Origin of the sequence: Halobacillus sp. KGW1, assembly GCF_001592845.1 — a bacterium.
Classification (GTDB): domain Bacteria; phylum Bacillota; class Bacilli; order Bacillales; family Halobacillaceae; genus Halobacillus.
In genome coordinates, this window is sequence record NZ_LSOC01000002.1 from 282,558 (window position 1) to 392,944 (window position 110,387).

The 110,387-nt window shown below is 48.7% G+C and carries 129 protein-coding genes and 1 riboswitch (2 of these 130 cut by a window edge); of the genes, 94 read left to right on the forward strand and 35 right to left on the reverse strand.

The features are described from left to right. From putP to AXG56_RS02060, 3 genes are all read left to right on the forward strand, one after another. Positions 1–293, forward strand: the 3' end of a protein-coding gene (gene putP, locus AXG56_RS02050) for a sodium/proline symporter PutP (RefSeq protein WP_062512997.1). 1,180 nt of this gene lie to the left of the window's left edge; only the last 293 of its 1,473 coding nucleotides appear in the window; its start codon lies beyond the left edge, outside the window; its stop codon occupies positions 291–293. Positions 294–749: 456 nt separating this feature from the next. Continuing rightward, positions 750–1,361 carry a DedA family protein gene (locus AXG56_RS02055; protein WP_008637986.1) on the forward strand — a complete coding sequence of 204 codons (612 nt, stop codon included), beginning with the start codon at positions 750–752 and terminating at the stop codon, positions 1,359–1,361. A 13-nt stretch (positions 1,362–1,374) separates the two neighbouring features. Beyond that, a complete protein-coding gene (locus AXG56_RS02060; RefSeq protein ID WP_062512999.1) occupies positions 1,375–2,199 on the forward strand; it encodes an undecaprenyl-diphosphate phosphatase in 825 nt (274 codons plus the stop codon). A 154-nt stretch (positions 2,200–2,353) separates the two neighbouring features. Here the strand turns inward: AXG56_RS02060 and AXG56_RS02065 are convergent, their stop codons facing one another. Beyond that, on the reverse strand, positions 2,354–2,548 hold the full coding sequence (locus AXG56_RS02065) for a DUF4177 domain-containing protein (RefSeq protein WP_008637989.1): 195 nt from the start codon (positions 2,546–2,548) through the stop codon (positions 2,354–2,356). 92 nt (positions 2,549–2,640) lie between these two features. On the opposite strand from AXG56_RS02065, the gene AXG56_RS19360 reads away from it, so the two are divergent. From AXG56_RS19360 to AXG56_RS02075, 3 genes are read left to right on the forward strand one after another with little or no spacing between them, the layout of a single operon-like run. Beyond that, positions 2,641–2,796, forward strand: a complete 156-nt coding sequence (locus AXG56_RS19360; protein WP_161484892.1) for a hypothetical protein — start codon at positions 2,641–2,643, stop codon at positions 2,794–2,796. 25 nt (positions 2,797–2,821) lie between these two features. Continuing rightward, positions 2,822–3,037: a hypothetical protein gene (locus AXG56_RS02070; RefSeq protein ID WP_062513000.1), complete on the forward strand. Its 216-nt coding sequence runs from the start codon at positions 2,822–2,824 to the stop codon at positions 3,035–3,037. A gap of 21 nt (positions 3,038–3,058) precedes the next feature. After that, the gene (locus tag AXG56_RS02075) at positions 3,059–3,658 is read left to right on the forward strand and encodes a hypothetical protein (RefSeq protein WP_062513001.1); all 600 of its coding nucleotides are present in this window, start codon (positions 3,059–3,061) and stop codon (positions 3,656–3,658) included. 36 nt (positions 3,659–3,694) lie between these two features. Here AXG56_RS02075 and AXG56_RS02080 read toward each other — a convergent pair whose 3' ends face one another. The 4 genes from AXG56_RS02080 to AXG56_RS02095 are packed head-to-tail and all read right to left on the reverse strand — an operon-like array spanning position 3,695 to position 8,241. Beyond that, positions 3,695–5,164, reverse strand: coding sequence for a sodium:solute symporter (locus tag AXG56_RS02080; RefSeq protein WP_062513002.1), 1,470 nt, complete (start codon positions 5,162–5,164; stop codon positions 3,695–3,697). 1 nt (position 5,165) lies between these two features. Beyond that, positions 5,166–5,387: a DUF3311 domain-containing protein gene (locus AXG56_RS02085; protein WP_008637993.1), complete on the reverse strand. Its 222-nt coding sequence runs from the start codon at positions 5,385–5,387 to the stop codon at positions 5,166–5,168. Then, a complete protein-coding gene (locus tag AXG56_RS02090; RefSeq protein ID WP_062513003.1) occupies positions 5,384–6,991 on the reverse strand; it encodes an amidohydrolase in 1,608 nt (535 codons plus the stop codon). The genes AXG56_RS02085 and AXG56_RS02090 overlap by 4 nt, the downstream gene beginning before the upstream one ends. Positions 6,992–7,002: 11 nt before the next feature. Continuing rightward, positions 7,003–8,241 (reverse strand): M20 family metallo-hydrolase, encoded by a 1,239-nt coding sequence (locus tag AXG56_RS02095; RefSeq protein WP_062513004.1) that lies wholly within the window; start codon positions 8,239–8,241, stop codon positions 7,003–7,005. Between the two features lie 326 nt (positions 8,242–8,567). Here AXG56_RS02095 and AXG56_RS02100 point away from each other — a divergent pair, with 326 nt between their 5' ends. From AXG56_RS02100 to AXG56_RS02110, 3 genes are read left to right on the forward strand one after another with little or no spacing between them, the layout of a single operon-like run. Further along, positions 8,568–9,368, forward strand: a complete 801-nt coding sequence (locus tag AXG56_RS02100) for a trans-aconitate 2-methyltransferase (protein WP_062513005.1) — start codon at positions 8,568–8,570, stop codon at positions 9,366–9,368. Then, positions 9,365–10,021, forward strand: coding sequence for a class I SAM-dependent methyltransferase (locus tag AXG56_RS02105; protein WP_062513007.1), 657 nt, complete (start codon positions 9,365–9,367; stop codon positions 10,019–10,021). Before AXG56_RS02100 ends, AXG56_RS02105 begins: the two co-directional genes overlap by 4 nt. Beyond that, the gene (locus AXG56_RS02110; protein ID WP_008638003.1) at positions 10,021–10,518 is read left to right on the forward strand and encodes a GNAT family N-acetyltransferase; all 498 of its coding nucleotides are present in this window, start codon (positions 10,021–10,023) and stop codon (positions 10,516–10,518) included. The genes AXG56_RS02105 and AXG56_RS02110 overlap by 1 nt, the downstream gene beginning before the upstream one ends. Positions 10,519–10,533: 15 nt before the next feature. On the opposite strand, the gene AXG56_RS02115 is transcribed toward AXG56_RS02110, so the two are convergent. From AXG56_RS02115 to AXG56_RS02125, 3 genes are all read right to left on the reverse strand, one after another. After that, on the reverse strand, positions 10,534–10,995 hold the full coding sequence (locus AXG56_RS02115; RefSeq protein ID WP_008638005.1) for a DMT family transporter: 462 nt from the start codon (positions 10,993–10,995) through the stop codon (positions 10,534–10,536). Between the two features lie 12 nt (positions 10,996–11,007). Further along, positions 11,008–11,436 (reverse strand): DMT family transporter, encoded by a 429-nt coding sequence (locus AXG56_RS02120; protein ID WP_008638006.1) that lies wholly within the window; start codon positions 11,434–11,436, stop codon positions 11,008–11,010. A gap of 64 nt (positions 11,437–11,500) precedes the next feature. Further along, positions 11,501–11,818: a helix-turn-helix transcriptional regulator gene (locus tag AXG56_RS02125; protein ID WP_008638008.1), complete on the reverse strand. Its 318-nt coding sequence runs from the start codon at positions 11,816–11,818 to the stop codon at positions 11,501–11,503. A gap of 137 nt (positions 11,819–11,955) precedes the next feature. On the opposite strand from AXG56_RS02125, the gene AXG56_RS02130 reads away from it, so the two are divergent. Then, positions 11,956–12,294, forward strand: coding sequence for a hypothetical protein (locus AXG56_RS02130; protein WP_008638010.1), 339 nt, complete (start codon positions 11,956–11,958; stop codon positions 12,292–12,294). A 75-nt stretch (positions 12,295–12,369) separates the two neighbouring features. Then, positions 12,370–12,591, forward strand: coding sequence for a hypothetical protein (locus AXG56_RS02135; RefSeq protein WP_062513009.1), 222 nt, complete (start codon positions 12,370–12,372; stop codon positions 12,589–12,591). A gap of 60 nt (positions 12,592–12,651) precedes the next feature. Here AXG56_RS02135 and AXG56_RS02140 read toward each other — a convergent pair whose 3' ends face one another. Further along, complete coding sequence (locus AXG56_RS02140; RefSeq protein WP_008638014.1) at positions 12,652–12,834, reverse strand: YjzC family protein; 183 nt, start codon at positions 12,832–12,834, stop codon at positions 12,652–12,654. Positions 12,835–13,001: 167 nt separating this feature from the next. Then, on the reverse strand, positions 13,002–13,748 hold the full coding sequence (locus tag AXG56_RS02145; protein ID WP_008638016.1) for an IucA/IucC family C-terminal-domain containing protein: 747 nt from the start codon (positions 13,746–13,748) through the stop codon (positions 13,002–13,004). 206 nt (positions 13,749–13,954) lie between these two features. Between AXG56_RS02145 and AXG56_RS02150 the strand changes: the two genes are divergently transcribed. From AXG56_RS02150 to AXG56_RS02160, 3 genes are read left to right on the forward strand one after another with little or no spacing between them, the layout of a single operon-like run. Continuing rightward, complete coding sequence (locus AXG56_RS02150; protein ID WP_062513011.1) at positions 13,955–15,724, forward strand: IucA/IucC family siderophore biosynthesis protein; 1,770 nt, start codon at positions 13,955–13,957, stop codon at positions 15,722–15,724. After that, positions 15,721–17,625 carry an IucA/IucC family siderophore biosynthesis protein gene (locus tag AXG56_RS02155; protein ID WP_062513013.1) on the forward strand — a complete coding sequence of 635 codons (1,905 nt, stop codon included), beginning with the start codon at positions 15,721–15,723 and terminating at the stop codon, positions 17,623–17,625. Before AXG56_RS02150 ends, AXG56_RS02155 begins: the two co-directional genes overlap by 4 nt. 7 nt (positions 17,626–17,632) lie before the next feature. Further along, entirely contained in the window at positions 17,633–18,850 is a 1,218-nt protein-coding gene (locus AXG56_RS02160; RefSeq protein ID WP_062513015.1) for a type III PLP-dependent enzyme, read from the forward strand. On the opposite strand, the gene AXG56_RS02165 is transcribed toward AXG56_RS02160, so the two are convergent. Then, a complete protein-coding gene (locus AXG56_RS02165; protein ID WP_062513017.1) occupies positions 18,762–19,541 on the reverse strand; it encodes a MerR family transcriptional regulator in 780 nt (259 codons plus the stop codon). The two genes, AXG56_RS02160 and AXG56_RS02165, sit on opposite strands and share 89 nt — an antisense overlap. A 93-nt stretch (positions 19,542–19,634) precedes the next feature. Here AXG56_RS02165 and AXG56_RS02170 point away from each other — a divergent pair, with 93 nt between their 5' ends. From AXG56_RS02170 to AXG56_RS02195, 6 genes are all read left to right on the forward strand, one after another. After that, positions 19,635–20,165 carry a hypothetical protein gene (locus AXG56_RS02170; RefSeq protein ID WP_062513019.1) on the forward strand — a complete coding sequence of 177 codons (531 nt, stop codon included), beginning with the start codon at positions 19,635–19,637 and terminating at the stop codon, positions 20,163–20,165. A 144-nt stretch (positions 20,166–20,309) separates the two neighbouring features. Further along, the gene (locus AXG56_RS19365; protein ID WP_161484893.1) at positions 20,310–20,447 is read left to right on the forward strand and encodes a hypothetical protein; all 138 of its coding nucleotides are present in this window, start codon (positions 20,310–20,312) and stop codon (positions 20,445–20,447) included. Positions 20,448–20,497: 50 nt separating this feature from the next. Further along, on the forward strand, positions 20,498–20,947 hold the full coding sequence (locus AXG56_RS02175; RefSeq protein WP_026578436.1) for a GNAT family N-acetyltransferase: 450 nt from the start codon (positions 20,498–20,500) through the stop codon (positions 20,945–20,947). Between the two features lie 98 nt (positions 20,948–21,045). Beyond that, positions 21,046–21,819: a class I SAM-dependent methyltransferase gene (locus tag AXG56_RS02180; RefSeq protein WP_062513021.1), complete on the forward strand. Its 774-nt coding sequence runs from the start codon at positions 21,046–21,048 to the stop codon at positions 21,817–21,819. Positions 21,820–22,255: 436 nt separating this feature from the next. Continuing rightward, the gene (locus AXG56_RS02190; protein WP_062513024.1) at positions 22,256–22,522 is read left to right on the forward strand and encodes a hypothetical protein; all 267 of its coding nucleotides are present in this window, start codon (positions 22,256–22,258) and stop codon (positions 22,520–22,522) included. A gap of 40 nt (positions 22,523–22,562) precedes the next feature. After that, positions 22,563–23,072: a GNAT family N-acetyltransferase gene (locus AXG56_RS02195; RefSeq protein WP_062513027.1), complete on the forward strand. Its 510-nt coding sequence runs from the start codon at positions 22,563–22,565 to the stop codon at positions 23,070–23,072. 38 nt (positions 23,073–23,110) lie between these two features. Here AXG56_RS02195 and AXG56_RS02200 read toward each other — a convergent pair whose 3' ends face one another. The 5 genes from AXG56_RS02200 to AXG56_RS02220 all read right to left on the reverse strand — a co-directional run bounded on the left by AXG56_RS02200 (position 23,111) and on the right by AXG56_RS02220 (position 25,586). Next, positions 23,111–23,641: a DUF2812 domain-containing protein gene (locus tag AXG56_RS02200; RefSeq protein WP_062513029.1), complete on the reverse strand. Its 531-nt coding sequence runs from the start codon at positions 23,639–23,641 to the stop codon at positions 23,111–23,113. Further along, positions 23,634–24,194 carry a DUF2812 domain-containing protein gene (locus tag AXG56_RS02205; protein ID WP_008638042.1) on the reverse strand — a complete coding sequence of 187 codons (561 nt, stop codon included), beginning with the start codon at positions 24,192–24,194 and terminating at the stop codon, positions 23,634–23,636. Before AXG56_RS02205 ends, AXG56_RS02200 begins: the two co-directional genes overlap by 8 nt. Beyond that, the gene (locus AXG56_RS02210; protein ID WP_008638044.1) at positions 24,184–24,528 is read right to left on the reverse strand and encodes a PadR family transcriptional regulator; all 345 of its coding nucleotides are present in this window, start codon (positions 24,526–24,528) and stop codon (positions 24,184–24,186) included. The genes AXG56_RS02205 and AXG56_RS02210 overlap by 11 nt, the downstream gene beginning before the upstream one ends. A 189-nt stretch (positions 24,529–24,717) precedes the next feature. After that, the gene (locus AXG56_RS02215) at positions 24,718–25,131 is read right to left on the reverse strand and encodes a DUF3021 domain-containing protein (RefSeq protein WP_026578441.1); all 414 of its coding nucleotides are present in this window, start codon (positions 25,129–25,131) and stop codon (positions 24,718–24,720) included. After that, the gene (locus AXG56_RS02220) at positions 25,128–25,586 is read right to left on the reverse strand and encodes a LytTR family DNA-binding domain-containing protein (protein WP_008638047.1); all 459 of its coding nucleotides are present in this window, start codon (positions 25,584–25,586) and stop codon (positions 25,128–25,130) included. Before AXG56_RS02220 ends, AXG56_RS02215 begins: the two co-directional genes overlap by 4 nt. 189 nt (positions 25,587–25,775) lie before the next feature. On the opposite strand from AXG56_RS02220, the gene AXG56_RS02225 reads away from it, so the two are divergent. Then, positions 25,776–26,003: a hypothetical protein gene (locus AXG56_RS02225; protein ID WP_008638048.1), complete on the forward strand. Its 228-nt coding sequence runs from the start codon at positions 25,776–25,778 to the stop codon at positions 26,001–26,003. A 77-nt stretch (positions 26,004–26,080) separates the two neighbouring features. Further along, positions 26,081–27,337 (forward strand): hypothetical protein, encoded by a 1,257-nt coding sequence (locus tag AXG56_RS02230; protein WP_062513030.1) that lies wholly within the window; start codon positions 26,081–26,083, stop codon positions 27,335–27,337. Between the two features lie 63 nt (positions 27,338–27,400). On the opposite strand, the gene AXG56_RS02235 is transcribed toward AXG56_RS02230, so the two are convergent. Genes AXG56_RS02235 through AXG56_RS02245 form a run of 3 tightly spaced genes read right to left on the reverse strand, consistent with a single transcriptional unit; the run spans position 27,401 to position 30,176 of the window. After that, positions 27,401–28,579, reverse strand: a complete 1,179-nt coding sequence (locus AXG56_RS02235; protein ID WP_062513032.1) for a transglutaminase family protein — start codon at positions 28,577–28,579, stop codon at positions 27,401–27,403. After that, positions 28,576–29,511 (reverse strand): hypothetical protein, encoded by a 936-nt coding sequence (locus AXG56_RS02240; protein WP_062513034.1) that lies wholly within the window; start codon positions 29,509–29,511, stop codon positions 28,576–28,578. The genes AXG56_RS02235 and AXG56_RS02240 overlap by 4 nt, the downstream gene beginning before the upstream one ends. A gap of 14 nt (positions 29,512–29,525) precedes the next feature. Beyond that, complete coding sequence (locus tag AXG56_RS02245) at positions 29,526–30,176, reverse strand: DUF5819 family protein (protein ID WP_152522233.1); 651 nt, start codon at positions 30,174–30,176, stop codon at positions 29,526–29,528. 50 nt (positions 30,177–30,226) lie between these two features. Between AXG56_RS02245 and AXG56_RS02250 the strand changes: the two genes are divergently transcribed. Next, positions 30,227–30,580, forward strand: coding sequence for a hypothetical protein (locus AXG56_RS02250; protein ID WP_153017400.1), 354 nt, complete (start codon positions 30,227–30,229; stop codon positions 30,578–30,580). Between the two features lie 128 nt (positions 30,581–30,708). Beyond that, a complete protein-coding gene (locus tag AXG56_RS02255) occupies positions 30,709–31,029 on the forward strand; it encodes a hypothetical protein (protein WP_008638064.1) in 321 nt (106 codons plus the stop codon). 110 nt (positions 31,030–31,139) lie between these two features. Here AXG56_RS02255 and AXG56_RS02260 read toward each other — a convergent pair whose 3' ends face one another. Beyond that, a complete protein-coding gene (locus tag AXG56_RS02260; protein WP_026578449.1) occupies positions 31,140–31,322 on the reverse strand; it encodes a hypothetical protein in 183 nt (60 codons plus the stop codon). Positions 31,323–31,535: 213 nt separating this feature from the next. Here AXG56_RS02260 and AXG56_RS02265 point away from each other — a divergent pair, with 213 nt between their 5' ends. The 6 genes from AXG56_RS02265 (at position 31,536) to AXG56_RS02285 (ending at position 36,189) form a co-directional block, all read left to right on the forward strand. Continuing rightward, entirely contained in the window at positions 31,536–33,467 is a 1,932-nt protein-coding gene (locus tag AXG56_RS02265) for a fructose-bisphosphatase class III (RefSeq protein WP_062513038.1), read from the forward strand. Between the two features lie 154 nt (positions 33,468–33,621). Next, positions 33,622–34,407 (forward strand): ion transporter, encoded by a 786-nt coding sequence (locus tag AXG56_RS02270; RefSeq protein WP_062513040.1) that lies wholly within the window; start codon positions 33,622–33,624, stop codon positions 34,405–34,407. Positions 34,408–34,575: 168 nt separating this feature from the next. Further along, complete coding sequence (locus AXG56_RS02275) at positions 34,576–34,758, forward strand: hypothetical protein (RefSeq protein WP_026578452.1); 183 nt, start codon at positions 34,576–34,578, stop codon at positions 34,756–34,758. Positions 34,759–34,771: 13 nt separating this feature from the next. Beyond that, a complete protein-coding gene (locus AXG56_RS02280; RefSeq protein WP_062513042.1) occupies positions 34,772–35,236 on the forward strand; it encodes a GNAT family N-acetyltransferase in 465 nt (154 codons plus the stop codon). A 60-nt stretch (positions 35,237–35,296) separates the two neighbouring features. After that, positions 35,297–35,518, forward strand: coding sequence for a hypothetical protein (locus tag AXG56_RS19265; protein ID WP_153017401.1), 222 nt, complete (start codon positions 35,297–35,299; stop codon positions 35,516–35,518). A 20-nt stretch (positions 35,519–35,538) separates the two neighbouring features. After that, positions 35,539–36,189, forward strand: a complete 651-nt coding sequence (locus AXG56_RS02285) for an MOSC domain-containing protein (RefSeq protein ID WP_062513045.1) — start codon at positions 35,539–35,541, stop codon at positions 36,187–36,189. Positions 36,190–36,378: 189 nt separating this feature from the next. On the opposite strand, the gene AXG56_RS02290 is transcribed toward AXG56_RS02285, so the two are convergent. Further along, positions 36,379–36,945, reverse strand: coding sequence for a glycerol-3-phosphate responsive antiterminator (locus AXG56_RS02290; RefSeq protein ID WP_008638075.1), 567 nt, complete (start codon positions 36,943–36,945; stop codon positions 36,379–36,381). A gap of 237 nt (positions 36,946–37,182) precedes the next feature. Between AXG56_RS02290 and AXG56_RS02295 the strand changes: the two genes are divergently transcribed. The 4 genes from AXG56_RS02295 (at position 37,183) to AXG56_RS02310 (ending at position 42,609) form a co-directional block, all read left to right on the forward strand. Further along, the gene (locus AXG56_RS02295) at positions 37,183–37,959 is read left to right on the forward strand and encodes an SDR family oxidoreductase (RefSeq protein WP_008638076.1); all 777 of its coding nucleotides are present in this window, start codon (positions 37,183–37,185) and stop codon (positions 37,957–37,959) included. A 26-nt stretch (positions 37,960–37,985) separates the two neighbouring features. Then, positions 37,986–39,428 carry an FGGY-family carbohydrate kinase gene (locus AXG56_RS02300; RefSeq protein WP_062513047.1) on the forward strand — a complete coding sequence of 481 codons (1,443 nt, stop codon included), beginning with the start codon at positions 37,986–37,988 and terminating at the stop codon, positions 39,426–39,428. A 51-nt stretch (positions 39,429–39,479) separates the two neighbouring features. Then, complete coding sequence (locus tag AXG56_RS02305; RefSeq protein WP_062513049.1) at positions 39,480–40,925, forward strand: FAD-binding oxidoreductase; 1,446 nt, start codon at positions 39,480–39,482, stop codon at positions 40,923–40,925. A gap of 139 nt (positions 40,926–41,064) precedes the next feature. After that, a complete protein-coding gene (locus AXG56_RS02310; protein WP_008638082.1) occupies positions 41,065–42,609 on the forward strand; it encodes a BCCT family transporter in 1,545 nt (514 codons plus the stop codon). 496 nt (positions 42,610–43,105) lie between these two features. Here the strand turns inward: AXG56_RS02310 and AXG56_RS02315 are convergent, their stop codons facing one another. Continuing rightward, on the reverse strand, positions 43,106–43,603 hold the full coding sequence (locus AXG56_RS02315; RefSeq protein ID WP_008638084.1) for a hypothetical protein: 498 nt from the start codon (positions 43,601–43,603) through the stop codon (positions 43,106–43,108). A 110-nt stretch (positions 43,604–43,713) separates the two neighbouring features. After that, positions 43,714–44,373 (reverse strand): hypothetical protein, encoded by a 660-nt coding sequence (locus AXG56_RS02320; protein WP_062513050.1) that lies wholly within the window; start codon positions 44,371–44,373, stop codon positions 43,714–43,716. 806 nt (positions 44,374–45,179) lie between these two features. On the opposite strand from AXG56_RS02320, the gene AXG56_RS02325 reads away from it, so the two are divergent. From AXG56_RS02325 to AXG56_RS02385, 14 genes are all read left to right on the forward strand, one after another. Further along, positions 45,180–45,503, forward strand: coding sequence for a hypothetical protein (locus tag AXG56_RS02325; RefSeq protein ID WP_235601456.1), 324 nt, complete (start codon positions 45,180–45,182; stop codon positions 45,501–45,503). After that, the gene (locus tag AXG56_RS02330) at positions 45,500–46,285 is read left to right on the forward strand and encodes a DUF4037 domain-containing protein (RefSeq protein ID WP_062513052.1); all 786 of its coding nucleotides are present in this window, start codon (positions 45,500–45,502) and stop codon (positions 46,283–46,285) included. The genes AXG56_RS02325 and AXG56_RS02330 overlap by 4 nt, the downstream gene beginning before the upstream one ends. A gap of 203 nt (positions 46,286–46,488) precedes the next feature. Beyond that, positions 46,489–48,831, forward strand: coding sequence for an RNA polymerase recycling motor HelD (gene helD, locus AXG56_RS02335; RefSeq protein ID WP_153017402.1), 2,343 nt, complete (start codon positions 46,489–46,491; stop codon positions 48,829–48,831). Between the two features lie 160 nt (positions 48,832–48,991). Continuing rightward, positions 48,992–49,570: a type 1 glutamine amidotransferase family protein gene (locus tag AXG56_RS02340; protein WP_008637310.1), complete on the forward strand. Its 579-nt coding sequence runs from the start codon at positions 48,992–48,994 to the stop codon at positions 49,568–49,570. Between the two features lie 12 nt (positions 49,571–49,582). Beyond that, positions 49,583–49,750 carry a hypothetical protein gene (locus tag AXG56_RS19370; RefSeq protein ID WP_161484894.1) on the forward strand — a complete coding sequence of 56 codons (168 nt, stop codon included), beginning with the start codon at positions 49,583–49,585 and terminating at the stop codon, positions 49,748–49,750. Between the two features lie 13 nt (positions 49,751–49,763). Continuing rightward, positions 49,764–50,051, forward strand: a complete 288-nt coding sequence (locus tag AXG56_RS02345) for a hypothetical protein (RefSeq protein WP_008637314.1) — start codon at positions 49,764–49,766, stop codon at positions 50,049–50,051. 19 nt (positions 50,052–50,070) lie between these two features. Further along, positions 50,071–50,487, forward strand: a complete 417-nt coding sequence (locus tag AXG56_RS02350) for a GNAT family N-acetyltransferase (protein ID WP_062513054.1) — start codon at positions 50,071–50,073, stop codon at positions 50,485–50,487. A 27-nt stretch (positions 50,488–50,514) separates the two neighbouring features. Continuing rightward, positions 50,515–50,892 carry a DUF4440 domain-containing protein gene (locus tag AXG56_RS02355; RefSeq protein ID WP_062513056.1) on the forward strand — a complete coding sequence of 126 codons (378 nt, stop codon included), beginning with the start codon at positions 50,515–50,517 and terminating at the stop codon, positions 50,890–50,892. A gap of 74 nt (positions 50,893–50,966) precedes the next feature. Continuing rightward, positions 50,967–51,605, forward strand: a complete 639-nt coding sequence (locus tag AXG56_RS02360) for an alpha/beta hydrolase (protein ID WP_062513058.1) — start codon at positions 50,967–50,969, stop codon at positions 51,603–51,605. A gap of 68 nt (positions 51,606–51,673) precedes the next feature. Then, the gene (locus AXG56_RS02365) at positions 51,674–52,072 is read left to right on the forward strand and encodes a DUF1259 domain-containing protein (protein WP_062513060.1); all 399 of its coding nucleotides are present in this window, start codon (positions 51,674–51,676) and stop codon (positions 52,070–52,072) included. Between the two features lie 33 nt (positions 52,073–52,105). Beyond that, complete coding sequence (locus AXG56_RS02370) at positions 52,106–52,828, forward strand: AAA family ATPase (RefSeq protein WP_062513062.1); 723 nt, start codon at positions 52,106–52,108, stop codon at positions 52,826–52,828. A gap of 2 nt (positions 52,829–52,830) precedes the next feature. After that, positions 52,831–53,184 (forward strand): DUF4181 domain-containing protein, encoded by a 354-nt coding sequence (locus AXG56_RS02375; protein ID WP_008637325.1) that lies wholly within the window; start codon positions 52,831–52,833, stop codon positions 53,182–53,184. A 54-nt stretch (positions 53,185–53,238) separates the two neighbouring features. Then, entirely contained in the window at positions 53,239–53,730 is a 492-nt protein-coding gene (locus AXG56_RS02380; RefSeq protein WP_062513064.1) for a GNAT family N-acetyltransferase, read from the forward strand. A gap of 462 nt (positions 53,731–54,192) precedes the next feature. Further along, positions 54,193–54,948 carry a bifunctional 2-polyprenyl-6-hydroxyphenol methylase/3-demethylubiquinol 3-O-methyltransferase UbiG gene (locus tag AXG56_RS02385; protein WP_062513066.1) on the forward strand — a complete coding sequence of 252 codons (756 nt, stop codon included), beginning with the start codon at positions 54,193–54,195 and terminating at the stop codon, positions 54,946–54,948. 41 nt (positions 54,949–54,989) lie between these two features. On the opposite strand, the gene AXG56_RS02390 is transcribed toward AXG56_RS02385, so the two are convergent. Beyond that, positions 54,990–55,658 carry a DsbA family protein gene (locus AXG56_RS02390; RefSeq protein WP_008637333.1) on the reverse strand — a complete coding sequence of 223 codons (669 nt, stop codon included), beginning with the start codon at positions 55,656–55,658 and terminating at the stop codon, positions 54,990–54,992. Between the two features lie 225 nt (positions 55,659–55,883). On the opposite strand from AXG56_RS02390, the gene AXG56_RS02395 reads away from it, so the two are divergent. From AXG56_RS02395 to AXG56_RS02415, 5 genes are all read left to right on the forward strand, one after another. After that, positions 55,884–56,297 carry a BlaI/MecI/CopY family transcriptional regulator gene (locus AXG56_RS02395; protein WP_062513067.1) on the forward strand — a complete coding sequence of 138 codons (414 nt, stop codon included), beginning with the start codon at positions 55,884–55,886 and terminating at the stop codon, positions 56,295–56,297. Position 56,298: 1 nt separating this feature from the next. Further along, positions 56,299–57,147, forward strand: a complete 849-nt coding sequence (locus tag AXG56_RS02400) for a M56 family metallopeptidase (protein WP_062513069.1) — start codon at positions 56,299–56,301, stop codon at positions 57,145–57,147. A gap of 53 nt (positions 57,148–57,200) precedes the next feature. Continuing rightward, positions 57,201–57,599, forward strand: coding sequence for a DoxX family protein (locus AXG56_RS02405; RefSeq protein ID WP_062513071.1), 399 nt, complete (start codon positions 57,201–57,203; stop codon positions 57,597–57,599). 114 nt (positions 57,600–57,713) lie between these two features. After that, positions 57,714–58,862, forward strand: a complete 1,149-nt coding sequence (locus tag AXG56_RS02410; protein WP_082794434.1) for an alpha/beta hydrolase — start codon at positions 57,714–57,716, stop codon at positions 58,860–58,862. Between the two features lie 274 nt (positions 58,863–59,136). Then, complete coding sequence (locus AXG56_RS02415) at positions 59,137–59,571, forward strand: hypothetical protein (RefSeq protein ID WP_062513073.1); 435 nt, start codon at positions 59,137–59,139, stop codon at positions 59,569–59,571. A 170-nt stretch (positions 59,572–59,741) separates the two neighbouring features. On the opposite strand, the gene AXG56_RS02420 is transcribed toward AXG56_RS02415, so the two are convergent. Then, on the reverse strand, positions 59,742–60,329 hold the full coding sequence (locus tag AXG56_RS02420) for a hypothetical protein (RefSeq protein WP_062513075.1): 588 nt from the start codon (positions 60,327–60,329) through the stop codon (positions 59,742–59,744). Positions 60,330–60,895: 566 nt separating this feature from the next. On the opposite strand from AXG56_RS02420, the gene AXG56_RS02425 reads away from it, so the two are divergent. Beyond that, on the forward strand, positions 60,896–61,339 hold the full coding sequence (locus AXG56_RS02425) for a putative immunity protein (RefSeq protein ID WP_236096543.1): 444 nt from the start codon (positions 60,896–60,898) through the stop codon (positions 61,337–61,339). 126 nt (positions 61,340–61,465) lie between these two features. Continuing rightward, positions 61,466–61,774 carry a DUF5316 family protein gene (locus tag AXG56_RS02430; RefSeq protein ID WP_062513080.1) on the forward strand — a complete coding sequence of 103 codons (309 nt, stop codon included), beginning with the start codon at positions 61,466–61,468 and terminating at the stop codon, positions 61,772–61,774. Between the two features lie 56 nt (positions 61,775–61,830). Here AXG56_RS02430 and AXG56_RS02435 read toward each other — a convergent pair whose 3' ends face one another. Next, the gene (locus AXG56_RS02435) at positions 61,831–62,589 is read right to left on the reverse strand and encodes a sporulation protein (protein ID WP_008637352.1); all 759 of its coding nucleotides are present in this window, start codon (positions 62,587–62,589) and stop codon (positions 61,831–61,833) included. 193 nt (positions 62,590–62,782) lie between these two features. Here AXG56_RS02435 and AXG56_RS02440 point away from each other — a divergent pair, with 193 nt between their 5' ends. The 4 genes from AXG56_RS02440 (at position 62,783) to AXG56_RS02455 (ending at position 67,379) form a co-directional block, all read left to right on the forward strand. Further along, positions 62,783–63,502, forward strand: coding sequence for an ABC transporter ATP-binding protein (locus AXG56_RS02440; RefSeq protein ID WP_062513082.1), 720 nt, complete (start codon positions 62,783–62,785; stop codon positions 63,500–63,502). Further along, entirely contained in the window at positions 63,471–65,930 is a 2,460-nt protein-coding gene (locus tag AXG56_RS02445; RefSeq protein WP_062513083.1) for an FtsX-like permease family protein, read from the forward strand. The genes AXG56_RS02440 and AXG56_RS02445 overlap by 32 nt, the downstream gene beginning before the upstream one ends. A 4-nt stretch (positions 65,931–65,934) precedes the next feature. Beyond that, positions 65,935–66,438 (forward strand): PadR family transcriptional regulator, encoded by a 504-nt coding sequence (locus AXG56_RS02450; protein ID WP_026578478.1) that lies wholly within the window; start codon positions 65,935–65,937, stop codon positions 66,436–66,438. Between the two features lie 125 nt (positions 66,439–66,563). Then, positions 66,564–67,379, forward strand: coding sequence for a hypothetical protein (locus AXG56_RS02455; RefSeq protein WP_062513085.1), 816 nt, complete (start codon positions 66,564–66,566; stop codon positions 67,377–67,379). A 4-nt stretch (positions 67,380–67,383) separates the two neighbouring features. On the opposite strand, the gene AXG56_RS02460 is transcribed toward AXG56_RS02455, so the two are convergent. After that, positions 67,384–67,677, reverse strand: coding sequence for a hypothetical protein (locus AXG56_RS02460; RefSeq protein ID WP_062513087.1), 294 nt, complete (start codon positions 67,675–67,677; stop codon positions 67,384–67,386). Between the two features lie 55 nt (positions 67,678–67,732). On the opposite strand from AXG56_RS02460, the gene AXG56_RS02465 reads away from it, so the two are divergent. The 11 genes from AXG56_RS02465 to AXG56_RS19860 all read left to right on the forward strand — a co-directional run bounded on the left by AXG56_RS02465 (position 67,733) and on the right by AXG56_RS19860 (position 76,650). Further along, on the forward strand, positions 67,733–68,272 hold the full coding sequence (locus AXG56_RS02465; RefSeq protein WP_062513089.1) for a hypothetical protein: 540 nt from the start codon (positions 67,733–67,735) through the stop codon (positions 68,270–68,272). Next, positions 68,269–68,793: a GNAT family N-acetyltransferase gene (locus AXG56_RS02470; RefSeq protein WP_062513091.1), complete on the forward strand. Its 525-nt coding sequence runs from the start codon at positions 68,269–68,271 to the stop codon at positions 68,791–68,793. Before AXG56_RS02465 ends, AXG56_RS02470 begins: the two co-directional genes overlap by 4 nt. 36 nt (positions 68,794–68,829) lie before the next feature. Next, complete coding sequence (locus AXG56_RS02475) at positions 68,830–69,645, forward strand: lipid II flippase Amj family protein (RefSeq protein WP_062513094.1); 816 nt, start codon at positions 68,830–68,832, stop codon at positions 69,643–69,645. Positions 69,646–69,663: 18 nt separating this feature from the next. Next, positions 69,664–70,329 (forward strand): HAD family hydrolase, encoded by a 666-nt coding sequence (locus tag AXG56_RS02480; protein WP_062513096.1) that lies wholly within the window; start codon positions 69,664–69,666, stop codon positions 70,327–70,329. A gap of 11 nt (positions 70,330–70,340) precedes the next feature. Continuing rightward, positions 70,341–70,841 carry a GNAT family N-acetyltransferase gene (locus AXG56_RS02485; protein ID WP_062513099.1) on the forward strand — a complete coding sequence of 167 codons (501 nt, stop codon included), beginning with the start codon at positions 70,341–70,343 and terminating at the stop codon, positions 70,839–70,841. Between the two features lie 152 nt (positions 70,842–70,993). Then, positions 70,994–71,818: a helix-turn-helix domain-containing protein gene (locus tag AXG56_RS02490; RefSeq protein ID WP_062513101.1), complete on the forward strand. Its 825-nt coding sequence runs from the start codon at positions 70,994–70,996 to the stop codon at positions 71,816–71,818. Positions 71,819–71,910: 92 nt separating this feature from the next. Beyond that, positions 71,911–72,903: an ABC transporter substrate-binding protein gene (locus AXG56_RS02495; protein ID WP_039871412.1), complete on the forward strand. Its 993-nt coding sequence runs from the start codon at positions 71,911–71,913 to the stop codon at positions 72,901–72,903. 18 nt (positions 72,904–72,921) lie between these two features. Further along, positions 72,922–74,949 carry an iron ABC transporter permease gene (locus AXG56_RS02500; RefSeq protein ID WP_008637379.1) on the forward strand — a complete coding sequence of 676 codons (2,028 nt, stop codon included), beginning with the start codon at positions 72,922–72,924 and terminating at the stop codon, positions 74,947–74,949. Positions 74,950–74,994: 45 nt separating this feature from the next. Further along, positions 74,995–75,963 (forward strand): diaminopimelate epimerase, encoded by a 969-nt coding sequence (dapF, locus tag AXG56_RS02505; RefSeq protein WP_026578487.1) that lies wholly within the window; start codon positions 74,995–74,997, stop codon positions 75,961–75,963. Positions 75,964–75,968: 5 nt separating this feature from the next. Beyond that, entirely contained in the window at positions 75,969–76,364 is a 396-nt protein-coding gene (locus AXG56_RS02510; protein ID WP_008637381.1) for a secondary thiamine-phosphate synthase enzyme YjbQ, read from the forward strand. 214 nt (positions 76,365–76,578) lie between these two features. After that, a complete protein-coding gene (locus tag AXG56_RS19860) occupies positions 76,579–76,650 on the forward strand; it encodes a putative holin-like toxin (protein WP_369815263.1) in 72 nt (23 codons plus the stop codon). Positions 76,651–76,900: 250 nt separating this feature from the next. On the opposite strand, the gene AXG56_RS02515 is transcribed toward AXG56_RS19860, so the two are convergent. After that, positions 76,901–78,139 (reverse strand): YeeE/YedE family protein, encoded by a 1,239-nt coding sequence (locus tag AXG56_RS02515; RefSeq protein WP_062513103.1) that lies wholly within the window; start codon positions 78,137–78,139, stop codon positions 76,901–76,903. Positions 78,140–78,845: 706 nt separating this feature from the next. Between AXG56_RS02515 and AXG56_RS02520 the strand changes: the two genes are divergently transcribed. Then, positions 78,846–80,015, forward strand: a complete 1,170-nt coding sequence (locus AXG56_RS02520; RefSeq protein ID WP_008637384.1) for an FxLYD domain-containing protein — start codon at positions 78,846–78,848, stop codon at positions 80,013–80,015. Positions 80,016–80,026: 11 nt separating this feature from the next. Next, positions 80,027–81,229, forward strand: coding sequence for a S1C family serine protease (locus AXG56_RS02525; protein WP_062513105.1), 1,203 nt, complete (start codon positions 80,027–80,029; stop codon positions 81,227–81,229). Positions 81,230–81,673: 444 nt separating this feature from the next. On the opposite strand, the gene AXG56_RS02530 is transcribed toward AXG56_RS02525, so the two are convergent. Continuing rightward, entirely contained in the window at positions 81,674–83,143 is a 1,470-nt protein-coding gene (locus tag AXG56_RS02530; RefSeq protein WP_062513106.1) for a flavin monoamine oxidase family protein, read from the reverse strand. 122 nt (positions 83,144–83,265) lie between these two features. On the opposite strand from AXG56_RS02530, the gene AXG56_RS02535 reads away from it, so the two are divergent. After that, entirely contained in the window at positions 83,266–83,901 is a 636-nt protein-coding gene (locus AXG56_RS02535) for an SIMPL domain-containing protein (protein WP_062513108.1), read from the forward strand. 224 nt (positions 83,902–84,125) lie between these two features. After that, entirely contained in the window at positions 84,126–84,935 is an 810-nt protein-coding gene (gene zupT, locus AXG56_RS02540; RefSeq protein WP_062513111.1) for a zinc transporter ZupT, read from the forward strand. 54 nt (positions 84,936–84,989) lie between these two features. Here the strand turns inward: zupT and AXG56_RS02545 are convergent, their stop codons facing one another. After that, a complete protein-coding gene (locus AXG56_RS02545) occupies positions 84,990–85,589 on the reverse strand; it encodes a YgjP-like metallopeptidase domain-containing protein (RefSeq protein ID WP_062513113.1) in 600 nt (199 codons plus the stop codon). Between the two features lie 300 nt (positions 85,590–85,889). Here AXG56_RS02545 and qoxA point away from each other — a divergent pair, with 300 nt between their 5' ends. The 5 genes from qoxA to AXG56_RS02570 are packed head-to-tail and all read left to right on the forward strand — an operon-like array spanning position 85,890 to position 90,039. Beyond that, complete coding sequence (gene qoxA / locus AXG56_RS02550) at positions 85,890–86,834, forward strand: cytochrome aa3 quinol oxidase subunit II (RefSeq protein ID WP_008637393.1); 945 nt, start codon at positions 85,890–85,892, stop codon at positions 86,832–86,834. Positions 86,835–86,852: 18 nt separating this feature from the next. Beyond that, a complete protein-coding gene (gene qoxB / locus AXG56_RS02555) occupies positions 86,853–88,793 on the forward strand; it encodes a cytochrome aa3 quinol oxidase subunit I (RefSeq protein WP_062513115.1) in 1,941 nt (646 codons plus the stop codon). Position 88,794: 1 nt separating this feature from the next. Beyond that, positions 88,795–89,400, forward strand: a complete 606-nt coding sequence (gene qoxC / locus AXG56_RS02560; protein ID WP_008637396.1) for a cytochrome aa3 quinol oxidase subunit III — start codon at positions 88,795–88,797, stop codon at positions 89,398–89,400. Beyond that, positions 89,401–89,787, forward strand: a complete 387-nt coding sequence (gene qoxD / locus AXG56_RS02565) for a cytochrome aa3 quinol oxidase subunit IV (RefSeq protein WP_008637398.1) — start codon at positions 89,401–89,403, stop codon at positions 89,785–89,787. Between the two features lie 24 nt (positions 89,788–89,811). Beyond that, entirely contained in the window at positions 89,812–90,039 is a 228-nt protein-coding gene (locus tag AXG56_RS02570; RefSeq protein ID WP_008637400.1) for a hypothetical protein, read from the forward strand. A 197-nt stretch (positions 90,040–90,236) separates the two neighbouring features. Here AXG56_RS02570 and AXG56_RS02575 read toward each other — a convergent pair whose 3' ends face one another. Continuing rightward, positions 90,237–90,536: a hypothetical protein gene (locus AXG56_RS02575; RefSeq protein ID WP_008637402.1), complete on the reverse strand. Its 300-nt coding sequence runs from the start codon at positions 90,534–90,536 to the stop codon at positions 90,237–90,239. A gap of 382 nt (positions 90,537–90,918) precedes the next feature. On the opposite strand from AXG56_RS02575, the gene AXG56_RS02580 reads away from it, so the two are divergent. From AXG56_RS02580 to AXG56_RS02595, 4 genes are all read left to right on the forward strand, one after another. Beyond that, the gene (locus AXG56_RS02580) at positions 90,919–92,661 is read left to right on the forward strand and encodes a solute:sodium symporter family transporter (RefSeq protein ID WP_035388472.1); all 1,743 of its coding nucleotides are present in this window, start codon (positions 90,919–90,921) and stop codon (positions 92,659–92,661) included. A 272-nt stretch (positions 92,662–92,933) separates the two neighbouring features. After that, the gene (locus AXG56_RS02585; RefSeq protein ID WP_062513118.1) at positions 92,934–93,302 is read left to right on the forward strand and encodes a GntR family transcriptional regulator; all 369 of its coding nucleotides are present in this window, start codon (positions 92,934–92,936) and stop codon (positions 93,300–93,302) included. Continuing rightward, positions 93,299–94,174, forward strand: a complete 876-nt coding sequence (locus tag AXG56_RS02590; RefSeq protein ID WP_008637410.1) for an ABC transporter ATP-binding protein — start codon at positions 93,299–93,301, stop codon at positions 94,172–94,174. The genes AXG56_RS02585 and AXG56_RS02590 overlap by 4 nt, the downstream gene beginning before the upstream one ends. Beyond that, positions 94,167–94,871 carry a hypothetical protein gene (locus AXG56_RS02595; protein ID WP_062513121.1) on the forward strand — a complete coding sequence of 235 codons (705 nt, stop codon included), beginning with the start codon at positions 94,167–94,169 and terminating at the stop codon, positions 94,869–94,871. The genes AXG56_RS02590 and AXG56_RS02595 overlap by 8 nt, the downstream gene beginning before the upstream one ends. Positions 94,872–95,124: 253 nt before the next feature. On the opposite strand, the gene yfkAB is transcribed toward AXG56_RS02595, so the two are convergent. Then, positions 95,125–96,249: a radical SAM/CxCxxxxC motif protein YfkAB gene (gene yfkAB, locus AXG56_RS02600; RefSeq protein WP_026578496.1), complete on the reverse strand. Its 1,125-nt coding sequence runs from the start codon at positions 96,247–96,249 to the stop codon at positions 95,125–95,127. A 395-nt stretch (positions 96,250–96,644) separates the two neighbouring features. Here yfkAB and AXG56_RS02605 point away from each other — a divergent pair, with 395 nt between their 5' ends. Both AXG56_RS02605 and dacB read left to right on the forward strand, forming a co-directional pair. Next, positions 96,645–96,860, forward strand: a complete 216-nt coding sequence (locus AXG56_RS02605) for a hypothetical protein (RefSeq protein ID WP_062513123.1) — start codon at positions 96,645–96,647, stop codon at positions 96,858–96,860. A 239-nt stretch (positions 96,861–97,099) separates the two neighbouring features. After that, on the forward strand, positions 97,100–98,593 hold the full coding sequence (gene dacB / locus AXG56_RS02610; protein WP_062514086.1) for a D-alanyl-D-alanine carboxypeptidase/D-alanyl-D-alanine-endopeptidase: 1,494 nt from the start codon (positions 97,100–97,102) through the stop codon (positions 98,591–98,593). 177 nt (positions 98,594–98,770) lie between these two features. On the opposite strand, the gene AXG56_RS02615 is transcribed toward dacB, so the two are convergent. Next, positions 98,771–100,006 carry a dicarboxylate/amino acid:cation symporter gene (locus AXG56_RS02615; RefSeq protein ID WP_062513125.1) on the reverse strand — a complete coding sequence of 412 codons (1,236 nt, stop codon included), beginning with the start codon at positions 100,004–100,006 and terminating at the stop codon, positions 98,771–98,773. A 234-nt stretch (positions 100,007–100,240) separates the two neighbouring features. Here AXG56_RS02615 and AXG56_RS02620 point away from each other — a divergent pair, with 234 nt between their 5' ends. The 9 genes from AXG56_RS02620 to AXG56_RS02660 all read left to right on the forward strand — a co-directional run bounded on the left by AXG56_RS02620 (position 100,241) and on the right by AXG56_RS02660 (position 108,846). After that, positions 100,241–101,434, forward strand: coding sequence for a DUF819 domain-containing protein (locus AXG56_RS02620; RefSeq protein ID WP_008637425.1), 1,194 nt, complete (start codon positions 100,241–100,243; stop codon positions 101,432–101,434). Between the two features lie 163 nt (positions 101,435–101,597). Continuing rightward, entirely contained in the window at positions 101,598–102,158 is a 561-nt protein-coding gene (locus tag AXG56_RS02625; RefSeq protein ID WP_369815264.1) for an ArsR/SmtB family transcription factor, read from the forward strand. An 84-nt stretch (positions 102,159–102,242) separates the two neighbouring features. Continuing rightward, positions 102,243–103,487, forward strand: a complete 1,245-nt coding sequence (locus AXG56_RS02630) for an MFS transporter (protein ID WP_062513127.1) — start codon at positions 102,243–102,245, stop codon at positions 103,485–103,487. Positions 103,488–103,682: 195 nt separating this feature from the next. Then, complete coding sequence (locus tag AXG56_RS02635; RefSeq protein WP_062513129.1) at positions 103,683–104,591, forward strand: SDR family oxidoreductase; 909 nt, start codon at positions 103,683–103,685, stop codon at positions 104,589–104,591. Then, the gene (locus AXG56_RS02640) at positions 104,545–105,282 is read left to right on the forward strand and encodes a carboxylesterase (protein WP_062513130.1); all 738 of its coding nucleotides are present in this window, start codon (positions 104,545–104,547) and stop codon (positions 105,280–105,282) included. The genes AXG56_RS02635 and AXG56_RS02640 overlap by 47 nt, the downstream gene beginning before the upstream one ends. 83 nt (positions 105,283–105,365) lie before the next feature. Continuing rightward, a riboswitch (TPP riboswitch) is annotated at positions 105,366–105,465 on the forward strand. A gap of 89 nt (positions 105,466–105,554) precedes the next feature. Further along, positions 105,555–106,124, forward strand: coding sequence for an energy-coupled thiamine transporter ThiT (gene thiT, locus AXG56_RS02645; RefSeq protein WP_008637432.1), 570 nt, complete (start codon positions 105,555–105,557; stop codon positions 106,122–106,124). 175 nt (positions 106,125–106,299) lie between these two features. Then, the gene (locus AXG56_RS02650) at positions 106,300–107,742 is read left to right on the forward strand and encodes a phospholipase D family protein (RefSeq protein ID WP_062513131.1); all 1,443 of its coding nucleotides are present in this window, start codon (positions 106,300–106,302) and stop codon (positions 107,740–107,742) included. An 83-nt stretch (positions 107,743–107,825) separates the two neighbouring features. Further along, the gene (locus tag AXG56_RS02655) at positions 107,826–108,290 is read left to right on the forward strand and encodes a hypothetical protein (protein ID WP_062513132.1); all 465 of its coding nucleotides are present in this window, start codon (positions 107,826–107,828) and stop codon (positions 108,288–108,290) included. A 19-nt stretch (positions 108,291–108,309) separates the two neighbouring features. Further along, positions 108,310–108,846 carry a GNAT family N-acetyltransferase gene (locus AXG56_RS02660; protein WP_026578505.1) on the forward strand — a complete coding sequence of 179 codons (537 nt, stop codon included), beginning with the start codon at positions 108,310–108,312 and terminating at the stop codon, positions 108,844–108,846. A 33-nt stretch (positions 108,847–108,879) separates the two neighbouring features. Here the strand turns inward: AXG56_RS02660 and AXG56_RS02665 are convergent, their stop codons facing one another. Both AXG56_RS02665 and AXG56_RS02670 read right to left on the reverse strand, forming a co-directional pair. Continuing rightward, positions 108,880–109,650, reverse strand: coding sequence for a DUF4397 domain-containing protein (locus AXG56_RS02665; RefSeq protein ID WP_062513133.1), 771 nt, complete (start codon positions 109,648–109,650; stop codon positions 108,880–108,882). A 72-nt stretch (positions 109,651–109,722) separates the two neighbouring features. Further along, positions 109,723–110,387, reverse strand: partial view of a multidrug resistance efflux transporter family protein gene (locus AXG56_RS02670; protein ID WP_026578507.1) — the 3' portion only. 286 nt of this gene lie beyond the right edge of the window; the window shows 665 of its 951 coding nt (coding positions 287–951); its start codon lies off the right edge, out of view; the stop codon is at positions 109,723–109,725.

The following is a 110,387-nucleotide window of genomic DNA, read 5'->3' on the forward strand; positions in this document are numbered from 1 at the left end:
TGGTCAGTTATGCATGGGCAGGTTTCGGTGCTGCATTCGGTCCGTTGATTCTGCTTGCCTTGTTCTGGAAGCGGATGACGCGTAACGGTGCGGTAGCGGGGATTCTCGTCGGTGCCGTCACGGTCATCGTCTGGAGCAGCCTGGAAGGTGGAATCTTCGACCTTTACGAGCTTGCCCCTGGGTTTGTGTTCTCCTTCCTGTCTATTATTATTGTCAGTCTGATCGGCAAAGAGCCGCCTCAATCCGTGCAGGAAGAGTACGATCAGTATAAAGAGAAAATGAAACAGGCATAAGCTGTGAGCCCTCTATCCTTGGATAGGGGGCTTTTCGTTTGTTAAAGAAGCCATGTACGATATAGCGGAGAGATACCACTTTCGATAAAGGGCGGAGGGAAATGGGCAGACTCCAGCGGGATTAGCGGAACAGGTGAGACCCCGGAAGAGCAACGCGATGAGGAGGCTCACCGGCCGCCCCGTGGAAAGCGTCCCATTTCCCGGAGCCCGCTCTCTCCGTATGCAGCTTGCAATCACAAATTCTAATTTTTGATACACCTCTTAAAAGAAGTTAAAGACTATATGTTCACCAGATTTGTCAGATGCAGAGCTTTTTCAATTACCTGGAAAGTGGTATTGTAAATATTGTGTAAAGATGGGGGACGAATACTTCTGCTTGTCTTCTAATAGCTTTATTATAGAAAGAAATGTTTGTTCATAAGCCTTCACTAAATAGAAAAAAGAGTGGGGAATGACATGGAGAACTGGCTGTTGGATATGATGAACAATTATGGGTACATAGGGATTTTACTGCTGATCGCTTTGGAAAATGTGTTTCCACCGATCCCGTCAGAGGTCATCCTTACGTTCGGTGGATTTCTTACGACTTCGACCTATATGAGCGTGGCCGGTGTCGTTGCGGCATCGACGGCAGGTTCTGTGATCGGGGCGCTCGTGTTGTACGGAATCGGGCTCCAGCTCGATGTGGAGCGGATGGAGAAGCTCATCGACCGCTACGGGCGTGTGTTGAGATTGACGAAGGAAGATGTCCGGAAAGCAGACCGCTGGTTCGATAAGTACGGCCCGTGGACGGTATTCTTCTGCCGGTTCGTGCCGCTGATCCGCAGTTTGATTTCAATTCCGGCGGGGATGTCGAACATGCCTCTCGGTATTTTTCTGCTGTTGACGACGCTTGGGACATTGATATGGAATGTCGTCCTTGTCAACGTCGGTGCTTCTGTAGGCGAGTCCTGGACGGAAGTCGTCCGCTATATGGACGTGTATTCTACCATTATCTATATCCTTTTGGGGATAGCCTTCCTTCTCTTCGTTCTGCTGTACTTGAAGAAGAAAAGAAGGAAGCATTAGAGGAGAGACGTCAATGGTATTGTGGGTATTCCTTGTTGCTGTCGTGCTCGGCTTTGTAGAGGGATTGACCGAGTTTGCACCTGTATCATCGACCGGGCATATGATCATCGTCGATGAGCTTTGGCTGCACTCCAGGGAGTTGTTCAGCGAACCGGTCGCCAACACGTTCAAAGTGGTCATCCAATTAGGTTCGATTCTTGCTGTTGTCGTCATTTTCAAAGACAAATTCAAACAGATGCTTCACGTAGGGAAGCCCGTGGATAGAAGCGGACCGAAGCTGAAGCTTTCACAGGTCATCGTCGGCATCATTCCGGCGGGGATTCTCGGATTTCTATTTGAAGATTATATCGATACGTATCTTTTCTCCGTTCAGACGGTCATTATCGGCCTTGCTGCCGGAGCCGTCCTTATGATCTTTGCCGATTATTATCAGAAAGGACAGAGACACACGACGATGACGGTCGACCGCATCACATACAGGCAGGCGTTTGGGATGGGACTGTTTCAATGTATCGGCCTGTGGCCGGGGTTCTCAAGGTCCGGATCGACGATTTCAGGAGGGGTGCTTCTCGGAATGAGCCACCGGGCTTCCTCGGATTTCACGTTCATCATGGCTGTCCCGATCATGCTCGGTGCGAGTGGGCTGTCTTTAATGAAGAACCTGGAATATTTCACGGTTGATGCGTTCCCGTTCATTGCCGTCGGTTTCATCAGTGCATTCGTGTTTTCGCTTGTGTCGATCCGCTTCTTCCTGAAGCTGATCAACCGGATCAAGCTCGTTCCGTTCGCCATCTACCGAATCCTGCTTGCCGGCTTGTTATATGTGCTGTATTTTTGAAGGAAGCTGCCGCCCCCTTGAGGATGGCAGCTTTTTTGTTGTTCATAAGAGGAGGGGTTGCGGAAAAAGCGGTGTTTTCCATGGTCATCCGGTTCGTGTCCTCTTTCTTTACATACATCAACACCGGGCGTGCTCCTGCAACGAACGGCTTTAGTCAGGAGGTTTCTTTTTGGCGTTTGAATATCAGTTCATAGTAGGAAGGAATGCCGTAGCTGCTTGATCCTGGTGCAAAGATCTGGACCAGTTCCCATCCGTCCTTTGCCTGTTCGTGAACGACTTCGTGGTAGTCATTTTCCGGCTTCCTGCGTAACGAAGATAGTTCCAACTTGATGAATTTATGTTCATACATGTGCGACACCTCCAGATTATATTCTTCTATACGTATCAACTACACGTTTGTTTCAAAAATCTGGTAGGATATAATCGGGAGGAGGGAGACGGTTGGTATCTTTCATTTTCATCGTTATCATATTCTTCATATGTATGAGCATCAGCTCTGTAATGAATGTGCTGCTAAAAACGACGGGGAAGCGGGACTGGTTCCTTTCATTCGTGCTGAGTCTTGCCATTGCTCTCTTCGCTTCCGGTGTACTTTGAAGAGATGGAAAGGGAGGAAATGGGGATGGATTTTTTCGGATGGAATGTGGTTCTTGATAAGAGCTTGAAACCATACATAGATAAGGACCATCAACGGATGGCGGTGCTTACCGCAGAAGATGACGACATCCATATAGCACTCGAGATGGAGGAGGACGGGAGCCTCGTCATGCATCCGAGGTGGAACCTCAAAATCGTTCTAAGGGAAGAGAAGCTGGTCGAGCTTACAACGAACAGCTGAGAGGAGAGGTTTGAAACCATCATGAAGAAAACACGATGGATGTTGGGCGTTCTGTTTGTACTTGCCGCCTGTCAAAACAGCCAGGCTTCCAGTGGACTTACCGTGAAGCCGGCGGAGCTTTCGGAAGAAGGAGAAGTATTGGCAAAACAGATCTATGCGGATTTCAAAATGTTCTACACGCTTGATGGAAGCATTGGAGAGGATGAGGTGGTCGTCGCTTCCATGACGACCTATGAGAATGGGAAAGAAACGGCAGAGGCGCTGTCTACTTTTGAATCCTGGGAAGGAGGGGCCTTTGAGGAAGCACTTCATTCGTTCCAGCTGTTGAGGTCTGAGGAAGGAGTGGACTTCATCATAGGTTCCCCGGAAGGGTATGTGGCTTCCAGTCACAGTGGTCAAGGGGAGAAGGAGGAGATGGGATATATCTTTCAATCTCTTGAACAGGAAGAAACTCTCGAAAAAGGCCGCCCCCTTTATGTGGGCTATGTGAAAGGTTCCACCGGTAATTCCTTAGAAGCACCAGGGATAGGGGACGCTCACACTTTTCCTGAAGATCTGAAACAGGCGGAAGAAGCGATTGTCCTTGAGCTTCAAATCAAAAACAAACACGATATAGAATGAAGAATCCCCGGCTGCGAGGCAAGCCGGGGATTGTTATCATGATCCTATCTTTCTGTATTCTTCGGCCATTTCCAGCTCCTTCGTCTGCGTGAAGGCACTGACGATGACGACGAGTGCAATATTTGTAAGCAATCCGAGAATACCCGGGTTGATATCAAGCGGCTGGCTGTCTGCGACAAGTTGGTAGTAGTAGTTGACGATTGTTCCGACGATCATGCCGGTTACGACAGCGGGTGCAGTGACACGTTTAGAATAAAGGGCGGCATACACACCCGGGGCAAATTGAACGATGGAGCCATAAGCTCCGAGCAGCAGGGCGATAAGCCCCTGTCCTCCGAAAACGGTGATGAAGTAGGCGAGTCCACCGATTACGAAGACGCCGATCCGCATAATGAGAAGCGTCTGTTTCGATGACAGGTCCTTATTGACATTTTTTATGAAGCCGTCCGTCAGCTCAAGAGAGGCGCTGTGGGTGATGGCGTCGGCCGTACTCATCGCGGCGGCAAGCGCTCCGGCACCGACAAGGCCGTATACCCATCCAGGGAGGTTCATCACGGTCGTGATCAAGTAAGGAAGGATCTCATCCGGTGACCCGATTTGGGAGGGATCGATGACGTTGACGGAGGCGAAACCGACAAATAAAAGTGGAATCAGAAACAGGGCGAAGACCGGATAGACAAGCACCGTCTTCTTGATCGTCCGGGCTTTCGTCGCGTAGGATTTAGAGAATAAGTGCGGCCACATCAGGAACCCGATGGTCGATACGAGAATCATTGTCGTATAGGCCATGGCTGACATGGTCGATCCTTCTGCTCCGATCTGGAGGAAGCCTGGATTCGATTCCGTAAGATTTCGGAACATGTTCGGGATGCTGTCATGCAGCTGGTTGACGATTGTGATTCCGACGGTCCATGAAATGACGATCATGAGAATTCCCTGAAAGACATCCGACCAGGCTGCTGCCCGGAGCCCGCCGGTCGCGACATAAACGACAACGATGCCGTAGGAAAGAAGGGCGCCCAGCCAAATCGGGATTCTTCCTTCGGTCATGATGTTGAAGATGTAGGCCATTCCTTTCATCTGCGTCGCTAAATATTGAATGGAAGCAAGCAGTGTAATGATACCGATCAGCATCGCGAGTCCGCGGCTGGAATAGCGCTTCTGCAGGAAGCCGGAGACGGTATACAAGTTGTGCTTGCGGCCGATTTTACCGATTTTCGGACCAATTATGTACCACGGAAGAATGGCGAAAGCGGTGTAGGTGATGATGTACAGGGCGGGTGCTCCGCGGGAGAACGCCCATCCTGGTGCGCCGAGGAAGGAGAAAGCGCTGAAGACGGCTCCTCCCATGAGGAACCACATGACGAAGAGTCCCAGATTTCCGCCTGCAACGGTGAATTCCTCCAACGACTCTTTGTCCTGTTTGCGCCCGGCCAGGACACCGATAATTAAGGCGACGACTAAATAACCGATCATCATGATCATTGCGATCTGCCATTGTGTCATATCATTGTACCTCCTCTTCGTCCTTGTCCGGATCGAGACGATACAGGAATAGGACGATAATGAATGTGATGATGATCCAGAAGATCACCCAGAAAACGGAGAAGGGGAGCCCGATGATGAAGGGCGTCTCCCTGTTTCCGATGGCGAATAATGGAAACACCATCAATAAGAAAGGGGCAAGCAGTGATAGACAGTAGAGTTTAACGAATTGTTGTTTGCTCAATAGACATCCTCCTTTAGTTTGTGAAAGACGGTTTTTCCATCCAGGATCGTCTCATCGACGGTCACCTCAGGAAGTTGCTGGATAGGAGTATTCAGGACAGGGCGATCGAGGATGATCAAGTCTGCAAGCATCCCGGGCTTAAGGCTTCCTTTCACATCCTCTTCACCGCTTGCATAAGCTCCTCCCCACGTATAAGCCCGCAGCACTTCTTCCAGAGTGATTCCCTGCTCCGCGCCGACGGACCGTCCGGACTTCGATTGTCTGGTGATGGCTGCATGAATGCCGACGAACGGATCGGCGGTCGTAATCGGACTGTCCGAACCGATTGCAAATGGGATATCGTTTTGAGCGAAGGCGTGCATGGGGAACATCGCTTCTACGCGATTCCCGTAGTCTTTCCGGTAACCGTCACCGAATTCGTGCAGGAAAGCGGGATTCGGGATCGGTACCGCCCGGACTGCTTTCATGCGCTGGACGAGATCAGCCGGTGTGAACCCACTGTGCTCGATGCGGTGACGTGTGCCGGGACGTCCAGACCGGGCTCTCTCAAGCGTGGTCAAAAGCATGTCCACTGCTTGATCACCCATGGCGTGGGCCGTAAGCTGCCAGCCATGTTCATAAGCGGAGAGAAGGCTTCTGTCGAGGGCATGCTGATCCATGTAGAGCATACCGGAATCTGCAGGATTGCTTGTGTACCCTTCCCGCATTTTGCACGTCGGACCGCTGCTGCTGCCGTCAATGAACACTTTGGCAGGGCCGATCCGGAAAAAATCATCCCCGATACCTGTAGCCATCCCGCTCCGGATGCCGGCCTCCACCATGGAAACGGAATCCGAAAGCGAACCGTAAAGAGCGTATATGCGCTGCTTCAGCGTCTTTTCCTGTACCGCTTTTTGGAGATAGCGGATATGCTTCGTTCCATATCCGCCGGCATCGTGGACGCTTGTAATTCCTAATTCAAGAAAATCAGCGGAAGCGATCGCCAGACCCTTTTGGACCTCTTCTTCGGAGTAGTCCGCGTGTTGGAACATGGCCATATGGGCGGATTCCATTAAAAGTCCGGTCAATCGGCCGCTGGTGTCACGGTGGTACTTACCTCCTGGAGGATCGACGACTGAATCGGTGATACCCGTCAGTTCCAGAGCTTTCGTGTTGACGCAGGAGATGTGCCCGCACGTTCGAACGACGATGATCGGGTGCGAGGTGGACACTTTGTCCAAATCATCTCTCGTCAGGTGTCTCTGTTCTGCCAGATGATTCTGGTTATACCCCCAGCCCCGGATCCATTGTCCCTTCGGTATATCCTCTGCTGCCAGTAAGAGCTGGTCCAGCAGTTCCGGAATCGAATGGACCGCTTTGGCGTTTACGCCGAGCTGATTCGTTCCGTAAAGTTCGAGGTGGGCGTGCGCGTCGATGAACCCCGGCATCAACGTCCGTCCTTCCAGGTCTGTCACCTCCTTACCGCTTTCTACGAAAGCTTGTATCTCCTGATTTGTACCGACTCCAAGAATCCGGTTTCCGCCAATGGCGACCGCTTCGTGAACCGAGAAGCGATGATCGGATGTGAACACTTCCCCGTTGATAAATACTCGTGTCGCTTTCATCGTTGTCCCCCCTAGTCGATGTTGGCAATGCGTGATGCTGTTTGGTAGAGCAGTTCGACCCCTTTAGTCAAATCGTCCATTTCTGCGAATTCCAGCGGGTTGTGGCTGATCCCTTTTTCGCAGCGGACGAAAATCATTCCGTAATCACTGATGTACGACATGAACAACGCATCGTGGAACGGACCGCTCATCAAGACGGGAGAGTCATAGCCGAGTTTATCGTCCTCTTCCTTCATGATGTCTTTGATCCAGTCTGCGCAGTACCTCGGTTCACTCTTCGTATCTTCCGTGACGGAGAACTCCAGGTTATATTCCGTGGCAGCCGTTTCGATGATGGCATGCGTCTTTTTCTCCAAATTCGAACGCGCTTCGACATCGATATCGCGGAGGTCGATCGTGAAGGAGACCTTCTCGGAAATGATGTTCCTTGAGTTCGGGAAGTTCTCGATGCTTCCGACGGTCCCGACCGTGTTCGGCGTTCCTTCCTCTTGGATAAGTGCGTTGAAATTCTTAATGATGGATGCCGCCCCGAGAAGAGCGTCCTGGCGCATGTTCATTGGTACGGACCCTGCATGTCCGGCGAATCCTTCCAAGGTAACGGTCAGCCAGATCGGTCCGGAAATAGCAGACACAATACCAATGGGTTTGTCCTTCGATTCCAGCACAGGTCCTTGTTCGATGTGCATTTCCAGGAAGGCTTCAATATCACCTGGTTTATACACCGGGCTTTGGGAAAGGTCCGGTTCGACGCCGAACTCCCGCAGCGCTTCCAAGCGTGTGACGCCCTTTTTGTCCTTCCGTTGAAGTTCGCCTTCCTCCAGCTGACCGATCAATCCTCGAACACCGAATACCCCTTTGTTGAAGCGGGAACCTTCTTCATCCGAAAAGCAGACGACTTCCATCGTTCGCTCCGCCTGCATGCCTTTGTCTTTCATCGTATGTACCACTTCAATAGCAGCCAGTGCGCCGGCCGTTCCGTCATACCTGCCGCCGTAGGGTTGAGAATCGATGTGCGAGCCCATCATCAAAATCGGAAGGTCGGGATTTTTTCCTTCTTTCCGGCCGATCAGATTACCGAATGTATCGATCTTCGTCTCAAGGCCGGCTTCCTCCATCCAGCCTTTGACGATATCCACCGCTTCCCGGTCTTTTTTCGAATGGGCGAGGCGGCAGACGCCGGTTTCTCCGATTTTTCCTATCTCCGCAAGCGTATTGATATGATTCTCGTATCTCGTATCATTGATTTCCATCGCTGCTCTCCTCCTTATTTGTACTCACTATATCAAGTTCGGAATTATCCGACAATTAACAAAATGTCAAAAGATGTTTGATTATTCTGTATAATAGAGGAGAGAGATTGTCTTTACATACTGCTTAAAGCTTGGATTCAAAGGGTTTAGGAGGCTGCTGTCTTTAAATGACAAAATGTCGGTTTTGGATAATATGTAATAATTTCCAAGAAGGTGACCAGACAGTGGAAATGTTTATGCACCCTGACTATGATGCTGATCATGCACTGGTGTCCACTTTTTCGTTTCAGGTATCTGTACAATGGTGAAAGGACTGGAGAAGAAAATTGAAAGATTACGGGAAAGATTTATTCAGAGGTACAGCTGTTTATTATGCCGCTTATCGTCCGGTATACCCGGAAACGCTCCTTCACTTGCTCCATGACCGTTTCTCCCTTGACGGGTCACAGACGGTGATCGACCTCGGATGTGGACCGGGTGACCTTGCTCTCCGACTCGCTGATCACTGCAGGGAGGTCATCGGTGTCGATCAAGAACAAGAAATGCTCGATGTGGCGCGAATGCTTCAAAGAAAGAAGAGAAAAGAGAATGTTTCGTGGGTTCACGGAACCGTAGAAGAGTATCTGAATCAGTTCCATAGAATGAATGTCGTAACGATAGCGAAGGCTTTTCATTGGATGGATCGTGCCGGGACGCTCGATTCCCTGTATGAGTTCGTCGTGCCGGGCGGAGGAGTAGCCGTCATCGATGATTATGAACCGGATAAAGCAGCCACCGAATGGCAGGAGACATTCAACGAAGTCGTCCGCCGCTGGTATGGACCGACAAGACGGGCGGGAAACACGACGTACAGCCATCCGGAAATAACGCACGAACAAATAATAGAGCAGTCCGCTTTCGATCTTGAAGTATATGAACTTCCCGAAGTTACGATCCGGTGGGATATCCCATCCATCATCGGGAACCATTATTCTACGTCTTTCGGAAAAAAGCAGTACCTTGGAGAAGATGCTCATTTGTTTGAAGAAGAAGTGAAGGCAGCACTCGGATCTTGTGGAATGTATGAAGAAAGAAGGCGGGTATCTGTGAAGATCGGCCGCAAACAAGGAAAGAGGGGAAGCAGATGAATACGGTAAAAAACTATTGGGATAAACGTTATGAAGCAGGCAAACTATGGGGGGACCAGCCGTGTCCTTCCGTGGCACTCGCTCTGCCTTTTCTCGTCGTGAATGGCGCCGGATCGATCCTCGTACCGGGCTGCGGGTACGGCCGGAACAGTCGCGCTTTTGCCGAGAGAGGTTTCCATGTGCTCGGAACAGATGTATCGTCCGAGGCACTCAGACAGGCAACGGCAGATAAACCGGAGGTAATGGAACAGCTGCGGTATGAGCGGATGGATATACGGGGAATGGCTGCCGGGGAATCTTTTGATGCCGTCTTCCTGTCGAACGTCCTGCATCTTTTTCTGGAGAAAGATCGTAAGAAGGTGCTCACAGCGTGCGATAAGCATTTACATAAGGGAGGCCTGCTGTTGTTTACGTGCCTTTCCACAGCAGATAAGAAAAATTATGGAACAGGGGTGGAAGTAGAGCCGCATACGTTCCACCATAACGGGAAGACCCTGCGCTTCTATGATAAACGGGCCGTGATGGACGAGCTTCCGGACGGGTACACACTGCTTGAATGCAGGGAGCATATTCAGACGAAAATGGATCCCTCGGGACAGCGGGAAGATCTTGTCCTATGGTTCGTTGCTGCCAGAAAAAAGGGGGCAGAATGATGGAATGGAATGGAGACGGGACCATGCGCCCCTGCACCTCCTCCGATCATGCCGTCGTCACAAGAAAGATGAAAGCGTGGTGGGGAGGCAGGGAGCTGTCCCTGCCGAAACTTTTCTTTGATCACTTTCAGGACACCAGCTTTATCGTGGAAGTAGATGGGGAAATCGTCGGCTTTCTAATCGGCTTTTTATCCCAATCACGGGAGGAGGAAGCGTATATTCATTTTGTGGGGGTCGACCCGGCTTATCGAAAGCTGGGAATAGCGGCCGCGCTTTACGACAGGTTCTTTGAAAAAGCGGTGGAGCACGGCAGGTTAAGGGTACGGGCGATTACGTCTCCAGTCAATCGTTTATCAATCGCTTATCATACACGGATGGGATTTACCGTCGTTCCTGGAGATAAAGTAGTGGATGGCGTAAAGGTGCATACGGATTATGACGGGAAAGGGGTGGAGCGGGTTTTGTTCGTAAAGGATCTAAAGGGAAGGAGCGGATAACATCCGCTCCTGTTCTTACATTGCTTCTTGGACTGTCTTTTTATCCGCGACATAGATCAGTCGGAGTGCGATCAGCATCAGTACGATCGCTGTGCCCCGCTGCCAGTCGAAAGAAATTTGGAGACCGCCGAACAAACCGAAGTGATCGATGATGATCCCTCCGACAAGCTGTCCGATGACGGTCGCAATATTCGTTGCGATGACACCGATCTTCGGCACGGCGAGAATGGTGAGGAACAAGTATCCGACACCGAACCAGACGGCCGTCAACTGCCACTTCGGCGCATCAAGGACGGCGAGGAAATCCCCCTGTCCGAAGAATAATACGACGATGGCCAGCATCAACGCCCCGGTGAAAAAAGTCATAAAGGTACTCTCATACGTACCTGCGTGTTTACTGAATGCTCCGTTGATCGAGGATTGGGAGCTGAGAAGCACTCCACCGATCACAGAAGCTGCTACTAAAAGAATCCCCATTTTTTCTCCTCCTTAATAAATCAGAATCAGTGCAGCCGCCATCAATAGGACGGCAATGATTTTTTCTTTTTTGACTTTCCGTGCTTTACTGCCGAGCCATCCCTTATGCTCGATGACCATGCTCATCGCCATTTGCCCGACGATGACGCTGATCATGGCTGCACCGACGCCGACAAGTGGTACGGCGATGACCAAGATCGTTAAGTAGGTCATTCCCAGCAGTCCTCCGGTCAGCTGCCATTTAGGTGCTTGGAAGGTGTAGGACAAGGAGCCTTTTCCTAAAAATAGGAGAACGATTCCAAGGATAATGGAACCGACCAGAAAGTTATAAAAGCTTGCTTCGAGCTTCCCGATGGATTGACCAAGTTCTCCATAGATCGCCCCTTCGATGCTCAAAGACAAACCTGCAATCAGTGCGACGATATACATCCATAGTTTCATGATTTTTCCCCTCCTGTTATATCTACAATTCGAATAATGTCGATATGAAAAACAAAAAAAGAGCTCACAGCTCTTCTTTCATGTAGGCAGCCACTTGCTGGATGACCGCTTCATTTCTCCGGTAGTAGGTCCACTTCCCGTGACGTTCGGATTCCAGCAGCCCTGCTTTCTGCATCATCGCCAAATAATGCGAGACCGTCGATTGGGACATGTCGGACTGTTCCTGGATATCTCCAACACATATGCCGCCTTTGTGATGAATCGTTTCCGAAAGGTGGTCGGCCGGCTTGTCGATGTAAGTCATAGGATCCTTCAACCACCGGAGCATTTCCAAACGTTTTTCGTTGGCCAACACTTTGAAAATTTCTACGTAGTTTTCCATGGGGACTATACTAATCGATGATGTTCGATCTGTCAAAAAGACGGCATCGGGAAAAATAAGAAAGAAAGGGGCGAGACAGAGGGGATGCCTCCGGAATGTCGAATGAAATAGAATCGTAACTAAAGGAGGAAGCACACATGATTGATGTACATAACAAAACATTTGTATCCGTCCAAAATACGGAGGACGGGGAAGTATCCGCAGAAACGACGTTCCATTATTATCAGGAAGAAAGCATCATTTACGCGGATTACAGCGGAGGCGACATCGTGAAAGGGAGTCTGGTGGGAATCGTCAAGGAGGACGATACGCTGGAATTCCGCTACAACCATGTCAATAACCAGAAGGAAATCCGCGGCGGATCATGCGTCTCGACACCAGTCTTAACGAAGGAAGGGAAATTGGAACTTTGGGAAAGCTGGCAGTGGAATGATAAGGCACAGACAAGAGGGGAATCATTGATCCGGGAAGTTTAAGTGAAATGGAGGTATGTCCCGGACGCCTGTCACATATCCTATAGTCAATGACTTACTTCAAGGGAGTGGATGGGCATGGGATTCACTTATGGGAAGGACGAGCTGATCGGTGATATACAGGAGCTGTTCGCCAAACACAATGTCCAGGCGATTCATGTGAAAGAGGAAGGGACGCTGTTCTCCATAGACTCGGACGGATCATTTCGGATCGGAGTCGGAGCTACGATCGTCGCTTTCGACCGGCATCCGGATGATAAGACGACCTTCCAGGTGATTGATGGCGGACGGAAGAAATGAAGGCATAGGAAAGGTCCTGAGCTTCGATTTGAGCTCAGGACCTTTTATGTGTTCATTCGGTCAGGCTTTTTTCCAATATGCAGCTTCTTTGTTGGAACGAAGCGGAGGGAATGTATCCCCGTTGCTCAGTTCGATATGTTTTTCATCTTCCGTCACATCTCCACTGCCACCATCTACTAATCCGTCAAATTGGTATGTTCCTGCTTCAGGTGCCTGTTCTCCAGTCTTGTAACGGTCTGCCATTTGTAAAAACATCCTTTCCGATTTTGGTTATATTTTGTGTGCGCACATAGGCTATATATCCAGATAAAACCAATCGAAAACATGTTTTTACCAAAATGTTACATTTGTAGGAGGGGTGAGCAGAAGGGACTATGGGAAAGAGCCTTTGTATCTTTTCTCTGCTTTATCTACAGTCTGTCCGCCCGCTCCTCATCGGATATGAGTGGGCAGGTCGGGCAGCAGTTCTTCTTGTTTCCCTGGTGCAGCATGTACTTCATGCAGCAGTGTCTGCGCACGTAGGTCCCTTTACCGTTCTCTTTTTCGAAAAAGCGGAATTCGAAGTGAAGCGGGTTGACCGTGCCGTCCTCAAACAGCTCTTCGGAAGTGAACCAGTGCAGGACTTTTTCCGCGAAGTCTTTCTTCTCCGGGTGCTCTTCAGCGAAAGCGAGACTCCGTTGGTGCAGGTTGTGACTGACGATCGAGCGCATGTGCGTCGATTTGCAGTTCGATGCTTTCGCAATCGTTTGGAACAACGGCTGAAGATTCTCCGTAATGAACCGGCGGATACGATCCTTCACTTCTTCTTCGGTCAAGTCTTCGATGGAAGCCACCGCTTCTTCACGGATGACGTAGTTCATTTTATTTTTTTCCAAGCATTCGATGCCGATATTCTCAGGGGAAGCATCGATGACGAGCCCGTATTTCACGATCGTTTCGTACATGCCCATCGTCATGACCGAATACATCTTCCCGAACAACAGCCCGGTGATCGATAGGTCGGGGGCTGCCAACCCTTCGTTCTGAGCTTCCAATAAAGCGCGGCATGCCGGTTTATGGTCGATGAGGCTTTCCAGCTCATGTGTAATTTTATGTTCATGGTCCGTACCGATATAGAACCGGTGGTCCTGTTTTAATTGCTCCCATGCAGTATTCATGAAAATGACTCCTACATTTTGGATTTTTCCAGGCATAACGCTGGAAATGAGAACTACTTTCAATTATAAAAGAAGATGGCGTTCCTCTCAACTATCCGAACAGGCATAATGTGCCCGTCTCGTCGTAAGCTAAGCCTATGGTGATTAACCCGGCTGGAAACAGGGAATAGGGTAGTCCGTATCAAGATGGAAAGGAAAGAACCCCAATGCATAACGAAACGAATCGTACCACCTACATACAAAATCAAGCCGACCGGATCATTCTTCACCTTTTGGTGCAGGCGATGATCAGGGAAAATGCCTATCCATACGATCTCCTTCCAAACGGGGCCGCATTTCCAATCGGCAAAGCGGCACTGGAGGTAGAGATCACCCATACATACAGGCTTGGGCAGCTCGATATCGCCCGCGTTCAGTATGTGGAAGGAGAAGATGTGCAGGAAATAACGGACCCGCTGCAGGTCCTGGGTCTCTTCCTGCCGACGGATGATCCTTTCTATATAGAAGTGAAGAACAGTGTCCGGAATCTCGCACTTGCACTCACCGCGTCAGAAGAACGGAACCAGGAAGTGGAACAAGAAGCCGAAGCGCTCGGTGTATCGGATGTTTTTTCTTATGTTCTCCAAAAAAAATCAAAAATGTTCAGTCCTCTGACATTTTTCGAACAGCTGGTCATCCAGGGACACACGATTCATCCATGCGCCCGAACGAGGATCGGCCTGTCCGAAAAAGAAGCAAGGCTGTATGCTCCGGAGTGGGGTGGGACACCGGCGGTTATTCCCGTCGCCGTTCATAAACAGTTATTCCGGGAGACCCTCATGGAGGGGAAAACGGTGAAAGAAATTCTTTTTGCGGAATATCCAGAAGTGGAAAAAGCCTTCCTGTCTGAGATAAACCATCCTGATGATTATGCTTTAATTCCCGTCCATCCATGGCAGTGGAAGCATACGATCGTTAAGGATTACCAAGCGGATATAGAAGCCGGCAGAATCAAGCGTGTAAAAGGCGCGGACATTGCGACAGCTGCGCTCATTTCCTTCCGCTCCCTTGCACCGTTAAATAATCAATGGAAGCACCATATTAAAACAGCCGTCAACATCCAAATGACGAGTGCGGTGCGGACGGTGTCTGCCGCATCCACTTACAACGGGCCGATGCTTTCCCGGTTTTTCAAGGATTTGCTTGAGTCCGATGAAGCATTACGCTCCCATTTGAGCACCATGAAAGAACCGGCAGCGATCCATTATCAACCGTCCACAGGAGTGGAGGATGTCCATTTCTTTCAGAAAAATTTGGCGGCTATTGTAAGAGAAAATCCGGAGCATGCATTAGGTGATGAGGAAGTAGCGATTCCGGGGGCTTCCCTGCTCGCGCCTTCTCCCGTGTCCGGAAAAACGATTGCGGAGGAAGCATCGGAACGGGCAGGATCTCCGCGTTCCTTCATCCGCCGCTATGCCGAAGCGCTTCTGCCTGGAGTGCTGCATCTGTTAGGAGAATACGGGATCGCTATGGAAGCGCACCTCCAGAATGCAGTGGTCGTCTTCAAAGGCGGGCATCCGCTGCGGACGATCCTTCGTGATCACGGCGGCATCCGCGTGCTGGAGAAGCGGCTCGCTGAACATTTCGGTGATGTACCGATTGATGCAAGCACCAATTTGCTGACTGATGATACCGAAGAGCTGCTTGATATCTTTACCCATTCGGTGCTGCATAACCATCTCGGTGAAATTATCGTACAGTTGGCAAGAAAGACCGGATGTGCGGAAGACGGTCTGTGGGCGGAAGTGGAGAAGGTAATCAAGGAAACGGCCGCCCGCCTGTCGGAAGAAGCAAGGGAAGATATCCAGCGAATCCTGCACCGGCCGGCTCGGATGAAGGCGCTCGTGCAGATGCGGTTGAAGAATGAAGTGACGGAGAATCGCTATGTAGATATGCCGAATCCGTTTACAAAGGAAAGCGAGGTGCATGGACGATGACTGTGACAGAACGATCGTTGTTGAAGGAAGAAGCGGATTGTCTGCAGTTTTTACAGAAGCAGCATCCCGAAGAGGTGGATAGATTTCTCGAATACCTTCCGGAAGGCAGAAGAGGAATAGTGAAAAAGCTGTCCGATGCCTATTTCCGTGAGAATATCGACGGGGCGTATGAGAAGGCCGCTGCGATTCCGGTAAAAACGGAGGGAGGACAGTTGAACCGTGCCGTCCTTCCCTCTATGTACAACGGACTGCAAGGCTATGACTTCCAACCCGAGCTTACTTATCAAGCGGTAACATTCGGAACTTACGGCGTAATGTTCGCCATCGATGGTGAATCTGCTTTCCAGCGTGTCCACACGACCGGAGAAGTCGTCTATTTCGATGCTGGAAGTTATCGCCCTGTCGAAACGGCGTCGGAGCTTTCCCGACTGCTTTTCAGCAGGGAAAAGTATCCGAATGTGGATACGTTCCTAAGGGAACTTAATAACGGAGCGGCGAATCTGACACTTGCGTTGATGAATCAGGAGCAGTGGGCGACGAGCGTGAGAGAAGAGGCTGCCGGCAGAACTTCGACAACCGAATATGCCCTTTCCCATTACAGGGAACCGAGTCTTTTCTTTGAACAGCTTGTCACAGACGGACACCATCTTCATCCTGGGGCGAAGACGAAGCTGGGACTGAGCTATGCGGATGTACTGCGCTATTCTCCAGAGTTCCGACAGTCTTTCGCTCTCCGGTTTGTTGCCGTCCGGCAGAACCGGGTGATCAAGACGACCCAGGCATCCATGCTTGCCGATTGCTATCCAGAGTGTTTACAGGAGGCGGGGAAGGAACTGGCGGCGAGAGGGCTTCCGGCTCAGGATTATGAAATTCTGCCTGTCCATCCGTGGCAGTTCGAGCATGCCATCCCTGACATTTATAAGGAAGAATGTGCCTCCGGGGACGTCGTTCTTCTTCCTGGAACGGTTCTGCCGGTCGATGCCACTTCCTCTTTCCGGACGGTCACTTCCAAAAAGAAGGGTGCCCCGGTGTTGAAGCTTGCCGTCAACAGCCAGATGACTTCCACAGTCCGGTCAATCTCTACACAAACCGCGCTCAATACGACCGTCTTTTCGGAAATGCTGGCGGCAATCCTTGAGCGGGAGCCGCAGCTTGACGGTTTTCTTCCCCTGTATGAACTTGGCGGAGCCGCTTTTCATACGGATGCCCGGCTGAAAAGCAGGAACTTGACGATGCTGATCCGGGAAAGCATCGATGACAAACTGGAACAGGGAGAGGCGGCCGTTGCCGGGATGGCGCTGTATGCGAAGTCTCCGATGTACAACGGAACGATCATTCAAGAAATCGTGGAGAACTCACCATTATCCCGGCTTGAATTCTTTATCGACTATGTAGAAAAAGTGCTTCCCGGTTATTTGACGCTGATGGTCAAATATGGAGTCGCCCTGGAAGGCCATCTTCAGAACAGCATTCCTGTTTTCAAGGACGGCCGGCTCACCAAGTTTTTCTTCCGGGACTGGGGCGGGGCCAGGATATATACAGAACGACTCCGGTTTCACGGAATGAAGCCCGCCTTCGCACCGGATTCCGTCTCGATCACCAACGACATCTCTGATATGCACAACAAGCTGTATTACACCGTATTCCAAAACCATTTCGGAGAGATCATCAAGCAGCTCGTCACCTCTTCTGAAGAAGAAGCGCAGTATTGGAAGGCTGTGAGAGAGGTGTCCGATCGTGTCTTGACGTCGCTTATGGAAGATGCGCCGGAAGCGGTGGAGACGGACCGTGCGTTTTTATACCAGCCTGCCGTCATGCATAAATCGCTCGCGACGATGCGTCTGACAGCAAGTAAAGGGTACGGCTATAATGCTGTGCCGAATCCATTAGCTAAAGGATGACAGAAAGATGAAAGCCATCGAAAGATATATAGAAGAAAGACAGGATCATTCGAATCCTGTCTGTGCCTATGTGTATGATCTTACCCGGCTCGAAAAGCATGCCGGGATGATCAAGGAGACGCTCCCGGATTTTTGTTCCTTCTTTTACGCGATGAAGGCGAATCCGGACCGACACCTTCTGAAGACGCTCGCACCGATCATCGACGGGTTTGATGTCGCATCAGGGGGAGAGATCGCCAAAGCGGCTGCCTATGGAAAACCGATGGTCTTCGGTGCCCCAGGGAAGAAGCAGAGCGAAATCGAGATTGCGTTGGAGGAAGGTGTCCGTTATATCAACGTCGAAAGCACCCATGATTGGGATCGCATTGCCCATTTAGCTGAGGAAAAAGGTATATCCATTCCTGTCCTGCTCCGCGTCAACTTAAGCAGCGACGTACCGGAAAGCCACCACATGATGTCCGGTGTTCCAAGTCAGTTCGGAATGTCGGAGGAAGATGTGGCGGCCTGCATCAAGCAGTCGGAGAAAGAAAGCAGAGTGTCGATTGCAGGCTTTCATTTCCATGCCATGTCCAACAATCTCGATGCAGAAGCACACGTGCGATTTGTCCAGCTCTGCGTAGAGAAAGCAGACGATTGGCGCCGGCGCTACGGGTTGGAAGCCTCGATCATCGATATCGGCGGAGGGATCGGTATCAACTATTGGAAGCCGGAAGAACCGTTTGACTGGAAAGCATTCGCCGCCGGTATGCACCGGCTGGATCCGGAGGGATGGACGCTTATCCTTGAAATCGGACGTTACTTGACGGCAGCGAGTGGTTATTATGTGACGGAAGTGCTGGATGTGAAAGAAAACCACGGCCAATGGTTTGCCGTCGTGCGGGGCGGTACCCATCATTTACGGCTGCCGGCCGCCTGGAAGATGAGCCATCCTTTCCGCATTCATTCGGTCGAATCATGGCCGTATCCCTTCAAGCGTCCTGGTGTAGAGAAGGGAAATGTCACGATCGCCGGAGAACTCTGTACGCCGAACGACGTGCTCGTTCGCGGTGATTACGTGGACAACCTGCGGGCCGGCGATATCGTTATTTTCGAATACGCGGGAGCCTACGCATGGACGATTTCCCATCACGATTTTCTCAGTCATCCCCACCCGGAACACGTGTATGTTCGGGATGGGGAAGTGCTTGCTCAGGAAGATGCTGGAACGCTTCCTCGAGAAAAGTGAGAATATCCAGAGACACGGGATAGAGCCCGAGCTCCGCGGATGTCTCCTCGGATTTACGCGCCTGCCAGAATTTATCGATGAGAACAGGGTCATCTCCCAGCATGCCTGCAGACAAGGCGAGGCAGTCTTCGGCGATCAAGCGGCCGTCAATTGAATCGGGACCGATGCCCCGCTCGATACATATCCGGGTCCGCTCAACAAGGCGGATCCATTTTTTCGTTTCCGCTTCTTCCATTTTCGGAAGGTCCTGCTTCAAAAGCATCTGCTCCTCTTCATTGAAATGATGGTTCCAGCGGTTTTGATCCGTCCGCTGCTTGTTGTCCCGTACGAGCGGAAGCAGCGCGTCCCATCGGATCGTCCCTTCGAGGCGAAGCGAGTTCTTCAATGCTTCGTTCTGCCCCAAAGACTGCTCCAGTTCGGCGATCGATGCCCGGAGCTTTGCCTCGTTAAGGGTGAGGATTTCGGCAATCGTCGTTTCCTTGAGGATCTTCTCGATATCGTCAAGCCCCATGGCAAGCGACTTCAGGAGCAGCACCTTCTCGAGCTCCCTGACCTCCTCTTCGGAATAGAGCCTTCTGCCGGAAGGGTCTTTGGCAGCAGGTGATACTAATCCAATCTGGTCATAATACCGGACCGCGCGCACCGTAATATCCAAATGTTTCGCTACTTCTCCTGTCGTATGTAAGCCCATTTTCCAAAACACCTCCAAAAAAACTTGCAGGTGACGTAACGTCATCCTTTATGATGAGGATACCATAGTTTGGCAGCAGAGGAGAGATAGCTTTTGAATGGTATCGGCTGGTTGATTGTTTTCAGTGAAATTGGATTTTGGGTCGTCATTTTGCTCGGACTTGTGCTTCGCTACGTCGCAGGAAAGGAGAAGGCAGGGCTGTTCTTCCTCGCCCTTACACCGGTGATCGATCTCCTTCTTCTCATCGCGACAAGCGTCGACCTTTATCGTGGGGCGACGGCGACGACGATCCACGCTGTGGCAGCGGTTTATATCGGAGTATCCATCGCGTTCGGGAAGAGCATGATCCGCTGGGCGGACGAACGCTTTCAATATTATGTTACGAAATCCGGTCCGAAACCAAAGAAACGCAAAGGGATGGAGCATGCGCGTCATTACTTCAAAAGCTTTCTGCAGCACATCCTTGCTTATGCGATCGGGTCCGCTTTCCTGTGGGTCTTGATCTGGTTGATCGGCGATCCGGAGAGAACCGAAGCGCTCTTCGGCGTCTGGCGGATCTGGTCGCTTGTCCTCGGAGCGGATTTCCTGATCGCTTTAAGTCATTTCCTATGGCCGAAGAAGTAAGAGCGGAGCACGGCTTCCGCTCTTTTTTTCGTTGATAATTTCAGGGCCGAATAGTTTTATGGGAGCCACTCCTGCCAAATTAAAAAACTCTCTCTGGAGGATCATCAATGGATTGAAAGAGGAATGGAAGCAGGTGAGGGACGAATGGTTAACGAAAGTATGGATAGATGGAAGTATGATCAGGAAGTTTCCAACCATTTTGCAGGCTGCATGAAGAAGAGAATAGCAGGAGGGAGAGAAGTGGATGGGGACCCGAAGTCAAAGGGATGGGATGTTTTTTAGAGGCCTTAGGTGAACCCCTCTTGTAATCAAGTATGGGAGTGATTTTTCTAATGGAAATCCATTTCAAAGTGCAAAGAATTAAAGCAGAACAAACGTACCATCTTCGACACCAAATACTCAGACCACATCAATCGTTTCAGGCATGTCAATATGATACGGATCATGATTCCGGGGCATTTCATATAGGTGCGTTCCATAAAAGAGAATTGGTCAGTGTGGCTTCTTTTTATCCTGAATCTCATCCGGAATTGGCAGACTCTCATCCATATAGATTAAGGGCTATGGCTACTGTCGAAGAATATAGAGGGAAGGGAGCAGGAAGGGAGGTAGTGACCTTTGGAGAGAGCGAATTGAAACATCTTGCAGCAGATCTGCTTTGGTGTAAAGGCAGGACTTCTGTAAAGCAATATTATGAGAGGCTTGGTTTTCAACCTTTCGGAGAAGCTTTTGACTATCCTTCCCTAGGGCCGCATGTAATTATGTATAAAGAGCTTAGGTAGGGTTTCCTGTTATTAGATAAACCAAATATCATTGGAACCATAGTTGCTATGTTACAATGATATTTATTGAATACATAATTTTACAGGGGTGATCTTTCATGGATACAACGCAGCAGAATAGTACGGCCTGGGACCAGAAAGTAGAAGAGGGCTCCAAGTACACAAAGCCTGTAAGCAGGGAAGTGATAGAAAAAGCGAAGAAGGATGAATGGAGTATAAGCGTGACAACGGAAAAACAAGTACCCAGGCACTGGTTTCCTGAATCGTTGAAGGATGTGAAAATCCTTTGTCTGGCTTCCGGAGGGGGACAACAGGCACCCGTTCTCGCTGCGGCAGGAGCAGATGTTACGGTGACGGATATTTCTAAGAAGCAGCTGGAGCAGGATCGGAATGTCGCAGACAGAGACGGATTGTCTTTAAGGGTTGTACAAGGGGACATGACAGATCTGAGTGACTTTGAGGATGAATCGTTTGATCTGATCGTCAACCCGGTTTCAAATTTGTTTGTGAAAGATGTACACCTCGTTTGGAAAGAAGCATACAGGGTTTTGAGCCGTGGTGGTGTTCTGATCACTGGTTTTACCAATCCGCTGTTATGGATTTTTGATGATGACAAGGAAAGAGAAGGGATACTGGATGTGAAGCACGCGGTACCGTCGTCGACGCTTGATTATATGCCGGAAAGCGATGTCGAAGCATACATAAAATCAAACCAGACCATTGAGTATGCTCATACGTTGGAAGATCAGATACAGGGCCAGATCAATGCTGGGTTTGTCCTTAATGGATTTTACGAAGACGATTTCGGCGGAACCAGAATATTGGATAAACATATCAAAACCTTCCTTGCTACAAGAGCTGTGAAAGCGTAGAATTATTCTTCCTTTAGTAACGTCTCTCACAATCTCACAAGATAGGGGGAAATGAGGTTAGGAGTGAAAGTATTAGACACCCGATCATTCATGCGATTAACGCGGTTATTTTTGTTCTTTTGTTAGGTACGGGAGCCATGTTGTTCTTTGGTACTCATTTTGTCCCGCAGCCGGACCCCTACACAGCGGAGAATGTGGCCATCGTTTTCATTTATATCCTTTGGGCGGTAAGTTATTGGCTGCAGTTCAAGGTGCAGACGTATAAAAGTATTGTGTTTATAAATGTCGGTCTTATTGTTTTCCTTGGTTTTTATGTTGTTTTTATGTATTATCCCATAACTTTTTTGGAATTGTTTCTGGAGTAAGCAGGGGTGTAGATTATTGCGTTTACTATCGAAGAGGAACTAGTTTTGACAAACCTAACAGAGGTGAGTGTATGAAGAAAATGGGTATCTTGTCTTTCCTTCTTTTTTTAATTTCTTCGTTAACGTTCGTTTATTCATTTTTTAATGTTTCTAGAGAGAACATTCCGGGCGGGATCATGATTTTTCTTTCGATCCTGGTGCCGATTTTCGGAGTTTTTGCTGCCTCCTTAGCGGAAAGAAGTGCGGCGAAGGTTATTGGATTAATCGGCAACTTGGTTATCCTGTTCTTTTCTGTGATCATTCCGGCTGTGTCGATGCTCTTTTGGAATCAGCCTTAAAGAATTGCCAGAAAGCGGGTACATTATCAGGAGGTCGGATATGGACATAAGAAAAGCACAGCAGGGCGATGCTCTGGGAGTGGCTGAGGTCCAAGTGGACACATGGCATTTTACATACAGTGACATCGTACCGGAAAGTTATTTGCAGAGGATGACTTATGCGGGACGGGAAAAGAAATGGCGAAAAATCATTGCTGCGGAACAGGTATACGTAGCCGCTGTGCCGGCAGAGGGCATCGTCGGTTTCATTCATGAAGGGCCGGAAAGAAGCGGCCTTTATGCTGGATTTAACCAGGAGGTTTATGCACTTTACATCAGGAAAGAGCACCAGGGGAAAGGGCTTGGAACGCGGCTTCTGGATGCGTGGAGGACGGGGCTGCTGCATAGGGATGTGTCTGTCCTCGTACGGGTGCTTGAAGACGATCCTGCTTGTGCTTTTTACGAAAAGAAGGGTGCGGGTAGGATCGGCAGTCAGACGGTGACCATCGATGGTGTCGATTTGGAGGAAGCTGTATATGGATGGAGCGATATCCGGCAAATCGACTTCTGAACAAAAAAGAGGAACCTGTCACAGGTTCCTCTCTTTTGTTATAGATGGTTCTGGGTCAGTTTGTTGATTTTAACTTTCAATTGGACGATAGAGATGACGTAAAGGGCGATTAGAAAGCCATACAAAACTTTGAGAGCTGTGTAGATCGGATGTCCGGTGACACCAGGCTGGAAGATGGTTGCAGCAAGAACGAGGGTAACCAGGAACAGCGGGATCAGCAGATTGACGAGCAGCCGGTACTTATGCGCTTCCGTCTCGTGATCGGTATAAATGTCCGGTGCGTCTTCGTTTGCTGTGAGCGGTTTACGGAAGTAGTGCCAGCCGTGGAAGCGCTCGACCTTCTCCCATCCAGCTTCTTCGAACAAAGCTAAATAGCTGTCGATATCCTCGTCCGTCCCGTTCCTGTAGTCCAGTTTATAGACGTATTCGCCCGGTTCTCCTTGAATGAATGTGTAAAGGCCGAAGCGGTACCGGGCCAGATGCCAGCCGTCCTTGGCCATCGATTGCAGCCATTCGGCTTCTTTATTGTCCTGCCATGTAAAAAATATCCGTATCGTTCGTTTATACATTCGTTTTCGCTCCTGTTCTTCCTTTTCTCAATTTCCGGCAGCGGTATGCGAAGCCGAGGAAAACCATTCCAGTGATCATGGTAGGGAACAAGGCAATTATTCCTATCCATTCGAATGCCTCACCGATCCAGGCAGGAAGCCCCGCCTCGCTGCTGAGGGCGCTCAGCAGGAAAGAAAGAACGGTCGTAACCAGCGACCATAGGGCCCATTTCCCGTCTTTCTCTTTCTCTGTTTCATACTTTTCCAGGAGGCTCGTCTTATCTGTATAGAGCGGTGTCGTTCCCGGCTCCGCCGTAAAAAGGTGAATATAATCTACCGACGAACATACGTGTCTCCAGCCTGCCTCTTCAAACAAATCGAAGTAGTCTTCATCCGGACTCTCCCGATAATCGATTTCGAACTGCTTCTCCTCCGGTTCTCCCTTTCGAAGCCGGAACCCAAGCAGCAGGAAGCGTTCCACATGCCAGCCTTTCTTCGCATAGCGCGCCAATTTCTCCATTTCTTTCCCTTCTGAAAAGGCGAGTCCATCCATCATGATATATTTACGCTTCATTGATAACATCCTCCTTCTTCTGCCATACCTCTTCGGCATGACGGATCATTCGCCTGCGCCGCTCGACATCGGATTTCAGCAGTTCTCGTCCGGCAGCTGTTGCGATATACGTCTTCTTTTTCCCGGAACCTTCCGCAAGCTCAATCAGCTCTGCTTTCAATAACTTCTTGATCGTCGTATAAAGGGAGGCAGGACCGATGGTGAATTCACCGTCCGTCCACTCTTCGATCGTCTGCATGATCAAGTACCCGTGACGGGCTTCCAGAAGGGAAAGGAGGATATAGAAGGACGTATCCGTCAGCTCCCCGGCATCTAAGGCATCGTTTCTGGCCAATCTCTTCACCTCATTTATATCGTTTAATGATATATCGTTAAATGTAATATATCGTTTAATGATATAAAAGTCAATTTATTATTGGGAATTTTTTTCAGAATTCGCTTGAGGAGAGGAAAAAAGAAAAATCCGGTCATGGAACGCTCTTATAATAAAAGCGTTCGATGACCGGAAGTTGTATGTTTTCTGTCATTCTATATGCTCAAGCTGTTGATTGAGCTTTCGTGATTCATGACGGAAATAGAGATAAAACCCGAGCCAGATCACTCCATACAGGACAAGAAAGACGGCGATGAAGAAGAGCAGACTTGTCAAGGTGAACGGCATCCATCCTACCCAGGCGCTGAGCGGAAAGAACAGGCACGTCACAATCAGGAAGTGGACGGCCGTCTGTCTGAAAAGGCTCCATGATTCGATTTCGAAAAGGAGCGGCGTGACGGAGAAGAACCAGCCGCAGAACATCGATCCGAGTGAATTTTTGATAAAGGGATCGGCTTGGAATACGGTGACATCTCCGAAGAAAAAGATGGCATAGGTGGTGAGGACCGAGAGGAATGCTCCGAAGAAGATGCCGATGAAACTGCGAAATAGAAATGTTTTCATTTGTTTTCCCTCCTGTTCTTATTCAATAGTTCTTTGATCTTACTGACGTAGTGTCTCGAGGCGTAGGTTTTCGCTCCGGACTTGAAATGGACGGCGAGCGTCCCGTGGAAGGAAGGCTCGAAGTGGCTGATTTCATACAAATTGGCAAGGACGGACTTCGACAACCGGATGAAGCGTCTTGATGGAAGCAATTGTTCCAGTTCATACAGTTTTTCCTTCATCGTAAACGTCCCTTTTTCGTTCTCTGCGACAACATGCTCCCCGGAAGTCTGGAAATAGTGGACATCCTCCGGTTTCAGGAGATGCTGTTTTCCTCCGCGCTTACCGGTAAGCAGGTCCGTTTTACCGGCTTTCAGGAAATCAAGCAGTTCTTTGATATCGTCATCAAGCTCGCTGCAGTGGATGGTCACCTTCGTCTCTTCGCAACCTGGGTCGACATCCAGTTGGATCTTCACATGCTCCACCTCCTTGGCTTTCTCTCTATGTTCTCAGTATAGGGAAACGAAAGAAAAGTGTCAGCACTCCTCCGGTAAGACGCACCTTATGGCGGATGAGCTGCAGCTATGAGGTGCCCTTCTGCTTCTCTTCCATAGATGTCTGTGATACCCTTTTTCTAGAAAATAAATGTTGTGGAGAGGTGTACCGTGGAATTAAAGAAAAGCAAGTATATAAAGACAGGGATGCTCCGTTTCGGCTTTCCGGCCGGAATTTTGTTTTTCATCGTCAATCAATTCATCATGCGCGGGGGCGTAGGCTTTACGGTCGCTGCCTTGTTGGATTTCCTTATTACCGTCGTCCTATTTACGTTGGTAGGCGGCTTTTTCGGTTACGGGATATGGAAGGGAAAGAGGGATCAGCAGGAGACGGAGTAGAAGAAAATATTATTTTTGAAACGTTTATGAAAACTCTCCCGTAAATGCATAACAGAAAATGATGAAGAGGTGGGGCTATGGAACAGCGGTTGGAAGGATTGGCAGAACAGGTGAAGGAACAATTCGGTTTACGCGATTATACGCTCGCGCGGGAACACATTCATCGGAGGGTAGGTCCGAATCGGGAGACACAGTTTATCTACAGCATGGAATGGTTTCCGAGCGATTCGGATCAGGACGATGAAGATCTCAATCCGGAAGGGACGGCAAGCATCGAAGTCGATGTCCATACAGGGCAGCTGCAGCATGTGATTTTTGTAGGCGGGGTGACCCATGAGGAGTCGATTGTTCTGGATGATGAAGCAAAAGTCCGACGCTGGATCGAAACAGAGACCGGGGTAAACGTGGCCGAGCAGACGGAACAGGCAAGCGGGGAGATAAGAACGTATCAGTACCATAGTGTGATCGACGGGATACGTACGACTCCGGCTGGGACGATCGAGATCCGTCTTGATGAAGCAGGGAGGCTCGTGTTCTTCACCATACACGGACGGTTCCCGCAAAAGGAAGAGGCGGACGTGGAGTCCTTCGCCCTCACGACGGAAAAGGTGAAAGAGATTGTCATGGAGCAGCTACAGCTGTTGGAATTCCCGGTGATGGAAAAGGAATGTTTCGTCTCTGCGTTTGCACTCGAAGAAATCTATGTGACCAATGACGGCAGGGAAACGCTTCCTTTTCAACTCTTTTGGTCGGAGCAGAGGGTGGAACGGGACGAGATTTTGACTTACTCTTCTCCTCTTCGGGGGACGGTGGAAACGCAGGAAATCGATCTATCCGAAGAAGTGAGCCTGGAGCAGTTGGAAAAACAGGAGCCCCACCCGGACCTTGAGCCGCTGGAACCGGGTACGGTTGATCGGGTCGATAAGGCGATTGTGCGCTTCCTGCGGATGAATCATCCGGAAGACAGTGGGAAATGGCGCTGGAAGAACGTCTGTCGGGACCAAGGTTATGTCGTCGCAGAGCTGGAGGAAGTGGAAAAGACGAGGACCGTTTTCCAAAGGAAGCTGAAGCTGTTCTTAAGCAAGGATGGTGGAGAGGTTCTTACCCATATCGACACGGGCGCATTTCTGGAGATGTTCGATGCGTTCGAAGCGGCCGACACGGCGCAGTACACAAAAACAGAGGCGTATGAGCTCCTGAAAGATAAGCTGAAGCTCCGTCCGACGTATGTGCTGGACAGGACGACCGGCAGATACTGCCTTTGCGGACTGCTTGACTGTGATGATGCTGTATTGAGTCACTCGGGGGAAATCGTGCCGCTCGCGGATTTATAAAGCAACCTTATTACAGAAAGAAAAAAACACCCCTACCGGATTTGGATGGGGTGTTTCTTTTATTCAATACACTAACCCGACGGCAGAGAATACGAATAACAAACAAAGGACGAGAATCGGCAGGTTGTATTCTTTTCTGATGATGGTAAGCAGGGCGAATATACCAAGGGAAATCGTCGACAGGGCACTCGCTGCGTAACTTGCAGAGACGGCGACGGAAAACCAATCCATTAAAATGGTTGCATAGACGAGCAGAACACCAATGACGAAGGAATATTTTTTCATAAGCAGGGTGGTACGGTCGACTGCTTTTGCCGGTTTAATAGTCACATTCCCCAGGAGATCGCGATTACTGATTTTCGTATATTCTTCATTCAGTCTCGGGTAAATCGGCTGCATATAAGGTGCTTTATTCTGAATCGAATCGAATCCCCAGGCGAGGCGTGTATCTCCAATCATATAGGTGGAGCTGTCTGTCGGCGGATCGACGGATGAGTAAGAAGGGGTAAGCTCCCGTTCCGGGTCGATGGAAAATACGACACGGTTTCCTTCTATACCTTCTTCGTATTTCTTTTTATTAGAGAAGACTCCGTACTTGATGGTCGCTCCGATATTGCGAAGTGGATGCCGGAAAAAGGTCCACATGGCGATGCTTACGTCCATGGGTGTCCATCCCTTCCCTTCAAGGAAAACCTCATTCCAGGCGTGCGGTTCATTCTTCCCCATCCAAGCCCCGACGAGCACTCTTGCCGGGATTCCCAGGGAACGGCAGTAGGAAGCGAGAAGCGCAGAAAGCTCTCCGCAGTCTCCTTTTTTTGAAGCTTTACAGTAGGAAACCCCCCGTTTGTTGAATTTCGTTGAGTATTTATAGTGGTCACGGATGTGTCGGAAAAGAAGGCGTACTTTCGCATGATCGTCGACGGCATCACGGACGATTTGTTGTGCTTCTTGAAGCGTCTCCTCATCAACCGGTATGAGGGAGGAGCTTCTGAGGAAGAAGGCTTTTTCTTCTGCGCTTTTTCCTACCGGGTCCCAATAACCTGCCTCCGCCTTCATGGAAAGCTGTGTATTTCCATCCAAGTGGAAGAAATAGAGATCCCCTAAGAAAGGATGGCTGGTACGGCGCGTGGGAGAAGCGCCGGGGAACGTGACATTCCGGCAATCGTCCGTCACAGAAAGCCAAACGTCGATTCCTTTGCTGCTTCTATTCTCGTATAAGAATTCGAATGTTTTTCGTTTCATGAAGCATTGCTCCCTTTTACGGATATTTTCTCAGGCAGCTTCTCCCGGAACCGCTTCATCCATGTCCAAGCCCGTTGATATTCCTTGTTGTTCAACAGCAGGAAGTCCAGTCCTATCATGATGGCTGAGAAAGTGATCAGTCCCATGACGATGGCAATTCCGATATGGAACGCTATGATTCCTGCGATGATGATATACTTCGCATATTTGTTGAACAGGGCGAGTGGAAATGCCAATTTGATCAGGATGGAAGCATAGGTGAAGAATACGATGAAATACGTATTGCTTGTGAGAACGCCTTCCCAAAATTCGGAAGAGTATTGTTCTACCTGCAGAATATAGTAGAGCGCGGTTCCACTGTTCCACCGTTCGCCCATGATCTGATAGATTCCCGAAGTGAAATACATGATAGACAATTGGATGACGACGAAAGCAAGCCCGAAATTATGGATGATGGCAAACGTATCTTTCCATCGATCCAGGAACTTCAGCCGTCTAAGGAACGTAACGGAGAAGTACGCCGTAACATTCATAAACAGCATATAGAAAAGACACAAGTACAGGATGTTATCGCCGCCGTCGCTGATGAACGCATTTCGGTTAATGAGTGAAAAGGTGAACAGGAAGTTCATGATTTGTGTGAATTTGCCACCGGTCCCGATCATGAACAAGAAAGAGAAAATCAAACCTGCATGAAACATGACCTCGAAATAGGCGGCACTGTCAGACAGGCCGTAAACCGAAAAAGGGAGCCGGTAGATCGTATTGTAAATATCGTTCGAAATGACGCCGCTGTCCGCCCAGTAGAAGTGTCTTAATGGATAGTTGATGACATAGTTGTAAACCAGGATCGCACCGAGGACGATCCTTGTCACACTTGCACCGATTAAATGTTTAGGGGAGGTGAACCAGTCGATTATTCTATTCAGCATGTAGAGGGCTCCCTTCAGACGTCGTATGAATCCACATAGAAATAATCTCTCCATTCAAAATCGATGTACTGTGCTTCCCGTTTATAATCAGGATTGTTTCGCTCGGAATAAGGAACAGGAGAGACCTCCATGATCCGGACATTCACTTCCTTCACTTCCCCGGCATCCGTCAACAGCGGAATGGAGGAGTTGGCAAAACGGTACAGGGCGTCGATCTGTTCGCTGCGCTGTTGTTCAATGACCTCTTCATTTACGACATCGGTCGCTTCTTCTTCCCCGGTTTTCTTCCTGTAGGCCATGACGAGGTCATTAGGTCGGTAAATGCTGAAGAAAATCCCGGAAGGTACCCTCGCTGCGCGGTTAATGGCACTGAACCGGTTCTGTTGATTGGAATCGAGAATCGGGGTGGAGATATCGTTCCAATCCGATTCTTCTCCACTCTCCGTCCGGTATTTGACGAGGATCTTATGATTCTTCGATATAGGCTCCGGGGCAAATAAGTTCCAGTTTTGATAGAACAGCGGATCTTTATACTGGTTGATGGCTTCCCTGTGGGTGACGGAAACAGGGTTGTTCGGCCCGACGGAAAGACCGAGCATCGTAAAGTGGAAAACTAGAAAGATCGTTCCGGCTAGGATAAGTACGAGGTGCCCTGGCTTGTTCATGACGGCCTCCTTTATGTTATGGTAATGATTGACAAAGGTAACGAGAGAGGATGACGACATTGAAAAAGTTCTCCTATGCCGCTTTGATTGCTGCGTCCGTATTGAATATGCTGATTGCAGGCGCTACGTTAGCCGGATTGTTTTTAGTGGATACTCGTAACGGATTGAACGGGACAGAGTATTGGCTGGTCGGTAACCAGGCGTTTTTAGTAGCTACGCTGCTTGTGTTCATCGGGACGCTTGTACTCTTTTATCTTTTAGCGAAAGGACGGCCTGAAAAAATAATTGCACCCTGGTTCATCGCCGCCGGACTTTTACTGATCATCACATCATTGGGATCCAGCTGGGTGACAAGTGCGCTTTTCTTTTTCGGCGGGTGGACAATTGGATCATCCGGGGAATGATGCGGGCTTCCTATGTATCTTTATGTTCCGCTTTCTCCGACCTTTTAAACCCAAGAATACTATAATTTGACATATAGACGGATGCATGAGAAGCTGGTAATTGTAAAAATACACCAAGGAGGAATTGCATGAAGTATAAGAAATTCGGAGCTATTGCACTAGCTGGGACTGTTGTATTAGGATCATTGGGAATGTCATCGTCTTTAGCCGCTTCGAATGAAGTAAGTCCGGAAGAGCAGAAGAAAGTCACAGGAGAAAATGCGGAAACCGTAGAGCCTGAAGCAGTACCAGCCATCGTCGGAACGGCGTTTCTGACAGGTGCAGCGGGTGCAGCGGGTGCGAAGGTCGGGGATGCTGTCGCTGACTTCGCTGTAGACAAGCTCAACGGCCACGAAAATGTTGACCCTGCTATTAAGGAAGATGCAAACCTTGATGTCATTTTTGACTGAAATACGAGCGATTAAGTAGAGATGATAATAGATAGAAAGATAGCCTGGCCCTGTTGGGTCAGGCTTTTTTTATGTATCGGGTGTCGTAGACAAGAGGACGGAAGCAGTCCTTATTCGCGTCTGTGCCTGGAGGCATATCTATTCCAAAGGTGGTAGCTGATCCAGAAAGCAAGAACGATGAGGAAGGAGTATTCTCGATAATCCTCCGGGAGTGTAAGGTAGGTGAGGACGGCGGCAAGGAGGAAGGGCGGCAGTAAAATCCAATATCGTTCTCGGTTTGTCCGTTTCTTCATAAAAGTCCTCCCGACTTTTGTATCTTTCCTTTATGGAAGCGTATCATATCGACGGAAATTTTGGAAGGAGATGCCATCTATAAGCCTTTCCGGCCTCTGCGGCTTCAAAAATATGTTATGATTTAAATGGATTCCAGTTGGTTAAACACTAAGTAATCCTGGAAGTAAGGGATTAGATAGATAGGGATAGATTCAGAAAGGGGATACATAGTCTTGAACGCGAAATATTTGGATTTACTTGCTCAGAAATACGATTGTGAAGAGAAAGTAGTGACAGAGATCATCAACTTGAAAGCGATCCTCAATCTGCCGAAAGGGACCGAGCACTTCGTCAGCGATCTGCACGGGGAATACCAGTCCTTCCAGCACGTGCTTCGGAACGGCTCCGGACGTGTGCGGGAGAAGATCATGGACTTGTTTGCCGACGATCTTACAGAAGAAGAGATCAACGAGTTCGCTGCCCTGGTCTACTATCCGGAAGAAAAAATCAAGATCATCAAGAACGGCTTTGGTAACAAGGAAGAGCTCAATCAATGGTATGCGCTCATCATCGACCGGATGCTGAAACTGATTTCCTATGCCTCTTCCAAATACACACGGAAGAAACTCCGCAAAGCTCTTCCGCAGCAGTTCGACTACATCGTCGAAGAACTGCTGTACAAAACGGAAGACTACTACAATAAAGAAGATTACTATAATAAAATCGTCCAGCAGGTCATTTCGCTCGGTCAGGCGGACAAGCTGATCATCGGGCTTGCCTATACGACCCAGCAGCTCGTCGTGGACCACCTGCACGTCGTTGGGGACATTTACGATCGTGGGCCGGAACCGGATAAAATCATGGAGACGCTCATCAACTACCACTCGGTCGATATCCAGTGGGGAAACCATGACGTCTTATGGATCGGTGCCTTCGCCGGTTCCAAAGTCTGCCTTGCCAACATCATCCGTATCTGTGCTCGCTATAACAACCTCGATATCATCGAAGACGTTTACGGAATCAACCTGCGGCCGCTGCAGAACCTGGCGGATAAATACTATGACGAAAATGCTGCGTTCCGTCCGAAAGTGCAGACCGATTCCAAGCTTTCGGATGATGAGATCGCACAAATCACGAAGATCCACCAGGCGATCGCCATGATCCAGTTCAAGCTGGAGAGTCCGATCATCAAGCGCCGTCCATATTTCAACATGTCGAACAGGCTTCTTCTTGAACAGATGGATTTGGAGAACAAAGAGCTGACCATCAACGGCCAAGCCTATCCACTGGAGAATACTTGTTTTTCAACGGTCGACCCTGAAGATCCTGCCCGCCTCCTTGAAGAGGAGCAGGAAGTGATCGACAAGCTGTTGTTCTCCGTCCAGCATTCGGAGAAATTGGCCCGACACATGAAATTCCTCATGAAGAAGGGGAACCTGTATTTGAAATATAACGGAAACCTTCTGATTCACGGATGCATTCCGCTGGATGAAGACGGCAACCTGGAGAAAATGACGATAGAAGATCAGACGTACGGCGGCCGCGAGCTTCTCGATAAATTCGAGTATTATCTGCGTCATTCCTTCGCACATCCGGAGGAAACCGACGATCTCGCAACAGACATGGTCTGGTATCTATGGACAGGCGAATATTCGTCGCTCTTCGGGAAGCGGGCGATGACGACGTTTGAGCGGTATTTCATTAAAGATAAAGCGACACATAAAGAAGTGAAGAACCCGTACTATACGCTTCGTGAATACGAAGAGACCTGCCATACGATCCTTGAGGAGTTCGATTTGGATCCGGAGCACGGTCATATTATCAACGGCCATACGCCGATCAAGGAAATCGAAGGCGAGGATCCGATCAAAGCGAACGGCAGAATGGTCGTCATCGACGGCGGCTTCTCGAAAGCCTACCAGTCCACGACCGGAATTGCCGGGTATACGCTGTTGTACAATTCCTACGGCATGCAGCTCGTCGCCCACAAGCACTTCAATTCAAAAGAAGAAGTGCTGAGCAACGGGACGGACGTGCTTTCCGTCAAGCGACTCGTCGACAAGGAGCTCGAACGGAAGAAGGTACTCGAGACCAATGTCGGGGAAGAGCTGCTTCAGGAGCTTCATATTTTAAACCGTCTCATGCAGGAACGTTATATGAATTAAACAGACCCTCCGGCGAATACTTGCCGGAGGCTTTTTTTGTGTTTGGAAAAGTTGCGGAAATATCCATTGACTATCGAGGAGAATTCTTATATAAAGAAGACGATTGTAAAAAACATGACGCCTGGGTAAGGGTTTTTATACATAACACAATCAGGTGGAAAGCGGGGAGTACATTATTCAGTTACAGCGAATCGTAGAAAGCAAAACGTTCACAAACTTCATTCTGGCGGTCATCCTTTTCAATGCCGTCCTGCTCGGTCTGGCGACAGACGAGCGGATTTACGCATCCTATGAGAATATCTTAATTCTTCTCGATATCGTCATCCTGGCGATCTTCACCATTGAAATCCTGATGAAAATAGTGGTCTACCGTCTGCGTTTCTTCCGAGATGGGTGGAACATCTTCGACTTTGTCATCGTATTCGGCACGCTTGTTCTATACAACAGCCACTTCATCGCTGTCCTGCGGATTCTCCGGGTTCTCCGGGTACTGCGGACGATTTCTGTCGTTCCATCGTTACGCAGGCTGACGACCGCACTGTTCATGGCCATTCCGGCGATCGGATCGGTGACGCTCTTAATGGGAATCATCTTTTACGTCTATGCCATCATCGGAACGAGCTTCTTCGGCGAACTTGCACCGGAATACTTCGGAGATGTCGGGTTAAGCACGCTGACGCTTTTCCAAGTGTTCACACTGGAGAGCTGGGCAAGCGGCGTCTTCCGGCCGATCTTTGCAGAAGTAACATGGTCCTGGCTGTATTTTGTTTCGTTCATTATCATTTCCGCTTTCATCATCCTCAACCTTATCGTCGGGGAAATCGTCAATAATGCCCAGCAGCTGTCTGAGCATGCCGAAGAGGAAAGCAGGGATATGGAACGGATCAAGCAGGATCTGCAGGAATTGAAGCAGATGATGAGAGAAAATGGAAAACATTGAAAGGCTGAGGGATTTCCCCCTCGGCTTTTTTTGTATGCCGCACGTAACAGGAGTTCTTGTGTAAGGGTGTAGAAGAGATTCAGGAAATTTATTGAAACGAGAGGCTGTTTTTGTCGTATAGTTGAGTAGAAGGTTTAGAGGAGAAAGGGGTGGCTTACGCTGAGGCACTTGAAAGCATTTTTCGGCATCGATTTGATCGTCATTTTGTGGGCGGCTGTGATGGCGTACGTCCGTTGGGATATCCCGCTGTATCTGTGTGCGGGGATCGCTCTGCTCGCGCTTTTGCTTACCTATACATTTGCGAAACAGTTGGATAAGAGATCAGCTGACGTGGATGGGATAGAATCATGAAGGAGGATTTCTAATGCTGTTATCTCCAATGAGGAACGAAGAGTTTCACCAATACCGAGAGCTGTCTGTACGGGAATATGCAGAGGAAAAGGTGCGTGCGGGGAATTGGAAGGAAGAAGAAGCGCTGGAGAAGTCGGAGGAGCAATTCCGTCAGCTGCTTCCGGACGGCGTGAATACGGTGGATCATTACCTGTTCACCATGCAGGAGGACGGGGAAGCGGTCGGAGTAATCTGGCTTTACAGGCAGACACCTGAGAAAGGGTTCATCTACGACATTAAAGTGGACGAGAGTAAACGCGGGTTCGGTCACGGAGAGCGGGCGATGCGTGCGTTGGAAACAGAAGCAGAGAAGCTCGGGCTGGCAACGATCGGGTTGCACGTGTTCGGACATAACAAAATCGCCCGGCGCTTATATGAGAAGTTAGGGTACATAGAAACGAATATTTCCATGGAGAAGAAGCTGCCACGAGACTCCTAGAGAAAGGAGAGGGAGTTCGAATGGAAAACCGGAAAGCCGTTCATCGAATGGTTTTCGATTATGGAAGCGGTCGTACGGATCGTTGGCGTTTGCTGCATGTTTTTGATATTCACTCGACCGGAAATGCCGGGAGAAGGTTTTGTGCTTGCAGCCATCCTGCTGCTTTTAACGGGTGTCCGGGTGTTTAGGGCTATGGCAGAAGGGCGGAGGAAGTCGGCTGTGGCTGGATCAGGATTTGTACTTTTCGTTGCACTGGTCCTTGTCATCGCTGTTTATTTGTAGGGAAGGAAGTGGAGTTCATAATGGTAAGATATGTCCTGCAGGCGTTGAATTACGGGAAGGTGGAAACGTTGACCTATGGCGGAAAAACGTTTGAATCCGCCATCAGGAAAACGGCATCGGAAGCTCCGGTCTACCTGACAAAGGTCGGTTTGGCCGGGGATGAACAGGCGTATAAAGATCATGGTGGAGAAGACAAAGCGCTCTGCCTTTATCCTTATGATTACTATCCTTATTGGAAGGATATCGTCAAGGATCCTCCAGAGACAGCGCTGTTCGGAGAAAACTTGACTTGTGTCGGATTGACCGAAGAGAAGGGACATGTCGGAGACGTCTATGCATTCGGGGAAGCGGTCATCCAAATATCCGAACCGAGAAATCCTTGTTATAAGCTGGCGGCAAAGTATGCGGTGCCTGATATGGTGCTCCGCATGAGGGATACCGGTTTTACAGGCTTTCTCTTCCGTGTGCTGAAAGAGGGGTATGTTTCCGGTGAGGACGTCTTACTTTTGATGGAAAAAGGGGACGTTTCGATTGCGGAAGTGAACGAAGTGAAATTTCACGACCGTTATAATAAAGAGAAGCTGAAGAGAGTCCTCGCATCCGAAGCGTTGGCGGAGAGTACGAAAGCCCCGCTCCGTAAGCAGTTAAAGAAGGCGGAAAGCATGGCCTGATGGAGGGGAAGGGTTGTGGAGAGAGATTTTTTATGAAGGTGGAAAATCGGAATCCCGGCCTGCACGAACCATTGGCTGCGATAGAAGAAGTGCATTTTAGCGGCTGTAGTATTTCCCGAGAAATGATTGGAATTCTCCCCGCTGAGAATAAAGAAGAGAGCTGTTTGCGAACAGCTCTCTTCTTTGTTCTTACATATACCAGACTTCATTATTTGTCGATGATATGGCGACGGCGCCTGCTTTGATCGCTTCTACGACATCTTCTTTCTCGCATACAAGGCCACTGGCGATAATGGGGATATGTACTTTGTCTTTAACCCAGCCGATTGCTTTAGGCATCATGCCGGGGAGGATTTCTATGAAGTGGGGGGAGGAGTTTGCAATCTGCTTATCGATGCTTTTAAAGGAAATGGAATCGACAAGAAAGAATCGGTGAACCGTATAAAAACCGTAATTTTTGGCGGCGCGGACCATTTGTGCTTTCGTTGATATGATCCCGTCTGCCTGGGTGTTTTCTTTTAGGAACTGCAGGGAAACTTCTTTATTCGATGTACCTTCCAGCAGGTCGATGTGCACGAAAGCAAGCTTCCCGTGGGTTTTCACTTTCTCTACAATCTCACCTACATTGATGATGTCACTATTCAGGATGAATATAATTGTACAATCCGTCTGGATCGCTTCTTCTAATCCTTTGTCATCTTTTACAGCTGCGATGACTGGATTTTCTTCCAGCGCTTCTTCGACATGATCTCTCATAATAGTCTCCTTATCCACATATTTCTCTTTTTATTATATACAAATACTAGTTTAAGTAAAAGGGGAGGGCTCCTTGGGAAAGGAATCATGTCCGAATTTGACAGTCTGTGTAACTATGCCTATACTTATAGACAGTTAGAGTTACTAGAGCCGAGAGAAAAGTAACTTCCTCCTTGGGGGAAGTATGCTTTTCTCTCTTTTTTTTGCTCGAAAACTGCTCAGGAAGGAGTGGAAGATATGGACATGACCGATTTTTCGATGGATTTCTTTTCCTTGAAGGGAAAGACAGCCATCGTCACCGGTGGAAATACAGGCTTGGGTCGTGCATTTTCTCTTGCCCTGGCGAAAGCAGGGGCGGACCTTTTTATTCCGAGTCTTACAGAAGACGATGGAACGACGAGGCAACTTATTGAACAGACCGGAGCCAAGATGGAGTTCATGGAAGTGAACTTGACGGAAGACGGTGCCGCTAAAAGGATCGTCGACCGCTGTCTGGAAACGATGGGCGCGCTTGATATCGTCGTCAACAGTGCCGGGATGAATACCGTAGCAGAATTTAACGAGTTCGGACGGGACAAATGGGATCCGTTGATGCAGGTGAATTTAACGGCAGCGTTCGAAATGAGTCACGAGGCTGCGAAAGTGATGATTCCGAAGCGTCAAGGGAAGATCATCAACATCTGTTCGGTGTTTTCCTACCACGGAGGACAGGGTTCTCCTGCCTACACGGCGAGTAAGCACGGTATTGCCGGACTTACTAAGGCGTATTGCGATGAACTGGCTCAGTACAATATCCAAGTGAACGGGATCGCTCCCGGTTACTATGCCACAGATATAACGGAAAACACACGCAATGACCCGGCAGCCAACCAGAAAGTGTTGGATCACACACCTGCCAGCCGCTGGGGCGAACCGGCTGATTTGATGGGAGCGACCGTCTTTCTGGCAAGCCGGGCTGCCGACTACGTCAATGGACACATCATGGCAGTGGACGGAGGATACCTTGTCCGCTGATTAGGGAGAAAGGAGCTGGGGGCGAAATGACGGAACGCTACATAATTGGAGTCGACGGAGGATCACAGAGTACGAAGGTGGTGATCTACGACTTGAAAGGAAACCCGGTCAGCCGGGGAGTACAGCCGCTTAAGCCGGTGGATACTCCCGAACCCGGGCAGGTGGAGCATCCGGGAGATGATCTTTGGGACTCCCTTGCTGCTGCATCGAAAAAGGCGATGGATCAGTTCTCCGGTGACAGGGAAGCTATCGTCGGAGTCGGGTTGTGCACGATCCGCTTCGTCCGCTGTCTGTTGAAAGCAGACGGATGCCTTGCTTCCCCCGCCCAAAGCTGGATGGATGAGAGGGTCTCCAAACCATATGAACAGGAAGATTCGGAAGTTTCCTACGTCACGACATCCTCTGGTTATCTCACGCATCGGCTGACTGGAGAGAAAAAGGATTCTGCAGGGAATTACCAGGGCCAGTGGCCGATAGATACAGATACGTGGGGGTGGAGTGAAGAGGATTCCTTGTATGAGCAATACAACCTGTCGAAAGACATGCTCTTTGACCTCTACCCTCCTGGAACCATCCTCGGCCATATCACGGAGGAGGCGTCTTTGGCTACCGGCATTCCGAAGGGGCTTCCGGTTGTTGCAACCGCCAATGATAAAGCGGTGGAAGCGCTTGGTGCGGGCATCCGCACACAAGAGACGGCACTGATTTCCCTGGGAACGTACATAGCGGGGATGGTGCACGGCGGTAGGCAGAATGTGAAGGAAGCAGAGAATTACTGGACGAACTTTTCTGCTGTACCGCAGGAGTATCTCTACGAAAGCGGAGGAATCCGGCGGGGAATGTGGACCGTCAGCTGGTTCAAAGAGCTGCTTGGTGAAGACCTCGTGAAAAAAGCGGAAGCGACGGGGGTTTCACCGGAGGATTACTTAAACGCGGAAGCGGATTCCCGTGTTCCGCCGGGAAGTGACGGACTCCTTACCGTTCTCGACTGGCTGGCTCCTGCGGGGCAGCCGTATAAGAAAGGCATGATGATCGGCTTCGACGTCCGTCATACAGGTGCCCATATGTACCGGTCGATTCTTGAAGGGATCGCCCTTACGATGAAAGCCCACATGGATGCTATGTACGCGGAGATGGGAGAACGGCTGGAACGTATCATCCTTACGGGCGGGGGCTCCAACGGGGACTTGATGATGCAGATTTTTGCCGACGTGTTCGGTGTACCGGCAGACAGGAATGTGATCAACGGTTCCGCAAGCCTCGGGTCAGCGATTAATACATCCGTTGCGCTGGGGATCTACGAGAACTACGACCAGGCGATAACGGAGATGGTGAAGGTCAAAGACAGTTTTTCGCCGAACATGGACACGCACGATTTTTATACGCGGTTTAATGAAGAAGTGTACCAGCAAATAACGGCACATACAGACCCGGTTTTGAAGCAGGCGCATGCCTTTTTCAACCGGTAAGAAGCTGCCGTTTTCTATAAATCTATCAATTTAAGATGAGGAGTTTTAACTATGGCATTGACAAGAGAACAGATTGTAAAGGACATCCAGGCATTTATTGCAGAAGACAGGGTCATTACAGAAGAAGAAGTGTTGAAAGAAAACAGTGTGGACCGTTTCCGTAAATATGAAACGATTCACGGGATCTACACGCAGCCGCTTCCTGCTGCTGTCGTCAAAGTGAAGGATGAGCAGGAAGTATCCGATCTCCTTCGTTATATGAACGACAACGGTATTAACGCTGTACCTCGTACCGGCGGTTCTGCTACGGAAGGTGGTCTGGAGACGGCTGTGGAGAATTCCATCGTCATCGATGGATCAGGAATGGATGAGATTGTAAGCATCGATCCGTACGATATGCTGGCGACCGTCAAATGCGGCGTTCCATTAGAAGTGTTGGAGGATAAGCTTAGGGAACAAGGGTTGACGACGGGCCACTCTCCGCAGTCGAAGCCGCTCGCTCAAATGGGCGGACTGGTAGCGACGCGTAGTATCGGCCAGCTTTCCACTTTGTACGGTGGCATTGAAGACATGGTGATCGGTCTGGAAGCGGTATTTCCGAATGGCGAAGTGACAAAAATCAGAAACATCCCGCGTCGCGCGGCAGGACCTGATATTCGTCATGTCATCATCGGCAACGAAGGAGCCCTTTGCTACATTACGGAAGTGACCGTGAAGGTCTTCAAGTATCAGCCGGATAACAACCGCTACTTCGGGTACTTATTGGATGATATGAAGAAAGGATTTGAAATTCTACGGGAAGTGATGGTGCAGGGATACCGTCCGTCTGTGGCCCGGCTGTACGATCCGGAAGATGGAGCGGATCATTTTGATTTCTCGAAAGGTAAATGTGTCCTTATCTTCATGGCGGAAGGTCCGAAGGCTTTGGCGGAAGTGACGGGAGCAGCTATTGAAGAAATCGTCAGCGAGCACGGGCCGGCGGAACAAGTGGAAAGCCGTTTGATTCAGAACTGGTTCGAGAACCTGAATTGGGACCCGGCAAAAGTGCAGGAAGAGAGAAAAGAAATCAAAGAGACGAACAATATCGGATTTACGACAGAAGTCTCAGGGACATGGGGCGTCATTCATGATATTTATGAGCGGTGCATCAAACGCGTGCGGGAAGAGATTCCTCACATTACTATGCTCGGCGGTCACTCCTCGCACAGTTACATGAACGGTACGAATATGTATTTCGTTTATTATTACGACCTTGTTGACATTAAGCCGGAAGAAGAAATCTCCAAATATCATTATCCGATCAACAAGATCATTGTAGAAGAAACGATCAAGGCGGGCGGTTCCATGGTCCACCACCATGGTGTCGGAAAGCACAGAACCCCATGGATCAAAGAGGAATATGGTTCTTCCTATTATATTTTGGAAACGCTCAAGCAGGCATTTGACCCGAAAGGCATCATGAATAAAGGGACAATCTTCCCGAAAGAAGATAAGTAAATGCTTCTTCTCTAAATGTAGTCGACTGCCGGACCGGAATAAGAACCGGTCCGGCGGTGTCTGCATTTTTATAATGACGAAACGGCAGAGGGAAGTCTGCTGAAACATAGAAAACCTGTTGAAAACAAGGAGGAAAAATATGAGTAGCAAAAAAAGGGTGCGGATTCGTCCGCTGGTATTTTTGCCGGCCTTTGTATTACTCTTACTTACGATTATATTAAACTTTGTCAGCTATGATTGGTTTTTACACGTTACGACCGTCGCCAAAAACTTCATGACGCAGGAGCTCGGCTGGGTGTACAGTCTTGCAGGCGTCGCTTGTGTTATCCTGATTATCTTCGCGTACTTCTCTCCACTTGGAAACGTGAAGATCGGGGGAGCAGAGGCGAAGCCTTTACTTAGAAAGAAAACATGGTTTGCCATCACGTTGACAACGACGATCGCTGCCGGAATTTTGTTTTGGGGAACAGCAGAGCCGATTTCTCACTTCACCTCTCCTCCACAATCGCTTGGGATTGAGCCGATGTCTGCGGAGGCGGCCATTTTTGCAATGGAAACGCTCTATCTGCACTGGACATTCATCCCGTATGCGTTCTATTCCATCCCTACCATCGTGTTTGCCTTCGCTTATTACAACATGAAGCGCTCCTTTAGTGTAGGCTCGCAAATTTCGCCGGCTCTCAGGAATTACAATCAAGATAAAATCAACACGGTCGTCGATGCGGTGATCCTTTTTGCAGTAGCCGCGGCCATTGCTTCCTCCTTCGGTACGTCCGTAATGAATATGGGCGGAGGAATCAACTCGCTGTTCGGCATTGATAATGATAAATCGCTCTGGGTCGTCATCACCATCATCGGCACCATTGCCTTCATCGTCTCCTCCAGTACGGGTCTGATGAAGGGAATCCGGGTGCTGGCTGACTTTAATATCTACTTGTACTACATCATCATAGCTGCGCTTATCATTCTCGGTCCGACCGTCTTCATGTTCAGTATGGGAACGGAAAGCTTTGGAGGGTTCCTGTCGAACTTCTTTGATAAAGCACTGTTCACCGGAGAAACAGCGAACGACGATTGGGCAAGCGGCTGGACGACCTTCTATTGGTCGAACTGGATGGCCTGGGCTCCTGTAACAGCGGTTTTCCTGGCCAGGATCGCCTACGGATATACGGTCAAAGAAGTCATAATGATGAACTTCGTCATCCCCGGCTTTTTCAGTGTCCTATGGATGACGGTGCTGGGTGGAACCGCTCTTAATTTCCAAATGACGGGGAAGGTTGATCTGGCGGAAGTGATTGCTGAACAGGGAACAGGAGCAGCCGGTTACGCTGTTTTAAGTGAGCTGCCGTTTGCAAGTGTTCTGATTATCATCTACCTGCTTGCTGTCATGATTTCATTTGTCACGGCAACAGATTCGACGACGAATGCGATGGCAAGCATCAGTTCCACCGGGATAACCGAGGGGTCCCAGGAAGCTCCTGTCTTCATCAAAGTGACGTGGGGTGTGATTGTAGGTGCTGTTGCGCTGATTTTCATTTCCACCCTTGGGTTGGACGGGATTCGGACGCTTTCTTATCTGGGTGGGTTTCCGGCTCTCTTCCTCGGTGTATTGAGCTTGATTTCGTTAATGGTCATTATGAAAAATCCGAAGAAATTTGATCGTCATTCTTCAGATAGACAATAAAGGGAAAAGCCGGCAGATTGCCGGCTTTTTTTTAATAAAAAGGCTTAGTTAAAGTTTGTTGTTGATATTTGAACAATTAGAACAAGTGTCCTTGGTTCAAGCGTCTATATCTAATGGGAAAGTCTTTTTAAATTGTTCAAAAAACCCTGTATAGGCTAGCAAAGAGTTTTGTATTAGTCATTGGTACTTCGTTCGTTATATTGGGTGCTTGGGTGATATAAGCGTTACGGTTACCTCGGATTCATATCGTACGTAAACGGGGGCAATAGCTGAAAATTGTATAGTTAATCTTCAGCTATTTCTTTTATTCAAGAACGCAGTTGTCTAGAAGACAAAATTTCGAAGTATTTTTAAAAAGGTACTCTTTATCCATTGTGTTGAAAATGAATTGTTAAATATATACATAGACATTTAGATAAGGTGTTGAGGTTGCTAATTCACGTGGTTTAAAACTATAGAACAAAAAGCTCTCACTTTTGGCGGTTTTTTATTTGTTTTAATTTGTGAACTTAATATCTTGATCAATGTCTACTAATGAATAGGTTATAGTAGAACTATTTAATTCAATTTCCTCATCATTTACTTCATCTAGCTTATCTAAACTCAAATCATTAAAATCTTTTTCATTAATATACCCATAAACTAATTTTGTTGAGTCATCGATTTCGATATAGTCGGAAGAATATACTTCTCCTGTAGACGCCAAGTGTGCTGTTCCTTTAGAATACTCCCAATTTCCATCGTTACTTTCCTGGAAAATTGATAAGCCAACTCCCTGGTTGTTTTCGCTATCTTCTAAAATATAAAAAACTAGTTTTCCAAACTCTTCATCTTGTTCTGCAATAATTTCTTCAAAGTGTTCTTGTTTTTCTTCTATCTGTTGTTCAAGGTTATAACTTTCCCCGGAATTTGCTTCTGAACAACCTACGATTAATGTAGTCAATACAAGGAGCGAGAAAACCTTCAAATAAGATGATTTTTGTTTTACAAACAAAATATCCACCCCAAACAAATATGATTATTATACATTTTAACAAATGTTAAAGGTGCATTCCTAATATATATAAGAGTAGGAATTTCCTACCGACTTTATAACCTGATTCTTTAGTATGTTCTTTCAGTAAAGCCTTCGGCAATATCTTTTCTAGCAAAATATGAGCCGCCTGTTCCACCAGATACACTAAATCCAGCTGCTTCAAACCCTGCGGATGCTTCATAAGTAGTTTCTACTTCAATTGTTGCAGCTCCCGTTACCTCGATTTCAGTTGTAGGAAAAGAACCAGTTGTTGATATAGCATCAGATGTTCTATTGACTAGCTGGTGATTTCCACTAGATGTTTGCCAGAAAGTATCTCTTACTTCATTAATTTGTCTAAAGGAACCTGATCCTTCTATTACAAGGCGTGCGCTCAAAGTACTTTCTAAATCATTATCTATTCGTGATTCGCTGACAGTTAAAAATGTATCTTGGGCACTAACCTCTTGTGTAGATAGAGGTATTTCTTCTTTAACAGTGAAGGTTTTTAATAATTCATTAGTCTCCTTATCATAGATGAATAACTTTTCCTTTAAAGGCTCCTCAACTTTCTCCATACTCACCTCAGACTTCTTATACGGAATTACTACATTAAGTCCCATTAAGTTTTCAGTATATTCATCAGAATTATCTGTTGTACTAATCGATGCAGATGCTGAAGTTCCAAAGCTAATCAATGCAAAAAATAAAACAATGAAAAATACGGGTAACAAAAACATTTTCTTCAAAATATAATCACCCCTCATTTGGTATATATTGTATGTAACCTTTTTGTAATAAAATAAACATAACATTACGATTTAATTTAATAAGGAGTCAAATGGAACGAGGGAAAAGTTACCTGTTATTTATGCTTGAGGATCTATTGCAACTTGGGGGGCAAGTTGCAGGAAAATAAGAGACTATTCTACTGCTTTTGGTAATTTTTATGATAACGGATATACTGGATACGATTTTAAGGCTGAAACAAACAAATTTAGCTAGAGATAAAAAGTAATTCTTATACAAAGAGAATATTTATGATTAATAAAGTTTACTTTAGTAGTAGTTTTATTAGCATTACTAATTACAGTAGGTGTAGGGCAAGCCGATATTCCTGATTATGAGAACTTCAATAATACGATGGGTTGTTTTAACAGTAGTGGCTACACTACTGTTAACTCTGGTTTAGCGTTTACAGGGACTTAACTAAACCAGAATAAATGGTGTTAATTATTGTCGTTTACTGCTGTATTTCTTGTCATTCAGTGGTAAAAAGTACGTCAAGGTTGTTATATTTCCTTAGCTGCAATTAGTAGTAGAATTCTACTGATTATCTCAGTAATTTTATATTTTGTTTGGTGGTTTACACATTGATTTAATATAGTTAATTAGCACATAGCTCTATGTGAAAACAACTCGATACGGAGTGTTAAATTGGAAGTTTCTTATTTGTAATAATATCAACACTAAATTTTAACAGGGGCAATGAATTTAGAATATTTTGAAACATCTAATATACTCAAACGTATACAAAATATAAAGGGGGGGGATGATGATGAAGCATGTGTTTTGGTCTTCAGCGACAATCGTGGCTATAGCGGCGGCCAACTGGCTTATTGCCGCCTTCTTGGGAGGAACGGTGATGGATTATGCCTTCCTTACCGGTTTAGCGGCGGCTACCACCGTTGGCTTTTTTAATTCTTCCGGGGGATTTGCATCGGATGCCATCCGTCTGAGTGCCCAGGCACAGACGGGCATCAAAGTGGAGAAGGATAAGCAGACCTTCCGGCCGACGGTCGTTTTTTATACGGCTGTCGTTTATACGATCGTCGCTCTTATCGCCACGATCATTTATTACAAGGATTATTTCCTGTGAGGGGAGCGGATCTGGTAAAGAAAGCAGAGGCGCAGGCCGCGTTTTACGCGGAAAATCCGAAGGTGGAGGTGATCTTTCTTGCGGGATCGGTCGCGCGCGGATGGGATGATGCGTTTTCGGACATTGAATTGCACATCCTTTGGAAAGCGCCGCCGACGGAGGAGGATCGAATCGGCCCGGTTTCTGAGGTGGGTGGATCGATTCTGAGCTTCGAACCATATGAAGACGAAGAATGGTCGGAAGCCTATACCGACGAGTCGGGGCTGAAGTTTGAAATCAGCAGTTTCCTTACGGAGACAGTGGAACGGTACATAACAGACGCCGTCGAAGACGGAGAGTTCGATTATGATAAACAGTGCATCCTGTCTTCCATTCAGGATGGAAAGATTCTTTATGGAAAAGCGCAGGGGCAACGGATGAAAACAAGGACGGATGCTTATCCGGATGTGCTCGCAGCGAAGATGATTTCTGAAAACCTCGAGCTGACGAATCGCTGGAGCAACCGACAGGCGCTGAAGGCCCGCGGGGACTGGTTGATGTTTTATGATCTTGTGACGTTTGTCCAGAAAAAGTTGATGGGCGTATTGTTCGGCATGAACCGGATGTATGTCCAGCATCCTTCTTTCAAGTGGATGGTATGGAACATAGACAGAATGGAAGAAAAGCCGGACCGTTTTGGCGAGCGGATGTCCACCCTTATCTCTAAAGATCCCGCGGATACGCTCGCTGACTTGGAAGCGTTGGTGGAAGAGGTGCGGGCCTTGGTATCGAAGCGCGGTTGATAAGTATTAAAAAACCAGCGGAGCTCTATGCTCCGCTGGTTTTATCTATATTCTCAGAAAGTATTGCATTGGGAAGAAAGGTATGGTAAATTTAATCAGTGACTCTATTTTAATTATTAAACATATGTATCCATTATAAATTATAACTTAAAAAGGGCGCGGAGTCAATAGCGGATGCGTTTTTTTCTAAAGGAGGACTTGATTTGGGCGACGAAATACAGAAAGAACAGAGATATTTGGATATGGTGATGGCAGATATCGCAAGGCAGATCGGCGTATTGGAAGCGGACGCCGCCAAGCGGAAAGAAGAAGTGATCCATATCCGTAAGCACTTTTGGGATGATCTGAAGATCAACATGGATACGTTCGACGACTATCTGGAAACGATCATCGGGATGAGACAGCAGGCGCAGGATCTGTCGGTCAGTCAGGGAACGCACAGACAGGCCTTCCACCGCTTGGAAAGACTGAAGCGGGTGGAAGAAGTTCCGTATTTCGGCCGGATCGATTTCAGAGAAGAGGGTCAGGAGGAAGCGGAGTCTGTTCATATCGGGATATCGACGATTACGGATGAAGCCGATGAATCGATTCTCATCTATGACTGGCGGGCCCCGATTTCAAGCGTCTATTATGACTATGCGCCGGGCCCTGCCGCTTATCACACACCGGAGGGCCGCATTCACGGGGAGCTTGAAAAAAAGTGGCAGTACAACATTAAGAATGGTGTCATTGAGTCCATGTTTGATACGAGTGTGACCATCGGGGATGAAATACTTCAGGGAGTTCTTGGCCAGGGTTCCAACAAACACATGCAGAGCATCGTTGCAACCATCCAGAAAGAGCAGAACAAGATCATCCGCCATGTGAAAGGGAAACTCCTGATGGTTCACGGCGCAGCGGGCAGCGGCAAGACGTCGGCCGCGCTCCAGCGAATCGCTTATTTCCTGTATAAATTCCGGGAAAACTTGAGAGCGGACCAGATCATCCTTTTTTCTCCTAATGCTATGTTCTCCAATTACGTCTCCCACGTCCTGCCGGAATTAGGGGAAGAAAATATGGAGCAGGAAACATTCCAGGACTATTTGGAGTACCGGCTCGAGGATTCCTTCTCCGTGGAAGGTCCTTACGAGCAGCTGGAGTACATGCTGGAATGCACGGACGACCCTGATTACGGCGTAAGAAGGGCAAGTGCTCAATTTAAAGCCTCCTCCGTTTTCTTTGAAGGGATGAAAACATACCGCGACATGCTGGAGTCCTCCGGCATGATTTTCCGTGGGCTGAAGTTTCGCGGAAAATCGCTGGTCAAAGCAGCGGATATCGCCGAGCGCTTTTATACGGAGGATACAAATCTCCGTTTCAACAACAGGATCGAGAAGCTGAAGGACTGGCTTCTCGAGATGATCGACCGGATCGAGGTTAGGGAACTGGAAAAGCCGTGGGTCCAGGAAGAAATCGAGCTGCTCAGTAAAGATGATCTCCAGAAGGTATATACTCTTCTGGATAAGGAAAAAGAATACGAAGACGGCACGTATAAATTTTATGAAAAAGAACAGGAAGTCCTTTCCCGTTTGATCGTCCGTAGAAGGTTGAAGCCGCTCCGCCGAAAGATCGAGGCGCTTCAGTTCATCCATATCAAGAACTTGTATCGTCAGATCTTCGATGAATCTATCCATGACAAGTTGTGGGACGACAGTCGTATACCGGATGAGTGGTCCCGTATTTGTGAAATGACGAAGGAGGCGTTGAAGGAAGGGAAGCTGTATCAGGAAGATGCGACGCCTTACCTTCTTTTGAAGGAGCTTATTCAAGGCTTCCAGTCAAATAACGCCATCAAATATGTGCTGATCGATGAAGCGCAGGACTATTCGGTGTTCCAATTCGAGTTCATCAAACGATTGTTCCCGAGAGCCCGCATGACGGTGTTGGGAGATTTCAATCAGGCGATATTCGCCCACGCGGACCAATCGGTGAACTTTGATTTTCTGAGTGGATTGTACGGACCAGAGGAAACAGAAAGCATTACGCTGGATCGCAGCTACCGGTCGACGAAGCAGATCATTGAATTCACAAGAGAGCTTGTGCCGGAAGGGGAACAGATCAAGGCGTTTGAGCGGGAAGGAGAAAAGCCGACGCTGACCACGCTTGATACCCGGGAAGAGCTGCATGCAGAGATCGTGTCCCGGGTCGCTGCGTTGAAACAGGAAGGCCACCATACGATCGCCATCATTTGTAAATCGGCTCGGGAAAGCGCGGATGCCTTTGAGGGACTAGGGGCAGTCGACGACCTTAAGCTCGTTAAGAAAAGCACGGACGAATACGAGCAGGGTGTGGTCGTCCTTCCGTCCTATCTTGCAAAAGGGATTGAATTCGATGCGGTCCTTATTTATGATGCATCGGATCGGGTCTATGGAGAAGAGCACCTGCGCCGGCTGTTTTATACCGCCTGTACGCGTGCGATGCACACGCTTCACCTGTACAGTGTCGGGGAGCCGACGCGTTTGTTGAACGGAGTATCGCTTGGCACGGTTCTCGCTGTGTCGAAGTGAAACGGAGATCTATGATAATGATAAAAAAGCTTATCCTGATGGGTAAGCTTTTTTTGCTGTCTAAAAGGAAGAGGGCTCCTTTCCATTGTTAAATATGTTAAAAAAATGAAATAAATGATAAATTGTTAATAGACAGGATTCATAAAGGGAGAGGGTTCAGATGAAGACGGTGCTCGTGTTTGTTACAGATGGTTATGCGGATTGGGAAGTGGGCTACATAACGGCGGAGTTGAATAAGCCGGGAACGGGGTACAGTATCGAAACGATGGGGATTGATAAGGAACCGAAAGTGTCGATGGGCGGTATGACGGTGCTGCCCGATTATCAGTTGGGCGACCGCTTGGACCCATCTCCTGCTATGGTCATATTTCCGGGCGGGACGGGATGGAGAGAAGAGAAAAACCAGCAGGCGGAAGCGCTCGTACGGAGTTGTTTGGACCTGGATGTACCGGTAGCGGCCATCTGTGATGCAGCGACGTTCCTCGGTAGGCATGGGTTCCTTGATAATCGGAAGCATACCGGTAACTCATTGGCATATTTGAAGGAAGGGGCGGCTGCTTATGAGGGAGACTCCTTGTATATAGAGGCGCAGTCTGTTCGCAGCAGCGGTTTGATCACGGCTAACGGCAGTGCGGCGCTGGAATTTTCGCGGGATATTCTTACGGAATTGAACGTAATGGATGAGCGCGGTCGCGAGGAATGGTACGGCTTCTTTAAAGAAGGATTCCTGCCAAATTGAGGGGGAAGTGAGATGAATAGGAAAAGTAAATGGAAACGGAAGAAAGCAAGGAAGTCTGATTCCGGCGACTGGCTGGATATTCTGTTATTCATCCCTGAATTGCTGCTGCTTCCGTTCCGACTCCTTCTTTGGATGCTCCGAATGGCCGGGAAGGCGCTCCATTCTTTATTCGACTGGTGATGGAGGTGGGAACATGATGGATGATTTGCAGGCTTTTCTCGAGTCGGAAATTACTGATCAGGAGTACTATGAAGGCATTCTTGCCTTTATCCAATCTCCCAATATAAGGAGCGGGGAATATGAATGCAATACCTTCATTGTGAGGAAGATTAATCGCTCCAGCTTTCTCATTTATGAGGAGTTCGAGGTGGACGGACGTGTAATAACGCAGGGGGAAACAGCGTCTTCTCATGACAATCTAGTGAAACAAATGCAGGAATGCGCGCAAAAACAGGGGTTTACCCTCTGTCATTATCCATAATCGGGAAGGAGGAGGAGAATTGAGAATCATAGAAGAAGAAAAACTGGAGGATTATGTAAGGGAGAAAGTCATCGAACATAACATGCGTATGCTGCCGGATGAGCTTAAGACGCCGAATGAAGATATCAGTTTCCTGTTGAAAGAGGACGACGATACGATCGTCGGAGGAATTACGGCGAACATGTTCTGGCATCACATGCATATTGAATTCTTCTGGGTGGAGGAAACATTAAGAGGAAAAGGATACGGAAGTGCGCTGCTTGAAAAAATGGAAGCGGCCGCCCGCGAAAAAGGATGCCGCTTCATCCATTTGGATACGTTCAGCTTCCAGGCACCGGACTTTTATAAGCGGCATGGATTCGAGGTGTTCGGAACACTGGAGGATCACCCGGAGGGATTCGCGCAGTATTACATGATCAAACGGTTCGACCGTTGAAGATTATTTATAGAAAGGAGCATAACTATGGAAAAAATAGAAAAAGTACTGGACGCGTATTTTTCTGCTTGGAATGAGGGATTTGCTACGAAGGAGGCTGCGGGCATACGAGTGTTTATGTCCAAGGATTTCGTCGGTTATTGGTCCCGGTCGGATATTCTGCAGCCGGATCCATATTTCTACGACTATGACTTGGAAGCTGTCTTGAAGCAGATGGATGAGGCGGAGAAGACTTTTGAAATCGCTTCTATAGGGGAGAGGAAGGACGGGCAGGAGAAGATCGTGCTCGGGAGGGAGACCAACGTCATCCAGGGAACCGCCTTTTCTGCACAGTGTATGTTCGTTTGGAGGAAAGAAGCGGATGATTGGAAACTCGTGAAGGAATACATAGAACTGGAAAGATAGGAAGTAAAATTGGGTTGTTCAGACTTGGGGGTTTCCGAGTTTTTTCTGTGGTGGATGAGAGGAGAGAAAAGGGTATGAAAGTGGATAAGAGGGAAGTAGAAATAAGAGGGAGAAAGCTCGCTTACACATATATTCAAAATCAATCCGACACCGTCTGCTTCATGCTGTCCGGATCCAGTTACACCTATGACAAACCGCTGTTTTACTACGCGACGATGGGCATGCTTGAGAAGCGTACCGATATCGTCCATATTCATTACGATTACATGGATGAAAGGCTTGATTTATATGATGACAAGTTTGCGGCATTGGTTTCAGAAGACGTCGATGCGGTAATCCGTGCTGTATTATTCGGTCGGACCTACTCACGTATGGTGGTGGTGGCGAAATCGCTCGGCACACTTGCTTTAGGGCGCAGGATGTTTGATGATTATCCCGATGCTTACTTCGTCATCTTGACGCCGCTGCTTAAGAAAGATTCTCTGGCAGCAACACTTGCAGGCGTATCCAACAAGATACTTATCATCATAGGAGACAAGGATCATCATTATATGGAAGAAACGGTGAAACGGGTAATGGAGGGAGAGGCAAAAGTCACTACTATTCAAGAGGCGGACCATTCGCTCGAGGCTGTCCCGTTGGACCCCTTCAGGTCTCTGACCATCATGCATCAAGTCATCACGGAAATCACGTCGTTTCTTTACGATGAATGATACCGTTCTTCTGAACCGTTGAGCAAGCGAATATACATGGACGGATAAAAGAAGGAAGGACTGATTTCATGCCATCCTCCCTATGTGGTCATTTCGCTGAGCTGGTAAACGGCAGGAGCCGCTTGGAACACGGGACCTGTACCGTATCGCTGCATCGGACTTTCCAGGCCGCGGTTCAAGGCCGTCCTAGTCGGGCGGTCGTCCCTGTCGGTCTTTCTTTTGAATCCCTTGATATGAATGGAAGAGCTTTGTGTCTTGCTGAAGTAGCGGTATTAGAAGAGGAAATACCGGGTTTTATGCATGCGGTTGTCCAGCAGGGGCTGGTTGTGGGCGCGCTTCATAATCATTGGCTGTATATGAATCCGACTGTCATGTATATGCACATCCAATCAGTGGAACCGCCGCTTGATTTCGCCGGTAAAATGGCGCGGGCGTTTTCATCGTTAAGCAGTTATCCCGTCCCTTGATTAGAAAGAGAACAACAATAAAGGAGGCAGCATATGTTTTTGAAAGAAATCCGTCTCCTGCGAGAGAATATCGAATCCTATGAAGCTTATCCTTTTTCCATACCCGCCATCCGGAGCCTTGACCATCTCGATCTGAAAAGCCGTGTGACATTTTTCGTCGGGGAGAACGGATCCGGAAAATCGACGCTGCTGGAAGCCGTCGCCGATATGTGCGGCTTTCACACCGCCGGCGGCGGGCGCAATAACACGTATGATGTTCATGCTGCAGCGTCTGACCTCGGTGACTATATCAGGCTTTCGTGGATGCCGAAAGTGTCCAGGGGCTTCTTCCTACGAGCGGAATCTTTCTACAACTTCGCTACTCATATCGAGGAGGTGGGGGCGCTCGGAGGCTACGGCGGCCGCTCCCTTCACAAGCAGTCCCACGGGGAATCGTTTCTTTCTCTGTTTACGAACCGCTTTCAAGGGAAGGCGGTTTACTTGCTGGATGAACCGGAAGCGGCCTTGTCCCCGCAGCGTCAGCTCTCTTTTATGAAGATTCTCCATGACTTGGAGACAGAAGGGGACAGCCAGTTTCTCATCGCCACCCATTCCCCGATCCTGCTGGGCTACCCGAATGCGGATATCCTCTCGTTCGACGGCGGGAAAATCGAACGGATCTCTTATGAAGAAACGGATCACTATCAAATAACGAGGGCTTTCCTTGAAAATAAAGAGCGTATCCTTGATGAACTGTTCCGGGAAGAAGAGGGATAGGTATGGATATTCTTTTGTTTTTTATCAGCGCCGGTCTGCTTATGTATCTGTTGGATAAATACCTCCACCGGTGGTTAGGCGTAAACAAGGTTGACCTGTCAACGACGAAAGCGTGGAGAGTGGAGCGGTGGGGAAGTCGTCTATTCTTCATCCTCTTTCTCCTCCTGTTATGGAGCATAGATCGGACAGCTGAGAACTGGTTTTGGTTATTTATCAGTGGGATTGTTGCTTTTAACAGTTTCCATGCTCTGCTTGAGTGGATGTATATTAAGAACTCCAGGCAGTTTGTCGTAACGCTCCTGCTTATGGTGTCTGTCCTCCTTCTTTTACTCGCAGGGCATTATGTCATTCTCTGAGAACGGTCGAGGAGATGGTCCGTTTGCTAGAACCTTTTTATGAAGGAGGATACGATGATAGATACAGAAAATATAAAAATCATGGAAATAGAAAGCCGATTTGAAAGAGAAGCGAAGCGGGTGATCCTTGCCGGCATGGAAGAGTATTTCGGCTTTATCGACCATTCTCTGAATCCTGATTTGGATGATATTTTATTGAACTATCAAAAGACTGGCAGTAAATTTCTTATCGCCGTCTTTGATTCTCATGTGGTTGCGACGGCAGCTGTGGTGAAAGAGGACGAAGGTACGGCAAGGCTCGTGCGTATGTCTGTCGTGAAGGAATTCAGGCGGTCCGGGATAGGAAGAAGGATGCTGCGCTCTATGGAAAGGTATGCGTTTCAAACCGGGTACAGGAAGCTGGTGCTGGAAACCCATCGGGAATGGGAACAGGCTATCCGGTTTTATATGGATAATGGCTATGAAATGTACGTGGATGATGGACAGAGGGCTCACATGTGGAAGGATGTAATCACCAATTCCTGTTCGCCGGAGGACTTCTCCTGACCATTGTAGAAATATGTAAGGAGAGATGTCGGAAAGCGGAGGGATACGGATGAGTTTTTGGACATGGTTTGCCATTTGCCTTGCATTGTTCAGTGGTATTTTTGCGGCGAATTCCAAGAAGAAAGATCAGTGAGGGGCGGGCTGTTCATTTTTTGTAAGTATTAGTTTAAATAGAGGATGCTCCCTTTCCTTAATTTATTCGTTGAACAGCACTTTTCTCTTCGTCTTTCCAGGAATACAGCACCTGTTCTCCATTCTTTTTATTGACAGCTACATCATAGTTGAACGGGGGAATGCCGGCTTTCGCTTTTATGACAGTAATTTCATCAATTGCTTCTTTCTCACAAAATAAGGGAAGGTCATTTCGTGAATGATATGTAAAATTATGTATTACATTCTATCATGAAAATTACTCTTTATAAATCTCTCATTGGAAAATGAGGATTGAAATGAGGTGAGGAAATGTTCGGATTTTACAACTCTTTATCTGCAGAAGTGTATGACCTGGATAAACCGATCGGCCTTTCCTTCGGGGATATCGAATTTTATTTGGACCATCTGGGCGGGGTGAACGGCAGACTATTGGAGCCTGCCGTCGGCACCGGCCGGCTGTTGATTCCGCTGCTTGAAAATGGATATGACGTGGATGGGTTCGATTTGTCTCCGGACATGCTCGCTGTCTGCCGTAACAACTGCCGGCAGAGCGGGGTTGCTCCAAAGCTTTTCGAAGCGGATATGACCGACTTCGACCTGGGTGAGGAATACGGGGCGATCGTAGTACCGACCGGGACGTTCCTTTTGATTCATGAACGGGAGAAGTCGATCGCGGCCCTCCGGCAGTTTCATCATCATTTGAAAACAGGAGGAAAACTGCTCCTCGATGTCTTTCTGGAGACGGATATCCAACTCGGGAAGGTGTCTGTGAAGCAGTGGGACTGCCCGAACGGGGATACGATTACGCTGGAAGCGAAGCAGGTGGAAGTGGATTACATCCGTCAGTATGTCGTTTCGCATCATCGGTATGAGCGGTGGAGAAATGGGAAGCTGATGGAAAGTGAACAGGAGCGTTTTCCGACCCGGTGGTACGGAGTGGAGGAATTCTCTCTGGTTCTGCAAGCGTGCGGGTTTGAGGTGAAAGAGATATCTGCAGATTATAAGCGCGGAGTGTATCCGTCAAAGCCCGATCAGGTCATCACATTTGAAGCAGTGAAAAAATAAAACAGGCAGAGGAGCGGATGTGCTCCTTCTGCCTGTTTCGATTATTCTCCCTGTGCTTCCTCAACAGCCTGTACGAAATCTTCATGCGTGCTTCCTTCAAAGCGCTCGCCGTCAATGAACAGCGCAGGAGTGCTGGTGACGCCCCACTCTTTCACCAGATCCAAGTCGCGCTCGACGGCATCTTCTCCTTCGCCGTTCTGGTACGCTTCCAGTACGGTTTGTGCTTCTTCCTCGCTTGCAATGCTTTCCAGCGTCTCTACGAGGTAGTCTTCCGTATAGACTTCTTCCTGCTCTTCACCAGGGTTCTGTTTTTCATACAATAGGTCATGGAATTCCCAGAACGTTTCATTTCCAAGTTCCTGATAAACGACTTCGGCGAATTCAGCCGACCGTTTGGAATCCTCGTGGATGAACGGGTAGTTGACGAAATAGAACTTCGCTTTTCCTGTCTGAATGAGGTCTTTATCGATCAATGGGTACGTATTTGCGGTAAAGTCTTTGCAGTACGGGCACTTATAGTCGCCGAACTCGACGATCTTCACTTCTGCATCCTCATCTCCAAGATAAGGCTGTCCTTCATAGGTGTCTGCGGATGGTGCATCCCCGGAGCCTGTATCATCATCGGAATTCGTTGCTGCATAGACCCCGATGATTCCTGCGATGACTACGATGCCGAGAAAAACCAACATCCATATCCATGGCTTCTTCATGAGTTGTCCTCCTGTCCTTCGTGTAAACGTATGATCGGTCAGGGATTCTGCTGTTGTACTTGTTCCCCTTATCGATCGTGTGGAAGCTTCTTCTTCCTCTAAAAAAGAGTGGAAAGTTCCTTCACCAAGACACTACATGATGTAGTGTGAAAAGTCAAAGGGGAAAATTCGCGTCTTGACGGGGAGGGAAGTCTACACTACAATCTGTAGTTGAGAGGTGTAGAGATGAAAATTCAACCGTTCAAAACAAATGAAAAAGGGCTGAACCGTTTCTTTGGACCGCTGGAAGCGCGTGTAATGGATGTGCTTTGGAACGGATCTGAAATGTCGATCAAAGCTGTCAAAGAAAGACTCGATCAGGAGCAGGAGGCGAAGTTCAATACGGTCATGACCGTGATGAACCGTCTCGTTGATAAAGGTGTGCTTACAAAGCGGATAGAGAAGCGGAAATCGTTATATACTCCTGTCCTTACCAGAGAGGAATTCCTGAACGATCAATCGAAAGAGCTGACCAAAGGAATCATGGATGAATTCGGTTCGCTTGCCGTCAATCACATGCTGGATGCCTTGGAGGAAGCGGACCCCGGCTTGCTTGAGAAGCTGGAGAAGAAGGTGCAGCAGCTGAATAAGGAGAAGTAGAATGAAAATCAGGGAGCTCAAGTTTCTTTTTATCCTGTCGTTTCTGTTGATCAGTGCGGTCATTGCTCAGATGTCATGGTACGGCTTCTATGTGGTGACGAGCCATAATTTATTTTTAAACATCGCAAAAGTCTGTCACAACTGGCTGCAGGCCATCGACGTGTCGCCGCTGAATGCTCTTCTCCAGCTGCTTGCGATCTCGACAATTGTACTTTTTCTGATCCAAATCGGAAGGCAGTTCCGGCTCCATCACCGGTTTCACCGGAGGATGGAAGCCCTGCGTGATGAACCGTTGACTACCGAGGTCAGAGAGGCGACCGGCTTTGGGAACAAGAACCTGATCGTTGTCCAAAGTGACGAGTGGATGGCGCTCACATGCGGGTTCCTGAAACCGAAAATCATTCTTTCGTCCGAAATGGTAGCAGGTTTGGACAAGGATGAACTTCGGGCGGTCGTTTATCATGAAGGGTATCACCAAAGATATTTCGATCCGTTGAAGAAATTACTCATCCAGACCCTTACCGCAGCATTCTGGTATATTCCGATACTAAAGTGGGTAGCGGAACAATATCATGTCTGTAAGGAGCTGGCAGCCGATCAATATTCGATTGAACAGATGGACAATGATTTGTATCTGAGTGCCGCGCTCTTGAAGCTCGTCAGGAATGGACAAGGAAAAGCGGCACATTCGTTCGCTGTTTCTTTTGCCGATACCGCGGTCAATTATAGGATCCAGCAGCTGGTTAAGCCGGACGAGCAGGTCAAAGTAGCGGTTCCATTAGGGTCAGCACTGTTATCTTTCATCATCTTTTTAGGGATGACGGGCATGTTCATCATCGCCCTTCCCTAAAAATTTTTAAATCAAAGCACTACATAGTGTAGTGCATCAAGGAGGAAATAATAATGAAGACAACGACAAGTATGACTATTTTACGGGTGGTTCTGGGAATCATATTCCTCGTCCACGGAGCACAGAAGTTTTCCGGAGGAATATCCAACACAGCAGGTTTCTTTGACAGTCTCGGCATTCCCGGGGTGATGGCGTATGCCGTCGCCGTCATTGAGCTTCTGGGAGGGGCGCTGATGATTCTCGGGCTCGCTACCCGCGTCATCGCCGGCTTGTTCATGATCGTTATGCTAGGGGCGATCTTCACTGTTAAAATCGGTCAAGGCTTCGTCGGAGGAGTCGAGTTCGATCTTGCTCTTCTGAGTATGTCCATCGCACTCCTTATCGGAGGCAGCGGTCCGCTAGCATTGGATAGCCGCTTCACAGGCAAAACATCAGAAAAGACTGTATCCTAAAATAAACGCAGGGTTGTCTCTTAATTGGAGGCGATCCTGTTTTTTTATCCAAACGAGGATAGAAGGAATCACTGCGGAGATTCTTGAATGGTATAGAGAGAAGGGCATTGTATAGTGGAAGGAAGTGACGTAGTGGAACCGGTGGGCTACTTTGTGACAGCTCTGCTGTATGCGTCGGGTGTCTGTTTTGCGGTCGTACCAAGAAAGTGGGCGCTGCCTTTTCGGTCGCCGGGGAAGTATCTGCTGATGTTTACCGAGCTACCTTTTCATCTGCTGTTGTTCTTGTTTTTATCCACCTTTCTTGCTGTAATCGAGGGGGATTTGAATTCGGTTCTCGGCCCCGTATCCTTGGTGATCATGGCTGCATCTGCTGCGGCCGTCCTATGGGGCATCTCAAAAAGTTTAAAAACAGCGTCCATCCTCCGGCATGCTTTTGATGAACACCTTGAAGGATGGCGCCGAACCGGTGCGCAAGCCGGCATCAGGCACAGTTTTTCCGTCCGTGCATTCCTCGGTCCTTTCCGGATATGGAGAGGAGTGAAGAGGACCCGCAATATTGCTTATGCGGATAAGGGTTCACGCAACCGCATGGATCTATACCGGCACAAACGTTGTCCGGATCGAGCTCCTGTTTTGATTCACCTGCATGGAGGCGGTTTCGTCAGCGGGAAGAAAAGCACCCAATCGCTGCCGATGATCCAGCACTTTGTAAAGCGTGGATGGGTCTGCATCAGTGCGAACTACAGGCTTCTTCCCAATGCGGAGTTCCCGGAACCGCTCATCGATGTGAAGAAGCTGATTGCCTGGGTGCGCAGGCATGCCGGCACGTACAATATAGACCCTGATAAGATTTTCCTAGCAGGGAATTCGGCAGGCGGTCATTTGGCCACGATGGCCGCACTGACAGTCAATGATCCTGTGTACCAGCCGGGTTTTGAAGAAGCGGACACAACGATCGCCGCAGCCATCTCCTTCTACGGGTATTATGGAAGAATGGAGATGGAAAAGGAACTTTCTTCTCCTTTGAATCATGATGCGAAGGACGCTCCTCCCTTCTTCCTTGTGCACGGGGACCGGGATACGTACGTGAGCCAAAAAGGGGCGAAGCGTCTTTCTCAGCACATCGCCGGGTCCTCTGTACATCCGGTTGTTTATGTAGAATTGCCGGGTGCGGAGCATAACTTCGACTTGTTCCACTCGATTCGTGCCGAGAGTATCAGTAGAGGGGCGGCAGTGTTTGCGGAGTGGGTGATCAACAGGTAGCGTACCTAGCTTTCTATTAAAACAATTTATGCGGATTAGGGTTGGGGAATCAATTATTTTTGATATAATATTGTTCTAAAAAGCATAATATATTATGTTGAAAGACGTTCTACTTATTGTTAAGGGGTAGAATTTTGTTATTTTTCCATGGACGCTAATATTAGAGAGGATTTTAGACATTTATATAAAAAAAATCACGTGGTTTCATTTGGCTCTTCTACTATATCATTTGAGAATGAACCTTCTAATTAAAAGAACAGAAAGCGTATCCAGCATGTTAAAGCGCGTTGAAAAAACACTTATAGACTCCGGTGTAATGAATGAGAGTTTTGAACAAGGTAAAGTAAGACCTAAAAGTAAAACTATGGAACGGCTACTTGATGCTTTTGTAGTGAACCGATCCTATTCAGGAGAAGAAGGATATTATGGGTATGTTGCAGTTTCATTAATTGAAAAGAATTGGACCATATTCTTTAAGGTTTCGCTCTTTTTTGCGTTTGTCTTTGTATTTTTGTGGGTTGGTGTCAGAATATATGTGAGTTATTTCTTTTCCATTTCAGGAATTATTGCGTTGAGCATGTTTGTCGGATTGTTTGTAGCGCCGTTTCTTGGATTGTTAAGTGGTATTTTGGCTCCTGGTTGGAAAAAATACCCTTTATTATTCTTAAATATGGGTCTTCTGGTTTTCTTTAATTTCAGTCTGGTATAAGGAATCAGGATCGTAGTCGATTCAAATTTAACTGTGGTTGTAATAATAACAGCCCCCGTACGAGGGCTGTTGTCAAAAGAAGGATTAAGATATAACTTACTTAATCGTGTTATTAATATCTAAATATGGGTAGCTTTACAAGGACCTATTTCTTTTGTTTGTCTAATCAGTTAAAAATTCACAGTTATTGTTTGATCTTCACCTAGAGGCTCATTATTTCCGTTCAACGGAGGTTTTATTCGTAAAGTCATAGACTTTATATCTTCAATACTTACTTCGTCTAGTAAATAGGTGGCTTGAGCCCTATATTCCCCTGGATCTCTGTAGCCGAATCTCAAGTTGCCACTCATTAGGAGATTTGGTTCGATCCACTCTTCACTTTCCTTCGTTTTTAATTGAAAATGCTTTTCGTCAAAAGTTAAATTATTTTTTTCTGAAATAACTGTCATATCCATTCTAATAAACTCGGCTTCGCCTTTTGGTAGGGATTCTGATAGATTACTATTCATTTCCCCTCTTTGTAATGAGATGGCGTGGACTTTTACCGATATTGGGCCAGATTCCAAGGTTCCGATTTCTTTTTTTGAGTTAACAACTTCAAAATCACCTAAAGAAAAAACATTTTCACTTTCAGATTCTTCAGTCTTTTCATGGTCGTTTTCTGTTGATTTGTTTGAAGTATCATTGGAATTGGTTTTAGAACAAGCGCTTAATAAAATAAGTGATAAAAATAAAATTATAAATAAAAAACGTTTCAAAATAAGATCCCCTTTCCCACATCAATAGATGCTATCAAAAGTAATGTAGGTACACAAGATAGGGAAAATGAAAAAAGAATGGTTATCAGCAATCTTTGTGTTTCCGGATCTAGAAGTTGTTTTGGTCGATTGACATTTTTTCTAAATTATGGTAGCCATCATCAATCGTATTTAAAGCTTCAAGAGATAGATATTCCCATCCAATCTAGACAAATCTGCCGGTGTTTAAGGGAGCGTGAAGATGGGGATAGATAAACAACAGTTGATAACAGGTAATATTTAACAACTCCAATCGCGTAAAAACGGTGCGGTTTTCTTAACTTAGGAAGGCAGAAAGATCAAAACCCTCACAGGCAGGGATACGGAATAGTTTATAAACAAGGTCGAACGAACGGCTGAGGACAACGAAACGCAGGTATGGTTGGCAAATGGGGCAGGGAATTTCATAAGAGGGAATGAAGGATAGGATGAATGACATATTTTCTGATGTGAAAAGAAATATAGACAGGAAAAATAAACTTCTATTTACTCGAAATAGTCCTTCTTTACAGCCATTAAGAAATCGCATGGCCATACAGCCCCGCAGAACGCTTGTGATGTGGGCGTTGGAGAGTGCTCGTGTTCCACTCTTACGCCTGCAGGATCGATACCCGGAGGAAGAGAGGCCGAGGATCTGTCTGGAGCGCTGCGATGAATGGGCGCGGGGAGCTGTCAAGATGCCGGAAGCAAAGAGAGCCATTCTGGATGCGCATGCCGCTTCCAAAGAAATAGCGGATCCTGCGTATGCCGCTCTATGTCAAGCTGTCGGCCATGCTGGAGCAACTGTGCACGTAGGAACCCATGCATTAGGGTTACCGATTTATGAGTTAACAGCTCTGGTCTATGAATATGGCAGGATGGATTTTACAAGCCATGCAAGGAAAAGAATCAAGGAGTACCATCACCGGCTGGATTATTGGATAGAGCATACGGATACGTGTGACCGGGAATGGGCGGAATTTCTACAATAAAAAAGGACCCGGGATCGCTTTAATCCGGGCACACAACCGGCATATCAAGCATAGCTTTTGTTAAGGGAGGATGGTCTCCTAAACGGAGGAGGTCGTCTTTCTTTGGGATAAGAAGGAGTGGACGGTGTGCGTTTCATCGGAATAGGTTTGATCGGTACCCTTCTGGCTCTTATTTATGGTTTTTTCACGCAGAGTTGGGAAACGACAGTGCAGATCATCGGCTGGTTCGCGCTGGTGCCTCTTCTGCTTGCCGGTCTGCTTGCGGGGGTGTTCGTCAGCGGGGATCGGAACAGAGCGAATTATCATTCCGGGGACAAGGAGACGAGGAAGGCAAGGGGCAGCTGGACGGTACGCTTCCTGCTGATCGGGGCACCGAATGCCGTCTGTGTGCTCCTCTTCGTTGTCATCGCTGTCGTCCAGAACGGCGGTTTTTAAAAGGATAGGAAAACGTCTGAGAATGGCTTCTCAGACGTTTTTTTTTATGGGAAGTATTATTGTTTAAGGGGGTCGATGGATGTCCTCAGTTTACCGGCTATCGCTGTCGTTCCTTCTTGAAGTTCTTGCTCGTCAAAGGATACTTTCACGATACTCTCGTCCATCTCCAACGCTTCTGAGAACAGCCCTTTAAGCCCCCTGGCCCGGCGGTCTACTTCCAGCATGACGTCCAGTTTATTTTCGTTCAGGAAGAAGATGACTTCCAATTCGTCCAGGTAGCTGCGGTATTCCCCGTTAGGAACGAACTCGAATTCCTGGACGTACCCGTGGCGTTTCGATACCTCCATATCCACTTTCCTAATGTGAAAGCCGATGGATTCGAGTGCTTCGATCACTTTCTGGATGGACGGATGCGGAGCGATCTTAATCGGATCCCTGTCACCCGGGTCCAGTGCCATCGGAATATCCAGTCCCGTTTCAAACCAGATCGGCAGGCGGCCGTGGGAAGCGGGAGCGTGAAATGGCATTTGTATGACGAACGGTATTTCTTTCGTTTCGCCTGCCCCGATCGTTTCGTTGTCTGCAATCAAGTATTTCTCGAGCGCCACTTTTTCTTTCACTTTCTTTTCATCTACTTCGCGCACCGCTTCGGTCATCAGAAACATATGGATGGAATCGATCGACTGCTCGACATCTCCTCCTTTAATGACGACTCTCCCACGCACGTCCTCCCCGGGAACGAATTGATTCTTTTCCAGTTGGGTATCCACTTTCGCAGCACCGACGCCGACACTTGCCAGGAATTTCTTAAACATAGGGCCTCTCCTCCTCTTTTTTATACCTACGTCCGGACAACACAAAAGGGTTCAAAATTTAACAGAAAACTAATTTATTTGCATACTTAGTATAATGGTTTATTTCTTTGTTTGTCTCATTTAGATAATTATTCCTACCCTTTTATATATACTTAGTATATAAAAGGGTAGATAAAGATGGGAGGGATTGTTAATGATTACAGTTAATGGTTTAACGAAAGACTTTGTCCAGGGGAGGCAGCGTGTGGACGTGTTGAAAGGCATCGATTTGTCAGTGCAGGAAGGAGAATTCGTCGCGATCATGGGGCCGAGCGGGTCGGGGAAGAGTACGCTTCTGCAGCTGTTGGGAGGCCTGGATGCGCCGACAGACGGAGAGATGCATGTGAAGGGGCGTCCGCTGCATGACATGAAAGAGAAGGAAAGAACGATCTTCAGGAGAAAAGAATTAGGGTTTGTCTTTCAAAATTATCAACTGCTCCCGACCTTGACGGTGGAGGAGAACGTCGCGTTTCCGCTCCATGCAGATGGGAAGCTGACGAGAGAAAAGAAGGAATACGTCCATGAGCTGCTTCAATCGGTAGGGTTGGAGGGACTGCATAAGAAACGGGCCAACCTTTTGAGCGGAGGGCAGCAGCAGCGGGTCGCCATTGCCCGTGCACTTGTCAATGACCCGGCTGTCCTGCTGGCGGATGAGCCGACCGGGAATTTGGACAGACAAAAGGCGGAAGAGATTCTCGTGTTGTTTTCCAAATTCCACCGCGAACAGAAACAAACGATCGTCATGGTGACCCATGATATCTTTGCGGCGGGTTTTGCGGATCGAATCGTTCTTTTCCGTGACGGGGTCGTCGATCAGGTCATATCCAGGAAGGATCGGGACTATGCTAAATACTTGGCTGATTTCATGGCGTAATACGACGTCGAACAAGAAGCGCTTTTTCTTTACCCTGCTTGCGATTATCGTTGGAACAATGATGCTGACGGCGATGTTGATCGCGAACGAAACGACGGAAGACGTCTTTGACTATTACGAAGATATGTATGTAGCGGATGCGGACTATTGGGTGCTGAGCGAAGGGGAGACGTATCCGGAATCCACGATCGCTCCAATGGAGAATGATCCGGCTGTTACAGAGACGCTGCATGCACTTGATAAGCAGACCTTCTTCGAATTGGAAGAACGTACTCTTAATGAGAGGTCTGTCCGGATTACCGGCGTCGATGATCAAAAGAGTTCTCTTTTGAAGATTCCTGTAATAGAGGGGGAGCTCGATAATGAGGGGATTGTCCTTTCGGAACCGGTTGCAGCGTTGCTAGGTAAGGAAGTCGGCGATACCGTCCGCTTCACAGGCATGGGAGAGGCGAAAGTGTCTGCCATTACGGAATATACCCAGCTGCTCTCCAGTCCAAGTGACTGGGAAGGGGCGGAATCTAGCAGCTTCCGCGTCATGGCTCCACTTGACCTGTTAAGAGAGTGGACCGGGGAGGAAGATGCGCTGTCCTATGTGCGTTTTCAAACAGATGGGGATGGGGAAGCGCTGTTCCGGAAATGGCAGGAGAAATTCCAGGGGACGGGCGCCTATATCGAACCTGTCGTCGCCGATGATCTGCAGAGTAATGACATCGGAGGGCTGTACACCTTCTTCTATATCATTGCAGCACTTGCCATATTTATCAGCGGATTCATCGTGTTCAATATGATTTATACGAGCGTGATTGAGCGGAAGAAAGAATTCGCCATTATGAAGAGCCTTGGTTACACGAAGGGTTCTGTTTCCAAACTGGTTCTTATTGAAATGGTGCTTCTCGCTTTAATCGGTTCCTTCGTCGGGGTACCGCTTGGTATTTGGATGGGGGATGCATTCATGGGGGCGCTTCTGCAAGTATTCCAATTCGATATGGTTTACACGTTGAATTGGAAGGGGCCTGTTTTGACCGCCTTCCTGCTCAGTCTCTGCTATCCTGTGTTGTTTTCTCTTTTTCCCATCTATCACGCGGGGAAGGTTTCTATTTTATTGGCGTTGAAGGAAGCAGGTGTCAAACAGCCTTCATCAACAAGCTATGTAGGAAGAGGGCTCGCAGGACTTGTGCTTATTTGCTGTGTTTTCATCGATCATCCAATTTCCTACGCGGCGGGAATTGCAGGTGTCCTTCTCTTGTTCCCGCTTTTGTTAGCGGGGATAGGGAAACTGACGGCCCCTTTATTCCGGTCATTTTTTCACTATCCGGGTGTAGTGGCTGTCAGGAATCTGTATCAGCAGATAAACAGAAACGCCAATACCGCTGCGATCCTCGCTGTTGGAGTAGCAATCATTTTGTTACTTAGTGCCGTAATTGAAACAGCGCCGGAAGGTTATGAAAAAGAAATTACGAGTACGTACGGCGGGGATATGAGAATCACTTCAGAGGCTCCGTGGACGCAGGATGATGTGGATAAACTGCTTACGTACAAGGAAATTACGGATGTAGAGCCTTTGTCGGAAGCTGCTCCGATTACATGGGAAACCGTGGGAGGAGAGAGGCGGCAGTTTTCGGTGCTTTCTGTGAGGGAGGAAGGCCCCGTCTTATTTGAAGAAAAGGGGACAGAAGACACCTATGCCTCCCTGGAAAAGGAATCTACGATTGCGCTTGGTGAACGGGCCTTTGATGAATGGGGCGGGGAGATCGGGGATTCCATCTTGATGAACACTCCGAACGGAGAGCAGCAGTACGAAGTGGTCGACGTCGTGAAAACCTCCCATCATGCCGGCTATACAGCTTTCATGAAGGAGGAGAACCTGGCGGATGAATTCGGTTGGAGCCAAAGCTATGATATGCTGTTAACGGTAACGAACAACGCCGACCAGGCGCTGCGCAATCAATTGTGGCAGGATTTCGGTGAGCATCTGTCCAAAGTGCAGACAGCAGAGGAAGAAATTCAGTCCACCACTTCCGCTATTACAGGGATGAATGAATTGATCCTGTTATTGATGGTCATCATCATTGCCTTATCAAGTGTCGGTACCGCCAATACGCTGTTGATGAATACGTACGAGCGCAGGTTTGAGATCGGAACGATGCGAGCGCTCGGTTTTACGAAAAAGCAGGTGAAGACGATGATTCTGTCCGAAGGGCTCCTCATCGGCTTATCGGGTGTAGCAGGCGGTTTATTGTCTGGGGTGCTTTTCATCTATGCGACGAGTAAATCCGAACTGATGGAAGGGTTTATGACGTTCCGCCTCCCTGTACCGACGATGATGGTGGCGCTGGCTGCCGGAATTGTCTTAAGTATAGGCGCGGCGTGGATTTCAAGCCGGTCGGCAAATAAAATCGATGTACAGGCATCACTTAAAGAAGGTTGATACATTGTCCGTTAAATATGGAATTCTAACTTTGTTATATGTAGAGAGACATCATGGCTACGAATTGAAGCTGGAGATGGACTCCCTTCTTGGTATGAAGGGAAAAGTCAATCCGGGACAGATTTACACGACGCTCGACCGTTTGATCCGGGACGAATTGGTATCGTCTCCGGGCTTGGATGATCAGGACAGGAAGCTGTTTGAATTGGAGCAGAAGGGGAAGGACCAGGTGGAAAAGTGGCTGCTGGAACCGGTGCCTTATCATTCGACGAAGGACGACTTTTTTTTCAAATGGAACTGCTCCCGCAGAATCGGTTTTCAGGACGAAGATAAAATGCTCCAGAATCAGAAGGAAGTGATCCTTGAAGGGGTCATGGAACTGACGTCCGCGAAGACGGAAGCCCTTATGAAGGGAGACGAGAATACGTACCTATGGATGAGCGGGCTGCTGCTGCACCTGGAGGCGGACTTGAATTGGATCATGCAGGTGGAAAACAGGATACGATAACGATTCAGGCAGGGGATCCCGAGAAAGGGTCCCCTGCTTTTTTTTACTATTCCATTAGACACCGTACCATGCTACATTGGATAAAGGTGGAATATTGAAAATTCTAAAAAGGTGGTCGTGAACGAATGCTTGCAACGATGTATAAACGGAGGGAGAAACTGGCCGCCCTGCTGTCCGTCATTCTTTTGGCCGTGCTTTCTGTCTATGTGTTATGGAGACCGCCGGGAACAGCGGAGCAGTGGCTGAATATTGCTGTATTTGCGCTTCCACTTCTATTCATGGGCAGTATGGTGGTTTCCAGCAGACAGAAATATAACAAAGTAAAGAAAGTGGAGGTACCGGAATCAAATAATTCTCTTTCAGAGGTGGATCATCTTGTGCTGAAAGGAGATACCGGATGGTTCCCCCGCCTGCTCATCTTCGAAAAGAACGGCGCTTATCTGGGCGGGTGGAAGCTAGACAAAGCCGCCTGGTGGGTGCGCCCTCTGATCCTCTATCGAAAATCGGTGCTGTCATTCTTTCCGGCGACATTCGGATTTTACTCCAACACAGGGGAACGAATCCTCTCCTGGAGTCGAAAAGGGTTTAAAGATACGGTCGTAACGATTTACGACCGGGATGGGGAAACGCTCGGGTCTTACATACAGAAAGAATTCAAAAGCCTTGTCCATATTAAGGGGGAGCTCAGGGGAACCGATGGAAACAAACTTCTGTCTGTTCAGGTGTCCGGGTTTTCCGGTGATTTCAACCTGGTGGACGAAGAAGGGCGGTGTTGGGCGGACTTTTATAACGGCAGGTTCCCGCATGAATATACGGAACTGTTTCGGGATATCGATAATGATATCGTCGGACTCTCCGGACAGCTTCGGGAGGACGAGAAGCAGCTGGTGATCGGTGGTGTCGGCTTCCTTTTCATGGAGCGTCAGCTGAGAAACCGGTAGTGGATCAACGAAGATCTTTTGGGTAATATTTGGGCTTGAACAGCAGGCCGCCTGCCATGATGATCAGTCCGTTGAAGAAGAGGGCCATCGCGCCGATCGCTCCGAAGACGTGTTCCGCTCCGTCAAGGTCCCGGGTGACAAAAAGAGCGAGCGCCGCCCGGATAAGAAAGTAGAATACAGCAGCACCTGCTGTGGACAGAAGGGCTCCGGTGATCAGCCAGCTTTTCTTATTCCTTTTCACAAAAGTGGCTACGGCTGTGTTCAATAGAATGAGAATGACGATCAGAATTGTAATCATAGACTTTTTCCTTTCTGTAAAGAGTCTGGGAATCTAGTGGGTGGAGAGATGCAGAATGGATGACGCTACAAAAAAGATCAGGATTATCGGCTCGGTGGCAAGCGGGAAGACGACGCTTGCCAAGGAACTTTCCGAATATTTACATATTCCCTATATTGAAATGGATAATCTTGTATGGGACAGAGGGAGCGGGACAGACCGTCGGCGTACACCGCAAGAGAGGGATGCTTGCCTTCACCAAGTTCTGGTGGAAGATCAGTGGATCCTCGAGGGGGTGCACCGAGGGGACTGGACGGAGGAAACGTTCCTCGAAGCGGATGTCGTCCTTATGCTGGATCCGCCATACCCGCTTAGAACCTGGCGGATTATCCGCCGTTTCTTCCGTCAGAAAGCAGGCTTGGAATCAGCCAATTATCGTCCCTCTCTGAAAATTTTCCTGCGGATGTTTCGTTGGAACAGACATTTCGAAAAGGTGGAGAAACGGAAGTTCCTGCAGTCAGAAGCCGGGTTGCTTCCGAAGACGAAACGGGTGACGTGGTGGAGCGGCGATCTTGAAAACCTGGACAGTCTGGTGCGCAGGAGGGATATGGGATGAAGCATGACGTACGCCGGTGGACGATCCGGTCGGCCGAAGTGGCGGATGCGGGAGAGTTGTCTGCCTTACGTTATCAGATAGATGGGGAGACGGAATACCTCGATCGGGAACAGGGGGAAGCGTTCCTTGATGAGACAGGCTTCCGTAAGTTGATTAAGAAGGATGCAGAAGCGGAGAACCGTTTGTTTCTTGTTGCAGAATCAGAAGGGAAACTGGTCGGTTTTGCACGGTGTGAAGGGATGGATTTAAAAAGGAAAGCCCATCAGGCGGAGTTCGGTGTTGCCGTAAGCAAGGAGTACTGGGGATGTGGGATTGGGAGGGGCCTTCTTGAAACAGCTGTTGCCTGGGCGGACAGGAGCGGGATTGTTAAACTTACGCTGAGTGTCCTCGCAGCCAATCAAAAAGCAGTGGAGCTGTATAAGCAATATGGTTTTGTAGAAGAAGGCCGGCTGCGGGCAGATAAACGTCTCGCAGACGGCTATTACGATACGCTTCTGATGGCAAGGTTTCATTCCTTTTAATACTTAGTAAAACACAGAGAAAGAGGAGAAGGAAAGATGGCGTTCATCACAGCGAAAGTCTTGTATATTTCCTTGTTCATTTTAATTATTCATACGATCGAGACCCTTGCCTATGCAGTCCGGCTGTCAGGGGCGCGGGTCGGGATGATCGCGGCGGCCCTGTCTTTGTTCAATCTGATGGTCATCGTGTCACGGATGGCGAACATGCTCCAACAGCCTTTTACCGGAAGTCTGGTGGATAAGGCTCCGGACGGGAACGCGCTTGGTTTTATCGAAGATCAATTCCGTGTCATCATCGGAGCGTCAACGCTAGGTACCCTGCTTGGCATTATTCTGCTGCCGACATTCATCGCCCTGTTCTCGCGGGAAATCATTCAGCTGTCGAAGCAGGGAGGCTCGGTGCCGTCTTTGATCAAACTGCTTCTCACCCCGCAGTACATCAAGCGCGGTCTTCATTTGATGCATATACCGAAGCGCTCTTATTTGAAAGGGGTATCGTTTACAAGGATACCGAAACGCTTGTTCTTCATCAACATGGTTGTCACAGCTGTCTATACCATCGGCGTGCTGTCTGCTCTATACGCTTCGCTGCTTGTCCCTGACCGATCCAATACCGCAGTGATGGCTTCCGGGATGATTAACGGGATCGCGACGATTCTGCTTGCCGTTTTCGTCGATCCGAAGATTTCCGTCATGGCGGATGACGTCATTCATAAGCGCGGGGATTACAGCCGATTAAAAAGCGTCTCGCTGATGATGATCACCTCCCGGCTTCTGGGAACGCTGCTTGCCCAGCTGCTGTTTATACCGGGCGCTTATTATATCGGTTGGTTCACTAAATTCTTAGTATAAAGAAAAGGGGATTAGAAAATGGAAAAAGCCGTGATTTTTGACATGGATGGAACCTTGTTTCAAACGAATCTGGTATTGGAATCAGCACTGGATGATGCTTTCGACTACTTGAGGAATTCCGGAAAATGGGAAGGACAAACACCGATTGAGCTGTATCGGGAAATCATGGGTGTGCCGCTTCCGGAAGTATGGAAAGCCCTGATGCCGGATCATTCCGAAGAGGACAGACGTTTGACGGATGCTTTCTTTCTTGCCAGGCTCCTTCACCACATCAAAGAAGGGAACGGGGCCCTTTACCCTCATGCTGGAGAGACGCTGCGTTTGCTGAAGGAGAAAGGCTGCCGTTTATTCATAGCCAGCAACGGTCTGATCGACTACCTTCAGGCAATTGTTCGCTGTTACAGTTTGGATGAATGGGTGACGGAGACGTTCAGCATTGAACAAATCGATTCTCTCGATAAGGCAGACCTGGTAAAGGAAATCGTGAACAAATACGATTTAAAGGACGCAGTAGTCGTCGGTGATCGTCTCTCCGATATACGGGCGGCAGAGACAAACGGGTTGGTTTCTGTCGGCTGCCGTTTTGACTTTGCCAAGGAAGAAGAACTTGCCGAAGCGGATTACATCATTAATGACTTACAGGATCTGCTGCCCGTCGTTATGCAGACGGTAAGCGTGGAATAGGAGGGGGACAAATGGATCAATACCAAACGGAACGATTGACGATGATGGTTTTTACATTGGATATGATGAAGGCTGCTCTTGAGAGTAACACCCGGCTTAAGGAAGCATCGGGCTGTGAGGTTCCGGAGAATTATCCGATGGAATTGTACAAGCAGATGCTGCCGTACAAAATCGAACGATTTCACGAACATCCGGAAGAGAATCTATGGGAAGGTCTCATCATTCATACAGAATCGAACACAATCATCGGAGATATGGGCTTCAAAGGCGGCCCCGATGAGAATGGGGAAATGGACATCGGCTACAGCATCCTTCCAGAATATCGCGGAAACGGCTATGCTTCGGAGATGGCGTCGTCGATCGTCCGCTGGGGGTTAAAGCAGCCGGGTGTAAAGAAAATCACGGCATCATGCTCGACCGGCAATCAAGCATCGATCCGAGTGCTTGAGAAAGCTGGATTCCAGCGGACCGGCGAGTCGGACGGGGAATGGTATTGGCAGCTGGAAGCGTGAGTACAGGTAGGGTCGTGTTCATTTCCGGGCCACGCTTTTTCTATAAACGCAGGATCCGCATACTTTTATGCGGATTTTTTCATTTTATAGACACCTCCCTTAGTCCTTCTTTCGATTATTAGGATAGAACACTTAAATCGGAGGAATGACGAATGATGATGAACTGGGTCCGCAAGTATCAAACATTTCAATCGAAGGCGGAGTTGGACAAGCACGTAAGAAGCTTCTTGTATAGAAGAAAGGCCGCTTTGTCGGAGGGGACGCTTGAGGTGCTTACGTTCCTTTGGCGGCACGCCGTGAAGTTTCCAGGCGTCGCTTTCCCTAAAAGGCAGACCGTCGTAAAAAGCACAGGCCTGAGTGAGAGCACAGTCGTAAGGGCACTCCGGCGGCTCGTCCAGGAAGGCCTGATTGAAAAAGTAAGGACGACGAAACCGAACGGTCGGCAGGGCGTGAACCTGATCGTTTTCCTTCCACAGGACACGGGTTCCCTTCCCGTTGATGACACCCCTCGCGACACCCTTCCTGACACCCCTCAAAAATCAGAGAAACCTTTCCAACTCTGCTCGGAAGCATCATTTTCCCAACCGGAAACAAAGGAGAAACAAAGAAAAGCTTCTCTTAGTAAATCAGTACCCCACGACGCATCCTACCTTCCCTCTTTCATACCGAATCGCTTCATTCAAACAACAATACCCTTTTTACAGACAGATAAGATCCTTGATGCATGGCGCACAGTAGAAAATGCCTATAAACAGTCAGATTTAATGATGCCGTTGGAAGCTTATGAAGACTTGTACATCCAAACTTTCAAACAGGGCGTGTACGCGTGGAAAAAGGGAAGAATACGGACAGAGCTGCTGCGCTATTATTACGGGGGGCTTGTGCGGACGTTTGAAATACAGGCAAGGAAAGAGGCTTTTCAGCGGCAGGAATCCCTCCTTTATTATGACTGGCTCCAAGTGAATGAAAGCGTGTGAAAGGTTATTGACAGAAAATTGAGCATAGATTATGATAGATGTTATGAGAATGAGAATCTTTATCATTTACATAATTCGAAAGGGTGTTGAACGTGAAGAAAGTTTGGTTGTTTGCGTTAATGTTAGGGTTGGTGCTGCTTGCTGCCTGTGGTGGTCAGGAAGAAAGCGAAGACAGCTCGGATAGTCAAAGCGGAGAAGGAACCGATTCCCGCTCCGTAACGATTGAAGATGCTACAGGGGAGAAGACGATCGAAGGAACACCTGAGAAAGTCGTCGTTCTCGAGTGGACGTATGCAGAAAATATGCAGGCGCTCGGCATGGAGCCTGTCGGTGTAGCCGGATTGAGTGATTACGGGGACTGGGTCAATGTCGGTATCCCTTTCAGTGACTCCGTCGAAGACGTCGGTACGCGCCAGGAACCGAACCTCGAGGCGATCTCCCGCTTGAACCCTGATTTGATCATCGGGGTCGATTTCCGTCATGAAGCGATCAAAGAGGATTTGGAGAAGATTGCTCCGACGGTATTGTTCGCTCCATATTCTGAAGAAGCCTCCAAAGATCAGTTCCAGAACATGAAGGATGAATTTGCAGCCATGGCTAAAATCCTGGATAAAGAAGATAAAGCGGATGAAGTCATCCAGGACATGGAACAGACATTTGAGGAACAGGCCAAGCGTCTCGAGGATAGCGGCAAGGATGGGATGAATTATGTGCTGACTCAGGCATTCACCGCTCAAAACACACCGACACTCCGCTTGTTCACAGACAACTCGATGGCCGCTCAAATTATGAACCAGATGGGCATGAAGAACGATTACGAATCGGAGAATCTGGAAGTTTACGGCTACACGGAAACAACGGTTGAAGCCTTGCAAAACTATCAGGATTCGAACTTCTTCTATATCGTGCAGGAAGAAGACAATATCTTCACGAACCAGCTGGAAGGAAACCCGGTATGGGACGGTCTCGGCTTCGTTAAAGAAGACCGGACGTATCAACTACCCGGTGATGCGTGGACGTTCGGTGGACCATTGTCCGCAGAGGTACTCGCTGAGCAGGTAGCGGATGCCGCTCTGGAAGAGTAGAAAAGGGCGTGATTACGGATGAACGCTAAGCTTAAGAACACAATAGTTGCGGTCCTCACCTTCGGAGGTGGGACCGCGCTGTTGTGTCTTTTAACATTTATACATATCAATCAAGGGAATGTTTCGATTCCCTTATCAACAGTGATCGATGCGGTCTTCCGTCCGGAGGATACGCTTGAGCATCATACCGTCCGTACGCTTCGGATGCCGCGGGCGGTGATGGGGATACTTGCGGGCGGAGCACTTGCTGTGTCCGGAGTGATCCTCCAGACGGTTACGAAAAATCCGCTGTCTTCTGCAAGTACGCTTGGTATCCATTCCGGTACGTATTTCGCTGTCGTCGTCTCCACGATCTTCTTCCCGTCTGTCATGTTCGGGAATGGAATTCTGACGGCTTTCCTCGGCGGAATCCTTACTTTCCTGTTCGTGTACGTGCTGTCTGGCGGCAGCGATGCGACGCCGGTCCGAATGGTTCTCGCCGGAATGATTGTCACGTTCCTGTTCTCCTCCCTGACTTCTGTCCTGCAAATCTTCTTCGAGAACGAAACACAGGGGCTGTTCTTGTGGGGGTCCGGTACGCTGATCCAAAATGACTGGAGCGGCGTCCGCTTTTCCCTGCCGCTGATTGCCTTCGGCCTGACTGCTGCTTTAGTGTTTGCCGGGAAGCTCGACACGCTCACCCTGGGGGACGATGTGGCGACAGCCCTTGGACAAAATGTGCGGACGGTGAAGTTGGTTACAGTACTCGCTGCAGTTCTTTTGACTAGTGTAACGGTCAGCATCGTCGGTCCGATCGGATTCGTCGGCCTCGTAGCTCCGCATCTGATCAAGCTGCTCGGCTATCGTTCACATGTGCTCCTGCTGCTCGGTTCGTTTCTATGGGGAGCGAATGTGCTGCTGCTTGCCGATGTGCTTGCACGCGTCATCGATCCATCCTTCAATGAACTTCCTGTCGGTGCCATTACGGCGTTGATCGGGTCGCCGTGGCTGATCTGGCTTGTCCTGCGTATGAAGCAGTCCGGAAATAAACAGGAGACGGGAGCGCTGCTTGCCGGGAAACACTCGGTTAAATGGCCGCTGAAGAAAATGCTCCCTGTCCTCGTCATCGTCATTCTTCTGACCGTGCTCGTCAGCCTCGCTTCCGGGAACTACGGCTTCGAACCGCTCGTCACTTATCAGGCGTTCTTCGGAGAAGGGAATACGTTCCTGCAGAGCCTCATCATTGATTTAAGGCTGCCCCGGGCACTTGTCGCTCTCTTCAGCGGCGCGGTGCTTGCGGTCAGCGGGCTCATTTTTCAAGGGGTGATGCGGAATCCTCTTGCGGACCCGTCTGTCATCGGGATTACTTCCGGCGCCGGCGTCGGTGCCCTGTTCACGATGTATGTGTTCAGCGTGTCGGCCATTTGGATTCCAGTCGGAGCGATGGTCGGTGCCTTTGTTTTCTTCTTAATTGTCATGACGCTCGGTGCGAAGGCGGAGTTTCAGCCGACGGTGCTCGCTCTTCTCGGTATCGGGATGTCCGCATTCGGTTCGGCCCTGATCCAAATCCTTGTCGTGCAGGCGGATCTGGGTGTCGCCTCCGCCTTGACGTGGCTGTCCGGAACGACCTATGCAAAAGGGTGGTCGGACTTGATTCAGTACTTGATCTGGCCGGTACTCCTGTTCGTGCCGCTGCTCCTTTTCTATATGAAAACGCTCGATGTGCTGGCGCTTGGCGATGATACGGCAAAAGGCCTCGGGCTGCATGTCCGCTCGATCCGCTTTCAAATGGCTTTCATTGCGACACTGCTTGCGGCCTCGAGCGTCGCAGCTGTCGGTGCCATCGGCTTCGTCGGACTGATTGCACCACATGTAGCACGCCTGCTTGTCGGCAGCGTCAACCAAAAGCTGCTGCCGGTGACGATGCTCATTGGCGGCGCTCTGCTTGTCATTGCGGATCTTTTCAGCCGGACGCTTCTTGCGCCGAATGAGATTCCGTCCGGCATTCTCGTCGCTCTGATCGGGGCACCTTATTTTCTATGGTTGATGAAACGCCGCACCGCTTAACAAATATGCTATGATAGGAAAAAAACAACAGGGGAGAGAACCAACATGCGCATTCCATTCATTAAATGCCACGGGTCGGGAAACGATTTTATCCTGATCGATGAAATAGAACATGACTTTGCATTCACAGAGGACGATAGAAGAGAGCTGTCTTTGCTTTTATGCGACCGCGAGCGTGGGATCGGCTCTGACGGAATTCTGTTCGTCCTGCCGAGTAAGAAAGCAGAAGGACGGATGCGGATGTTCAACTCAGACGGAACAGAAGCAGAGATGTGCGGCAACGGTCTCCGATGTGTCGCCCGTCATATGATCGACAAGATCGGCCGCGAGGATATCGCTATTGAAACAGAGAAAGCCGTTCTTCCTGTCAGGAAAGTCAAAGAAATCTACCCGGATATCGATACGTATTCCGTTATGATCGAACCGGTTTCCTTTGATCCGGCCAGCCTGCCGATACGCACAGAAGGATCGGAAGCGGTGGATATAAAGATTCCGGAGCTTTCGGATATTCGCACGTTCACTGCTTTGAGCGTCCCGAATCCGCATATTGTAACCCTTGTCGACCGTGTGGAGGAGGAAGAAATCCTGGCGGTTGGTAGGAAGGCGAATGATCTTCCGGAGGTATTTCCGAACGGGGTAAACGTAAGCTTTGTTCAGGTGCTTGAGAAGAACAAAATATTCGTTCGTACCTATGAGCGTGGTGTCGGCTTGACGAATGCCTGTGGAACAGCCATGTCCGCTTCTTCTCTGGTGTCGACCATCCTTGGACCGAACGATCTTGATACGCCGATTGTCGTCATTAACAAAGGCGGAATGGTCAACTGCGTCGTGGAGAAGAAGGAAGGGCGTTTCTCCATCCAGCTGCGCGGGAATGGAACGAATGTGTACGAAGCGGCTGTCGAGGTGGATTTACAATCAGCTGCGTTCACCGTTTCCGAGAAGGAATATTTTGAAGAAGAGAATGCGTTGTACGAAAAACTGGAAGCTTTCGCTGCTTCTGAAATTGGAGGCTGATTGCTGTGATGAAGACGTTCCATGTAAAAACCGATCATCACGATCAAATGATCGATGTGACGGCTCAAGTGGAAGATTGGATTCAGGAACAGGGAGTGAAGGACGGCATCGTCGTCGTTTCCTCCCTTCACACGACGGCGGGACTTACCGTCAACGAAAATGCCGACCCGGATGTGAAGACGGATATGCTCCGTCGTTTCCGTGAAGTGTATCCCTGGGAACATCCCGAGGACCGGCATATGGAGGGAAACACGGCTTCTCACATGAAGGTGAGCACCATCGGTCATGCCCAAACGCTGATCATTGACGGCGGGCGGCTTGTACTCGGGACGTGGCAGGGCTTGTATTTCTGTGAGTTCGACGGTCCGAGACAACGGAAATTCGTAGCGAAGCTGTTATAGGGAAAAGAGGCGGATGACGCCTCTTTTTTTTGTGGAAAAAGCGGGACAGGTGGGGACTAAGGATAGGTCGAAAAACCTGTCTTTCTTGGCGGGTGAACATGGTATAATTTGTATAGGGTAGTTGTTCGTTCCAACTGAATAGGGTGTCGGCTAATCCCCATGTCGAAGGCTGGAGGGGGTGATGCCTCTGAGTATGTATGAATCGTTGATGGTGATGATCGCCTTCAGTTCCCTTACTGTATCGATCCTCGGTTTAGTCGTAGCGATTTTTCGCATAAAAAAATAGACTCCCTATTCTGACGTGAATGCGGGTGAGTCTATTTTTCTTCATGTAGGCTGCGCCCCTTTTGGACGACAGCTATCCGGGGAGGTCGCAGTGCCAGCTGCGGCCTCTTTCTTCATGTGTACCCTTTATCTACCATTATCATACCACATTTCTCAATAAAAGGGCGCTTTTTTCCTTTTTGAAAATAAAACGAACGCATCCTATTCCTATGCAGGAAAGGATGCGTTCGTTCTTTTATAGGACTGTCCGATCAGCAGATGGAATCTTTCGGACTCGGATTCTTCAATCCGAACATCGGTCGGATGAACAGCGCCAGGTACGTACCAAGCAGAGCCATGATCATCCATACCCATCCATGCAGACTGAAGGAGGCGATTCCTCCGAAGTAAGCACCGATGTTACAACCGAAGGCAAGGCGTGCGCCGTAGCCCATAGCGATGCCTCCGAAGATGGAAGCCGTCGCAATACCGGGCTTGATTTTACCTGGTTTGAAGTTACCTTGGAAGCTCGCTGCGATGAACGCGCCAAGGATGATGCCGAAGTTCATGACACTTGTGGAATCGGCAAGGACAGATTGGTTCAGTGGTGCAGGGTTATCCGCCCAGTACGTCCAGCTTGCGACGTCCACGCCGAACATCTGGATGAATTTGGAACCCCACAGCGCGAAAGCGGAGGTGATGCCCCAAGGATTGCCGCGTACCGTCAGTGTGAGTGCGTTGAGCAGGGCAAGCAGTACGGCAGCGACGAGCAGCGGCCATGCCCCGCGCCATAATTTCTTAAAGCCTGTCGTTGTCTTCAGCGGCGCCATTTTCGGTGGGTTCTTCTTTTTGGCGATTTTAACGGTCGCGCCGTAAATCCCTAGGAAAATAAGCATCTGCAGCACCCAACCGCCAAAATAACCGAAGCCGGTTGATTCCGCGAGGGAAATCGCCGGAAGGGATGGTGTTTCCCGCCAGAAACCGATGTGATAGGCACCTAGAACGGAACCGGCAATGAAACCGAGCAGCGTCAGAATCATGGACGATTTCCCGCCTCCGACCGTATATAACGTTCCGGACGCACAGCCGGATCCAAGCTGCATCCCGATTCCGAAAAGGAACGAACCGAAGATGACGCTGATCCCGACGGGGGATACATATCCTTGCGGGGTCGTCCCTGTGAAACTGAAGCCGGTAGAGAGAATGATGGCGAAAAGTGTTGTAGCTACGGCGAGCATCAGCATATGTGCCTGCAGCCCCTGTACATTTCCGACAGAAGCGAGTCTGCGGAAGGCCGATGTGAAACCGAAACGTGCATGGAGCAGCACGAGTCCGAGCGCGATTCCGATGAGGAAAAGCACCCCTTGTGTCATAGTCGTGGCCGCTGTGATAGCAATCAGCAGAATAATGGATACGATGACGCCGATCCATACGAACGGTTTCTGCACTGGATCAAGCGGAGCGACGACGGTCGTACGTCTGTTGTCTTGGTGGACAGCTTCTTGCTGCATCTATAAAAACCTCCTAATACTCATTTGTTTACTCGGTATTAACTTTTTCTCATTTTAAGGGATGGTGTTCTTTTTGTAAACAAACATGCATACATTGGTTGTACAGAGGGGACAAGTACCTGATTTACAAGGATTTTACATTCGGCCGTCCCGCAGAATGGTAGAATGGAAGTGTAGACAGGCTTTGTTAATAATAATGGGAGGGATGTCTTATACCTGTCGTCGTTCGCTCTTATGTCACTCGTCGGTTTTTCGTCGTTCACTTGAATGCAATTCGAAGAACCTCTTGGCATACATCCGGCGCACCTCCCCCGTGTAACAAATATATGTAAGAAAGCCCTGTATTCTTTATGAATGCAGGGCTTGCGTTCTTTGTAGGGCACGACTGCCCGAAGGGAGGAGCGCTTAGCGTGAGTTTCCTTTCGGCTTACGTCCACAGCAGGGTTTTCTTTTCGGCTGACTTTGTTGATTTCCGCGGCTTCCCATATAGAATCCCTCCTCTCAACATTGAGATAATCCATTGTATGCAGGCCGCAGGTCAGAGGGGTGTTCGCTTTTCCCGCTTTTTGTGAAAAAAATTACTTTCTACCTTGAAAAAAAGGCCTAAAGAACGTTTACAGAACTGTATACAGGCGTGCTATAATGTTTGTTAGCATGGAACTCGTTCCATTATTATGTAAGATTGATAGAGGAGGAGGACGGGACTGTGAAAGAATGTCCTCAATGTAAACAGGAAATGACGGAAAACTCCCGGTACTGCTCCCACTGCGGAGCTGCGTTGAATCAAGACGGGGAGTCTCAACTAATAAATAATTCTAACAAAAATAAGAAGAGATCGTGGTTGCCCGTTGTCACACCAGCGGTTGTTCTGGTCGTGATTGGGGTAGCCCTTTATTTTGTATATGAGCAGGAAAAGCATGTGAATGAAGAGGTGGCCGCATGGAAGAAGAAGGCCGAGAATGTTGCAATGGACGGGGAGTATCGTCAGGCGGAAACGCTGCTCTCGAAAGCGATCGATCAGCGTCCGGGTAATGAATCGTTGAAAGCAGAACTGAAGGAAGTACAGGTAGCCGTAGGTCTCGATAAGAAGTTAACGGAAGCGGAGAAGCAGATAGAGAAGGAAGACCTGGCGAAAGCGAAGGAGAGGCTCTCTGCGATCCAGGAGAAGATCCAACAAAACCAGAGCAGGGTCATCCTTACCCTTGTACCGAGATTAAATGAATTGAATTCCACCATTACGCTTCAGGAAGTAAATAAGGAACTGGCGAAGCTTTCCAGCGTCGATGAGCTGGCGGCTAAATTGAATACGCTGTCGGATTTGAATTTGGAAGAGACGGCAAAGGTGAGAGAGAAAATCTTCGAGAAGATCGTTAACCGATCGACCAAAGAAGCGGAAGCCGCCATGAAAGAAAAGCAGTACACCGAAGCGATTGCATTGATCGACCAGGGGTTGCAGTATGTGTCCAATGATGACCAGCTGATCCAGCTGAAGGAACGGATCCAGAAGGAGAAAGAGGCCTTCGAGCAGGCAGAGCAGCAACGGTTGGAGCAGGCGATGCAGCAGGCGGCGGAAGATGAACTCGTCAACCAGACGGAAGCGTTGAAAGTGTTGAGCTTCGACATTACAAAGGATGAGTTCGGGGATTACAAGGTGAAAGGCCAGCTGGAGAGTGTGGCCACCCAGATCATCAGTACCGTTACGGTAAAGTATGACATTCTCGATAAAGACGGGAAAGTCGTCCGTTCTGAATCTGCGAAAGTGTATCCGACGTATATAAATCCGGGTACAAAAGGCAGCTTCGAAAAGGTATATTACGAGCTTGAAGAAGGCGAATACTCTGTCAACATGACAGAGATGGAATGGATGGTAGAATAGGAGGATAGCAGATGAATCGCGCATGGATCATCAGCATCGCTGTTTCCCTCATATTGATAGGGGGCGGCGCTGCGGGCGTTTTCTACATCATGAAATCTGTGCCTGGACAAATGACTGTGCAGGCTGTGCTTAGTGCGCCCCCGGAAGAAGATGCAGAGAAAACGCAGGTACCGAAAGATACGCAGCAAATTATATTCGAATCACAAAAGCTTGTCGTCCAGGTAGAATTGGAGGACGGGACGATCGGGTCCGGTTTCCTTTACAACGATAAAGGAGACATTCTGACTAACGCCCACGTCGTCGCCAATGCGAAAGATGTGAGTGTTATAACCGCCGACTCGAAGAGCATGCCCGGGGAAGTGATCGGCATCAGCAGAGATACGGATATCGCGGTTGTCCGTGTTCCGGGATTGAAAGGGAAAGAGCCGCTTCCGATTCGCAGGGAAGACTCTGCTAAACTGTTGGATGAGGTGCTGGCTCTCGGAAGCCCGCTTGGGTTGCAGAATACCGTGACGCGCGGAGAAATCAGCGGGCTGGATCGTACCCTCGACATCGACCCGTTCCGCTATGAGAACATGTATCAGATCTCTGCACCGATCGAAAGAGGGAACAGCGGTGGTCCGCTGTTGGACAGGACGACGGGTGACGTCATCGGCATCAATTCAGCAAAGCTGGATGAAGAAACAATCGGCTTCAGTATCCCGATTGCGGACGTACTGCCTATGGTCGAGCGCTGGAGTGAGTCTCCGATGAAGTCCCTGCCGGAATTTCCGGAATTCAGTGACCAGACCCCTTCCCCTGTCACCGGCACGGATGCGGAACAGGCGAGTTACCTCGTCCAATATTTCTATGACAGCATCAATCAAGGCGATTTCGTAACCGCTTTTTCTCTGTTAAGCAGCAGCTGGCAGGAGAAAGCATCCTTTGAGGAGTTTCGTTCCACATACCATGACATCCTGAACGTTCAAGTGGACAACGTCGTCGCTGATCCGAAAGAGGGTTCCGTGGAAGTGACAGCCTTCCTGACAACGGAGGAGACAGTCGACGGAGATGTAGTGACGAAAAAATATAAAGTCGTCTACCCTGTCGTATCGGAAAATCGCGCTGTTAAAATCGGCGAAGGCAGCGTGCAGGAGCTGAAGGCGGAAGACGAAGAAGCAGAAGATTCTAAAGAGAAAAAAGATGGCGAACCAGATAAAGAAGAAGCAGCGTAAAAAAAACCTCTCCCGTTTGGGAGAGGTTTTTTATTATGCAACAGCATTCTAATGGAGCACCACCGAAGTATCTTTATCTGTATCCTACCTGGAATTAGATAACGGAGAGAATATTATTTCCAAGTGTTGAAACCTACATGGAATCTTGTTTTCATGTACGGGAATAGTTATCTTGAAACGGTACTAACTCCAAATATATCGAAACGGAGCCTTCCACAATAAGTGGCAATTCTTTAATGGGAATAGGACGGGGACTGGAGGTAAGATATTCTTTCTAGCTCGTTTCATTAGATAAATGTGTTACCTCCAGTTACTGTCCCAAGCGCTTTTCTTGATAGCCTGAAAAAAGCCTTCCCGTTAGAGAAAACTTTTAATTGTTTTATCTACATAGGATGGATTTTCTTCGTTGAAAGGTCCCTGATACGCCGCAATCTTTTTCAGGCATCAGGAACGATGATGGATTTCATTCGCGGCGCGGATGCCTGATTCCACCGCCCCTTCGATCCAGCCGTGGAAGGAGGAGGTGTGCTCGCCGGCGAAGTGGATCCGGCCCTCCGGCTTGGTGATCACGTCTCCGAGGTCACGGCTTTGTCCGGGGGTGAATAAGGTGAAACATCCGGCGGAGAATGGGTTCCTGGTCCAGTTGTAAACGACGGTCTGCATGTAGGTTTCATAGACGACAGGACCATAGATCAAATAAAGGTTCTCCAGCACCTCTTTGACAATCTGGTCTTTCGTCAAACTGTTCCAGAGCATGGCATTTTGTCCCCATGAATAACTAGCCAGAAGGACGGCAGGCCCATCTTTTCCCTGCCCGTGGCTAGGTAGATACATAAACCGGATGGGCAGGTCGGAGGTGACGTTGCCGATGGGATACTCTTCCCAGAACGGACGGCTGAACTCCATTCCGATTTTGACAGCCGGGACGTTGATGATTTCCTGAATGGCCTCCCTTTTCTTGAAGGAGATCGAGTCATGAGGATACACATCGACGAATTGGAAGGTGGTGAAAGGGATGGTCGTCAAGACGTAATCTCCCTCCCAAACCCTTTGGGCGTTCGTTTGTGTATCAACGGTATAGACGTTCACTTTATCCGGGAACTGGACAATCCGCTCTACACGCTGGTTCAAATGAATGTCGGATGCGAGGTATGGATAGAAGGAATAAGGAAGGCGGTCGTTGCCGCCTTCGATTTCGACGAACGTCGTCCCTTCGTTGAAGATCGGATAGGTGATGTCGGTCAAGATGTCGAGAAACGCAAATTCCGGAAACCCTTCAATTCCGAGCAGCACTTTAATTTTGCGGACGGCGTCTGAAGAGAGCGACGGGCCGAGAGGATTCTCACGCAGGTATTTTCCCATCGAATAGGAGGAGAATTGTTTGCGCAGCTTCTCCTGTTCTTCCTCCGTGCTGTTCTCATATATCGAAAAAAAGGTCCCGACAGCTTCCACAAACAATTCCTGTGCGGTTTTTCCTTTTTCCTCTTCATTGACAGGATAGTCGAGGATATCCGGGTTTTCTTCATACGCTTTCTTGTATACTTTCTTCCCATTCACCATCAGAACATCGGTGTCTCTTGTATTGGCGAACGGCTGGGTTGGAAGCCCGAACCCTTTGATATATTCCTGCACGAGCAGATGATTGGAAGGGATGCGCATGGCACCGACGTCGAGGTAGTTCCCTTGCGAAAACGGCTCCCTGACAGTATGAACACGTCCTCCCAGCCGATTGTTCCCTTCCAGGATCGTCACGTCATGGGAGGCACTCTTCAGCAGCGCCGCAGCTACGAGCCCGGCCATCCCTCCACCGATGATGATGACCTTCTTTTTGTTTTCCGCGGACGGAAGTCCCTGCCGGATGATGTTCAGGAAATCTTCCGGGTAGGACAGTTCTTCAGGTTTCCTCGTGTGCATGAAAACACCCCCTCTTACTATATATTCCAATTGAATGCCGTCCATTATGAGATTTTGTTCCCTTTTCCAGGCATAATCCGTAAAGCCGCGACATCGAATGAAAAAAAGGGGAGGAATGGAACATGAGGCATGGAGAAGGGCGAATCATGAAGGTGACCGGAAGCGGGACAGTCGACGTCATTCCGGACAGAGCCGTATTAGAGGTCGGTGTCGTGACAGAGAAAGAGAGCCTGGAGCAGGCACAGAAAGAAAATGCCGCTGTCACGGAGAGAGTGAAGCGGCAGCTGATGCAGGCGGGTGTTCCGGAAGAAGCGGTCCAAACATCGCAATATACGATATTTCCGGAATATGACTACGTGGACGGGAGCCAGGTCTTTCGGGGGTATCAGGTGACCCATCTCCTTCAAATTACGATCGACCAGGTGGAACAGACCGGTTATTTAATCGATACCGCTGTCGCCAATGGGGCCAACCGTGTTTCCAGCATCACATTCACCATCAGGAATCCGGAACAGGCTTATCAACAGGCATTGACTAAAGCCCTGGCCGGTGCCGTTACCCATGCCGGGACAATGGCAGAGGCGATGGCTGTGCAGCTTGACCCGACACCGGTCCGTATGACGGAAATCAGGAGTGGAACCGAGCCCGTGCAGCCGTTCCAGAAGACGCAGATGCTCCAAGGTTCCGCCACACCGATTCAGCCGGGAACGATCGAAACATCCGCAGCCGTGGATGTGTGGTTTCAATATTTGCCTTGATCCCCACAGGTGCCTGTGGGTTTTTTTGCGTACAGCGGACATAGCAGATTCTGAAAAAGGACAATCTATGCAGAAGGTTGAAAAGAAACAAGATAATTTTTTCGAGGAAAAGGTACGTTTTTTACATAGGCGCATAAAATATAACTGAAACAAAAAAAGTTGCACTAAGGAAAAACTTCGAGTAAAATGTCGATTAGATAGTACGAGATAGAAGGAGAGGTAGTATGGAAAATGTATTATTAGCCTTCGGGCTCACATTATTTGCAGGATTGGCGACCGGGATCGGCAGCGTGCTCGCCTTTTTCACTTCCACGACAAACACAAGGTTCCTATCGCTGGCACTCGGGTTCTCGGCAGGGGTGATGATCTATGTGTCGATGGTGGAAATTTTCTTTAAAGCACAGGATTCGCTGACCAGTGCGCTCGGTGAAGTCCCTGGGAAGTGGTCGACGGTCGGTGCCTTCTTCGGCGGAATGCTCATCATTGCTCTGATTGACCGCTTGATTCCGAAAGCCGGAAATCCGCACGAAGTGAAGAAAGTCGAAGATATGAAGAGCGGCGGTGCTTCCGCTGTCCATGACCCGGCTCTTCTGAAGATGGGGACCTTCACGGCACTTGCTATAGCGATTCACAACTTTCCGGAAGGGATTGCCACGTTCACAGCTGCGCTTAATGATCCGACGCTTGGGATTGCGATTGCCGCAGCCATAGCGATCCACAACATCCCGGAGGGGATCGCTGTATCCGTACCGGTGTACTTTGCTACAGGAGATAAGAAGAAGGCGTTCAAGCTTTCCTTCTTGAGCGGGTTATCCGAACCGCTTGGTGCCATTCTCGCGTTCCTCATTCTGATGCCGTTTCTGAATGATGTCATGTTCGGAGTGTTGTTCGCCGGTGTTGCCGGAATCATGGTCTTCATTTCCCTTGATGAACTGCTTCCGGCTTCGAGACGGTACGGGGAAGCACACTTATCCATTTATGGTGTCGTAGCCGGTATGGCTGTGATGGCACTCAGCTTGTTGCTATTCATCTGAATTTTACTCATAGAAAAATCCCTTCCACTATTCAGGTGGAGGGGATTTTTCATGTCAGTATGCTTTTTCTTCGATCAGATCCTGGATGGTCCGGGCAGTCGTTTCTTTCGGCCGATGGACGAGCCGCCAGTTCAATTGAATGCCGTCCTTATGCTTACGTCCCAAGCGGATGTGGTCCTCTTCGATGGATACAGAGGTTTCCTCTGCAAGGGAGGCGAGCTTATCGGCAGCCTTTTGTTTAAACCATGCCTTTGTCTGCTCCCGCCACGCTTCCTGACGCTTCTCTTCGTTCCACTCCTGTGGGAAATGGAAGGCGAACCCTCCTTTACGGAAGGCGAAGGAAGCCTCGGTCGAGTCTGTTTCCGGATGAATCTTCAGCTTATAGGAGCGGCCAAGGTAAGGGATCCGCTGTTCCTTTTCCTTAAAATCGATCGTATCCAGGATGTATAAGTCTTCATGGGTGCCGCACCAACGATCGATGATCCAGCCGGCTTTCTTCTCGACGAAAGCGCGGATCCGTGTTTCGTCTTTATTAGAAGAAGCCGTCACCTGTACGCCGTTCAAATCGTCCATATAAATTTTGATAAACGGGACATCCGGTTTTTTATGTAGGTCATAGTGTATTTCCTTGTCATCATATACGATGGTCTGCATGAGTATTCTCTCCTTTATTCTATTAACCAGTTTAATGGAGACGGAAGATTCCGTCAAAAGTCCAAGATTGAGATAAAAGTGTTACAAATTTATTAATAAATGGAAGTAAATAGCATGTAAACGCTTGATTGTAACAAAAAGTTAACAAAGATGCGCCTGTTAATGTGAAATATTTGTGAAAGGGAGGTGAAATTCTACAAAATCTGATATAATCATTCAAGCCCTAGTAGTATGGATGAGAGTCATAGATGTCTCATTCTTGTACTTATAAATAATAGTCTGATAGGAGGGTTAAAACAAATGAAAGCTAAACATCTGCGTTCTAGATGGCTAGGACTACTTCCACTAAGCCTGGTATTGTTCCTGAGCGGCTGTGGGCAAATGACTGTGCTTAACCCGAAAGGTCCAGTGGCGGAAAGCCAGAAAGATCTAATCGTATATTCCTTATGGTTCATGCTTGGAATTGTCGTGGTTGTTTTTGCACTATTTGCGTATATGGTCATCAAGTACCGCGATCGTCCTGGTCGAGGCGATAAGGACTATGCTCCGAACCTTCACGGTAACACAGCTATTGAAGTTGTTTGGACAGTTATTCCGATCATTATCGTTACATTACTATCGATCCCGACGGTCACTACATTGTTCGACCTGGAGAAACCTCCAGAACCTGCTGCAGGAGAAGAGGCGAAAGAACCTCTGGTCGTTTATGCGACAGCAGCGGATTGGAAATGGTTCTTCAGTTATCCGGAACAGGACATTGAAACAGTGAACTACTTACACATTCCGACGGATCGTCCGATCGAATTCCGATTGACATCCGCAGACTCCATGTCCGCACTTTGGATCCCGGCACTCGGTGGTCAGAAGTACAACATGGCAGGAATGATGACGAAGCTTTATCTTCAGGCAGATGAAGAAGGGGTCTACGATGGTCGTAACTCCAACTTCAACGGAGAAGGTTTCGCAGCACAGACGTTCAAAGTTCATGCGGAAAGCGAAGAGAACTTTAACAGCTGGGTCAGCGATATCCAGAACGAGTCTCCGGAACTTACACAGGATCAATACAATGATTTGGTCAAACCTGGTCTGACAGACAAATCATCTTATTCCTCTACGCACTTGGAATTTGTTGATCACGGTACACATGAAGGAGCGTCTTACGTCGTTGACAGATACTTCGATCTTTATGGAGAGAAGCTGCACTTAGGTAACGACGAGGTTGAAACACAAGAAACATTCGATTAAGAAAGCAGGTGAGAGGACATGCACATTACTGATATATTAGTCACCGGCGAACCGCTTATTTACGGCGCTATGGTGTCGATTGCACTCGTTTCGATCGCAATCGTCTTCGTATTGACGTATTTCAAGAAATGGGGCTGGCTTTGGCGTGAATGGTTGACTACCGTCGACCATAAGAAAATCGGAATCATGTACATCCTGGCTGCACTGCTCATGTTATTCCGTGGTGGTGTCGACGCCTTAATGATGAGGATCCAGCTTGCTTTTCCAGGGCTTGGATTCCTAGATTCCCAACACTATAATGAAATCTTTACGACACACGGTACGATCATGATCATCTTCATGGCGATGCCGTTCCTTATCGGTTTGATGAACATTATCGTTCCATTGCAAATCGGAGCACGTGACTTTGCGTTCCCTTATTTGAACGCTGTCAGCTTCTGGTCGTTTGCATTCGGAGCTATTCTATTTAACATTTCCTTCGTCATCGGGGGATCACCGGACGCTGGTTGGACAAGTTACACACCGCTTGCAGGTGCGGCAATGAGTCCAGGACCGGGTCAGAACTTCTACTTGATGGGCTTACAGCTCTCGGGTATCGGTACATTGGGTACCGGAATCAACTTGATGGTAACCATCCTTAAGATGCGTGCCCCTGGTATGAAACTGTTCCATATGCCGATCTTCACTTGGTCGACATTGGTTACATGTTTCATCATCGTGTTCGCATTCCCAATCCTTACAGTAGCGCTTGCGCTGCTTACAATCGACCGTGTCTTCGGTGCTCAGTTCTTCACACTGACCGGAGAAGGACTGCCGATGATGTGGGCGAACTTATTCTGGATGTGGGGACACCCTGAGGTTTACATCGTTATTCTGCCGGCATTCGGTATCTTCTCCGAAGTCATTGCGGCTTTCGCGAAGAAACGTTTGTTCGGTTACAACGCCATGGTTTGGTCCATGATCATTATTGCACTACTAAGTTTCCTTGTTTGGGTACACCACTTCTTCACGATGGGAGCAGGCGCGTTCGTAAACTCCGTCTTCTCTGTATCGACGATGTTGATCGCTGTACCAACAGGGGTTAAAATCTTTAACTGGCTTGCGACATTGTACAAGTCGAAAATCGAAATTACCGTACCGATGCTTTGGTCTCTATCCTTCATTCCGAGTTTCGTACTCGGCGGGGTGACAGGGGTTATGCTCGGTATGGCAGCAGCGGACTACCAGTTCCATAACTCTTACTTCCTGATCGCGCACTTCCACTACGTGCTGATCGCCGGAACAGTCTTCGGTTGTTTCGCAGGTTTGACTTACTGGTATCCGAAGATGTTCGGTCATAAGATGAACGAACGTCTTGGGAAATGGGCATTCTGGTTGTTCTTTGCCGGCTTCCATGTCTGCTTCTTCCCGCAGTATTTCCTAGGTTTGGATGGAATGCCTCGTCGTTTGTTCATCACAAACGTAGTCGAGTGGCTTCCATTGAACGTCATCTCTACTGTCGGTGCATTTGGAATGGGACTTGGTTTCATCGTCTTCGTTTACAACGTTTACTACAGCTACCGCTATGCAGAACGTGAAACAAACGGCGACTCCTGGGGCCATGGACGTACGCTTGAGTGGTCTACGACAACTCCGGTACCGTTCTATAACTTTGCTACCGTACCATACGTCGATCGTATCGACCCGTATGAGCGCATGAGAGAAGAAGGTCAAACGACATTCGACGAATCGAAATTGAAGCCGATCCACATGCCGAGTTACACCGGGCAGCCGATCATCATGATGACATTCCTGTTCATCGGAAGCTTCGGTCTCGTCTTCGAGTGGATGCCTGTGGCGATCTTCGGTCTTGTTGGTGGTGTGATCATGATGATCATCCGTTCCTTCGACTACGATGACGGTTACTATGTAAGCGTCGATGAAGTGAAAAGCATCGAGCGAAAAGCGAGGGGGTTATGATATGGCTGCAGAAGAATTGAAAACAGGTCCATTAGAATACCGGACGCAAGAAGGACAGATGAGTATTCTCGGATTTTGGATTTTCCTTGGAGCCGAAGTCGTACTTTTCTCTACGCTGTTCGCAACGTATGCCGTCCTATTCGGCCGTACAGCTGATGCACCGACACCTGGTGAGTTGTTCGAGCCAGGCATCGTGTTAATCATGACGTTCCTGCTTTTGGTGAGTAGTTTCACGTGTGGACTTGCGATTCACCAAATGCGTAAAGGGAATGTCAAAGGCATGACGTTATGGATGATCATAACGCTTGCCCTTGGTTTAGGATTCCTTGGATTCGAAATCTTCGAGTTCTTCCATTATACGCACGAAGGCGCGACACTGCAGTCGGCTGCCTTCTGGTCAGCATTCTTCGTCCTTGCCGGAACCCACGGGCTTCACGTAACCCTTGGTATCGGATGGGCGATCGGACTTCTGATTCAACTAAGAAAACGCGGACTTACAACTAAGACAAGTCGAAAATTCTTTATCGTCAGTTTGTACTGGCACTTCCTGGACGTTGTGTGGATCTTCATCTTCACAGCTGTCTATCTGATAGGGATGGTGGTCTAGATGGCAGATACGTCAAAGAAAGTACCGACTAGTCACGTAATAGGATTCTTGTTATCCGTCGTTATGACGCTTGTCGCTGCTTGGGCAGCAATCAATTCCGACCTTCCAGTTGCAGTGATCATTTCAGGTATTCTGATTCTGGCGCTGCTTCAGGCTGGTGTTCAGTTGTTCATGTTCATGCACATCACAGAAAAGGGCAGCGGTGGCGGTCATGTTCCATGGAATATGATGTTCCACGGTTTCGCTCTTGCTGCGATTCTCGTAGCAGGTTCCTTATTCACGATGTCCTTCGGGTTCCAACACGGGGAACACGGAGACCACGGGGACATGGAAAACATGAATCACGAGGAAATGAATATGGACAGTGGAGAACACAGCGGGCATTAATACATCAAACAGGGGGAGAAAGTAATGGAACAGAAACAGCAGATGGACAATGAGCAGGCACCAATGATCGGAGGCTTGCAGTGGAAGCATATGATCGGGTTTGTTCTATGTGTCGTATTGGCGGCTTTCTCTCTTACAGGTGCGATGTATTCTCATTATGAACCGACTTTCGTTCTCTATATCCTGAGCGGTGTCGCTTTTGTTCAGGCGATGATTCAGCTGTTCAAAGCGCAGCCGATCGAGGATCAATAACAGAAAGGCCTCTTCCTTAATAGTAAGGAAGAGGCTTTTTTTTATGAGGAGGGGCGTGCTGCAAAAAAAGATCGCTTTTTGCGCGCGTCAGGCAGTCTTCTTGCAGCTTTCCTCTTCCAACTTTAATTCGCTTTTCTTTTTCTCCCAGAAAAGACCCCTTACCGGCAGGCGGTAAGGGGTCTTTTCACTTCGCTGAATTATATTTTGTCCGGCGCTTCGATTTTCTCTTGAAGTGCTTGTTTGTAGATCGGGCCTTCTTTGACGGTTGCTATGAAGAACATCACCCATCCGATATGTGTACCGATGAGGGCGAGGTAGAACATCGTCCATGTCGGTGAGAATGCGGTAGGTGTTGTATAAAGGAGTACTTGGAAGTAATAGACCCACATGCCCATAAGCAAGACAGAATGAACGATCGCAAAAGCAGGTTTCTTCATCATCAGAAACAAAATCGGAGTCACTGTCGCCAACAACAAGAACATGGATGCTACACCCATTATATTCATCTCCTTTGTTACACTAGTTTGTGTAAACGGTTTCTTTGTATTCATTGTAACAGAAATTTCTTATTTTGGACACAAAATGTTCGAAATTTATTTAAAAATAGGCTTGCTTATTGCTGTGACCCTTGATAATACAGGCTTTGAGCTTGTTCATATTTAGGAATAAAAAGTGTCTGAAGGCAGAAATATCCTCCAAAAAAAGGGCGGGGTCCTTCCGTATGATTTGATGGTTTTTTAGAAAAATAACATTGCAATCGCTTACTTTAGTTTTGGCTTTTTTTCGCCGGGGTATCTCTGAGTTAAGTGAAAAAAACAGGGAGGATTTAACATTTCGTTCTTGTCATCTTTTCACTACATAACTTAGGGAGGATTTCATATGATAGGCATCATCATCTTCAGCTTTCTTTTTTACACCATATTCGTCGCCTGGTATTCGTGGTTCAAAACGCGGAAAACGAATCTTTCCAGTTCAGATGGATATTTTCTGGGAGGGCGCAGCCTGACGGGCGTCGTCATCGCAGGGTCTTTAATATTAACCAATCTTTCGACGGAGCAGCTTGTCGGTTTGAACGGACAGGGATTTTCAGAGACCATGGCAGTCATGGGCTGGGAAGTGACGAGTCCACTGGTGCTCATCCTGATGGCGTTCGTATTTCTTCCAAGGTATTTGAAGTCCGGCATCACGACCATTCCTGATTTCCTTGAGCAGCGGTATGACAGAAAAACGAGACAGATCGTTTCTGTCCTTTTCCTTCTTGGTTATGCGGTCGCCTATTTACCGACGGTCCTTTATTCTGGAGCGTTGGTGCTGGACAGCATTTTCTCTTTATCAAGCATTGCAGGTACGAGTCAGATCATGACTGTTTCCATCGTGGCGGCAGCAATCGGCATCATCGGCTGCGGTTATGTAATCTTCGGAGGACTACGGGCTTGTGCAATCAGTGATACCATCAATGGGATCGGTCTCATAATCGGCGGTCTCTTGATTCCGATCCTTGCGCTTGTGGCGATCGGCGGAGGAGATCTTGTCGGCGGCTTTAAAGAATTGATCGATAAGAATCCCGCTAAGCTGAACGCAATTGGTAATCATGAATCCTCGGTACCCTGGACGGTGCTGTTGACAGGACTCTTGTTCAACAATCTTTTTTACTGGTGTACGAACCAGTCCATCATCCAGCGGACCTTCGCTGCGAAGAATCTGGCTGAAGGGCAAAAGGGAGTCTTGTTCGCAGGTTTATTCAAGATATTCGGGGTATTCTTCCTCGTCCTGCCGGGAATCATCGCCTCTTTCCTTTACGGAAATACTCTTCCTACAGGGGATATGGCTTATCCGACACTCGTCAGTGATGTCCTGCCGCTTGCACTGTCAGGATTTCTAGCTGCCGTTTTGTTCGGAGCAATCTTAAGCTCGTTCAATGCTGCCTTGAACAGTTCGATTACGTTATTCACGCTTGATATATATCAACCGATTTTTAAACCGGAAGCATCCGAGAGGGAGCTTGTTAAAGCGGGACGCTTCTTCGCAGGAGCACTGGCTCTCGTTTCCGTGCTCGTCGCACCATTTATCATATTTGCACCCTCCGGACTGTACAGTTACTTACAGGAGATGTTCGGATTCTATAACCTGCCGATCATTGCCATGGTCCTCGTCGGCTTCTTCAGCAAATATGTGCCGGCCAGTGCACCGAAGATTACGATCATTGTTCACTTGATCGCCTATTCGTTGAGTAAGGTTTTTCTCGGGCATGTCAACTTCCTTTATGTCCTCGCGATCCTGTTCCCGCTGAACATCTTTATTATGGTGCTGGTAGGAAAACTGAAACCGCGCATCACACCTTATGTTCTTCTCGATGCAGGAAAAGTGGACTTGACCCCTTGGAAACACGCGAAGGCCTTCACCATTTTCACCATTAGTTTGATGATCGCGATGTATGTCTTCTTCTCTCCGATCGGAATCGCAGAATCTGCAGGTGGCTACTCGCCGCTGTCCGTCGTCTTCATGATCGGATCACTCGCGCTGCTTGGAGCCGTCTTCTGGTTCTTCAAGCGAACGGAAACGCGGAGAGAAAGAGTGAAAGCAGGTCCTATTTCTCCGAAAGTGACCCAGCTGCATAAATGAGCGTTTAATGAAAGTAGAGGAAGGAAATTATATAAATAAAGTTGTGGATGAGGAGGATCATACATGACAAAACAAGAGCGGTATGAAGCAGTAGTCGAAGGATATACCTGCTGTTGGACGTGTATTGTGTGCTTATTTCGAAGAAAATGAAGCGAGAAGCTGCCGGGAATGTACCCGACAGCTTTTTTTATTTGTAAAATATTTCTTGACTTTCCACCATCCTAGTTATATGGTTAGTTACATAACTAATGAACCAACGAAGAGGTGCTTTTATGGATCGTGATTTGGCGGTCGACAAGCCGATATTTCAACAAATAGCGGAAAAAGTCGAAGCAGGCATTTTGGATCAATCGATAACCGAAGGGGAAAGGGTCCCATCAACGAATGAATTCGCCAAGTTCTATCAGATCAATCCCGCGACGGCTGCCAAAGGAATCAATCTGCTGGTGGATGAGGGGATCATATTCAAGAAGAGGGGAATCGGCATGTTTGTTGCAGAAGGTGCGCGGGCTATCGTACTCAAAAAGCGTAAAACGGTTTTCTATGAAGAGTATATTCTTCCTTTGAAGGAGGAAGCAGAGAGAATCGGGTTGGATAAGGAAGAGCTGGATCGTCTATTAGGGGAGGCGGGAATCAAATGAAAATCGAACTGAAGAACTTGACGAAAAAGTATGGAGAGAAAACGGCGCTGAACGGGATCAACCTGACGCTGGAAGAAAATAAATTCTACGGGCTGCTTGGAAAGAACGGAGCAGGAAAGACGACCTTGATGCAGCTTTTGGCCGGTCACACGCTTCCCACTTCCGGGGAGGTGCTGGTGGATGGGCAGTCCCCGTTTGATAATAGGACGGTGCTGCAGGATATATGCCTGATCAATGAGACGAGCAACTTTAAGCGGCGCCTGAAAATTAAAGATGTGCTGAAGATTGTCTCCATGTTTTACCCGAATTGGTCCCAGGAAACGGCTGACCGCCTCATGGAGAAATTCCACCTGCACCCACGCACGAACGCCAGCGGACTTTCCAAAGGAATGGAATCAGCGCTTGGAATCATCATCGGTCTGTCTTCAAGGGCGAAGATTACGATATTCGACGAACCGTATATCGGACTCGACGCAGCTGCCCGGTATATGTTTTATGACTTGTTGCTGGAAGAATTTCAAGAATTTCCGCGTACGTTTCTGCTTTCGACGCACTTGATTGATGAGGTAAGCCGGCTGTTTGAAGAGGTAATCATGCTTCATAATGGTGAAATCATGTTTCATGATCAGGCGGAAGCGATGGTTCAGAAGAGCTTGAAGGTCGCCGGCATGAAAGAAAAGGTGGATGCTTTCACCACGGATAAGCATGTATTAAAAGAGCAGGAAATGATGGGGATGAAAACGGTGTGGTTGTATGGAGAGGGCTATTCGCTTGAAGGCGCCAGAAATGCCGGGCTTGAAGCGGAGCATATTTCCATGCAGGGCATCATGGTTCATTTGACGGAACTCGAAGGGGTGGAGAAGAATGCTTAGGGATTTAAAAGGGATTTTCTATTATTTATTAATCGATTACCGCTTTTCCTTTCTAGTGTTTTGGAGCATATTAACGGCGACGCTCGTGGGGTTTACGCTGCTTTCTATTCTTGTTCCGGACAGTTCCATGATTGTCTTTACAAGTCCAATCGTCTTCGTTTTCTGTATCATTTCCGGCCTTAATATGACGAAGGAAACTTTCCCGTTCTGTGTGAAAATGGGGACGACGCGTACCCGGTATCTGCTCGGTACGTTCGCTTTCAGCCTGTTTTTCTCTCTCGTTTTATCCATGGTTCATCTCGGGATTGTACGTGGATTCCGGGCAGTCCTGGATGCGGAAAAGATATCAAGCATCCGTCACTATTCCCTTATGGACATGTTGGATGTGCAGGCAGCCTGGTATAACGAGATCTGGGTGCTTGGTTTATTGTTCTTTCTGTTCATCTCCATCGGGTTCCTGCTCGGTTCCGTCTTTTACCGATACGGCCTTATTGGAGGCTTCAGCGGGGTGGCGGTCCTTGGGGTGTTGATGATGCTTCCTGTCACGAAGGATTATATGTTCAGTGAGGTTTTTCGACTTCAGGGGATGACGCTTCACGTGGATTTCCTCCTTCTTCTGGTTGCAGCCCTGTTGACTTTCGTTCCGAGCTGGATGGTCCTAAGAAAAGCCTCGACGACTGCTGCGAGAGCAAGATAAGAGCGTCCTGGTGAAAGGAACAGCAGTAATTATGGGAGGGATCATTCCGGCAAAGGGTAGAGGGAAATGGGCAGACTCCGACGGGATTAGCGGGACAGGAGAGACCCTGGAAGAACAACGCGATGAGGAGGCTCACCGGCCGCCGCGTGGAAAGCGTCCCATTTCCCGGACCCCGCCCTCTCCCTAGCTGGGAATCACTTCTTCAAAAAGCTGAAAGCCCCGCTGATACCTATCAGCGGGGCTTTCGTCCTTTTTATAAGGAGATCTTGGCTTTTCGTTTCTGGAAGTCGATATCGGAATAGTAGGCGTTCTTGACGAGTACGTTCGGTCCGAGACATTCGACAGCGGGGCAGTGGCAGTTCAGGCTTTTTGCTGTGTCTGTTTCCATCCATTGCTGGTAAGCGTCCGTCAGCTTCGTATCCTGAATGTTGCCGAGGCCCGGTTCGTCTCCGAAATCGGTCACGATGATATCGCCGCTGAAGATGTTTACATTCAGGCGGGAACGTCCGTCCGGATCATTTCTGACCGTTACATTCTTTGCACTATACAAACGTTTCAGCATGTCCAAATCTTCGTCGGAAGTGCTGCAAGGGTAGTAGGGCAGCGTGCCGAACAGCATCCACATATCTTCATCACGGTGATCCAGCAGGCGGTTGATACCTTCCCGCATTTCTTCCAAGCTCAGTGTTTCAAGCGCGCTAGCGAAATCGACCGGATACATCGGGTGGATTTCGTGGCGGGCGCACTTCATTTCCTTGACATGGTCATGGATCGATTCCAGATAAGGGAATGTCCGTTTGTTCAGCATCGTTTCTGCAGATACCATGACGCCTTCTGCGGCGAGTTTCTGGGAGTTCTCCACCATCCGGTCGAAGAACTTCCTGCGTGCCTCCTCCGACGGCTTTCTTTCCATGCGGGCGAAGCCGGTCGTAACGAACTCCTCGATCGTTCCCCAGTTATGAGAAATATGTAGCACATCGAGATAAGGGATGATCGGAACATAGCGCTCGTACGGCAGCGTCAGATTGGAATTAATCTGAGTCCGAACTCCGCGCTCATGGGCATATTTAAGAAGCGGCAGGACATAATTGTCGACCGATTTCTTCGACATCATCGGTTCTCCGCCGGTGATGCTCAAGGTGCGCAGGTGAGGGATTTCATCCAGACGATTAATGATCAGGTCCATCGGCAGGGCATCCGGGTCCTTCGACTGCAGCGTATAACCGACAGCACAGTGCGCACAGCGCATGTTGCAGAGTGTCGTCGTCGTAAATTCTATGTTGGATAACGTCATGTCTCCGTGTTCCTTTACATCCATGTAAGCTTCCCAAGGATCAAAGGATGGGGAGAGTTCTTGAAGCTTCATGTTGGTACTCATAAGTATGAAACTTCCTTTCTATTAAAATTGGTTTAGGACAAACCCTTCCTATTCTAACACTATTCTAGAGATAACCATACCATTCCTGCTCGGATTTCTCCGGGGACATCGGACTTTTTGGAAAAGCTTTTATATGTAAAAAGGTTTTGACATGTTTGTTTCTTTCTCTATACTGAATATGTGAAAAGTTTTTACATAATGAGGGGACCTCTGATTAAATAATTGCATCCGGTCCAAAAGGAAAACGAGGAAGAACTCTCCGGATGTACTGGCAAAACGGCGCCTGGTGACGAGGCAGACGATTAATACGACTCGACACGGAAACCCGCCTTTCCATTGTCTCTCGCGTTAAAAACATCCGAAGACGAGCTGTTTTCGTATGAGGAGGAAAAGAAATGAAGTGGAAGAAGCAGGACGAAATGGAGAAACACCAAAGCGGTAGGGCGGCAAAGAATGGGTTTGTCTATTATACCGTCGTACTATTGATCTGGTCGATTTATAATCAGCTCACGAAAGGGGGCGACGGCGGCTGGCAATATACCATTCTCATTGGAGGAGTCGCCGTCTACTTCCTGTCCCGCGTGTACTATAACCGAAAAGTAAATGGTTGAGGGTCCATCTCTCTAGAAAAGACCGGAACCCGTCAGACGGGTTCCGGTCTTTTCAGTAGGAGAAACAGCACGGAAAGGGTAAAGTTCCCTCTCTCGCATAGAATAAAGATGGACCATTGACCTCCGGCTAACGGTCTGTTTTAGTCAGAATTATTAGAAAATTATTACAATAGATGAAGTTCTTTGCTATGGTTATAAGTAAATAAACTGGATGGGAGGCCCATACATATATGATTTCAATGAAGAAAAAGCACGTCGTCGTTCCGCTGCTTGCATCTTTTTTAATGTTTTCCTCGTACCAAGCTCCTGCGGAATCGGAAGTGGATGCGGCAAAGGAGGAATCGGGTTTGAAGAAGAAGCTGGATACGGTGCTTGCAGATGAAGATTTGAAAGGGGCTCTTGCCGGGGTCAGTATCCGGATGGCGGAAACCGGCGAAGTGATATATGAGCATGATGCTCACACAAGGCTGAAGCCGGCTTCCAATATGAAGCTGTTCAGTGGGGCCGCGGCGATGGATCAGCTTGGTCCTGACTATACATTTTCTACAGAAGTCTATGCAGAGGGGACGATTCGGGGGCATAAGCTGCATGGCGACTTGTATTTGAAAGGCAAGGGAGACCCGACCTTGATGATGGAAGACCTTGAGAAGATGGCGGAAGAATTGAAGGAGAATGGCATACGAGAGGTGAAAGGGGATTTGATCGCGGACGACACATGGTATGACGACGTCCGGCTTTCTGAAGACATTACGTGGAACGATGAAACCCACTACTACGGTGCGCAGGTCTCTGCTTTGACCGTGGCGCCGAATGAAGATTACGACGCAGGGACGGTCATCGTCGCTGCCTATCCGGCAGAGAAGGAAGGGGACCCGGCTCGGGTGGAAGTCACGCCGAAGACGGATTATGTGAAAATCATCAACCGGACGAAAACGGTGCCGGCAGATGGGGAGAGGGATATATCGATGGAAAGGGAGCATGAAACGAACCGGATCATCGTGGAAGGAACGATTCCTCTCGACTCAAGCAGATCCCGCTCCTGGATAGCCGTATCGGAACCGACCGGACTTGCTTTGGACGTATTCCGAAGCGCCTTGGAGGAACAAGGAATCAAAGTGAAAGGAAAAAACAAGGAAGGGAAGCGGACACCGAAGAAAGCTCTCAAGCTGATCACTCATGAATCGATGCCGCTTGCGGAGCTATTTATTCCGTTCATGAAGCTGAGCAACAACGGCCATGCGGAGGTGCTGGTGAAGGAAATGGGGAAAGTCGTCCATGACGAAGGCAGCTGGGAGAAGGGGCTTGAAGTCGTGGATAGTTATCTGAAAAGCGCCGGTGTCGACACGTCCACCCTCCGATTAAGAGACGGTTCCGGGATGTCCCATGTCAACATGATTCCCGCTCATGAAATATCGGAGCTGCTTTATCAGGTCCAGGACGAAAAATGGTTCTCTGCCTATTTGAATTCCCTGCCCGTTGCAGGGAATGCCGAACGGTTCGTCGGCGGCACCATCCGTTCCCGAATGCAGGACACGGCTGCCGAGGATAACGTACAGGCAAAGACCGGATCGTTGACAGGGGTTTCCTCTTTATCGGGCTATGTGACGACAAAAGACGGAGAGAAGCTTATTTTCTCTATTGTTTTGAATAATTACCTGGTCGAGGATGTCGGAGACCTGGAAGACCGGATCGCAGTCATTCTGGCGGAACATCGATTTGTAGAGGAAGAGTAATTACTGATTATGGAAGATCGATTGCGGCATCGTGTGGAGAGGAATGGGCAGAGTCCATCAGGCTCACCGGCCAAAGAAAATTACTTCTTCAACAACCTGAAGTCAAGGCGCTCTTAAGTTTCCCGACTATATGGAAAAAGGATCAGAGAAGGCTCTGATCCTTTTTTGATTGGACAATTATGATTCTGGATTGGTACGGTCGGTTTCTTTTTTATCCACAAAAGCGGATCCTACCATATCACCGAATACGTTCGAGGCCGTTCCTGCCATCCCGATCAGGACGTCAACGCCTGCAATTAAGGCGACGATTTCAAGCGGGAGGTTGAACATCGTAAGCACGGCTGCGAGGGTGACGAGTCCGGCAGCGGGAATGCCTGCTGTCCCGATCGACAGCAGTGTGCCGATGACGACGATGGTGATGAAGTCCATGACGGTTAAATCAAGCCCTGTCACATTGGCGGCGAACACGATGGAAACACCCATACGCAGGGCGCCGCCATCCGAGTTGAACACGGCTCCGATCGGTAGGCTGAAGTTCACAATCCGATCGGAAATGCCGGCTTTCTTCGCCGATTCCATCGCAACGGGCAGGGAAGCGATACTGCTTGATGTAAAGAATGCCGTAATATAGGCGTCCTTCGTACTAGCGAAAAAGTCACGAACGTGCCACTTCGCAAGTTTCAAGAAAGACGTATATACTAGCAGCCAAAGCAGAAGGACACCTAAGTAAAACACACCGGTAAACGCGAACAGCGAGCGGAAGGTCTCCCATCCTTGACTGCCGAATGTCGAAGCACCGATCGCAAAGATTCCGACAGGCGCATAGAGAAGGATCCCCTGCAGAAGCAGGAAGAACAGGTCATTGGCCGCCGAGAAAAACTGGTGCAGCGTCTCTCCTGATTTCTTGAGTTCGTCCTTGTCCGAATAGCGCATCTTCACCAAAGCGAGGCCGGTGATGACGGCAAGGAAAAGGATGCCCATCAGCTCCCCGGAAGAAAACGCAGTGAACAAGTTGTCCGGGACGATGTTAAGCAGTACATCGGAAAATCCGGGCGTTTCCGGCTTTTCGACATCCGCGTTTGGCAGTTCCAGCCCGGCTCCCGGGTTGATCCACAGGGCGAGTGCTACCCCGATAAGGACAGCTGCAGCGGTCGTTATGCCGTAATAGACGAGCAGCTTTCCTCCAATTCTGCCAAGGTACCTCGGGTTCATTTGATTGATCGCAAGGACGACGGTCAGGAATATGACCGGAACAGCGATCAAATTCAACAAATTGATCAATATCGTACCGAGCGGTTTGACCGCCTCCATGGACGGACCGAAAAGGATGCCGGCTCCGATCCCGAGCAGGAAACCGAGCGTCATTTTCAATAGAAAAGAAGAATCTTTGTATAAGTGCCAAATCTTTTTCATACTTTCACCTCTTTATAAGCAATAGACCCAGTATAGCAGTTCCGTGCCGATTGCAGTAGCGTAAGATTCGATCGATGCTCTCTCATGTCATTTTGCGTATATAGAGGAAAAAAATGCATAAGTTCAATGAATTCCTTTTCCTGCGGTTGTGTGCTAAACTGGCAAAATGCAAAATTACATATCTGTAATTTTTTCAAATTTCTAATGGTTTCAGATAGGAGATGTAAGAAGTTTATGGACCACGCACTTATACAGGAACCGATGGCGGTATTCGCTTATCTTATCGCTGTCGTGGGAATCGTGTTCATGTTATCAACGATGGAGTATAAGCCTTTGAAGAAATTCTTCGGCTATCTTCCTCCGCTTATTTGGATGTATTTCCTTCCGATGCTTTCGACGACGTTCGGAATCATCCCGCAGAGCTCGGATGTGTACAGCTTTTTGAGTACGTATATCCTTCCCGCCGGGTTGCTGCTGTTAATGATCAGTACGAACGTACCGGCAACGTTCAAGCTTGGCGCGAAGGCCGTGCTCGTTTTCTTTGCGGGTACGATCGGCATCGTGATCGGGGGACCGATTGCGTTCGCCTTGTTCCAGGGGATTCTCCCTGAGGATGCCTGGCGAGGTGTCGGGGCGCTTGCCGGAAGCTGGATCGGCGGCTCGGCTAACATGGGAGCCATGATCGAAGCCTTTGATACGCCGGATCATATACTAAGCCCGATGATTTTGACCGATACGATCGTCGGAATCGGCTGGATGGGGGTCATGATTTCGCTTGCCAACTTCCAGAACCGCTTCAATAAATGGAATGGTGCGGATAACTCCACCATTAAACGGGTGAACGAGGAGATAGCAACAGACGTGGAGAAGAATGCCAGACCGCTCGAGCTTCCGCAGCTCTTCGGAATTCTGTCCATCGGTATTGCCGGCTCGTTTCTCGTCCGTCAGTTTGCCGATCTTTCCTTTATTCCGAAGTCGGAGGTCATGAATACGTCGACATGGACGTTCTTGATCATTACGGCCGTCGGAATTCTTTTGTCCTTTACGAAGGTGCGGAACCTTGAATATTATGGAGCCAGTAAGATCGGTTATGCCGGCATCTACTTGTTCCTGGCGGGGATCGGAAGCCAGGCGAACCTTCTGGATATTGTGGAAGCGCCGCAATTTATCCTGATGGGAATCGTTTGGCTCGCCATCCACGTGCTGTGTATTTTCCTTGCGGCCCGCTTATTGAAGGCGCCGCTCTTCTTTGTCGCCGTCGGTTCACAGGGGAATATCGGAGGGACAAGCTCTGCACCGATCGTCGCATCGGTCTTTCAGCCGGCGCTTGCCCCTGTCGGCCTGCTGATGGGGATCCTCGGTAACGTCGTCGGAACCTATGCTGCTCTGCTCTGTGGTCAGCTCGCACGTATGATTGCCGGAGGTTGATAGAAAAGCCGCTTTCCTTTTGATGAAGGAAAGCGGCTTTTCTTATTGACAATTCCTTCCTTGTGGTTGATACTACAGTTAAATAAATTTTACCGAGTAAAAAGGAGTGAACGGTCTAGTGGAGGACATAAAAATACTAACAACCCACGACCAGCTGAAGGCGATGGCGGATCCGTTCCGGTCGGACCTGCTTCTGCGTCTGATGGGGAAGGCGCAGACCGGTCAGCAGCTTTCTGAAATTTATCAGCTCTCAAGAGCCCGCATCCATTATCATTTAAAAGAGTTGGAGAAGAACGGGCTCTTGGAAATTGCTAGAACGGAAGAAAAGAACGGGATTGTCCAGAAGTTCTATCAAACGGTAGCCCGCGGGTTTGTACCGGATGCCGAACTGCTGCCAAACGCAGAGGTGTCGGGTCCAATCCGGCAGATGATGCTCGCCATGCTCGATCATTCCAAACAGCGGGTTTTATCTGTGCCGGAGGAGTCGCTGGAGAATGATTCCCTGTCTAAAAAACCGGAAGACTGGAAATACCGATCCGCCGCTTATGAAATTCATGCAAAGGAGGAGGACTTTCTGGCCTGGCAGCAGAAATTCTCCGACTTAATGGAAGAACTTGCATCGATTCAACGTACGGAACCGACAGAAGATGCGAAGCTGTATTATTTTCACATGCTCGGTTTGCAGATAGAGGAAAGTCGGTTTGGGAAAAAGGGAGAGACATGAAGTGGGGGTGGAGGTCTCTTTTTTTGTGCAACAGTAAAATAATTTTTACCGTCGGCCTGCGCCGGCATCCGAGGAGGAGATGTTATGGAAAGCGCAAAGTCATATGAGGAGAAAAGAGGGGTTTCGTTATGGAAGTCAAGATCCTTTCTCCTATTGTCCTTTACAACGGTTGTTTCCAGTTTAAGCCTGTCGATGTTTATGTTTCTTCAGTCGTGGTACATCGTAGAGTCGTTACATATGGCAGCGGCTCTCGGCATGGTGTTGATTTCCTTGACGACGGTGCGGATGGTTTCCATGATTGTCGGCGGAGTGGTCGCGGACCGCTGCAGTCAAACGAAGGTCATGGCGGCATCGGACTTAACGATGGCTGTCTTCCTCTTTACCTTATCGATTTGTTTTCTTACCCTTCAGGAGGTTCCTGTTTGGATCATGGCGGTCCACGCAGGCCTGTTCGGAGCCTGCGGCGGAATGTTCGAGCCGGCAAGAGATGCGCTGCTTCCGAAAGTGACAGGGAAGGATCAGCTGACGCGCGCAAACTCCGTCATTCAGGGAACGATCCAGATTGCTACGTTCACCGGACCACTCCTTGCCGGTGTCCTGATCCATTCGCTTTCCTACAGCTTCGTCCTTCTGATCATCGTCCTGTTTCTTTTCTTATCCGGTGTCGGAATTCTATTTGTGAAAAAGCAGGGAAAGGATGCGCGGGAAGGGGAGCGATCCCCGTTCTATGCCCAATTGGCGGAGGGCTTCCGTTACACGTGGCAGTCCAGACTGCTGCGATCACTGTTCATCATTACGATCATCGTCAACTTTTTCATCTCCGGCCCTTTGATGATGGGGCTGCCGATCTTCGTGGAAGGAGTCCTGGACGGAAGTGCCCTCGATTTCAGTCTCGTCCAAGGAGGACTGACGTTCGGGATGATTCTCGGAGCTGTCCTGATCGGTTTTCTCAACATCCGGCGGAGACGGGGAGCGTATGCGCTGTACTTGATCGCTCTCGAAGGAGCCGGTATGTTTATCTTCAGCCGTGCAGATACGCTGGTTTTATCCGTGCTTATTATCGTTCTTATCGGCATGATCATTCCGGCCGTCAATATTCCGCTCCTATCCCTCGTTCAATCGTCTGCAGAAGAAAGCAAGGTGGGAAGGGTGATGAGTCTGATACGGACCGGGTCGCTTGGGTTGATTCCGCTCTCGTACGCGGTCACCTCTCTGTTTCTCGGCTGGGGAATTCCGATTCAAACGTTGATGGCATGGAGCGCGCTGCCCCTTCTCGTGAGTGTTTTCGTTTTATATGTGACTTATCCTGTCCTGCGCTCCGCCGATTAAGCGGGGCCTTTTCTTTTTGCCTGCCGTGATATGCGGGAGAACAGGGGAAAGTACGGGAGAGAAAGGGAAGAACTTATCTTATAAGATCAATCCCGTCAGAGAAACCATTGTGTTTTTGTACAGAGGGCATTAGAGGAAAACAAGTGTTTGATATCGAACGTTATAAGGAATGAGGAAGCAGAGAGGAGAAATGACATGAATCCAACCGTATTGATTACCGGAGCATCGAGTGGGTTCGGCTATTTGACGGCGGTCAAATGTGCGGAAAAAGGGTTTTCGGTAATCGCGACAATGAGGAACATGGAAAAAGCGGAAGTATTCGAGGACGCAGCGATTTCCAATCACGTGAGGAGCCGGATCACGGTTTGGAAGCTCGACGTGACCGATGATGCTTCCATCGCTGCATTTAAAGAAAAGCTGAACGATTTGGAAGCAGTCGACGTTCTCGTCAACAATGCTGGTTTTGCAATCGGCGGCTTTCTCGAGCAGATACCGCTGGAAGCGTACAGACGTCAGTTCGAGACGAATGTGTTCGGGGTCATCGCCGTCACCCAGGCAGTTCTGCCGCTCATGCGGAAGCAGAAGCGTGGCAAGATCATCAATGTGAGCAGCGTCAGCGGTTTGATCGGATTCCCGGGGTTATCGGCATACGTGTCATCGAAACATGCGCTCGAAGGGCTTACAGAAAGCCTCCGCTTCGAGGTCCAGCCATTCGGCATCGATGTTGCTCTTGTAGAGCCGGGCTCGTACCAAACGAATATATGGTCAGCCGGAATGGAACTCCCGGACGCTGTCCATGACCCTGATTCTCCCTATGCTGATTACATAAAAGGACTATGGAATGCGTTGAATGGAGACAGCCGCGAAAATCCGTCGGATGTAGCTGCATTGATGACGGAGTTGGTCGAGCAGGACAGAATACGGAAGCTGCGCTTTCCAATCGGAGCGAAAGTGAAGTTCAACGTATTTCTGAAACGGGTCATGCCTTGGAGAATATTGGAGAAAGCAGTGCTGACGACGGTTTTAGGAAAAGGAAAAACGAACAGGAGGAAACGAAATGACCGCAGTGATGAGTGGGGCAGAAGAGATAAGGTTCGAGGGTAATGAGGTAGGGATCCTGGTATCCCATGGATTTACAGGAACGACGCAAAGTATGAGGCCGCTGGCAGAAGCATATGGCCGCGCCGGGTATACCGTCGTCTGTCCGAGACTGAAGGGGCACGGCACCACGCCGGAGGACATGGAGTCCACGAGTCATGAAGACTGGATTCAATCGGTCATGGAAGCCTTTGACTGGCTGGAAGCGCGTTGTGAAAAAATCTTCGTCGTCGGCTTGTCGATGGGAGGGACGCTTGCTTTATATGTGGCAGGGAAGAAGAAGGTCGCCGGCGTCATCCCGATCAATGCAGCAATCGATATCCCGGTGCTTGAGAACAGCTCGAGCACAGAGGAGCGCTTTCTTGAAGCGATTGGATCGGATATTAAAGATCCGGAAAGTGACGAGCTCGGCTATGATCGGACACCGGTAAAATCGATTAGAGAGCTGTCGATGCTCATGGGGAAGACCAGGGATCTATTAAGCAGCATTCATTGTCCGATCGTCGTTTTCGTTTCAAGGGAGGATCATGTCGTGCCCCCGAACAATTCCGAGGTAATATTTGAAACGGTTTTTTCCGAGCATAAAGAAATTATCCATTTGGATGACAGCTATCACGTCGCAACGCTCGACCATGATAAAGACTTGATCATCGAGCGCAGTCTGGAGTTTTTCCAGACGTACACAAATACGAAATAGCATTCCCCGGGAAATAAAAGGCCTTTGTAATTTCGGGTGGTTTCGACTATAATAGAAGACAAATCAAGAAAAGTAAACGGTATAAAGCCTTCAAGGGGAGCCTCCGGCTGAGAGTGGACGCTGTGTCCAGACCCTTCGAACCTGTCAGTTAGCACTGGCGCAGGGATGGCGGCTTTTTTGATGGTGCAATGCTCAACAAGGGACTCCTCCATCAGGAAGCTTCCCTTTTTGGCATTGCTTTTTTTGTGTTCAATTATTGGGGGTAGATAACGATGAGAAATCGTCGTGTATTATTTCTTGTCGAAGTAGCTATATTCTCTGCTTTGGCACTGCTTTTGGACATCATTCCATTTCTTTCATTCAAATTGTGGGCACAGGGTGGTTCTGTGTCGCTCGCGATGGTTCCTGTCTTCATCATCGCTTTCCGTTGGGGAATCAAAGGCGGAGTCGCCACCGGGCTGCTGCTCGGGGCCTATCAAATCTTAACCGGTGCTTACATCATGACACCTCTTCAGACGTTTCTTGATTACTTCGTAGCTTTCGGTGTCATCGGTCTTGCAGGTGTCGCGGCAAAGCCGGTATGGAACGCGGTACGGAAACAAAACAAAAAAGCGATCGTCGGCTGGATCATTGTCGGCTGCTTTGTCGGGAGTCTCCTGCGTTTCTTCGGACATTTTCTCGCAGGGATCGTCTTTTACGGGGAGTTCGCGCCGGAAGGACAGCCGGTCTGGCTGTATTCGCTCGTCTATAACGGGGGGTATATGCTGCCTGCATTCGTATTGAGCAGTATCGTCCTCATCATTCTTTTTCTGCAGCGTCCGAAGCTGCTCACACAAGAATAATACAAGGTTCCCATCCCGCTCCTAGGAATCCTTAACCACTAAAAGCATCGTGCTCCGGCACGATGCTTTTCTATTTTTTATAGGGAGGGAGACCCTATTTTATAGCATATGGGTTTCATGCTTCCTGTAGAAGTGTATATACCATTGCACTGGTTACATAAAAGGAGGGCTGGAAATGAAGAAGCTTTTTAGAAAGAAGCGGTTTTGGTTGATTGTCATTCTTATATTTATCGTACTCGTTTTCATGATCGCTTATCATACATCGTGGAAGAAGCTTCCTGAGGGCATCTCCTATGAAGGGGACGTGCACGAACTATCGGGCGTGGAGTTTTTTCGGGATCTCACGTATGAAGATGAAGAAGGTAATACGGTTCACGACGCGGAGATATTCGATGAAATAAACGCCATGATTGGTGAGGCGGAGGATTTCATTGTTGCAGATATGTTTTTATTTAACGGCTACACAGATGGAAAAAGAGATTTTCCGCCACTGTCGGAAAACCTGGTGGATGCCATTCTCGCCCAAAAGGAAAAGCATCCTGACTTGAAGGTCGTTTTCATCACCGATCCAATCAATACGGTTTACGGGTCTTATGAGTCGGAATCGATCAAGCGGCTGAGGGATGGGGGTGTCGATGTCGTGCTGACGGATCTGAACGAGCTCCGTGATTCCAACCCGCTCTACTCCAGCGTCTGGAGGGTGACGGCTTCATGGATGGGGACAGGCGACGGCGGCTGGATCAGCAACCCGCTCGCAAAAGATGCACCCGATGTCACTCTGCGCTCGTATTTGAAGCTGATGAATATTAAAGCGAATCACAGGAAGCTCGTTGTGACGGAAGATGCGGCAATCGTATCGACGGCGAACCCGCATGACGCGAGCGGTTACCATGAGAATGTGGCGTTCAAGATGACAGGCCCGATCATCCGGGACATTCTCGAAGCCGAGGAGGCAGTTGTCCGTTATTCCGGCGACGCTGATTTCCCGGATTACAAGAACAGGAAATGGGAAAAACAGGATGGTCCAGTGAAGACCAAGTTCGTCACGGAAGGAAAGACGTACCAGGCAATTTTGGAAGAACTTAAGGATGTTGGAAAAGGAGATACGATCTGGCTCGGCATGTATTACCTTGCGGACAGAAAGATCGTTGACCTGATTGACAAAGCAGCAGACCGGGGGGCGGAAGCGAACATCATCATGGACCCGAACAAGCAGTCATTTGGACATGAGAAGACGGGGATTCCTAATTTACCCGTAGCCGCAGAGATGCAGCGTCTCGGGAATAAGAACATCCATCTCCGCTGGTATGATGTGAATATCGAACAATTCCATACGAAGATGCTTTATTTAGATAAAGAAGAGGAAGACGTCATCATTGCCGGCTCCGCCAACTATACGAGACGGAACCTGGCAGACTTGAACCTGGAAGCGAACGTCGTGATGAAAGGAAGCGGAGAAGAGCCTGTTTTTCAGGAGGTCGACGGCTACTTCACCAAGCTTTGGAATAACGAAGACGGTCATTTCACAGCGGATTATGAGGAATATACGGATAAGTTGACGTTTATTCGCTATGCCACGTATTACCTGCAGAAATGGACGTGGTTTACGACCTATTGATGGACTACCTCCGGACGATGAGCGTCCGGGGGTTTTTCTGTGTCGGGAACGTTTTATGCTACGATAGAAGGAGGGGGGATGTTATGAAAGCAACCGGCATCGTCATCGAGATCATCGCTGTTGCATCCGTATTCCTGTTGAGTCAAGTCCTGATGTATGGCGTAGATACGGTTCCTCTAGGGATGGATATGGGAGAAGACGGTAAGACAGTCACTCGTCAAGATTGGATGTGGGAGGAAAAGGAAGTTGTTGAGGTTCAAGCGCTCTCCAGTGAGCAGGAAGTCGCTGTTCTTGTCATGGATCAACGCCTCCACAATTTTTTTGCCTGGATCATCAGTCTTCCTCTTTTTCTAGTCATCGGGGCAGGGTCCCGTATTTTCTCAAAAAGGTATGGAACGCGTGCTCTTCTTTCACCGAAGTGGCAGGGAGTGTTGGATGTCGTCGCGATCGCCTTCATCCTCGCCCTATGCATATATGTGGGTTTGGAGTACAAGGAGCTTCTTGAAGAGGCGGATGCTTTATGGCAGCAGCTGAAAAGAGCTGCATAATAGAAGAGGAGTGGTAAGGATGAAATTGGAATTCCGAAAGATCACCGCCTTCGACGAGACAATGGTCGCGGCATACAACCGTTGGGAGAACGATCGAACAATCAGTGCACTTGCAAGACCTCATAAAAATCAAGCGTCTTTCGAGAAGGAACGTCTGCAGACGGTGGATACACTGACGAAGCGCCTGGAGGACCATGAAATGTATGCCATCATGCTGGACGGGGTCCTTGTCGGTGAAATGAACTTCATGATCGATCCGGAACATCTCTTTAGGAAAGAGAAGGGCTCCGGCTGGATCGGGATCACCATCGGTGAAGCCGGCGCCCGGGGGAAAGGTATCGGCGCTAAGGCGATTTTATTTATGGAGGAGGAAATGAAGAAGATGGGCTTGAAGCGGGTCGAGCTCGGAGTTTTTGAATTCAACGAGTCTGCGCACAGACTATACAGCAGACTCGGTTACAAGGAGATAGCCAGAGAAGAAGGATTCACCTACTATGACGGGAGGATGTGGGCGGATATCCGTATGGAGAAGCCTCTTTCGCTGACGGCCCAATAAAAAAATCCCGGGACGGCCCGGGATTTGGTGGTATTATGGCTGAAGGAACATCGCTTCAAGGGCTGGGTCGCCCCCGGCGAAACCTAAGGCAACAGCTGTATATGCTTCATTCGGCTTAAACGTCGCTTGAGGGATTTCAAGGACGACCTGATTCGTACCGGCGACCCGGACTTCCAGGTCGGCCGTCGTCGGCGGCAGGGTCATGTAACGGGTCGCTTTACCGAAGGGAACATTCCGGAAGAGGACGTCCCCACCTTTGACGGCGACGTCGACAGCCGGAGCGTTCGGTGATAAATGCCACACCCTCACCTTGCTGCTTCCGGAAGAGACACTGCTGCTGTCTACTACCGGTATCAGCTGAAGGTTATTCACAGCTCCTGCTGCGGCTACGGTATAGCGGTTGCCTCCGTCGACGCTCACCTGCTGGGATAAGACCGGACTGCTTGTATCTCCGGCTGCATAGATGTCAATCTTATAAGTGCCTGCTGGAACGGTCAAATAATTGCTCTGCTGTTTATAAGAGATGCCTCCAAGAACCTTTTGTCCGTTTACATAGACGTCGACGGCCGGTGCGTCCGGTGAGGCGTGCAGCACCCGCACCATCGCATTCATCCCCGTGTTTCCTCCGGATCCACCCGGTCCCATTTCACTGCGCTCGCTCATGATGAGCCGCTGCATGCACTCCAGGTGTCTCTGGTAATAGTACACATGCAGCCTGGGGTCGATATATTTGTAGTAATTCGCCATCAGATCATACTTCATCGCCTGCCACGCAAGCTGATCCCTGCCATCATTCATGTTCATCATCCCCTCCCAGGAAAAAATCTCTAACACAAGCCTATGCGTGCTTTCCAGGAAAGAGACCAACCATTCTGTTTACTCGGCTTTGGACAACGCTTGGACGGGAGAGGCCTGCTTGTTCAGGAAACTCATGAACAGCGTATGGATGACGATCCCGATCATAATCAGACAGACGCCGAGAAGAGCAAGGCCGCTCGGCAGCGGACTGGAAAGCAGCCACGCTTCCCCGACAATGACGAACAGGATCTGCGTCGACTGTGTCGCTTCCACAGCAGCCAGCTTCCCCTGGTGATGCTGGACGCGGTACGTTGCAAAAAAGAACAGGGTTGTGGCAATGATTCCGGAGGAAACCGCAACAATCAGCGACTGTACGACCTGGCCGGGACTCGGTGCGCCTGCTTGAACGCCGGCAATGGCACTTAATACAAGCCAGAACGGCAGACTGGCAAGCGTCATCCCGAAAATGCGCTGGAACGTATCCAGCCTGTCGCCACAAACGGCCATCATTTTTCTGTTACCAAGCGGGTAAGCGAAGCAGGCGACAAGCACAGGAAGCACTCCGACGACCCATTCAAGAAATGTCGTGTCGGCGGCCTTTTCGAATTGTATCAAGAATACGCCGAAGAGGATGATGGAAGAGATCGCGAGTGCCCGCCACTGCATGACACCCTTGCCTTTCACAATCAAGGGAGCGATAAGGATGCCTGCGACGATCGTCATCTGCCACGTTCCGGCGACAA

What these genes read in the sequence shown, in the direction of transcription:
- AXG56_RS02640 (WP_062513130.1), top strand. Translation starts at nt 104,545, where the DNA reads ATGACCGCAGTGATGAGTGGGGCAGAAGAGATAAGGTTCGAGGGTAAT.
- AXG56_RS02570 (WP_008637400.1), top strand. Translation starts at nt 89,812, where the DNA reads ATGGAACAGAAACAGCAGATGGACAATGAGCAGGCACCAATGATCGGA.
- AXG56_RS02280 (WP_062513042.1), top strand. Translation starts at nt 34,772, where the DNA reads ATGCTGTTATCTCCAATGAGGAACGAAGAGTTTCACCAATACCGAGAG.
- AXG56_RS02130 (WP_008638010.1), top strand. Translation starts at nt 11,956, where the DNA reads ATGATTGATGTACATAACAAAACATTTGTATCCGTCCAAAATACGGAG.
- AXG56_RS02105 (WP_062513007.1), top strand. Translation starts at nt 9,365, where the DNA reads ATGAATACGGTAAAAAACTATTGGGATAAACGTTATGAAGCAGGCAAA.
- AXG56_RS02290 (WP_008638075.1), bottom strand. Translation starts at nt 36,945, where the DNA reads ATGAGAGATCATGTCGAAGAAGCGCTGGAAGAAAATCCAGTCATCGCA.
- AXG56_RS02595 (WP_062513121.1), top strand. Translation starts at nt 94,167, where the DNA reads ATGCTTAGGGATTTAAAAGGGATTTTCTATTATTTATTAATCGATTAC.
- AXG56_RS02165 (WP_062513017.1), bottom strand. Translation starts at nt 19,541, where the DNA reads ATGGGCTTACATACGACAGGAGAAGTAGCGAAACATTTGGATATTACG.
- AXG56_RS02385 (WP_062513066.1), top strand. Translation starts at nt 54,193, where the DNA reads ATGTTCGGATTTTACAACTCTTTATCTGCAGAAGTGTATGACCTGGAT.
- AXG56_RS02070 (WP_062513000.1), top strand. Translation starts at nt 2,822, where the DNA reads ATGGATTTTTTCGGATGGAATGTGGTTCTTGATAAGAGCTTGAAACCA.
- zupT (WP_062513111.1), top strand. Translation starts at nt 84,126, where the DNA reads ATGGAAAATGTATTATTAGCCTTCGGGCTCACATTATTTGCAGGATTG.
- AXG56_RS02665 (WP_062513133.1), bottom strand. Translation starts at nt 109,650, where the DNA reads ATGAACATGAATGATGGCAGGGATCAGCTTGCGTGGCAGGCGATGAAG.
- AXG56_RS02215 (WP_026578441.1), bottom strand. Translation starts at nt 25,131, where the DNA reads ATGAAAACATTTCTATTTCGCAGTTTCATCGGCATCTTCTTCGGAGCA.
- AXG56_RS02075 (WP_062513001.1), top strand. Translation starts at nt 3,059, where the DNA reads ATGAAGAAAACACGATGGATGTTGGGCGTTCTGTTTGTACTTGCCGCC.
- AXG56_RS02310 (WP_008638082.1), top strand. Translation starts at nt 41,065, where the DNA reads ATGAGTAGCAAAAAAAGGGTGCGGATTCGTCCGCTGGTATTTTTGCCG.
- AXG56_RS02160 (WP_062513015.1), top strand. Translation starts at nt 17,633, where the DNA reads ATGAAAGCCATCGAAAGATATATAGAAGAAAGACAGGATCATTCGAAT.
- AXG56_RS02470 (WP_062513091.1), top strand. Translation starts at nt 68,269, where the DNA reads ATGAAGCATGACGTACGCCGGTGGACGATCCGGTCGGCCGAAGTGGCG.
- AXG56_RS02255 (WP_008638064.1), top strand. Translation starts at nt 30,709, where the DNA reads ATGAAGTATAAGAAATTCGGAGCTATTGCACTAGCTGGGACTGTTGTA.
- AXG56_RS02580 (WP_035388472.1), top strand. Translation starts at nt 90,919, where the DNA reads ATGATAGGCATCATCATCTTCAGCTTTCTTTTTTACACCATATTCGTC.
- AXG56_RS02200 (WP_062513029.1), bottom strand. Translation starts at nt 23,641, where the DNA reads ATGTATAAACGAACGATACGGATATTTTTTACATGGCAGGACAATAAA.
- AXG56_RS02535 (WP_062513108.1), top strand. Translation starts at nt 83,266, where the DNA reads ATGAGGCATGGAGAAGGGCGAATCATGAAGGTGACCGGAAGCGGGACA.
- AXG56_RS02295 (WP_008638076.1), top strand. Translation starts at nt 37,183, where the DNA reads ATGGACATGACCGATTTTTCGATGGATTTCTTTTCCTTGAAGGGAAAG.
- AXG56_RS02455 (WP_062513085.1), top strand. Translation starts at nt 66,564, where the DNA reads ATGCTTGCAACGATGTATAAACGGAGGGAGAAACTGGCCGCCCTGCTG.
- AXG56_RS02655 (WP_062513132.1), top strand. Translation starts at nt 107,826, where the DNA reads ATGAAAGCAACCGGCATCGTCATCGAGATCATCGCTGTTGCATCCGTA.
- AXG56_RS02380 (WP_062513064.1), top strand. Translation starts at nt 53,239, where the DNA reads ATGATAGATACAGAAAATATAAAAATCATGGAAATAGAAAGCCGATTT.
- AXG56_RS02530 (WP_062513106.1), bottom strand. Translation starts at nt 83,143, where the DNA reads ATGCACACGAGGAAACCTGAAGAACTGTCCTACCCGGAAGATTTCCTG.
- AXG56_RS02415 (WP_062513073.1), top strand. Translation starts at nt 59,137, where the DNA reads ATGTTAAAGCGCGTTGAAAAAACACTTATAGACTCCGGTGTAATGAAT.
- AXG56_RS02155 (WP_062513013.1), top strand. Translation starts at nt 15,721, where the DNA reads ATGACTGTGACAGAACGATCGTTGTTGAAGGAAGAAGCGGATTGTCTG.
- AXG56_RS02620 (WP_008637425.1), top strand. Translation starts at nt 100,241, where the DNA reads ATGGACCACGCACTTATACAGGAACCGATGGCGGTATTCGCTTATCTT.
- AXG56_RS02355 (WP_062513056.1), top strand. Translation starts at nt 50,515, where the DNA reads ATGGAAAAAATAGAAAAAGTACTGGACGCGTATTTTTCTGCTTGGAAT.
- AXG56_RS02440 (WP_062513082.1), top strand. Translation starts at nt 62,783, where the DNA reads ATGATTACAGTTAATGGTTTAACGAAAGACTTTGTCCAGGGGAGGCAG.
- AXG56_RS02180 (WP_062513021.1), top strand. Translation starts at nt 21,046, where the DNA reads ATGGATACAACGCAGCAGAATAGTACGGCCTGGGACCAGAAAGTAGAA.
- AXG56_RS02135 (WP_062513009.1), top strand. Translation starts at nt 12,370, where the DNA reads ATGGGATTCACTTATGGGAAGGACGAGCTGATCGGTGATATACAGGAG.
- AXG56_RS02370 (WP_062513062.1), top strand. Translation starts at nt 52,106, where the DNA reads ATGTTTTTGAAAGAAATCCGTCTCCTGCGAGAGAATATCGAATCCTAT.
- qoxD (WP_008637398.1), top strand. Translation starts at nt 89,401, where the DNA reads ATGGCAGATACGTCAAAGAAAGTACCGACTAGTCACGTAATAGGATTC.
- AXG56_RS02485 (WP_062513099.1), top strand. Translation starts at nt 70,341, where the DNA reads ATGGATCAATACCAAACGGAACGATTGACGATGATGGTTTTTACATTG.
- AXG56_RS19370 (WP_161484894.1), top strand. Translation starts at nt 49,583, where the DNA reads ATGAATAGGAAAAGTAAATGGAAACGGAAGAAAGCAAGGAAGTCTGAT.
- AXG56_RS02365 (WP_062513060.1), top strand. Translation starts at nt 51,674, where the DNA reads ATGCCATCCTCCCTATGTGGTCATTTCGCTGAGCTGGTAAACGGCAGG.
- AXG56_RS02235 (WP_062513032.1), bottom strand. Translation starts at nt 28,579, where the DNA reads ATGAAACGAAAAACATTCGAATTCTTATACGAGAATAGAAGCAGCAAA.
- AXG56_RS02425 (WP_236096543.1), top strand. Translation starts at nt 60,896, where the DNA reads ATGGCCATACAGCCCCGCAGAACGCTTGTGATGTGGGCGTTGGAGAGT.
- AXG56_RS02630 (WP_062513127.1), top strand. Translation starts at nt 102,243, where the DNA reads ATGGAAAGCGCAAAGTCATATGAGGAGAAAAGAGGGGTTTCGTTATGG.
- AXG56_RS02405 (WP_062513071.1), top strand. Translation starts at nt 57,201, where the DNA reads ATGAAGACAACGACAAGTATGACTATTTTACGGGTGGTTCTGGGAATC.
- AXG56_RS02625 (WP_369815264.1), top strand. Translation starts at nt 101,598, where the DNA reads ATGGCGGATCCGTTCCGGTCGGACCTGCTTCTGCGTCTGATGGGGAAG.
- thiT (WP_008637432.1), top strand. Translation starts at nt 105,555, where the DNA reads ATGAGAAATCGTCGTGTATTATTTCTTGTCGAAGTAGCTATATTCTCT.
- AXG56_RS02545 (WP_062513113.1), bottom strand. Translation starts at nt 85,589, where the DNA reads ATGCAGACCATCGTATATGATGACAAGGAAATACACTATGACCTACAT.
- AXG56_RS02195 (WP_062513027.1), top strand. Translation starts at nt 22,563, where the DNA reads ATGGACATAAGAAAAGCACAGCAGGGCGATGCTCTGGGAGTGGCTGAG.
- AXG56_RS19265 (WP_153017401.1), top strand. Translation starts at nt 35,297, where the DNA reads ATGGAAGCGGTCGTACGGATCGTTGGCGTTTGCTGCATGTTTTTGATA.
- AXG56_RS02575 (WP_008637402.1), bottom strand. Translation starts at nt 90,536, where the DNA reads ATGGGTGTAGCATCCATGTTCTTGTTGTTGGCGACAGTGACTCCGATT.
- qoxA (WP_008637393.1), top strand. Translation starts at nt 85,890, where the DNA reads ATGAAAGCTAAACATCTGCGTTCTAGATGGCTAGGACTACTTCCACTA.
- AXG56_RS02515 (WP_062513103.1), bottom strand. Translation starts at nt 78,139, where the DNA reads ATGCAGCAAGAAGCTGTCCACCAAGACAACAGACGTACGACCGTCGTC.
- AXG56_RS02115 (WP_008638005.1), bottom strand. Translation starts at nt 10,995, where the DNA reads ATGGGGATTCTTTTAGTAGCAGCTTCTGTGATCGGTGGAGTGCTTCTC.
- AXG56_RS02175 (WP_026578436.1), top strand. Translation starts at nt 20,498, where the DNA reads ATGGAAATCCATTTCAAAGTGCAAAGAATTAAAGCAGAACAAACGTAC.
- AXG56_RS02095 (WP_062513004.1), bottom strand. Translation starts at nt 8,241, where the DNA reads ATGGAAATCAATGATACGAGATACGAGAATCATATCAATACGCTTGCG.
- AXG56_RS02490 (WP_062513101.1), top strand. Translation starts at nt 70,994, where the DNA reads ATGATGATGAACTGGGTCCGCAAGTATCAAACATTTCAATCGAAGGCG.
- AXG56_RS02080 (WP_062513002.1), bottom strand. Translation starts at nt 5,164, where the DNA reads ATGACACAATGGCAGATCGCAATGATCATGATGATCGGTTATTTAGTC.
- AXG56_RS02475 (WP_062513094.1), top strand. Translation starts at nt 68,830, where the DNA reads ATGGCGTTCATCACAGCGAAAGTCTTGTATATTTCCTTGTTCATTTTA.
- AXG56_RS02110 (WP_008638003.1), top strand. Translation starts at nt 10,021, where the DNA reads ATGGAATGGAATGGAGACGGGACCATGCGCCCCTGCACCTCCTCCGAT.
- dapF (WP_026578487.1), top strand. Translation starts at nt 74,995, where the DNA reads ATGCGCATTCCATTCATTAAATGCCACGGGTCGGGAAACGATTTTATC.
- AXG56_RS02230 (WP_062513030.1), top strand. Translation starts at nt 26,081, where the DNA reads ATGGAACAGCGGTTGGAAGGATTGGCAGAACAGGTGAAGGAACAATTC.
- AXG56_RS02375 (WP_008637325.1), top strand. Translation starts at nt 52,831, where the DNA reads ATGGATATTCTTTTGTTTTTTATCAGCGCCGGTCTGCTTATGTATCTG.
- AXG56_RS02460 (WP_062513087.1), bottom strand. Translation starts at nt 67,677, where the DNA reads ATGATTACAATTCTGATCGTCATTCTCATTCTATTGAACACAGCCGTA.
- AXG56_RS02635 (WP_062513129.1), top strand. Translation starts at nt 103,683, where the DNA reads ATGAATCCAACCGTATTGATTACCGGAGCATCGAGTGGGTTCGGCTAT.
- AXG56_RS02340 (WP_008637310.1), top strand. Translation starts at nt 48,992, where the DNA reads ATGAAGACGGTGCTCGTGTTTGTTACAGATGGTTATGCGGATTGGGAA.
- qoxB (WP_062513115.1), top strand. Translation starts at nt 86,853, where the DNA reads ATGCACATTACTGATATATTAGTCACCGGCGAACCGCTTATTTACGGC.
- AXG56_RS02065 (WP_008637989.1), bottom strand. Translation starts at nt 2,548, where the DNA reads ATGTATGAACATAAATTCATCAAGTTGGAACTATCTTCGTTACGCAGG.
- AXG56_RS02205 (WP_008638042.1), bottom strand. Translation starts at nt 24,194, where the DNA reads ATGAAGCGTAAATATATCATGATGGATGGACTCGCCTTTTCAGAAGGG.
- AXG56_RS02325 (WP_235601456.1), top strand. Translation starts at nt 45,180, where the DNA reads ATGATGAAGCATGTGTTTTGGTCTTCAGCGACAATCGTGGCTATAGCG.
- AXG56_RS19365 (WP_161484893.1), top strand. Translation starts at nt 20,310, where the DNA reads ATGGTTAACGAAAGTATGGATAGATGGAAGTATGATCAGGAAGTTTCC.
- AXG56_RS02090 (WP_062513003.1), bottom strand. Translation starts at nt 6,991, where the DNA reads ATGAAAGCGACACGAGTATTTATCAACGGGGAAGTGTTCACATCCGAT.
- AXG56_RS02150 (WP_062513011.1), top strand. Translation starts at nt 13,955, where the DNA reads ATGCATAACGAAACGAATCGTACCACCTACATACAAAATCAAGCCGAC.
- AXG56_RS02145 (WP_008638016.1), bottom strand. Translation starts at nt 13,748, where the DNA reads ATGAATACTGCATGGGAGCAATTAAAACAGGACCACCGGTTCTATATC.
- AXG56_RS02260 (WP_026578449.1), bottom strand. Translation starts at nt 31,322, where the DNA reads ATGAAGAAACGGACAAACCGAGAACGATATTGGATTTTACTGCCGCCC.
- AXG56_RS02480 (WP_062513096.1), top strand. Translation starts at nt 69,664, where the DNA reads ATGGAAAAAGCCGTGATTTTTGACATGGATGGAACCTTGTTTCAAACG.
- AXG56_RS02305 (WP_062513049.1), top strand. Translation starts at nt 39,480, where the DNA reads ATGGCATTGACAAGAGAACAGATTGTAAAGGACATCCAGGCATTTATT.
- AXG56_RS02445 (WP_062513083.1), top strand. Translation starts at nt 63,471, where the DNA reads ATGCTAAATACTTGGCTGATTTCATGGCGTAATACGACGTCGAACAAG.
- qoxC (WP_008637396.1), top strand. Translation starts at nt 88,795, where the DNA reads ATGGCTGCAGAAGAATTGAAAACAGGTCCATTAGAATACCGGACGCAA.
- AXG56_RS02395 (WP_062513067.1), top strand. Translation starts at nt 55,884, where the DNA reads ATGAAAATTCAACCGTTCAAAACAAATGAAAAAGGGCTGAACCGTTTC.
- AXG56_RS02140 (WP_008638014.1), bottom strand. Translation starts at nt 12,834, where the DNA reads ATGGCAGACCGTTACAAGACTGGAGAACAGGCACCTGAAGCAGGAACA.
- AXG56_RS02285 (WP_062513045.1), top strand. Translation starts at nt 35,539, where the DNA reads ATGGTAAGATATGTCCTGCAGGCGTTGAATTACGGGAAGGTGGAAACG.
- AXG56_RS02345 (WP_008637314.1), top strand. Translation starts at nt 49,764, where the DNA reads ATGATGGATGATTTGCAGGCTTTTCTCGAGTCGGAAATTACTGATCAG.
- AXG56_RS02400 (WP_062513069.1), top strand. Translation starts at nt 56,299, where the DNA reads ATGAAAATCAGGGAGCTCAAGTTTCTTTTTATCCTGTCGTTTCTGTTG.
- AXG56_RS02125 (WP_008638008.1), bottom strand. Translation starts at nt 11,818, where the DNA reads ATGGAAAACTACGTAGAAATTTTCAAAGTGTTGGCCAACGAAAAACGT.
- AXG56_RS02240 (WP_062513034.1), bottom strand. Translation starts at nt 29,511, where the DNA reads ATGCTGAATAGAATAATCGACTGGTTCACCTCCCCTAAACATTTAATC.
- AXG56_RS02190 (WP_062513024.1), top strand. Translation starts at nt 22,256, where the DNA reads ATGAAGAAAATGGGTATCTTGTCTTTCCTTCTTTTTTTAATTTCTTCG.
- AXG56_RS02360 (WP_062513058.1), top strand. Translation starts at nt 50,967, where the DNA reads ATGAAAGTGGATAAGAGGGAAGTAGAAATAAGAGGGAGAAAGCTCGCT.
- AXG56_RS02525 (WP_062513105.1), top strand. Translation starts at nt 80,027, where the DNA reads ATGAATCGCGCATGGATCATCAGCATCGCTGTTTCCCTCATATTGATA.
- AXG56_RS02465 (WP_062513089.1), top strand. Translation starts at nt 67,733, where the DNA reads ATGGATGACGCTACAAAAAAGATCAGGATTATCGGCTCGGTGGCAAGC.
- AXG56_RS02060 (WP_062512999.1), top strand. Translation starts at nt 1,375, where the DNA reads ATGGTATTGTGGGTATTCCTTGTTGCTGTCGTGCTCGGCTTTGTAGAG.
- AXG56_RS02500 (WP_008637379.1), top strand. Translation starts at nt 72,922, where the DNA reads ATGAACGCTAAGCTTAAGAACACAATAGTTGCGGTCCTCACCTTCGGA.
- AXG56_RS02245 (WP_152522233.1), bottom strand. Translation starts at nt 30,176, where the DNA reads ATGAACAAGCCAGGGCACCTCGTACTTATCCTAGCCGGAACGATCTTT.
- AXG56_RS02390 (WP_008637333.1), bottom strand. Translation starts at nt 55,658, where the DNA reads ATGAAGAAGCCATGGATATGGATGTTGGTTTTTCTCGGCATCGTAGTC.
- AXG56_RS02590 (WP_008637410.1), top strand. Translation starts at nt 93,299, where the DNA reads ATGAAAATCGAACTGAAGAACTTGACGAAAAAGTATGGAGAGAAAACG.
- AXG56_RS02585 (WP_062513118.1), top strand. Translation starts at nt 92,934, where the DNA reads ATGGATCGTGATTTGGCGGTCGACAAGCCGATATTTCAACAAATAGCG.
- dacB (WP_062514086.1), top strand. Translation starts at nt 97,100, where the DNA reads ATGAAGAAAAAGCACGTCGTCGTTCCGCTGCTTGCATCTTTTTTAATG.
- AXG56_RS02120 (WP_008638006.1), bottom strand. Translation starts at nt 11,436, where the DNA reads ATGAAACTATGGATGTATATCGTCGCACTGATTGCAGGTTTGTCTTTG.
- AXG56_RS02250 (WP_153017400.1), top strand. Translation starts at nt 30,227, where the DNA reads ATGACGACATTGAAAAAGTTCTCCTATGCCGCTTTGATTGCTGCGTCC.
- yfkAB (WP_026578496.1), bottom strand. Translation starts at nt 96,249, where the DNA reads ATGAGTACCAACATGAAGCTTCAAGAACTCTCCCCATCCTTTGATCCT.
- AXG56_RS02660 (WP_026578505.1), top strand. Translation starts at nt 108,310, where the DNA reads ATGAAATTGGAATTCCGAAAGATCACCGCCTTCGACGAGACAATGGTC.
- AXG56_RS02615 (WP_062513125.1), bottom strand. Translation starts at nt 100,006, where the DNA reads ATGAAAAAGATTTGGCACTTATACAAAGATTCTTCTTTTCTATTGAAA.
- AXG56_RS02605 (WP_062513123.1), top strand. Translation starts at nt 96,645, where the DNA reads ATGAAGTGGAAGAAGCAGGACGAAATGGAGAAACACCAAAGCGGTAGG.
- AXG56_RS02435 (WP_008637352.1), bottom strand. Translation starts at nt 62,589, where the DNA reads ATGTTTAAGAAATTCCTGGCAAGTGTCGGCGTCGGTGCTGCGAAAGTG.
- AXG56_RS02300 (WP_062513047.1), top strand. Translation starts at nt 37,986, where the DNA reads ATGACGGAACGCTACATAATTGGAGTCGACGGAGGATCACAGAGTACG.
- AXG56_RS02650 (WP_062513131.1), top strand. Translation starts at nt 106,300, where the DNA reads ATGAAGAAGCTTTTTAGAAAGAAGCGGTTTTGGTTGATTGTCATTCTT.
- AXG56_RS02055 (WP_008637986.1), top strand. Translation starts at nt 750, where the DNA reads ATGGAGAACTGGCTGTTGGATATGATGAACAATTATGGGTACATAGGG.